This window comes from Rossellomorea arthrocnemi (assembly GCF_904424705.1).
GTDB classification, from domain to species: Bacteria; Bacillota; Bacilli; order Bacillales; family Bacillaceae_B; genus Rossellomorea; species Rossellomorea arthrocnemi.
In genome coordinates, this window is record NZ_CAJGBF010000002.1 from 229,208 (window position 1) to 344,550 (window position 115,343).

Genomic DNA, 115,343 nt, shown 5'->3' on the forward strand with positions numbered 1-115,343 from the left:
AATGTCAGAATCTATTTGATGTATGGATTCAATAATCATTGATAGTTGATCACAATACTCTTCATCTTTTCCACATACTACATAGTATGGGTACCGGGTTTCTTCTACAAAATGAAGGAGATCTTCCTTTGAAAAGCACTCTTTACTCTGATGAGAGTGAATGCCTCCTGTGGCTAAAAAACCATTTACAAAGTCTGCACGGGGCTTGTGAGTCTTCAACTCTCCCAATCCAATCAGACCAGCCACCGGTTTGGTAGATAACTTCTTTGCCCTACTCCGTAAATCTTCGAATGGCAGAGACAATCGCTCCACAGCATTTAAGCGTTCTGCCGGGAGGGTTTCTTCCAGATTCGCATAGATATTTGTCCCGATCATCGAATTCTTACGAGTGGCTAAATCATGTAATCGGGCGTCTCTCACCCTATTAATATGATCTTGAATAGAACCATTTCTCAGGGAGACAAGGATTCCCCCTTGCTCATCTATTTGTTGAAACTCTTTCCATGCAAGCTTGCCAACTTCTTCTGACAGCCATTCAACATAATAAGAACCGCCTCCTGGATCGATGACTTTATCCAAATGTGCTTCTTCTCCGAGAATGAGTTGGGTGTTTCGGGCGATTCTTTCAGAAAATGGATTTACTTCCCCGCTCACTTCATTGAACGGAGCAACAACCAAATAATCGACGCCTGCTATAATGGCAGAAAATGCTTCTCCGCCTCCTCGAAGCATATTGACATACGAATCTAATGCTGATTTATTAAATCGGGACGTTTCTGCACTGATACTGATAGAGCGGGAAATCATGTCCTCTGCCAACCCATAAGAAAACAATACCTCTTGCCACAATTTCTTGAATGCCCTGATCTTCGCAATTTCCAAAAAGAAATGGCTTCCTACTGAAAAGTGAAAGTGCATCTTTTCCGTTGCTTTCTCAAGAGTCCATCCATTTTCTCGAAGTGCCTCAATGTAAGAGACACCCTCACTCAGTGCATAGGCCAGCTCCTGGGTGGCGCTTGCGCCTTTATTATGATACGGTGCAGAATTGATGATTATGGTCTTCACTTCAGCAAGGTACTTGTCTGCTTCTTCCACAACCTTCGTCCATTCTTCTAATCTATTTTCATCCGACCATTCTCCTTCTGAAAGGGGGTCGAATCCTATGATCCCATTTAGCCCCTTCCATTCAGGGAACTTATCCATTCCAAGTATAGATAATGATGTTTTTTTATCAATTGCAAAGATGGGAGTATCGAATCCTATCATTTCTTTCAAGAATTGAGATAAATGTTCTTTATTCTTTAGTTCTCCAATAGAAAATGAAAGACAGTTCTGCCCCCGTGATAATGCATCCTTCACAGCGGTTGTCAGTTCTCCCCATGAATCCCTTTTAATTGGCTGAGCGATAAACCACTTTGAAGCAAGCTCCAGCTTCCCTTCAACATTCGGAATATAGTCCTTTACTCTATCACGCCTGGGAACATCTTCTTCTGTATATAAAGGCTTAAGATCAATATTTTCATAAGTTTTCGTATGTAAAGAATGTAAACTTCTCCCTTTTAATGCCTTTTCAGCTGCTTCCTGCCATTCTGTAAGTGTGTGACGACTGAATGATTGATTTTTCATATCACTAAGCTTCATAATACCCCTCTTCCGGACTGCGTTTTTGTAATCGTTTACATAACCCCTTAAAAAAAGTTTCCTAAAAGTATCGAAAGTACACATTGAAAATTCGAAATGTTTATACTAATACTATTTTAGTATATAAAAAAAATCGTCTTTCTTCAATCTCTCATGAAAATGAGTGCAAAAAAGAAGAAGAGCTGGACATTCCAACTCTTCTTCCACCATGCTTATTTTTTTGAATTGATATACAATTTACCTTCTGCACGCTTAGTCGTGACATTTCCATAATCATCGGAAATTTTCACTTCAATCACGGCTCCCGGTGCCTTAACATTTGAAGTAGCCGTATAGTAACCGACATAATGACCCTCTGACGTTTCCATCATTGGAAGTTCATTGGCGTTGGTCACTTGGGATCGTGCATTTGTCAGAGGCATTTGAATGACAAATGCCGCATCCAGCCCTGGCTCACTATCAAATTCGATTTTAACGGATTCGCCCTTTTTCAGTTCTTTATCTTCTGCAGGAAGAAGGTTTTCAATCTCAATGTCACCAAACTTTGCATCAACCGTGACACTTTGTTTCTTTTTGTTCCCTGCTTTATCTTTCGCTACTACCTGTATTACATTTTCCCCTTCATTCAGAAGAATTCGGTGACTGAACTCCCCATCGCTTACAGAAGCTTTCTCTCCGTTCACCTTCACCCATGCAAGGTTTTCATCTGCAATTGTTCCTTTAACTGTGACGGCTTCATTATTTGTTTTCATGTCATCTTCTGGTGATGTTATGGACAGTTCAGGCTTCACTTGATCAAGAGTAACTGTTACTGCATCTGATGGGCCAGTCATGCCCTGTTCCGTCGCTGCCTTGGCGGTTAATACATTCTCACCTTCATGTAGGGAAACTTCAGCAGAGAATGTTCCATCCTCACCTGTGTCGGCTGTAGCCACTTCCTCTTCCCCATTAAAGAGATGTACGGTCGTGGTCGGGGCAGAAGTCCCTTCAACTGACACTGAATCTTTATTGGTAAAAGTTCCATTTTTCGGTGAGGTGATGACAGGTGACGTCACTTCGTAATTCACAGTTGCGCGTATCATATAGTTCCCCTCATCTTCAGGTGCTTGTGACCAGGCTCCACCGACAAACTGCCAGCTTCTAGCGGAATATTCACCATCTTCATCCGTTCCAAGCCCCGGTGTATTCGGATTTGGAGCAGATTGGATGTACACCATATAGAAATCTCCTTCAACCATGATGCCATGCTGACTGAGATCTACATGCGTCCATTCACCGTTACGCAACGCTGTTCCATCGAATGGTCCTGCAATTTTCTTACCTGGTGCCCCATCCGGTCCAGTCGCATCATATACGGCAACCTGGAATTCAGTTCCACCTGGTACCGGCCATTCTGTATCCCAGAAGCGGAAAAGTCCACCAGTCACAAGTGCCGTTTCATTTCCTTCTTCAAGTGACATTTTTACGGCCCAGCCATTTCCTGCATCATAGAATGCACGAGCGTTTTCTGCTGTTCCATCATCATATCCGATCTCTCCTGGATACCCAATAAATGGCTCTAATGATACATCGGCGGTAGTGACTTCTCCGCCTTCAACGGTGACGCTCATTTCCTTACTATAATAGTAAGGGGCAACCACTTTCAGTGTGTAATCCCCTTCGTATGCCTCTAATTCATATTCCCCATTGTCATTGGTTTCAACTGGCTGTACCACGGCATCTTCAAGTACAAAGACCGTTGCTCCTTCGACCGGTTCGTCCGTCACTTCGTTGGTTACGGTTCCGGTAATGTTCCCCTGAGGGATTTCTTCAAGGGTGAAGTTGGCAGTAGATGTTTGATCGGCTTCAATCGTTACACTTTGTGTTTCGGACCTGTAACCGTATGTGGATGCCTGTAATGTGAATTCACCTGCTGCATGGGTCATTTCGTATGATCCATCGGATGGATTCGTATAAACGGAACGACCTGTTTCCAATACGCTGACTTCTGCCTGTAAGGGAAGAAGCACAGGAGCTGGACCTGATTCATCCGTCTTGTCATCTTTCTTCACTGTCTTTTTCACTGTAATCTTAGCTGGATCTACACTTGGTTTTTTCGAAACAGATGATGATTTCTCATCCTTCGATTTCAATCCAAGCTTCATTTTATTAGCTGGAAGGTTTGATTCCGCGCTGAGTTTCACATCGTCCAGGTACCAGCCTTGTTTCGTCACACTACCATCGGAGGTAACGTTGAAGGAAATGTATACTCGTTGACCTGCATATTGACTCAGATCCACTTCTCCTTCAACCCATCCGTCGGTATTCCCGTTTACACGAAGCGCCTGTGTCCACTCTTCACCATCAGTGGAAACAAACACGTGACCATAATCATAGTTTTGTTCAAGTTCATGCCACTGTTTGAATTGTAAGAAGCTCTCCCCTTCGGGTAAATCGATCGGAGGCATCTGAAGTGACATATTCGCGCTGTTGTCATACGTACCGTCTAGTTTCGTGGCATATACTTTTTCTCCTGATGAAGCATTTCCCGGACCATTACCCGGCACGCCCCACTCCCAGCTGTTCCCTGGACCATACGATGTCCAACCAGTCGGAGTAGCTTCAAAGTCCTGCTCATATCCAACTGTGATGCCCGGTAAAAGGTTTACCGTATAAGTGTCAGACTGGACCTCATTTCCTCCGAAATCCCGTGCCACCCATTTATAGGTGACCTGATCTTCAGTGAGGGCTTCACCAGGGATGACTGCTTCATAAGTTCCGGATGTGTAGTCTCCTGACGTTCGGCCTGCCTCGACCTCTACCCAATCACCGTCCAGATTTTGATAGTGCAGGGCAACATTTGTCACACTTACATTATCACTTGCTTCTGCTTGTAATGGCAGATTCATTTCTTTAAATGCTTCTTGTGGTGCCTCATGACTGATGACAGGTGCTTCGGTGTCATTACCTTCTTTTGAAACCTGACCTTTCACTTTACCGATTCCGCTCATAACGGATGAAACTGCATCAAACGCATTGACCAAGCCGTGGCCATACCCGTTATTAGGCGATTCCGGGAACGTTCCGTCCGTTAATGGGACAGCGGTAGACATAAGGATTTCTTCGATTTCATCCACAGTTAAGCTTGCATCCACTTGCCGCAATAACGCAGCCACTGCCGTTACATGTGGACCAGCCATCGATGTTCCGTTCCAGCCGCCTTCATAATTGCCCCCTGGAACAGAAGAACGTATATTCACTCCCGGTGCGGCAATCTCAGGCTTAACTTCCTCATAAGGAGAAGGTCCCTGTAATGAGAAGCTTCCCAATTGATCATTGATATCCGTTGCACCAGTTGCGAATGACTCAGGGTAGTTTGCCGGATTCGCAATCGACCCAGGGCCACCCGGATTGAATAAAGTTGTATTTCCTGCAGAGAACTCAGGGAATATTTCTGCCGCTCTCCAAGCACTAACCATATCCCGGTACCATTCATCGAGTCCTGCTCCACCGCCCCAAGAGTTATTTACAACATCCGGAGCCATTTCAGGATGAGGATTTCCTTCAGCATCTTTCGGTGCCAGAATCCATTCTCCTGCTTCCAGTAAGTCTACATCCGTTCCACCATCTGCTGTGAACGCTTTGACCGCGATCCACTTGGCACCCGGTGCTACACCAATTTGATTGCTACCATCAGGCTCAGACCCGACCATTGTTCCAACAGTGTGAGTTCCATGCCCTTGATCATCATAAGGTGCGCTCTGTCCTGCTGTTGCATCAAACCAGTTGAATTCATGGTCTGGAGATTCGGGATTTTGAGGATCATACCCTCTATACTTTTCCTTTAATGCCGGGTGATCCCACTGTACTCCGGTATCAATGGAGGCAATGACCGTTCCAGCACCATCGATTCCCATCTCCCAAACTGCTGGTGCTCCAACCCGATCAATATTCCACTCGATCGAAGCAGGATTATTTGAGGCTTTTTTATCCAGTACAGCTGAAGAAGCCTTTGCTTTCGCCGGCTGGATAATTTGTCTCGTTTCATTCGGAAGGATTTTCTCCACTTCAGCAAAGGTTGAAATTTTCTCCATGACTTTCTTTGTACTTGTAACAGCCATTCCGTTTACCACATAGAAGTCTTTGATCTCCTTCACTGTACCTGACTTCTTCTCTTTCGCTAAGTATTCTTTCACTTGTGCCTGAGATTCAAAGGCTTTGGCACGAAGTTCGGAGACGACCATATTCCTTTTTAATAATTTTTTACTATTAGCAGACAATTTCTGCTTTTTTGCTGTTGCAGCCGCTTTTTTGGCTACAGCCTCCGTATCTACCTGATCCTTGAATTTCACTAAGTATGTGACATGTTTCTCATTCTTAAATTGTTTCTGTAATGCTGATGTAATCTTTGATTGTGGACTTACTTTTGCTGAGTCGTTTGCTGAGGTGGATGGCTTTTCTTTCGCTAGAGCCGCTTGTGAGGTATTCGCCGCCCCTGCATTGAATGGAAACATCAAGGGGACAAACATGACTAAGGTGAGTACAATGGATAACCATCTTGCCTTACGTTTTCTTTCGGACATCTAATTCCCTCCCAGTCTTTTTCGTATCGATTTGGTAAACCTGACACCTCCTTGAACACCATGAATGGAAAAAAGTAGGTGTTGAACCAAAGATAACCAATAGAAGGTGTAAAATGTTGTAACTTACTGTCGAAATAAATCTGAAAATTCAGTATTTAATAAGAAAGTCACGAATGTCTAACTATCCCGTAAGTATTTAGTCACGAATACAATATAACTACAAGAATAATATGGGTTTTGTTAGGCATTTGACAGGGTCAAATGGTCGGTTATGCTTAATCTTTCAATTGGAGAATCTTATAAATGAGAGAGAAGTTTCAGAAGGAAAAACCTTGGAGAAAGGAAACAGAAATACGACCTACGGATTAAAAGTCAAACACCTTTAGAATATTCTTCCAGTTATAATTCCATTGTTTTTCCCGAACGCTTCCATAAAAAAGTCATATTTCGTGTATCATTTTATCTATACACATAAAAAAATAAGGACTAACCTCCCGTGGTCAGTCCTTATCCATATTAATAAACAGATGTATTTTCTTTAGATGTGTTCTCTAAGATTTCTTTCACTCGTTGCAGGAATTTTCCACATACCAAACCGTCAAGTACACGGTGATCAAGTGACATACATAGGTTCACCATATCTCGAACGGCAATCATTCCATTGTTCATGACAACTGGACGTTTTACGATCGATTCCACTTGAAGGATCGCTGCCTGTGGGTAATTGATAATCCCCATCGATTGTACTGAGCCAAATGACCCCGTATTATTTACCGTAAATGTACCGCCCTGCATATCTTGAGAAGTCAATTTACCACTGCGGACTTTCCCGGCGAGCTCGGTGATTTCTCTTGCAATTCCTTTGATCGTTTTTTCATCAGCATTCTTAATCACAGGGACATAAAGGGCATCATCAGTGGCTACTGCAATGGAAAGATTGATGTCTTTCTTCTGAACAATCTTGTCTCCCGCCCACATAGAATTAATTTGTGGGTATTCTTTCAGGGCCTGAGCAACAGCTTTCACGAAAAATGCGAAGAATGTTAGATTGAACCCTTCACGCTGTTTGAACTCTGTCTTAAGTGAATTTCTGAAGTCAACAAGGTTGGTAACATCCACTTCCATCATGGTCCAAGCATGTGGTGCTTCATGTTTACTGCGAACCATGTTGGAGGCAATCGCTTTGCGGATCCCTGAAACAGGGATTTCGATGTCACCAGGGACGACAGGAACATTTGCGGCAGATGCTTGTTGTTTTACTGGCTGTTCCGGTGCCTGTTCTTTCACAGGCGCCTGTTGTGGAGCCTGAGCTTCGGCTGCAGGTGCATCGCCAGCTTTCGGGATAGACCCTGATTCAATGATTTTCTTTAAGTCCTTACGGGTGATCCGCCCGCCGTTTCCGGTACCTTCCACTTGATTCAGGTCAATATCATGCTCTTGAGATAGTTTTAACACAGCTGGAGAATACCTGGCTTTATTTCCACTATCTGTACTTGGAGCTTTTGGTTTAGATGGAGCCGATCCTTTTGAATCTCCTTTAGATTCTTCTTTCGGTTCATTTTTCGGAGTTTCTTCAGCAGGAGCAGAACCACCACCCTCAATCTCGATTGAGCAAATGACTTCCCCGACTTCAAGAGTATCTCCTTCGTCAGCAATCAATTCTTTGATGGTACCCGAGAAGGATGATGGCACCTCTGCATTTACTTTATCCGTTTGAACTTCGGCAATCGGATCATATTTATTAACGGTATCACCGGGTGACACCAACCATTTACTAATTGTACCTTCTGTAACACTTTCCCCTAGCTGAGGCATTTTCATATTTTCAATACCCAATGAGGAACCCTCCTTACTGTGTTGAGTTTAATGGATGTTAAACTGTGATTAAAACTCTGCAAGTTCACGCATTGCTTTTTCTACTTTGTCCGGATTTATCATAAAGTATTTTTCCATAGTCGGTGCATAAGGCATAGCAGGTACATCTGGACCTGCAAGACGTTTAACCGGAGCATCAAGCTCAAATAAACAATTTTCAGCAATGATCGCAGATACCTCACCCATGATGCTTCCTTCTTTATTATCTTCTGTCACAAGAAGGACTTTCCCCGTTTTAGAAGCAGCCTCAATAATAGCTTCTTTATCTAATGGATAAATGGTACGCAGATCCAGAATATGAGCTTCGATTCCATCCTGAGCAAGCTTCTCGGCTGCTTGAAGGGCAAAGTGAACACATAAGCCGTAAGTGATGACCGTGATGTCTTCCCCTTCACGCTTCACATCTGCTTTTCCAATTGGAAGCGTATAATCATCATCAGGCACTTCCCCTTTTATTAAACGGTAAGCACGCTTGTGTTCGAAGAATAATACTGGATCTTCGTCGCGGATGGCCGCTTTCAGTAGGCCTTTCACATCATATGGAGTAGAAGGCATAACGATTTTCAATCCTGGTTGGTTGGCAAAAACGGCCTCGACAGATTGCGAGTGATACAGCGCTCCGTGCACTCCGCCACCATATGGAGCACGAATAACCATTGGACAGCTCCAATCATTATTCGAACGGTAACGGATGCGTGCTGCTTCAGATATGATTTGGTTCACAGCAGGCATGATAAAGTCTGCAAACTGCATTTCGGCAATCGGTCTCATGCCATACATGGCAGCTCCGATTCCAACTCCAGCGATCGCAGATTCTGCCAGAGGAGTATCAATGACACGCTCTTCTCCAAATTGATCGTACAATCCGTGGGTCGCTTTAAATACTCCACCTTTTTTACCGACATCTTCTCCAAGAACGAATACTTTCTCATCACGTTCCATTTCTTCTCTAATAGCCATCGTTACGGCATCAATGTATGAAATTACTGGCATGATTGAATTCCCCCTTACTTCTCTTCTGCGTACACATACTTCATTGCTGATTCAGCTTCAGCATATGGAGCATTTTCTGCATAATCCGTTGCTTCGTTCACGAGTTTCATAATTCGATCATTGATTTCTTTCTCAATCTCATCGTTCATGACGCCTGTCTCTTTAAGGTAAGCACCAAACGTGATAATCGGATCATTTGTTTTCGCTTTTGCCACTTCATCCGGTGAACGGTAGCTTCGATCATCATCATCAGAGGAGTGAGGAGTTAGTCGATAAGAAACCGTTTCAACAAGAGTCGGGCCTTCTCCACGACGACCGCGATCCGCCGCTTCCTTGACCGCTTTATATACTTCGATCGGATCGTTTCCATCAACCGTGATGCCAGGCATTCCATATCCAATGGCACGGTCTGATACTTTCTCACAAGCCAATTGTTTTTCAATCGGAACTGAAATCGCATATTTATTGTTTTCACACATGAAAATAACAGGAAGTTTATGTACACCTGCAAAGTTTGCACCTTCGTGGAAATCTCCCTGGTTGGAAGACCCTTCACCAAATGTCACAAATGTAACAACATCCTTCTTCTCCATCTTGCCGGCAAGAGCGATACCAACGGCATGTGGCACCTGAGTGGTTACAGGAGATGAACCCGTTACAATATTATTTTTCTTTTGCCCAAAGTGACCCGGCATTTGACGACCGCCTGAGTTTGGATCTTCAGCTTTTGCAAAACCTGATAACATTAATTCCTGAGCTGTCATGCCGAAAGTCAGGACGACTCCCATATCACGGTAGTAGGGAAGAACGTAATCCTTTTCGCGGTCCAGGGCGAATGCAGCACCAACTTGAGCCGCTTCCTGACCTTGGCAAGAAATAACAAACGGAATTTTACCTGAACGGTTCAGTAACCACATACGCTCATCGATTTTTCTGGCAAGGAGCATAGTTTCATACATTTCTAATACTTTCTCATTGGAAAGTCCTAACGCTTCATGACGATTTTCTGCCATTTTGTTTACCTCCTACACAATCTAATGGTTGGAAAGGCAGAGAACCTCTACCTTCTATTGTAATCAATTGTTTATTTGTCCAGCTGCGCCTCCTTGTCCCTCGAGGTCACAATGGATAAATCCCATAAGGCAAAGGACGCCTTTTGGGATTTTCCCCTTGTGCTTGTCGGGCCAGAACAGTCGGCTTCGCTTTTCTGTCCAGCTGCGCCTCCTTGTCCCTCGAGGTCACAATGGATAAATCCCATAAGGCAAAGAACGCCTTTTGGGATTTCCCCTTTGTGCTTGTCGGGCCAGAACAGTCGGCTTTGCTTTTCTGTCCAGCTGCGCCTCCTTGTCCCTCGAGGTCACAATGGATAAATCCCATAAGGCAAAAGACGCCTTTTGGGATTTTCCCCTTGTGCTTGTCGGGCCAGAACAGTCGGCTTCGCTTTTTTACGAGTGGATCGCTTTTCCATCTACAGCTAGTGCTGCTTCTCCAATTGCTTCGGATAAGGATGGATGCGGATGAATGGTATGGGCAATTTCCCAAGGGGTTGCGTCCAATACTTTTGCAAGTCCCGCTTCTGAGATCATGTCCGTTACGTGGGGACCAATCATATGGACACCAAGAATATCATCCGAGTCCTTGTCTGCAATTATCTTCACGAAACCATCTGATTCTCCGTAAACAAGTGCTTTTCCGATGGCTCTGAAGCTGAATTTACCTACTTTAAGATTATATCCTTTTTCTTTCGCTTCCTGTTCTGTGATTCCGACACTAGCGATTTCAGGATTACTGTAAATACATTTTGAAATAAGTGAATAGTCAAGACTGGCCGGGTTTTCATTCGCCATATGCTCAACAGCTGTGATCCCCTCATGGGAAGCGACATGGGCTAATTGAAGGCCGCCAATCACATCACCGATTGCATAAATATGGGATTCCTTCGTTTGGAAGAACTCATTCACTTCAATAAAGCCTTTTTCCACCTTAATATCTGTGTTCTCAAGTCCGATTCCTTCTACATTCGCTTGACGGCCAACAGATACAAGGATTTTTTCGGCAGTAAATGCCTTTTCTTCTCCTTTATGCTCTGCTTTGATCGTAACGTCTCCGTCTCCTCTTTCCAAGGATTCAGGAAGTACCTTTGCACTTGTCACGATTTTAATGCCTTTTTTCTTCATCAAGCGCTGCATTTCTTTTGAAATTTCTTGATCTTCTGTTGGTACGATCTTATCAGCGTATTCAACAACGGTTACCTCTACATCAAAGTCAGAAAGCATAGACGCCCATTCGATTCCGATGACACCGCCACCCACGATGATAATCGACTTTGGGAGCGCATCAAGTGAAAGCGCTTCATCAGAAGATAGAACATATTCCCCATCAATATCAAGTCCAGGCAATGATCGTGGTCTTGAGCCCGTTGCCACAATGACATTCTTTGGGATTAACATTGCGTTATCTTCGCCATTGTTCATTTCCACGGAAATTGTTCCAGGCATAGGAGAGAAAATCGAGGGTCCAAGGATCCGTCCAAGTCCTTCAAAGACATCGATTTTCCCCTGTTTCATCAGGTGTTGGACCCCTTTGTGAAGTTGCTCGACAATTCCATCTTTTCTAGATTGAACTTTTGTGAAATCGAGCTCCACACCATTGATTTTGACTCCAAAGTCTTCACTATGTTTAGCTGTTGCATATACTTCAGCACTGCGAAGCAGGGCTTTACTCGGGATACATCCTTTATGCAGGCAGGTCCCGCCGAGCTTTCCCTTTTCAACGATAGCTGTTTTTAACCCAAGCTGAGAAGCACGAATGGCTGCTACATAACCACCCGTTCCTCCCCCTAAAATGACTAAATCATATTCTTCTGCCACTCTTAAGTCCTCCTTGCTCTTATACTCTTGCTTCCTTTTTCACATTCCCAGGGTACACTTTATAGTCTTCTTCATTTCGCAAGACTCGGAGAGCCCCTTCAGCAAGAGCCTGCAGTTCATTTTCTCCTGGTTGAATAACGACATCCGCTATCCAGTTGATTCGATCGCTTATCGCTTTTACGAACTCTTTCCCATAAGCAAGTCCACCCGTCAGGATAATGGCGTCTACTTTTCCATTCAGGACTGCACTGGCCGAGCCAATTTCTTTCGCAATTTGATACGCCATCGCATCATACACGGCTTTGGCATTCTCATCGCCATTTTCTATCATCTTCTCTACTTTTACTGCATCATTTGTCCCCAGATATCCGACCAGACCACCCTGACCTACGAGCTTTTTCATGATTTCATCCCGGTAATAGTCCCCGGAGAAGCATAGATCAACCAGATCTCCTGCAGGAACGGTCCCAGCTCTTTCAGGACTGAATGGACCATCTCCGTGCAATCCGTTATTCACATCCACCACTTTTCCATTACGGTGTGCTCCTACAGTGATTCCACCACCCATGTGAGTGATGATCAGGTTCAGATCTTCATATTTCTTCCCGATCTCCTTTGCTACTCTCCGCGCTACCGCTTTCTGATTCAATGCATGGAAAATACTCTTTCTTTCAATGAGTGAGAATCCTGATACGCGGGCAAGCGCTTGAAGCTCGTCCACAACAACGGGATCTACGATATAAGAAGGGATATTTAACCCAGATGCAATTTCAAATGCTAATATACCACCAAGATTTGAGGCATGCTGACCTGAAAACCCTTCTTTCAGGTCCTTCAACATATCATCATTCACCAAGTAAGTACCACCTTCTATCGGTCTTAGAAGTCCCCCGCGACCGCACACAGCACTTAGCTTTGATACATTGATTCCTTCTTCATCCAATGTCTGAAGAATCGTATTTTTTCTGAATTCATATTGATCGATAATAGTTGGGAATTGGTTAATCTTTTCTGAATCATGACGAATCGTCTTTTCAAATATGGAACGATCATCATCGAAGACACCAATTTTGGTTGATGTGGATCCAGGATTAATGACGAGTATTCGATGTTTGTTTTCTTGCACTGTTGTTACCTCCATTTGGGCAGCTGTATTGTATTGTTTGCATGAAAGAATTTTTCCCCTATGATAGATAACCCCTTACTCAGTTCCATGTTCGCATTAACAGGGAAGAAACGCTTCACTCTATTGATAAAGCAAAGCGTTTTTTCTTTTAATTATCCACGTCTGCTAAGAATATGTTGTCCGTTTTGCAGGAATTGACTTCTTGAACGGCGCATTTTTTCGATTCGTTCTTCTGCCATACGGTCAGCAGCGACGTATGTTGGAACGTTGTCACGTTTTGCGATTTCGATTACACGCTCTACGTTGTTGTAGACTTGCTCGACTTTCTTCATCGCTCTTTCACTATTGTAGCCGTATAATTCATCTGCTACGTTAATGACTCCACCTGCATTGATGACATAGTCAGGAGCATATACGATACCCATTTCATGGATCGCATCACCGTGACGAGTTTCTTTCAACTGGTTATTCGCAGCTCCTGCAATGACTTTTGCTTTAAGCTGAGGAATTGTTTCATCGTTAATGATCGCACCTAATGCACATGGAGCGAAGATATCACAATCAACTCCGTAGATATCGTTAATGTCAACAGCTTTTGCTCCGAATTCATCCACCGCACGTTGAACAGCTTCTTTGTTAATATCTGTCACGATCAGGTTTGCTCCTTCTTCATGAAGGTGACGGCACATGTTATATGCAACATTACCGATACCTTGAACGGCAATTGTTTTCCCTTCAAGTGAATCTGTTCCAAATGCTTCTTTCGCTGCTGCTTTTATTCCGCGGTAAACACCATAAGCTGTAACAGGAGATGGGTTACCAGAAGAACCAAATGCAGGTGAAATACCTGTTACATAATCCGTTTCTTCATGGATCAAGTCCATATCCGCAACTGTGGTACCAACATCTTCCGCAGTAATGTAACGGCCGTTTAAGCCTTGAATGTAACGGCCAAATGCACGGAACATTTCTTCGTTCTTATCTTTTCGAGGGTCACCGATGATAACCGTCTTCCCTCCGCCTAAGTTAAGACCGGCAGCAGCATTTTTGTACGTCATACCTTTTGCAAGACGAAGTGCATCTTCAATTGCCGCCTCTTCAGATTCATACGTCCACATACGAGTTCCGCCAAGGGCAGGTCCGAGAGTTGTATCATGAATCGCGATGATTGCTTTTAATCCTGAGGCTTCATCTTGACAGAATACCAATTGTTCATAATCATATTGTTCCATATAGCTGAAAATTTTCATTATTATTTCCCCCTGTAGTCTTATAATTTTAGGTATATTTTATTATTATTTAGAAGCAGAGCATATAGCAAGTGCCAGTGAATATAACTTACTTTCTGCACTGTCCGCTCTGGATGTTAACACGATTGGTGCTTTTGCCCCCGCTATGACAGCTCCTACTTTCGCCTTGGCGAAATAGATCAAGGACTTGTATAAGGCATTCCCTGTTTCGATATTCGGGACGAGCAGGATATCCGCTTGTCCAGCAACCTCACTATCAATCCCTTTATGTCTAGCGGCATGGTGGGAAATTGCATTATCAAGAGCTAATGGGCCATCCACTTTACAATCACGAATTTGCCCTCTTTGGTTCATCATGGTAAGAGAAGCCGCATCAACCGTTGCCGGCATTGCTGGATTTACTACTTCCACAGCGGCAATCGGCGCAACTTTCGGCAGGTCCACGCCAATCGAACGAGCCACTGCTACAGCATTTTCAATGATTTGTGCCTTTTGCTGCAGATCAGGTGCAATATTCATTGCAGCATCTGTAATGAAGGTAAGGCGTTCAAAACCAGCCACCTCAAATGCTGCTACATGTGATAATACATTTCCTGTACGTAGTCCCCATTCCTTATTTAGCACTGCCTTCAAGATGACAGCTGTCGGGACATTCCCCTTCATTAAAGCTCCAGCTTCATTTTCCTTAACTGCCTTTACAGCAAGTTCCGCTGCTTTCTGGGGAGAAAATGCATGCTTGATTTTAATACTGCTATGAGAGATAAGTTGTGGAGCAACCTCTTCTAAAAGGGAGAGAATCGCTTCTTTATCCCCGTACAATAAAAAGTCAGCCATCTTTTTTTCAACCGCCATGGAAACAGCCCCAAGGACCTCTTTATCTTCTGCAGCAGCCACTGCTACAGTGGAATTTTCAATACGGGTTGCTTTTTCCACTAAAGATTGTAGATTCATGTATGTCGTTTCAACCCCTTTTTTCTGTAATTATGTTCCCGTTAAACTACATGCAAGAACTGTGCCAACTTAAAAACAGTGAAAACGCTTTACTTTTTTGTTTTTTATTATGCAATTTTTTTCATACCACGCAAATTATTTCATGCTATTTATTTCAATGTTATATTTATCCAGTTTATAATATAAATTTCTTACAGAAACATTCAGCGTTTTAGCAGTAGCTGTTTTATTACCATTATTCTGCTCTAAAACCTTTTGAATTATATTTTTTTCATACTTTTCAACTTGGGTTGCAAGATCTTCTCCAGCATCTTGGGAAGTGACTTCCGCTACGTTGAACATAGTTTTAGCTGTATTTTCTAGTTGAGGTAAATGCTTTCCATCAATCTTTACTTCGTTGTATTTCATGAAGATAATGGCTCTTCCAAGCACATTCTCAAGTTCTCTCACATTTCCTGGCCAATGGTAATTCATCAGCTTGTTCATGGCGGTATCCGTCACACCCTCAACATTTCTTCCGTAATCCTGATTGATCTTTCCAATCAAAGCTTCAGAAATGAGAGGAATATCAGATTTACGCTGCCTTAAAGGCGGTATTTGAATCGGCATCCGATTAAGACGATAATAGAGGTCTTCCCTGAATGAACCGTCTGCTATTCCTTTTTCTAGGTTTACATTCGTAGCAGCAATGACACGGACATTGATTTGAATCGATTTCGTTCCTCCGACCCTCACAATTTCATTTTCCTGGAGGACCCTCAATAATTTCGCCTGTGTATTCGCGCTCAATTCTCCTATTTCATCGAGGAATATACTGCCGTTATTCGCTTCTTCAAACAAGCCGCGCTTACCACCCCGCTTCGCTCCCGAGAAAGCCCCTTCCTCATAACCGAATAATTCACTTTCTAATAGATTTTCCGATAATGCGGCGCAATTGACCCTGAGAAATTTATTGAATTTGCGATTACTCGCATTATGTATGGCATGAGCAAATAATTCCTTCCCTGTCCCCGATTCCCCACGAAGGAGAACGGTAGCCGGGGTTTTCGCCCCTAATTTAGCTTGCTCAATCGCAATCATCATTTCCTCTGAATCACCAATGATGTCTTCAAACATATATTTCGCCTCAAGAGTGCGGATAATTCTTCTTGCCCTGTCCAATTCCTGGGTAAGAGACTGAATTTCCGACATATCATGAATAACCCCAACACTTCCCTTGAGTTTATTATTTACAATGATTGGTGCTACGTTAACAATAACTTCCTTTCTTTTCGGTCCCACACGCATCCTCGTCCCACGGATCGCCCTCCTGGTTTGAAGTACTTTCAGGTGGATACTCTCCCCTTCAGAAATGTCTGCAGTGGCAGGTTTACCGATCACTTCCTCCCGTGAAAGTCCCGTGATCCTGGTATAAGCAGGATTGATCAGGATTCCCTTTCCTTCCTCGTCTACGACAGAGATGGCATCATCACTGGAATGAATGATAGCTTCAAGCATCGTCTGAATTTCTTTGAGATTGGTTATTTCCTCTGCAAGATTTACTACTTCTGTGATATCTTTGAAAACTGAAAAGGCACCAATGATTTCATCATTGTCAGTAATCATCGGAATTCGATTGGAGATGATCTTCAAACCATTCTCCAAGATGACCTCCTGATTGATTTCCGTCCGCCTTGTCTGGATCGTTCTGGTCAGCCTGCTTTCAGGGATCACATCAGATATATGAACACCCATCACATCATCCTGGTTCTTTCCAATCATTCGTTCGGCACTTTTATTGAAGAGCATCACAATGCCTTGATCATCAATCCCGACCATGCCATCATCAGTAGAGTTAAAAATAAGATCCCTTTTAAAGGACTCACTCGTCAATTGGTGGATAAGGTCTTCCTTTTCTTCGAGTAGCGTTGATATAAGGAAAGCCACACTACCAGGTATGATAACCGTGTTCTTTCCACGCCTATCTCTTATTTGTTCAAATACTTCCTGTTCACCGGTCACTTCGATCACAATGTCGACAGAATCACTGAGGAATGGACGCCAATCCTTCCCAACAGGAATGCCAAGCTGCTTTGAGAGCTTGATCCCTGCCGCATTTTCATTTAGGTCTACTACGGCAATCACTTTCATGACGGAGACTTCGTGAAGGATCTGCAATATTGCTGTCCCACCCTTACCGCCACCGACAATAAGAACCTCTTGCAACTTTCTTCACCCCGGCACCTGCAATTTTTTTCACACTCATCATGTTACACTACTTTTCGAAACTTGACAATTTTCCACTTGGAGTTAGAATTTTAGTATGGAAACGAAAAGGAGTTTTGCATCTCATGGTTCGTCTTATTGCCTTGATTATAATGTTGATTCCCGGTGCATTTGCCGCTCTCGGGATAAAGTTAATGAGAGATATGTTATTCGGGATCTTGCAGCCTCCGATCCCTTTTCTATGGCTGCAATTCATTATCGGGTTAGTATTCTTTATTTGTGGTTTGGGCTTCATTGCAGGTTTCGTCCTGCATCGTGATCGAAAACGTAATAAAGTCCAAACCAGATTCAACAAAAAAGGCTAGTGCATAGGTATGCGCTAGCCTTTTTTGCTTTCTCTCAGTTTCCATGCCTTCTCAGGATAGTCTGTTACAATAGCTGTACATCCTAGATTCAATAACCTCTCCATCTGCTCCACCTTATTTACCGTATAAGGTCTGACACAAATACCATTGTTCATCGACTCTATAATGATTTCATCCTTGACAGCTTTCAGATTGGGGTGTATCGCTTTCGCCCTTAATGATTGGGCATAAATCCAGGGCATAAATAACCCTGACGAGTAGAGAGGTGCAATTTCTACAGCAGGCTCCAATCGGTAACACGCCACAATTGAATAATGATTAAATGAAGAGATGATGATTCGATCCTCGAAACCGAATTCCCTGATTAATCCAATCACCTTTTCCTCAAGACCCTGATAATCCATGATACTGTTTTTTAACTCTATGTTACAAATGATATTATTTCCCTTTAACCAAAGAAAGACCTCTCTTAGTGAAGGGACACGATTTTTCTTGAATAGTTTATTTTTAAATTTATAATTCGCCTGAAGTTTTTGAATTTCCTTTAACGAGTAATCTTTAACGAAGCCCTTACCATTTGTCGTCCGATTGACTGTTTCATCATGTATCACGACAATTTCTCCATCTTTCGTCAGCTGAACATCCAATTCAATTCCATCAGCCTTCACTCTTTCAGCTTCATAAAAAGCTTCCATCGTGTTTTCGGGATGAGTACCGGCAGATCCACGGTGAGCAAAAATCAGCGTCATGAGTTCACTTCCTTCGTAATTTCTACATGTAGTTTCATCGTTTGACTGACTTCATTATATACTTATTTACTCTCACCTCAAAGGATGAACATTTTTAAGCCGACCATCAAAAAAAATCCTGAGAAACTCAGGATTTTTTTCTTAAGAGTGGCACTTTATTAGAACCAACGGCATCTACATCTGCGTCGGTTGTCCATTTCACCGGCAACATCGTTATCCCTGCAACGACGCACAGCTCTACAGAAATCTTCTCCTCTGATATAAGCTCTGACAGGAACTCTGAAGTTGTTATCGGAAGTACCGGCTACATCATTGTTTCTGCAACGGTCTGAAGCTCCACCTACATTATCGTTATTACGATAGCATCCCATGGTATCACCTCCCCCTATGTTGTTTTTGCACTACTCTTTATCATATGTCGCCGGGGACAAGCTGTAAGGGCGAACTACTATATATAGAAAAAAGAGGCGATTGTTACTGGGTTGATGATACAGGGGAACACAGAAAAAAAATTTATTGAAATGGACCCTATATTGGACAACGTGAAGCCTTACAAATGGTGGCCGCCAAAAATAAAACCCCATGAACTATAGGCTCAAAGGGTTGTATACGATCGTACGATTCAGTTTGGAAGGTGAATGGACTATTCCTTACCCTTTCATGAAGCCATATGTTCCAGACGAAGCTTATCAGCAACCATGGCAATGAATTCTGAGTTTGTTGGCTTAGCCTTGGACATGCTGACGGTGTATCCGAATAAAGAAGAAATGGAATCAATATTCCCTCTGCTCCAAGCCACTTCAATCGCATGACGGATCGCCCGCTCCACACGTGAAGCCGTCGTATTGTATTTCTTTGCAATATCCGGGTAAAGGACTTTTGTGATGGAACCAAGCAATTCGATATCATTATAAACCATAGAAATCGCTTCTCTTAAATATAAATAACCTTTAATATGTGCCGGTACACCTATTTCGTGGATAATACTCGTAATGCTCGCATCAAGATTTCTAGGTTTTTGTTCTGTATTCATTCTGGATGAGGAAGGTTTTTTGATGATAGAGTTTGATTTTCCGCTAACTTGTCTAATATGACTCACTAGGTTTTCCATATCGAATGGTTTTAATATAAAATAAGAAGCTCCGAGGTCTACAGCTTTCTTCGTAACATCTTCCTGACCGAATGCCGTAAGCATGATTACGTTCGGAATGCTCTTCTTTTCACGAAGCCGTTCCAATACTGCCAACCCGTCCAGATGGGGCATGATAATATCTAAGACCAGGACATCTGGATCGACTTCTTCTAATAAATCCAAACAATCTTGACCATTATGAGCAATACCTACTACTTCCATATCATTTTGCGAAGCAATGTAGTCTTCCAATAATGACGTCAGTTCACGATTATCATCCACAACACATACTTTAATCGATTTCACTACAGGTTTCCTCCTCAATCCTAATTAATTCTCTTCTGTAATTTTATTCTAAATTACTTTTTCGACAATGCAACCTAAATTCCTTTTATTTTTGAAAAAAACTTGAAAATTATTATATTTTCTTTGATTTTCTAAAGATTTCTTTATATTTCGACCCTATTCGATATTCTGTCTCCTGTTTGTCGAATATTCTTTATTTTAACAAGGAAATGTTCATTTTGGCAAACTGCCTTGCATGAAATGACACGATAATATTTCAAAACCACAAAAAAAGAACCCTTATAAGTACCCGCAATCGGTACTTTAGTAAGGGTTTTCAAGTTCAACTAGCTCGGTTATGATCTTTTTTATAAATATCGATTCCTGCTTCACTCAGCATCCATTCAATGTGTACACCGTACCCGCTGGTCGGGTCATTGACAAATACATGCGTGACCGCACCGATGACCTTTCCGTTTTGGATGATCGGGCTTCCACTCATCCCCTGGACGATTCCACCGGTTTTCTTTAATAGCTCGGGATCAGTCACTTTCAAGACCATTCCCTTCGTTGCAGGGTATTTTTGTGGAATGGTGCTGACAATTTCTATGTCGTACATTTCAACTTCTTTCCCATCCACGACAGTCAAAATCTGCGCCGGTCCTTCTTTTACTTGGTGAGAAAGAGCGATTGGCATTGGTTTATCCAACAAATCATTTTCAATCCTTTGATTTAATTCACCAAAGATCCCAAAAGGACTGTTCCGTGTGATGTTACCAATGACGTTTCGATCAGATGAAAAACGTGCTAATTTTTCTCCGGGTTTTCCATCCGACCCTTTTTGGATTGAGGTGACTTCTGAATTCACGATTTCTCCGTTCTCAACGACAATCGGCTTCTTCGTATCCATGTCGGAAATGACATGACCCAATGCTCCGTATTTTTTGGACTTCGGATCATAAAATGTCATGGTGCCGATGCCCGCTGCAGAATCACGAATATACAGACCTAATTTATAGCTTTTTTCCCCTTTTTCTTTCAACGGAAGCAATTGTGTCTTCACTGTCTTTTGTTCACGCTTAATCACGACGTCAAGAGATTTCGCTTCTTCTCCTGCCTTCTGAACAAAAGGAGCAACATCAGCAAGCTCTTCAATTTTCGTTCCATTTATTTCAGTAATCATATCCCCTACCTGAATTCCGGCCTTTTCGCCCGGGGACATTTTTCCATCATTTGTATCAACCAGATGATGACCAACCACTAACACCCCAACTGTATTTAATTTGACTCCTATTGATTGTCCACCAGGAATCACTTTGAAATCTTTCAGTACTTCAACATCGACCTTTTTAATGGGTAACCCGGCGAGCTCAAATACAACTTCGTCCTTACCTACAGAACTCCCTTGTATGGAGAGTTGCCCTTTACCTTCCTCTACTTGAACATGTTCATTATGCGACGAACCCATCGTCGTGACAGATGCAGCCTTGGGGAGAGCAACATGATCCCCTTCCATCAGTCTTACAGAGTTCGGTGTATCGATAATTTGTTGAACCGGTTTGTAAAAACCAATAAGACAAAGCGAAACAAGGAGAATTCCACCTATACATTTTCTTAACCAATCTAAACTCAATATATTCACTCTCCTCGCTTCTAATCCACACACACTAACTATTGGCTACAGTCTTAATTTTGCCTTTTAAAGCCACATTTATAACTGGTAATCATGAAAAAAAAGCTACCCGAATTGGATAGCTTTTCATGTTTCTTTAATGGAACCTGCCAACTGTAGTAATTCTTTGGCATGTTCAAGCGTGAGATCTGTAATTTCCACCCCTGATATCATGCGGGAGATTTCCCGGATTTTGTCCTTCTCCCGGAGACGTTTAACCATCGTACTCGTTCTGCCGCCTGACAATTTTTTTGAAATGAATAAGTGACAGTCGGCCATCGCAGCCACCTGTGGCAAATGCGAAATGCACATTACCTGGGAATGAACAGCCACCTGATAAATCTTTTCCGCAATGGCCTGTGCGACTCTGCCGCTGACACCAGTATCAACTTCATCGAAAATGATCGAGGTAATCCCCTGATGCTTAGAAAAAATGGTTTTGAGGGCAAGCATGATCCGTGAAAGTTCTCCTCCTGATGCCACCTTGGATAACGGCTTTAAAGGCTCACCGGGGTTAGTGGATATATAAAACTCCACCGTATCCCATCCATCCTTTTTAAATTGTTGAAAGGAGAAGGATTCATTCTCTCCGCTTTTCACGAATCGGACTTCAAATTTCGTCTTATCCATGTATAGCTGCTTAAGCTGTTCATGAATACTTCCGGTCAATTTCTTGGCCCATTGTTTTCTGGTTTGTGTCAGATTTTTCGCCTCAAGGGATAAATCCTTCTCGAGGGATTGTAATTTACTTTGTAGCTGTTCCACATGGGAATCTTTATTCGTGATCGTTTCAATTTCTTCTTCAATCTTTGAACTATACGCAAGAATTTCTTCTACTGAGGATCCATATTTTCTCTTCAGACCGTTGATTTCATTCAACCTTGCCTCTATCATGTCCAAACGATTCGGCTCGAATTCCAGTTCATCCAACGCGCCCCTTACTTGATGGGCGGCATCTTCGAGTATATAATACGCATTCGAAACAGATTCCAGCGTCCTTTCATACTGAGCATCCACTTCTGCAGCGGTCTCTAAATGACTCATGGCGAGTCCTGCCCAGTCCATTCCCTTTCTCTCACCCTGGATGCTGTCATAGGAAGTTTGAAGCGCCTCAAAAAGCCTCTCAAAGTTCATCAGTTTCCGCTTCTCTTCCTGCAACTCTTCATCTTCATTCAGTTGAAGATTCGCATCATGGATCTCTTTTAGCTGAAATTGAATAAGATCCAGTCGGTGTGCCATCTCCTGCTCATTCTCATTCAGTCTGTTTAATTGCTTATAGATGGATAAATACTCTTTATATACTTGTCCATAACTCGATAAGCCAGAGGTGATCTCATTGCCCCCAAATTGATCCAATAAGGAAAGATGCAATCCTTCATTCATGAGCTCCTGATGTTCGTGCTGCCCGTGAATATCGATAAGTGATGCACCGATCTCCCTCATGATGGCGATCGTCACCAGCTTGCCATTGATTCTACACACACTTTTTCCCGTGCTCGAGATATCCCTTCTAAGGATGATCATGCCTTCCTCGATTTCGATCCCGAAGTCAGCGGCTTTCTGAAAGCAAGGATGTGTTTCATTATCAAGAATAAATAACCCTTCAATTTCAGCCTTTTTCTCCCCATGTCGCACGTATTCCGAGGAGCCTCTCCCGCCAACCAATAAATGAATAGCATCAATGATGATTGACTTACCAGCACCGGTTTCACCAGATAACACAGTCAAACCTTCTTCAAAAGAAAGGGAGAGGGAATCGATAATGGCGAAATTTTTGATAGATAGTTCTTGTAGCAAAACCTTCACCTCAAATAAAAAGGAACTTTTCCCTTGAAATTCGTAAAAGAAAAGCTTCCTATTGGATTTTGTATAAAGGGCCTTTAATGAAAGCCCCATGATATTTTTTCGCGTTTACAACATATCTAAAAATCGTTCTGAAACGACTTTGGTTTCCATTTCCGTCCTGCAGATGATCAAACAAGTGTCATCTCCACAAATAGTCCCGAGAATCTCTTCCCAATCTAAATTATCAATCAAGGCCCCGATGGCATTTGCATTTCCAGGTAACGTTTTCATCACAAGCATATGTCCTGCCTGATCGACTTTCACAAACGCATCAGTCAGTGTCCGTTTTAATTTTTGAAGTGGATTAAAACGCTGATCTGCCGGCAAACTATATTTGTACCTGCCATCCATCAATGGAACCTTGACCAGATGGAGCTCCTTGATATCCCTGGATACGGTTGCCTGAGTCACATTAAATCCCGCATTTTTCAGGCTCTCCACAAGCTCATCTTGCGTTTCCACATCTCTATTCGTTATAATTTCCCTGATTTTAATATGTCTTTGCCCTTTGTTCATCATGAACATGCACCTCTTACATTGTATTAAAGCCTGTATAAATATACCTCTACGCTTATGTTAGCCTATTTTGTGTGGAAGTACAATAAAAAAGAAAAGCAGAAGGGGCTTGCTCTGGGGCGACAAGCATAAGGCTAGTAACACGGAAAGGCGCTCTTTGCCTTTTTGGGTTACTAGCCTTATGACCTCGAGCCCCAAGCCCCTGGAGCTGGACAATGAAAAGCAGAAGTGGCCTGTTCTGGGGCGACAAGCATAAGGTGAGTAACACTGAATGGTTTGTTCATAGCAACAGATGTTCAAGAAGTATTGCCCATTTTGGTCAATGCCCCGTATTATTTTCTAAATAATTGGATACATCAAATTTAGTGAAAGGACTGTTTTATTTTCAAATCCATACTTAGGTCGATAGAGACATCAAAAAGCCACCCTCCGAAGAAGAGTGGCTCTGTTTTACTGCTGAGTTCTCGCTTTTAATTGATGATGTGCTTCCTCAATCACTTCATCCGGAGTGTTGCCAGTAAGGGACTTTCCTTCTCCAACATCCCCCGACCATTTCAGATGGATGAGGAATTCAATATTTCCATCTCCACCTGTAATGGGGGAATAAGACAAGCCTGCAATATGATACCCTTCTTTAATGGCTAGAGTCATGATTTTCTCGATGACCATTTTGTGGACGGCAGGATCTCTTACGATGCCTTTTTTGCCAACCTGGTCCTTCCCTGCTTCGAACTGTGGTTTGATTAAAGCGACACAGTCCCCACCTGGTACCAATAATGTTTTCAGGACAGGCAATATCAAAGATAGAGAAATAAACGAGACATCTATGGATGCAAAACTTGGCATTTCCCCTTGTAAATCAGACGGGGTGACGTAACGGAAATTCGTTCTTTCCATCACAACGACACGTTCATCCTGCCTTAACTTCCAGGCTAGCTGGTTGTATCCCACATCAAGGGCATAAGACATCTTTGCTCCGTTTTGCAGTGCACAGTCCGTAAATCCTCCTGTGGATGCGCCGATATCAATCATCACTTTATCCCTTACATCCACATTAAAGACTTCCAGAGCTTTCTCAAGCTTTAAGCCTCCCCGACTCACATAAGGGATCACCTTCCCCTTCATCGTTAGGGGGATATCTTCACTGACTTTTTCCCCGGGCTTGTCTAATCTCATTTCATTGGAATAAACCAGACCCGCCATGACAGCCCGTTTTGCTTTTTCCCTTGTTTCAATTAATCCTCGTTCTACCAGCAGTACATCTACACGTTGTTTTTTTACTTTCATCACTAGGCCCTTTTTTGTTTTTTTGGTGTGATCGTTAAAATGCGATCCACTATATTTTCTTTGGTCATACCAATTTCGTTCAATAACTCTTTTACACTTCCATGCTCGATGAAGTAATCAGGAATACCGATGCGATCAATCACGGCGTCATGGTAGCCTTGTTCCTGTGCAAACTCAAGAACTCCACTCCCGAATCCACCTTGAAGCACTGCTTCTTCGATTGTCAGCACAGGCATTTCTTCTCCAAGGATGCTCTTCAGCATATTTTCGTCCATAGGTTTGATGAACCTTGCATTTACAACCCGAACCGAGAGTCCCTGCTTTTCAAGATCTGCAGCAGCCTCCATCGCCATTGGAATCGTCGTGCCAAAGGTCAGGATCGCTGCATCTGTTCCCTGCTTCAACACTTCCCACGTTCCAATCGGGATCGTACTCAGAGCTGGGTCCATCGGTACTCCATACCCATTTCCACGAGGGTAGCGCAAGGCGATCGGTCCATCATTATATTGAAGCGCCGTATTGACAAGGTGTTGACCCTCATTCTCATCCTTCGGCATCATGATTACCATATTAGGTAAATGTCTTAAAAAGGCGATATCGAAGACACCTTGATGGGTTTCACCATCAGCTCCTACTAAACCGGCCCTGTCGATCCCTATGAAGACATTTAAGTTTTGGCGGCAGATATCGTGAACCACCTGATCATACGCCCGCTGCAGGAAAGTCGAGTAAATCGCCAGAAATGGCTTCATTTCCTGAGTGGCAAGTCCCGCGGCAACTGTGGTAGCGTGCTGCTCGGCAATTCCCACGTCGAACATCCGGTCAGGGAATTCTTCAGCAAATCCGAGTAGTTTTGAGCCTACGGGCATAGCTGGGGTAATCGCGACAATCCGTTCATCCTCACGGGCAACCTTTCGAACTGTCTCACTGACAAGACCGCTCCATGAAGGCGGTGCGTTCACCGGCTTTATGAGATCGCCGGTGTCGATCTTATACGGTCCAGTGCCGTGCCAAGTCCCCTGTTTGTCTGTTTCCGCAGGGTGAAACCCTTTTCCTTTTTTCGTGATTACATGTAAAAGGACGGGGCCTTTCGTTTTTTTCGCATATTGAATATTTTCGGACAGATCATTATAATCATGGCCATCGATCGGTCCGAGGTATGTGAATCCGAGCTCTTCAAAAAACATTCCCGAAACAAATAAATACTTCAAGCTGTCTTTTACCCGCTCCGCAGTACTCGCCAATTTACCGCCAACAGCCGGGATGCGCTTAAGGATATACTCCATCTCATCCTTCACCCAATTGTATTTTCCAGCTGTCCGAAGACGGCCAAGTACGCTATGAAGGGCTCCTACATTTGGAGCAATGGACATTTCATTATCATTTAATACAACGATCATATCTTTCTTTTCATGACCGATGTGATTAAGTGCCTCAAGTGCCATTCCGCCCGTCAAGGCACCATCCCCTATCACCGGGATGATGTAGGAATCTTCTTTTTTCACGTCTCTGGCGATCGCCATTCCCATGGCTGCAGATAACGAAGTGGAGCTGTGCCCCGTTTCCCATACGTCATGTTCACTCTCATTGCGCTTAGGAAAACCGCATAACCCTTTATACTGGCGAAGTGTGTCAAATTGACAAGCCCTTCCGGTTAAAATCTTATGAACATACGATTGGTGACCAACGTCCCAAAGAATCTTATCTTTCGGGCTGTTAAAATGTTTATGGAGGGCAACGGTTAATTCGACCACCCCTAAGTTTGGACCAATATGACCGCCAGTCTTAGATAGATTCTTGATTAAGAATTGGCGAATCTCCTGGCTGAGCACTTCCAATTGTTCATTCGACAAGCTTTTTATAAAAGAAGGCTCCTTTATTGATAATAAATCCATGGGGTCCACTCACTTTCATCACTAAATATTTTGTTTCTCTCTTTTATAACCCTTTTTCTTGTTTTTATCTTTTTTGTCTTTTTTATCTTTGATTATTACGATATGGAATCGATCTTCAAGGAATTGTAGAACTTTACCAACTCTAAATATTATATCCTTAGAATAGGTGATAGCAAACGTTTTTCCAAGTGCTTTGCCTCCGACTGTCAAAGATGCGATGATACTTGTCAGGGTTACGCTCACGATATACTCCCTCAAAGAGCCCCCTTCAAGGCGAAAAGAAATTGCCAGTTGAATGAGGACAATGGCAGAGGCGGTCCCGCTTATGATTCCTGAAATATCACCGATTACATCATTACAGAAGCTTGCGAACCGATCTGCGTTACGTACTATTTTAATTGAATATCTGGCCCCGTACACCTTTTTGGCTGCCATGGCATGAAAAGGGGTTTCATCAGCCGCTGTTGCAGCGATTCCCAGCATATCAAAAAAGATCCCGATAAAGACGATGATCAACACGACTATGAGCCCTGTATACCATGCGACCCCATTTAGTACCATATTGGATGTAACTGAAAAAATAGCCGCTAACACAAATGTGATAACGGCAATGCTGACACTCCACTTTATTGAGTTTTTCATTGTTTCATTCATTATCGTTAAACACATCGTTTCTTGTGTAAATAGTTTGTTTATATGTAATTGGGGGGTCATATAAAGAGTAAAAATTGCAGCTTAGGTCCAGTAGGTTTTCCCAATCAGGTACCGGATGTTGCCATACCGGCGGTTTCCCATTAAACCCGACTTAGCTGCGTCACCACAAGCTAGACTGGATTACCACTTAGTCCGCACTATAATCCCCTTTATATGTCCGAATATGAACAGTCTAGGAGTTTTCCTCAACAGTCCTTAACGCAATCCTTAGCCTCTTTTGCAAAGAGGATTTCATATGGACGAAAAAGCACATATCAATGGCCAACTGATGTGTACCCTGTAACCATAATCCCCTCACTCTTCACTCAAGGCAGGCTACGCTGCTAGTGAATCATCACATCGCAGGTTCATACTTTGTTCTTATTGCATATGCTTGATGCCAGCATAAGAAACAAAGCCTCCGCGGCTCGCGGGTCAACGCCCACATGCCATTGTGGATCGCCCTCAAGCCTTACTCCCAGATATGACCCAAAGCTGGGCGCCTCAAGCCAATTCCAGGAACTTCATCGATGTGCCCTTTAGTGGATTTTTAGGCCCACCTTCAGGATTGGTGGACTGACTAGAATACTGCACCACCCCAAAATTGATTCTAATCGTATTATAACATATGTTAAATCTTTTGCTCAAATATAGAATGGATTTAATGGTTCCTGGAAACGATCAATTGGGCAATTTCTTCAAGGAGACTGGAATAGACCGGCAATCTATCAAGAGCAGCCAACGCTTCTTCCAAATGGAAATGAAGCTTTTCCTTCGCCCCTTTCATAGTCAGGAGACTTGGATACGTACTCTTATGTTTGGATTCGTCACTACCGACAGGTTTACCGATCATTTCTACGGAACCTTCTATGTCGAGTATGTCGTCCTGAATTTGAAAAGCGAGGCCGATATGATAGGCAAACATCTCAAGAAGCTTCAGTTCACCCTCAGTAGCTTCAGAAATAATTCCCCCTGCCATAACACTGAACATAAGTAATTTACCCGTCTTATGAACGTGAATGTTCTCAAGCTCATTGGCTGTCAGTTGCTTCATTTCCCCTTCGATATCGGCAACTTGTCCACCTACCATGCCCTCTGGACCAGCGCACTTAGCCAGAAGGGTCATAAGTCTAACCTTCACATCATTTGTCAGGAATGTATCTTCTGCAATGAATTGAAAACCATATGTCAACAACCCGTCTCCTGCTAAAATGGCTACGGCTTCTCCATACATCTTATGATTCGTCGGCTTTCCCCTGCGTAAATCATCATCATCCATGGAAGGAAGATCATCATGGATCAGCGAATATGTATGAATCATTTCAAGAGCGGCGGCAGTATTTAACCCAAGCAAAGGATCCTTATTAAAGGTCCTGATCGCTGCCAATAGAAGAATGGGACGAATCCTTTTCCCACCTGCCTGCAGGGAATAGACCATGGCCTCCTTTAAAACTTTGGGCATCACGAGACCCTCGACGGTGTCGACCATATGTTTGATGATCATGTCTCCATGCTCTTGTTGAAACCTTTTCAGGTCAATCGGAGGATTCACTCTTATTCCCCCTCATCCAGATCAAAGGATTTTTCCCCGTCATCTGTTATCATTTTCGTTAATTGGTTTTCCGCTTTTTGCAATGTATCATGACAATATTTAGAAAGGTCCATCCCTTTCTGATAAAATTCCAGCGCCTTCTCTAAAGGTACTTCCCCTTCTTCTAATTTTTCTACGATCTCTTCCAACTGTTCCATCGCTGTTTCAAATGATAGTTCTTCTTTAGACTTTGCCATTTTTTTCACCCTCTTCAACAGATTCAACTTCGCAATGTATTTTTCCATCTCTGACATTGATCTCCAAACGGTCACCTGTTTTGACTTGTCGAGATGAGTTAATCAATTTACCTTCATCCTTATAGACCAGACTATATCCCCGGTCCATGATCTTCAAAGGACTGAGGGCATGTAAGGTGGAAAGAGCTGAACTGAAACGATGATTCTTTTCTTTCAGCACTTGTTTAAATTGTTTCTCCAGCCGTGTTTGCATAAACAGTACTCGTTCATTCTGCATTTTGATGAGTTGTGACGGGTGAACTCGCTGTAACCTGGAATGAAGCCCGCTTAATTGGTCCCTGTTCTGCTTCACATGAAGACTGATATTTCTTTGTAAAAGATCCGTCAGTCGGTCGACGGTCTCGATCTTCTGCTGATAAAGATGACGGGGATTTCTTAAGGCGTACGATTTCATAAAACCATTCAATCGGTTTCTTTCACTTTGAAGTTTGGTTTTAAATGATTTAATCAATCGTAATTTACGATTCATGATTCTTTCCAACATATCGTCTATATGGGGGACCGCCAATTCGCCGGCAGCTGTTGGAGTTGGTGCCCGGAGATCCGCTACAAAGTCGGCAATCGTAAAGTCCGTTTCATGTCCAACAGCTGAAATGACGGGAACGTCGGATTCTACAATGGCATTTGCTACAACCTCTTCATTGAATGCCCACAACTCTTCAATGGAACCGCCACCCCGGCCAATGATCAACACGTCTATATCCCCAAATCCGTTTACCTTTCTCATCGCCACGGCAATTGAATTCGCCGCTTGCTCGCCTTGGACCAAAGCGGGAAATACAAGGATTTCACCAATAGGATAACGCCGTTTAATGGTTGTGATGATATCACGGATTGCAGCACCCGTCGGTGAAGTGACAACGGCGATCCGCTTCGGGAATTTTGGAATCATCCGTTTGCGGCTATCATCAAAATAACCCGTTTTTTCGAGCTTTTCTTTCAGTTGTTCATAAGCTAAATAAAGCTCGCCAATTCCGTCGGGCTGCATTTCTTTCACATATATCTGATATTGCCCCCCTGACTCATACACGGAGATATCTCCGCGGATCAATACATTCATTCCATTTTCCGGCCTGAATTTCAAGGATTGATTATGACTCGAAAACATCACAGACAGGATGCGGGCTTTTTCGTCTTTCAAGGTGAAGTACATATGACCGCTTGAATGCCGTTTGAAGTTGGAAATCTCCCCTCGTACAAACAGGTTGGACAGGTGAGGATCCTTATCGAATTTACGTTTTATGTATTTTGTCAGAGCTTGTACCGTTAAATAACGCGATTGATCAAGTTCCATGCTCACTGACTCCTTTGTTCCTTACATGATCTTAGAAATTTCATATGTAGGAAGACGGAAAGGGACCAGCGATTTGCTGTCCCTTTCCTTTTTTGTTATTTATATTGTACTATCTTTTAACCATTTTGGCGATTTTGATAAGCCCATTCTGCAGATTTCACGGTGTTATAGAGGAGCATGGTAATCGTCATCGGGCCGACTCCCCCGGGAACCGGTGTGATTTTACCAGCTTTTGCCTTCACTTCCGTAAAATTCACGTCTCCACAAAGTTTGCCATTTTCATCGCGATTCATTCCTACATCGATGACAACAGCACCCGGTTTAATGTCTTCAGCACCGATCAGGTTTGCTTTACCAACAGCAGAGACGATGATATCAGCCTGTTTTGTGTAAAAGGACATATCTTGCGTTTTTGAATGACAATACGTCACCGTCGCATTCCGATTCAGGAATAAGTGACCTGCCGGCTTTCCGACAATATTACTCCGCCCTAATATAACAACATGTTTTCCTTCTGCAGAAATGTTTTCATAGTCAAGCATTTTCATGATTCCAAGCGGTGTACAGGAATAGAAGGTATCTTGGTTAGTCACCATTTTCCCAATCGATACAGGATGAAAACCGTCCACATCTTTCGATGGAGAAATTGTTTCAATCACAGTAATCGGGTTAATATGATCCGGTAGCGGCAGTTGAACAAGAATTCCATGAATATGGTCTTGTACATTTAACTCTCCAATTTTATCCAGAAGCTCTTCCTGAGTGAGACTGGTTTCATACTGATAAAGTTCTGAATGAATCCCAAGATCACTGCACGCTTTTCTCTTCATTTTCACATAGGAATGAGAAGCATGATTGTCCCCAACCAGGATCACCGCCAAACCAGGGGTGACATGTTGTTCCTTCAGCTGTTCAATCTGACTCTTTAATTGTTGTCGATAATGATTAGCAATGAGTTTGCCATCAATTATAGAAGCAGACATTCCACTCGCCCCTTTACATTGTTAGGATTGACCTACTTTTGAAAGAACGCCATTGATAAATTTACTGGATTGATCATCTCCAAAGGTCTTTGCAATTTCAACCGCTTCATTAATGACGACTTTGTTCGGAACATCGTCTACAAACAGAAGCTCGTACACGCCCAATCGTAAAATGTTCCGATCAACTTTCGCCAGGCGGTCAAAGGACCATTTTTCGAGGTTTTCACGAATATGTCCATCGATCCGTTCCTGATTCTCAATGAACCCCAAAACAAGCTGCTCTAGATAGGCATCCATCTTCTCCTCATCTTCCAACACGTTCGTTAAAGCAATTTCCGGCTCAATATCACTCATATCTATTTGAAATAACGCCTGTAAAGCCTTTTCACGGGCAACTCTTCTCTTCATCTTCTAATTACTCCTTTTACTCCATCAATTTTCATACCTTTGATAATAGCACAAACCAGGGGCAATACGCACGTCTATCTAAAAAAATCAATATTCTGACAAGAAAAGCGGAGGCGGGTTGGTCAGGCCCGACAAGCATTTCTGGAAAATCCCTGAAGGCGTTCTTTGCCTTTGGGGATTTTTCAGAAATGACCTCGAGGGACTACCCGGCGGAGCTGGACAATAGAAAAGCGGAGGGGCTTTGCCGAGAGGCGACAAGCATATGACGAACCATCCGGAAAGGCGTTCTTTGCCTTTTTGGATGGTTTGTCATATGACCTCGAGCCTCTAAGCCCCGGAGCTGGACAAAGAAAAGCGGAGGCGGGTTGGTCAGGTCCGACAAGCATTTCTGGAAAATCCCTGAAGGCGTTCTTTGCCTTTGGGGATTTTTCAGAAATGACCTCGAGGGACAAGGAGGCGGATGCAGCCCCAATGAATGAATACGGCAGCTTCACGCAATAATCCATCTTTCTTACAAAATCCCTAACTCCTTTATATCCCAGACACAAACCCAGAACACAAAAAAAGAACGGTCCACTAAAGGACCGTCCCCGATTACATTTCGTCTTCTATTTCAGCTTCAAACTTTTGATTTTCAAATTGAACGCCTACGATATGAACATTCACTTCGTCTGCTTCCAAGGCAGTCATGTTAAGCAAGGCTTGACGAATATTGTCCTGGATTTTTTGAGCAACTGTCGGGATCGCTACACCGAATTTCATGATGCAGTACACATCCACGATGATTCCTTCTTCAGCAAGCTCCACTTTGACACCTTTACCGTGGTTTTTCTTTCCAAGACGCTCGACGACACCTGTAGCGAAGTTCCCTCGCATTTGAGATACGCCTTCCACTTCTGACGCGGCGATACCCGCGATTACTTCAATCACTTCAGGTGCGATTTCAATCTTCCCAAGACCGTCTTTACCGTGAGACATTTGTAAAAGGTTTTGATTTTCCGCCATTTAAGGCACCTCCCTGAATTCACACTAGGATTTCATTACTTCATATTTCTCTAAGAATTTCGTATTAAACTCTCCACCAACAAAGGTTTCATGATCTAATAGTTTCAAATGGAACGGTATGGTTGTGTGCACACCTTCTACCACAAATTCACTTAGAGCGCGTTTCATTCTTGAAATGGCTTCTTCCCGTGTCGCTCCATAGGTAATCACCTTGGCAATCATGCTATCGTAATAAGGAGGGATCATATATCCAGGATATGCGGCTGAATCGATTCTTACGCCAATTCCGCCTGGTGGGAGATACATTTCAATCCGACCTGCTGAGGGCATGAAATTCTTCTCTGGGTTCTCTGCATTAATACGACATTCAATAGCCCAACCAGTGAACGTTACTTCTTCTTGTGTTAGAGAAAGTTTTTCTCCTGATGCCACGAGAATCTGTTCTTTAATCAGATCGACACCTGTGACCTGCTCGGTTACCGGGTGCTCCACTTGAATACGTGTGTTCATTTCCATAAAGTAGAATGTTTGATTTACGTAATCATATATAAATTCTACCGTGCCGGCACCAGTATAATCAACTGCTTTGGCTGCTTTTACTGCTGCTTCCCCCATTTTAACACGAACTTCTTCTGTTAAAGCAGGTGATGGTGTTTCTTCAATCAGTTTTTGAAGGCGGCGCTGAATTGTACAGTCCCGCTCTCCAAGATGGATCACGTTTCCGAAGTTATCGGCAAGTACCTGAATTTCCACATGTCTGAAATCCTCAATGAATTTCTCGATATATACACCTGGATTTCCGAATGCAGTCATGGCTTCCTGCTGGGTGATCGTCACTCCTTTAACAAGCTCTTCCTGACTTTTCGCGACACGGATTCCTTTACCTCCACCACCTGCAGTGGCTTTGATGATTACAGGATACCCCATGGATTCTGCAAGTTGAACAGCATCTTCAGCATCTTTCACAATTCCTTTTGAACCGGGTACGATGGGAACACCGGCTTCTCTCATGGTTTCACGAGCCACGTCTTTCGTCCCCATCTTCGAGATCGCTTCAGGTGAAGGGCCAATGAAGATGATGTTGCAATCACGGCATAAATCTGCAAAATCAGAGTTCTCGGCTAAAAATCCATATCCCGGGTGAATGGCATCACAATCCGTCAATTTTGCCACACTTATGATGTTTGTAAAGTTCAGGTAGCTGTCCTTCGATGCTGTGGGACCGATACAATATGCTTCGTCTGCTAATTGTACATGAAGAGCTTCTTTGTCGGCTTCAGAATAAACGGCTACACTTTCAATGCCTAAATCTCGGCAGGCACGGATGATACGCACCGCAATTTCTCCTCGATTAGCAATTAATACCTTTTTTATCATGTCTATTTTCGCTCCTTATTCAGGTTTAACCAAGAATAACGGCTGTCCATATTCAACTAATTGACCGTCTTTTACTAAGATTTCTACGATTTCACCTTTTGCTTCGGCTTCAATCTCATTAAATAGTTTCATGGCTTCTACGATACATACAACAGAGCTTTCATCGACTTTATCTCCGACTTTCACATATGGTCCTGATTCAGGAGAAGAAGATTGATAGAACGTACCAACCATCGGAGACGTGATTTTATGTAAGTTTGAATTCTCCACATTTGCTTGTGGAGCTTCCTTTTCTTCTGCATTTACAGAAGGAGCAGCACTTTGCACAGGTGCCTGCTGAACAGCCTGGGCTGCGGGTTTTACCTCTTCGACTGCTTGCACCACTTGCGGTTGAGCAGAAACCGTTACACCATTATTCTTCTTTAGGTTAATTTTTGAACCATCATGCTCGTATGTAAACTCTTCAACACTAGACTGATCTACGAGTTTGATTATTTCGCGAATTTCTTGAATTTTCAACACTGTTGACACCCCTCTTATAGTTTTAAAAATTATGACTAGCTACTAATATCATACGATAATACCACGTATAAATTCAATATGCGATTCCTACTATCCTATAAAGCGCATACACCACTACCTCTATTCTAGACCTTTTTCCGGAAAAAATAAAATAATAGAAAGGGATTTTTAATTTCTCTAATGAAAATGTTCAATAACAGACCCTTTCCACAACCAAAACACAAATAAGCCGCCTAAAGGTGTCCTTTTAGGCGGCACAGTTTCTTGTAATGGTTAGTTTGCCGGCTGAAATTCTACAGCCACTGGTTTCATTTGTCCAACTTCACTCATCACGAGGCGGATGATTTCGTTGGCATCTGCTTTAGAGTGCTCTTTATCCGATTTCACTGTGATCCGGATATTTTCACCATTCGCTCTTACCAAAGCATCCTTATAACCCATGGTCTTAATCATCGTTTCGAGAACTGATTCCGTCATGGCCATTTCACGAAGATTTTCCATTTGCTCATAGGCGGCACTCTTTTCTTCTGCTGATACATCAGCGTTTGCGACCTTTGCTTCGAGTTCTTCACGAAGTTGTTCACGCTGGTCTGTCACTTCTAAACGGAGTGCTTCAAACATTTCATTCCCTGCCGCGTCGGTCACCACTTCCATGTCAGTGCCTGACATCGTTTCTTTATCCCCATCCTTCGCCTGCTCTTTTCCATCCTTTTCCTGATAGGCCATATCTGTCGCCTGCTGCGTTGGTGATGTAATGTAATAAACAGAGAGTACGATCACAAGGCTCAACATTGTTAATAACCAAACTGTTTGCTTTTTAAGTAACATCTATCATTTCCCCCTTATTGTTTGGGCAGGACCGATACCCTGTGGCTTGGAACATTAAGTGAACGGGTGACGGCCTCTATAATCCATTTTTTGATTTGTATGTTATCGGCACCTTTTGCTACTACAAGGACACCGCTGACTTTAGGTTTTTTCGTTTCTTTCACAATGGGAACTTCTTTATCACCGTTGTTTACGATGACGATTTCTTCGTCCTTGGATTTATCTTCTACGGACCTCTTCCCACCATTTTTATCTTCTTCATCAGTGGATTGAGTTTGTGTGGATTCATTCTTCTCGTATATCTTTGACTCCGTCGCTTCCACATTGACCACTACGTACACATCGCTTACCCCGACGATTTGATCAAGGGCTTCTTTTAATTGATTTTCGTATTGATCTTCATAACCTCTCATCGAACCGTCCGATTCCTTTTGATTGGATCCGAAGGTCGCCATTTCGTCATTGATTCCTCCATCCGCCGGTTTTGCCACCTCAAGCCCTTTATCACTGCTCCACAGATCACTGATCAGCATGAAAGCAACTCCTATAAGCAGCACAATGAGAAAGTAATGCAGCCTTTTCCCTTTTTTATCCTTGGGTGGAGAGTTCGCGTCTTCCTTTGACAACCATTCCTTCAAAGCATTTAGCGGACCTTTATTAAAGTTCATTTGCTTCCCCAGTCCCCCCTTCAACTGTAATGATTATTTTGTCTTGTGTAAGATTCCATTGTTTGGCAAGTAAGGAGGCCAGTTGGGCAGTATCTTCGTCGGATGTTTTCTTTTTCGCTTCAGCCCCCGTGTCGATCTCCACGTTTTGGACCGTTTCAATCGTGCTGTGATTTTCATTTTCCTTGTTTTTCAATATCACTGACACTTCTGTAATACTTTCCGGAACCTTTTCTAAGTCATCTGCCTGTATGGTCACCTTCTCAATGACTTTACCGTGTTCATCCATCATCTCCTTTTCTGCTTGTTGTTTCATTTGGACAGCCATCTGTTCTAAAATATATGCACGTTGTGAGGCTTGTATTTCTTTTTTCTTCATTTCTATTACATTTTCTACGGATTTATTCTGGGAAGAACCATTTAAGTCTATAGAATTCATCACCTCATCAAAATCGGTGGACATTAATTTGAAGAGTGGTGTAAGGATGATGGTGATCAATAATAAGCCTGTCACGATCTTGGCATATTTCTGCATATTGGAGCTTGGAAGAAGCATGTCAATGACGGTGGCTAAGAGAACAAAGATAATGATATTTGTAATCCAATCGGTGAGAAATGACATGACGGAACTCCTTCCTTCTTATCTCATCATCATCGTAATATTCCCTGCAGCAATGATGACGGTAAGACTTAAGAAAAACATAAAGGATACAATGGCCAGAGCAGCAAACACATAGATCACACTCTTTGCGATCGTATCGAGACATTCGATGACCGGTCCTCCCCCGAGAGGTTGAAGGAGGGCAGCGGCCAGTTTGTATATGAATGCAATCATCAAAATCTTGATGGCAGGAAAGGCTGCTATGATTAATACGATGGCTACTCCCGCTATTCCCACCGTATTCTTTAATAGAACTGATGCACTGATCACTGTATCCGCTGCATCTGTGAACATCCTTCCGATGACAGGTACAAAGTTGCCAGTCACAAATTTTGCCGTTCTGATTGTTATGCCGTCCGTCACTGCTGCTGTCGCTCCCTGCACGGAAATCACCCCGAGGAAGACCGTCATGAATGCCCCTAACAGACCTATGCTCCACGTTCGCAATAACTGTGCCAGTTGCGTTACTTTATAATGACTTGAAAGGGTGCTCACAATACTCAGGAGAGCTGATAGAAATAAAAGTGGAAGCACGACATTTTGAATGAGCAAGCCGCTTGTATTCATCAGAAAAATAATGACGGGATGAAAGAATGCTGCAGATACTACTCCTCCTGAAGCTGCTATAAGGGCGAGTAGCAAGGGGATGAGGGCAATGATGAAATGGACCATGGTGGAGATGGCATCACGGGTGTAATCAATTGCCACATGAAAACTATTCAGTGCGATGATGATCAACACCATGAAAATGATGCTGTAAGCCACTTTGCTGACGCTTCCCCCTTCGAAAGCATTCTGCAGGGATTGAAGAAACATACTAAAGATCGTAAGCATGATCAGGGTTCCCAATAACTTCCCATTCATCACGAGCTCCTGAAAAGCAAATTTGAAAATTCCGCTGAACCACGCCTTAAATGAGAACTCTTTCTCCCCTTTCATGAAATCAATCAAACTTCCTTTTTGACTTTCAGGCAGATAGCCTCCGTATTGATCCACGATGCTATTCCAGTAACCCGTTAACTCTTCAACCCCCAACCGGTCAAGCTGGGTATCAATCATGTCCTGCTGAATGTTCGCGTCGGGAGGAAGCTGTTCATCTCCTTCTTCTGCTTGTCCGCTTGAGGAGCCAATCAAAAATAGAACGAGTGCCATGACGAGTATTCGATATAGTTGCAACAATTTTTCCACCTCTTAACGTTTCGCTTATCCAGTCGGAATCATATTGATGATCGTTTCGATGATGACTGTCAGAATGGGGACAGCCATTGCCAAAATTAATATCTTTCCGGCAAGCTCCACTTTAGCTGCAAGTGCTCCCTGCCCGGCATCTTTCGTAATGTGAGAAGCGAATTCGGCTATGTAGGCGATGCCAATAATTTTAAGGATGGTTTCCACATATACCATGTTGACGTTTGCATTCGCTGCGAGCTTTTCAATCATATGAATGATGGAATAGATTTGATCTATAAGAAACAAAAATATTGAACAACCCGTAAACACAATGAGCAGGAAAGCAAAATTTGGTTTCTGTTCTTTTACAATCAAAGCGAGAAAAGTCGCAACCAGTGCAATACCTACAATTTGGATGATTTCAATCGTAGACGCCCCCTTATCCTTGATATAAGAAGACAGATTTAATCTTCTGGAACAAATCATCGACAATCGAGGCTACCATAAACAAGATGTAAATGAATCCAAACAACGTGACCCACTGGGCATATTCCTTCTTCCCTACCTGATCTAAAATCGTATGCAAAAAGGCCACCACAATCCCTACCCCTGCAATCTTGAAAATAATATCCACATCAATTCCCATGTTTGTACCCCTCCTGGTTTATGCGCTCATGCCCCATGCGGGAGCAGTAAGTCAAAGCAATAGGATGATCAACAAAAGACCTGATAGAAACCCTAAGCTTTTCGTCATCTTTTCGTATTTCCGTTGTTTTTCTACAGCTTCCGTCTCTTCCCTTTCCAGGTGCTTGAGAGCAAGCTGAATATGCTTCTGTTGAGTGACCATGTCGTGTCGGCCTAGGTTTTCCCCGAATTGCTTCAGGATTTCATACTCACCTGACTTAAAAGCCGTTAATTTCCAGATATCGTTCAGGCTCTCTTCCCATGCCTTCTTCACTGAAATTTCCTGCTCTGTTAATTTCTTTGAGAAGGTTTCAAAAAACCAGGAGACGGGCTTTTGCAGCTGCTTGGAAATTTTCCTGGTTGCTTCATGCAAAGGGGTATGGCTATAAGTGATTTCAGCTTCCAATGATTGAAGGGCCACCTTTAACAGCCGAAGTTGCCGCGGTCTTTCCGTCAAATATTTTGAAGCTTCAAACCCTGCCCAGGATGTTGAAAGAAGAATAAATACAGCACCAATAAGTTTTATCATTTATGTCACACTCACTTTTTTCAGAAGAGATTGACCGAGTTCGTTCCACACTTCATGGACCCTTCCTGGTTCTTCCCCTCTCCTCAGTTCCACGAATCGCTCGATTGTTTGCAGACTCACAATGTCCTTAATCACCGGTCTCTTCCTCACCTCGTTAAAGGAAGATCCATGCGTCGTCATGACAAGTGTGATACCGGCATTCACGGCTTCCTGGATGGCTTGACCATCCTCCATTCGCCCGATTTCATCTACGATCAATACATCAGGACTCATGGAACGAATCAGCATCATCATGCCTTCCGCCTTTGGACAGGCATCCAGCACGTCCACCCTCGGACCGAACATCAACTGAGGGATTCCATTTACGCAACCGGCGATTTCAGAACGTTCATCGACAATCCCCACTTTGTATGGGGGAATGTTTTTTTCAGGCACACCTGTCGAAATCATCCTGGCAAGATCCCGGAGAAGTGTCGTCTTACCGGTTTGAGGGGAGCCGATCATCATCGTATGTTTCCATTCGCCATCATAAACATATGGAAAAATAGAATCTGCTATGCCAAGCTTTTGTCTCGCAATCCGAATGTTAAAAGAAGACAGATTCCGAATTCCTTTCACCAAACCACCTTCTAGAATCACTTTACCTGCAAGGCCTACACGATGTCCGCCTTCAATCGTGATATACCCTCTCTTCAGTTCCTCCTCCAATGTATAGAACGAATGGCGGGATAGTTTGTTAATGAGCTGTTCACTATCTTCCTCTGTAACAGTATAAGAAAGAAAATATGGTTTCCCCCTGGCTGTGACCTCCAACACACGGTTGGTACGAATTCTAATCTCTTCAATTCGGTCAATCAGATCTTGTGGAAGGGTCAGGACTTTTTCAGAAATAGTGCTCGGTAGTAAGGCTAGAACTTCTTGCATATTTAAGTACCTCCTAATCTTGTTCCACTTCAGGTTTATTGGCGAAGAAATGAAATCCTTCGTACATGCTTCCCGATAATACAATGTATTCTAGTGAAATAAGATTATGACAATAGAGTTGGCAGATTCGGGGTGGTAACTGGGAGTTTTAAGTAGAGGGTGGTGACAGTGGCACGTCAACCTAACGAAAAAAAAGCCTGAATGGGACTAGTCCCATTCAGGCTTTTCTAATTAATTATCCACGCGATACGTAAGATCCGTCCGTTGTATTAATGATTAATGTATCCCCTTCATTTACGAAGAATGGTACGTTAACCACTAAGCCTGTTTCTACAGTTGCAGGCTTAGAACCACCGGAAGCCGTGTCACCCTTGATTCCCGGTTCTGTTTCCGTTACTTTCAATTCAACAGAGTTCGGAAGCTCTACTCCAAGCGTTTCGCCTCCGTACATCATGATGGAAACTTCCATGTTTTCTTTCAAATATTTCAATTCATATTCGATAGATGAAGCAGGAAGCTCGATTTGATCGTAGCTTTCGTTATCCATGAATACATGCATGTCACCATTGGCATACAAGTACTGCATTTTACGATTGTCAATCTGTGCTTTTCCTACTTTTTCACCGGCGCGGAAGGTTTTCTCCTGAATGGCACCTGTGCGAAGGTTACGAAGTTTAGAGCGGACGAAAGCTGCTCCTTTACCCGGTTTAACATGTTGGAAATCGATTACCCGCCATATTCCGTTGTCGACTTCAATCGTTAAACCTGTTCGAAAATCATTTACTGAAATCATATTTATTCCTCCTATTTTCTAGTAGGCCTTGTTCAGGACTAAAATGGTAGAATGATTAGATCTTTTGTTGAGTGTGTCAGTGTTTCATTGGAATCTTCTGTTATGAGTGTATCATCTTCGATACGTACGCCGCCAACACCCGGTACATAGACCCCTGGTTCAACCGTTACGATCATTCCAGGAGCGAGTACTACATCAGATCGGGAGGACAATCCTGGTCCTTCGTGTACTTCAAGACCAATCCCATGTCCTAATGAATGTCCGAAATACTCCCCATACCCTTTTTCTGTTATGTAATCACGAGAGATCGCATCCGCTTCTTTCCCTGTCATGCCTGGCTTGATCTTTTCCATGGCAAGAAGCTGTGATTGGAGGACGACATCATAGATCTCCTTCAATTTTTCACTTGGTTCCCCTACAGATAAAGTACGTGTCATATCTGAGCAGTATCCTTTATAGTATGCACCATAATCCAAGGTTACAAAATCACCTTTTTCGATGACTTTATCACTGGCTACCCCGTGAGGTAGGGCAGATCGGTTACCTGAGGCAACGATGATATCAAAAGAGGATGACGTCGCTCCTGCTTTTCTCATGAAGAATTCTAATTCATTGGAAACCTCTAACTCTGTCACACCCGGTTTGATAAAATCTAATATATGCTTAAATGCTGCATCGGCTATATCCGCCGCATCCTTAATTATATTAAGCTCTTCAGGTGTCTTAATCAAGCGTAACTTTTCCACTAATCCGGATACCGGTACCATTTCCGCTTCCAATACATCCCTGTAACTTTCAAAGGCACTGTACGTCATGTCGTTCTTTTCAAAACCAAGTTTGGTTATACCAAGATTCTTCACTTGTTTCGCCACTTCATCATGTATCGGACCCGTATGCTGTATGATTTCATAATCAGCCGCCTGCTCTGTTGCTTGTTCTATGTATCTGAAATCCGTAATGAACAAAGCTTTCTCGTCTGAAATCAACACAACACCTGAAGAACCCGTAAAGTTCGTCATATAGCGGCGGTTATACGTACTCGTCAATAAAATACCGTTAATTTCATTTTCTGAAAAGGTTTTACGTAAGCGTTCAATTTTCATTCATTTCCACTCCCTTTAATGTTCTTTATGATGGCTTGCAGAGCTAACTCATAACCCAACAGGCCAAAACCGACAATCTGACCAATCGTTTCAGCTGCCACGACAGACTGATGCCTGAATTCTTCCCTGGCATGAATGTTTGATATATGCACCTCCACAACCGGTACGGATACAGATGCCACAGCATCTCTTATAGCATAGCTGTAATGAGTGAATGCACCGGGATTCAGTATGATCCCCCCGTACCCTTCGTCCTCCGACTTGTGGATGACATCAATCAATTCCCCTTCATGATTCGATTGGGCGGCAGTCATTTGAAAGCCTTCATCTTCTGCCTGTTTTTTCAGGGCTTCCTCCAATTGAGTCAAGGTGACATGGCCGTAGATATCAGGCTCGCGTTTCCCTAACCTGTTTAAATTCGGGCCATTTAACAATAAGATTTTTGCCATATGTAAACTCCTAAAAAAAATAGAATGTTCATCATGAACATTCTAACATAAACCTTTTACCTATACCTACATAATTGTCTGATAAATAGCATTTCTCAATGAGAAACTTCCCCTGATTTTTCCTTTTCGTCCTGGTGCCTTAATTCATTTTCTTCATATGAAATCGAGTAACCTATAAATACCCCATAAAGAATATACAAACAGAAGGTGGTGATCAATGTGTGGTAATCAATTGCTGTAAAGGATTTAATGCTTGGAAACAGCGGATTAAGGAGCAGGAAAAAAGCGAAGTATAAGGTAAGCCCATACGCTGCACCCACCCACATGGACTTGAATTTCCGTAACAGACCATAATAAATGAGAGCCACTCCGATTGATATGACACCGTATGCCACGATGGATAGAACAACTCCGATCCATTTATCCACCCAGTTTCCTACTGCCCAAGGTTCAAATATGATATTGGGTTCAATTTTCGTAAAGGAAAAGAAATGACAAATGTAAGCAATCGAACTCCATAACATCCCCCCGATGAAGCCCGTCAAGACGACCATTGCCGTAAAGGAAAGCGGTTTTTCACTTTGATTCTGTTCCAACCTGGGATTTTCTTTACTTTCTTCCGTTCCATCCTGGACTTTCTCATGTTGCCCTTTTTGTTCTGCCATCTGTAACACCTCCATTCGTAGTATGTCCCATAGTATGAAACATTTGCATAGATTTGCTCTTTTTTCATTTGAATTGCCGCATCGAAATATAGGATAAGAAACGCTCCCCCTAGTGCTTTTCTTCAATTTTTAGTAAAATAGATAATATCTTTTAAAGTTTCAGATAAAAGAAACGGAAATGTCTCGTTTATCACCTAATAAAAAATCAATTTGTACGGTTAAAGAACACAGAAATGGTCTAGAATAATAGTATAGGTATTATCTTAGATGGATAGTCATGTAAGGAGGTGGCTTTGTTGAACGCTCGTAATATCTTTGTTTTCACACTAATATTGTTGGCTATGATCGGGCTCGGAACTTCCCTGTTCGGAAATCCTTTAGGGCTTGCAAAACAATTGCTAGTATCAGCAGCCGTTATCGGAATCATCTATTTTATTTACCGAAGGTGGTTCAGCGGAAGGCGTACTGGTAATAGCAATGAACAGAGAGCGTTTGTTAAAGCAGCCAAACAATCAAAGAAACGGCATAAGAAGAAATCTACAAGTAAACCACAAGTATCCAATGTTTCTAAAAAACGCTCGATTCGAAAAAAATCCAATGCCAAACTAACTGTAATCGAAGGAAAAAAGAATAAAAAAAACAATCGAGCCTCGTTTTAGAGCTCGATTGTTTTATTAATACGGCCATTTTTGCAAAAAGGCATCCGCCTTTGATTTCCCGTATTGAATGAGTTCCGTTTTCCTTTCTGGAGTAAGTTGGAATTCGGTGGTCAATACTCCTTCAGTTGGAATAAAAATGATGTTTTTTTCAAGTTTTCTGGAAATATACCTGGAATCATGGGCATCTTTCATAGTCGTAAAAAGTGCTTCATACAAATCAATGGCATTTTTGATTTGCTTCTTCGGCTTCCCAATCAGATCGTGACTCAGCTTCACACCGATTACAGGCCTTATCTTCTTCACATTTTCCCTGTCAAAAAGCCACATGGGAAAATTACTCAGCACCCCTCCGTCCACCATATAGCTGATTCCTTCCAATGAACGTAACTTTACCGGTTCGAAGAAATAAGGAAGACTCGCACTCATCCGTATCGCTCTTGCGACCGGGAAGGTTTCTTTCGCTATGCCGTACTTCTCAAGGTCATCGGGTAGGACCAGTAATCTTCCGTTTGATAGATCTGACGCAATGACACGGAGGGAATGAGGGGGTAAATCGGCAAACGTATAGATCCCTCTCGCTTTCAGCTTTTCTTCCAGCCAGCTTTCAAGTGCCGCCCCTTTGTATAATCCCAATCGGTAGTAGACCCGAAACCACTTTATGATAGGAAGGGAAATGATCGCGTTTGAATCCAACAGCTTTTTTAAATCAACATCGTCCATGATCTTGAGTATTTCACGGCTTGAGTATCCTGCTGCAATAAATGCAGCAATCACAGCTCCTGCACTGGTTCCAGCCAGTCTCTTGAATGTGTATCCCTTTTCCTCTATCGCCTGGTATGCTCCAATCAGGGCGAGCCCCTTAATGCCTCCACCAGAAAATACGCCATCGATGTCCACAGGCTCCACTCCTTCTTAGGTGTATTACTACATCTTTAATTCACCATGAAGGATTTTAGACTAAAAAAATAGGAGGGGAACCAATCCCCTCCTTCGCATTTCTATAATTAAAGGCCACACTTCAGCTGTGCGCCGCAGTTTGTACAAGTATTGCAACCGCCCATATCTTTTACCGTCCCCTTACGACAGACAGGGCACGTGTTTCCCACTTCAGAACCGATGGTCACGTCCGTTGAACGCACGTCCTGGATTGTATCCAATAACACAATCGGCTTTTTGGATGTAGGAATTTCACGCTGATCTTGTTCAACCTCATCATCAAAGCTGTTTTCTTCCGCTTTAAGAGTTAGAACTTGAGAATCACGGCTTCCGTCTACGTATACGGTGCCTCCCTTAGCTCCACCTTTATAGAGGCGTTCATACACTTTTTCCACTTGTTCAACCGTATAACCACGAGGGGCGTTTACGGTTTTTGAAATGGAGCTGTCGATCCAATTCTGGATGACACATTGAACGTCCGCATGTGCTTGTGGCTTAAGGCTCATTGACGAAACAAACCATTCCGGAAGATTGTCAGCATCTGCATCGGGATTTCTCTTTAAGTAATCCTCTACAATATCCGCTTTCACTTCAATGAATTTCCCAAGGCGGCCACTGCGATAATAAGTGAAGGAGAAGTAGGGCTCAAGACCAGTCGATACCCCGACCATCGTACCTGTTGAACCTGTTGGGGCCACAGTTAAAAGATGGGAATTGCGGATTCCATACTCTTCAATGTCACGACGGACATCTTCAGGCATTTTCTTCATGAAGCCCGTTTCCACAAATGCTTTTCTCAACGCTTTTGTTTCCTCGTCGGTGCTTCCAGTCAGAAATGGGAAGCTTCCTTTTTCCTTCGATAATTCCACAGAAGCCTGATAAGCGGTTGTGGCGATGACTTCAAATACTTCATCCACAAGCCTGTTCCCTTCCTCTGAACCATATTCTTTTTCACAGTAGATCAATAAGTCGGCAAGACCCATTACGCCAAGACCGACACGACGCTCGCCTAGAGCCTGCTTCTTATTTTCATCAAGGAAATATGGAGTGGCATCGATAACATTGTCCTGCATACGGACACCAACTTCTACCGTGCGCTTCAGTTTTTCAAAATCAACAGTTTTCGTCTCTTTATTCGCAAACCGGGCAAGGTTGACGGCTGCCAGGTTACACACGGAATAAGGAGCAAGGGGCTGCTCACCGCAAGGATTCGTAGCAACTACCTTTTGACCATATGCTTTTGCATTCGTCATGTCATTAGCATTATCAATAAAGAAGATTCCCGGCTCGGCTGAATATGTTGCACATACATTGACCAGGTTCCATAGTTCTTTTGCCTTGATCTTGCGGTAAGTGCGTACCTTATATCCGAGCTTCTCCCATTCACGGACATCACCGACGTTGTGCCACTCTTCATTATAGTAGTTCATTTGCTCTTCATTATAGCTTTCGACATCAGGGAAGCGAAGCTCATACTCCCGATCGTTTTCCACGGCTTCCATAAAGTCGCTTGTCAGGCAAACAGAGATGTTCGCCCCTGTAAGGAACTCTGGATTATGGACGCTGTACGTTCCGCCTGTGCGCAGTTTTTCTTCTGCATTCTTAAGGATTTTGGCATCAAATCCACCGTATCCGGGGATCTGTCTGTAGTTCAGGATCCCTTGATACATCGCTTCCTCTTGTTCTGTCAGCGGTGTGAATTTCAATTTCTCCTGAGCTGCTTTTTTAATGGTTTCATCTTCAGTATTTTCAAGAAGATAGCGCAGGATACGCGGGTTTTGCATTTTAGAAATAATGAATTCGATAATATCGGGGTGCCAATCTGATAACATGATCATTTGTGCCCCGCGTCTTGAACCGCCCTGCTCAACTAAATGAGTCAATTTCGCAATATCATCCAGCCATGAAACCGAACCGGAGGATTTACCGTTCACACCTTTTGCAAGGGTATTGCGTGGACGAAGCGTCGATCCGTTCGTTCCGACTCCCCCGCCACGGCTCATGATTTCCATCACTTGCTTGCGATGTTCTGAAATGCCTTCTCTGGAATCCTGCACAAAAGGCATTACATAACAGTTGAAGTACGTTACGTCCGTGCCCGCACCCGCTCCGTAAAGCACCCGGCCCGCAGGAACAAAATGAAGGTTCACTAATTCATGATAGAATTTTTCAAACCAAACTTGTCTCTTTTCAGGAGTTTCCTCCACTTCTGCCAAGCCTGTTGCGTTACGCTTCGCAATTTGTTCGTAGTAGACTTCGAGTGGTTTTTCGATGACATCCAGTGTCCTTAAGACAATGCCAGTCTCCATTTCCTCCGGTTTGTCGATGGCACTTCTGTATTCTTCTTCAATCCAAACGGATGCTTTTTTCGTTTCCCAATCGATGCTTGAGATGTAACCTAATCCTCTTGCAGGGAATTTAGGATCTTCTTTGATGGTGAGGACGACAAAGTCACCCTCAGAAAGAGTAATCTTTTCCGTGTCCTTGAAAGAATAACGATCAATCATGACAAGACGGGATACACCTTTGTGTGTAGTATTCATATCCGGGGTTATAGGATGTACCTGAGGAAACAATCCGATATCCTTATTTAATCTCTCTGTGTTTAATTTCATTGTGTTTTTCGACGCAACAGTCATAAAGACAACTCCTTCTATCTCAAATGTTTCATTTTCTGTTTTTCGCTGATGTCTATTATCAAATATTAAGATATCACAGCCATTCTGGAAAAGCAATAAATAAACACAACATATAGTGTACGAAAAAATATTCAACACACCATATATTGTGTTTCAGGTCAATAGGTATTTTGTTTGTCAAACGGATAATATTCCAATAAAAATAGAAAACAGGAGAAAATACTAGGAAATCATATAATACTTCGTCCATTTCTATTAATTTAGAACTTGATATAAACCAAAGTCACGGAATCGTTGGTAAAATAGGAAAAAAGCGACAAGCATCGCTTTTTTTCTACAAAAAATTTTTTAACGTTTAAAGGTCCAATCATCTGATTCGTATCGAGACTCCGCAAGCCCGACAACATATTGTGTTTCCTCATCGGATAGCTCATAGGGCTCGAGATGGATGTTCAACCCTTCTTCAAAACCTTTTTTGAATGCTTCCTTCGCCATATCCATGGTGACCGTTTGAGTGCTTATTTCATTCATAGCAACAGCCTTGCTTTTAAATGCACGTTGCATACGCTCTTTCACCCTGTCGGATGGGTAGTTGAACAGGCTGAACAGTTTGTCTTCATCAAGGTCTAATAGAATCGAACCGTGTTGAAGGATGACACCTTTTTGACGGGTCTGTGCACTCCCTGCCACTTTTCGCCCTTCAACGACTAACTCATACCAACTCGGTGCATCAAAACAAACCGCTGAACGCGGGTTTTTTAATCCTTCCCGCTCTTCTGCTGTTCTCGGTACAGCAAAGTAGGCTTCAAGACCCAGACCCTGGAATCCTTTCAGAATCCCCTCGGAAATGACCCTGTATGCTTCTGTAACGGTTTTAGGCATCTCAGGGTGTTCCTCTGAAACGATGACACTGTATGTCAATTCATGTTCATGAAGAACCCCTCTGCCACCTGTCGGACGTCTCACGAATCCAAGTCCGTGTTCTTTGACGGCGTCAAGATTGATTTCTTTTTCCACCTTTTGAAAATAACCGACGGAAAGTGTCGCTGGATCCCATCCGTAAAACCGGATCGTCGGGGGAATCTTTCCTTCACTATGCCAATCAAGCAAAGCCTCATCAAGAGCCATGTTATAAGAAGGGGAACAATTCCCGGAGTCAATGAATCTCCATGTTTCCTTTTTCATGCATCATACCTCATTTACGTCTTCTGTTTTAATATTTTGTTATGTACTCATTCGATTTCAATTAAGTCCGTTACTAGTCTATCAAACCCACTCCAAAATTCAAAGAAAAACAGATTGGAAAGTCTTTGCTGTAAAATAAAAAATATGTTTTGATTATCCGCTGAATGATGAATATAATAGAAGGTAGCGCATTTGTAGAAAGGAGCATGAATGATGGAAGGATTATATATTCTTTTAGTCGTACTTGGTGGAATCATTATCTATTCACTTTTTACGTTCTTCTATCAAAAGAGAATCGTGAATACATTGAATGAGGAAGAATTTCGAGCAGGATATCGTAAAGCTCAGTTGATAGATGTTCGTGAAGCGAATGAATTTGAAAACGGTCACGTCCTGGGTGCACGGAATATTCCATTGTCACAGATCAAAATGAGACAAAAGGAAATCCGTTCGGATCAACCCGTTTACCTTTATTGCCAAAGCGGACTCCGCAGCGGAAGAGCAGCACAAATGCTGCACAAGAAAGGGTACCGCGACCTTCACCAATTACAGGGCGGTTTCAAAAAGTGGACAGGCAAAGTTAAGCATAAAAAATAATGGTAAAGGATCGCCCTGTGGTGATCCTTTTTTGATGGGGTGGTCCTGCTCTACAAATAGGTGAAAATGGAATTCGGTTGAATTTTCGATGGAAACGGTTGAACCCCTTCGCATTCCCAGAGGATTAATGGTCAAATCTGCTCAATTCCTTTCCACACTTCCTCGATCACCTATCATTCCGCCCCTATTTTGTACCAAATCGGCGAAGTGATCGATTCTAACAGCCTGATTATCCCTCTTTCCATATTAAACATCCTGTTAAAGGGTTGAGTCATCTCTATTCACCCGCGAAAAAAGGGGAACACAAGCCCATACAATGAAGGTCCGTCCCTCAATAAAAGCCCTTCAGCAATTTGCTGAGGGGCTCAGGGTATTGATATTAGCTTTCTTTCGTATAGCGCAGAACCGGTTTTCTTGCTGCCAATGTTTCATCCATTCGTTTCACGATGGTTGTGTGAGGCGCTTCCTGGACGATTTCCGGAGTTTCTTCCGCTTCTTTGGCAATCTGGATCATGGCATCAATGAAGGAATCCAGAGTTTCTTTTGACTCTGTTTCTGTTGGTTCAATCATCATGCACTCTTCCACGTTTAGCGGGAAATAGATGGTTGGCGGATGATAACCGAAGTCCAATAGTCTTTTAGCAATATCCAATGTTCGGACACCAAGCTTCTTCTGGCGTTTGCCACTGATGACAAATTCATGCTTACAATGACGATCGAATGGAAGGTCAAAGTGAGGAGCAAGACGACGCATCATGTAATTGGCATTCAATACGGCATTTTCCGTGACCGCTCTCAGACCGTCCGGCCCCATGGTTCTAATATACGTGTAGGCACGAACGTTGATTCCGAAGTTTCCATAGTAAGGTTTTACACGACCGATCGAATCAGGACGATTATAATCAAATTCGAAGGTACCGCCATTTTTCACAAGGACAGGTTTTGGAAGATACTTAATCAAGTCTTCCTTCACTCCGACAGGACCGCTTCCCGGACCACCGCCGCCATGAGGACCGGTAAACGTTTTATGAAGATTTAAATGAACGACGTCAAATCCCATATCCCCCGGTCTCACTTTCGATAGGACCGCATTTAAATTGGCACCGTCATAATACAACTTTCCACCTGCGTCATGAATGATGGCAGCCATTTCAAGGATATTCTCTTCGAATAAGCCAAGAGTGTTCGGGTTCGTCAGCATAAGGGCAGCTGTATCATCTCCGACTACCCGTTTTAAATCGTCTAAATCTACCAGGCCATTTTCATTCGACTTAACCGTTACCGTTTCAAAGCCAGCGACCGTTGCACTCGCGGGATTCGTTCCATGAGCTGAATCAGGTACAATGACCTTCGTACGGTGAGTATCTCCATTCGCCTCATGGTATGCCCGAATCATCATAAGACCGGTCCACTCTCCATGAGCACCTGCAGCAGGTTGCAGCGTCACTTCATCCATACCTGTGATTTCTTTCAAATGCTCCTGCAGGTCATACATCAGTTCAAGTGCACCTTGAACGCTTTCCGCTTCCTGGAGAGGATTGATATGAGCGAAACCATTCAGTCTTGCCACGTTCTCATTCACTTTTGGATTGTACTTCATCGTACAGGATCCTAGTGGATAGAAACCTGAATCCACACCGTGATTGCGCTTAGATAACGCCGTGTAATGGCGCATGATATCAAGCTCTGCAACCTCCGGGAGCTCCGGCGACTCTGTGCGGATATAATCCGATGGAATCAGGTCCGCCAGTTCCACCTGAGGTACATCCATTTCGGGTAAACTATAACCTGTACGGCCTTCTTTAGACAATTCAAAAATAAGAGGCTGATCTTTCTTATTCATGACAATCCCCCAATTCTGCTACAAATGCGTCGATTTCTTCCTTGCTGCGAAGTTCTGTGACAGCAACAAGCATATGTTGTGATAAGCTGTCATCCATCAGTCCTAAATCGTATCCACCTATCATTTTGTTAAGTAGGAGCTTTTGATTGATCTCCTTAACCGGTCTATCCACTTTCACAACAAATTCATTGAAGGATGGCCCTTCAAATGCAATAGTAAATCCGTTACGTTTGAATGCTTCTTTTGCATAATGTGCTTTTTGGATATTTTGCAGAGCCATTTCTTTGACCCCCTGTTTTCCTAAAGCCGTCATGGCAACCGAAGCAGCGAGTGCATTCAATGCCTGATTTGAACAAATATTCGAGGTAGCTTTGTCACGACGGATATGCTGCTCACGTGCTTGAAGCGTCAGTACAAAACCTCTGATGCCGTCTTCATCTACCGTTTGACCAACAAGACGCCCCGGCACTTTCCGCATAAGTTTTTTGTTCACGGCGAAATACCCACAGTGAGGCCCGCCAAAGGCACTTGGGATTCCAAATGGCTGAGCATCCCCGATGACGATGTCGGCTCCTAATTGCCCGGGAGGTGTAAGTACCCCAAGAGCTAGTGGATTGGACGAAACCACGAACATGGCTTTTGCAGAATGAGTAATTTCTTCAATCGCTTTTAGTTCTTCCACCCGGCCGAAGAAGTTAGGATATTGAACGATGACCGCTGCAATCTCTTCACTCATTAAATTTCTTAGTTCTTCCACATCCGTTACACCATTAGTGTGTGGAATTTCTACCACTTCGATATATTGACCTTTTGCATAAGATCTTAAAACATCCCTTGATTCGGGATGAACCGTACTGGAAACAAGGACTTTCTTACGGCGTGTTTGACCTGCACTCAGCATAGCGGCTTCCGCGAGAGCCGTCCCACCATCGTACATGGATGAATTGGCTACATCCATGCCTGTCAATTCACAAATCATCGTTTGGAATTCAAAGATCGCCTGGAGCTCTCCCTGGGAGATTTCCGGCTGATAAGGCGTATAAGCTGTATAAAACTCTGAACGAGATAATACATGGTCCACGATGATCGGCATGTAATGATCGTATACTCCTGCTCCAAGGAAGGATGCATTACTTTTCAAATCCGCATTCTTCCCAGCCATTTTAGTGAGTTCTTTTACCAATTCCGTTTCTGACTTCGCTTCTTTGATTTTATAATCCCCTTTGAAACGAACCTGTTCAGGAATATCTTCAAATAGATCGTTAACGCTGTCTACTCCTATGCTGTTTAACATTTCCCTTTGATCTTGCTCTGTCATCGGTAAATAACGATGCTTCATGACCGTCATTCCTCCCCTATTTCTTTGGTCTTTTATAAAAAGGTGTTGCTACCACTTTCGCTTTTAGCTTCTTCCCTCTGATTTCAACCAGTACTTCTGTCTCCAATGAAGTGAAATCTTTATTAAGCAGGGCCAATCCTATATTCTTCTTCAAAGTTGGGGATTGTGTCCCCGTTGTGACTTCCCCTATTACTTCTTCACCGGAAAATACTTTATATCCATGACGAGGAATTCCGCGATCGATCATTTCAATCCCCACGATCTTTCGCAGTGCACCCTCTTCTTTTTGTTGTTTCAACACTTCCTGACCGATGAACGGCATCTCTTTATTCACTTTTACAGCGAAACCGATTCCCGCCTCAATCGGTGTGATCGATTGAGATAATTCCTGTCCATAAAGGGCAAGGTTCGCTTCAAAACGTAATGTATCACGTGCACCAAGTCCGCATGGAAGGACGCCTTTCCCCTTGCCCTCAGCCAAGATCGCCTTCCAGATTCCAGCCGCATCACCTGCATCACAGTAAATCTCAAAACCGTCTTCCCCTGTGTAACCGGTACGAGAAACAAGTGCATTCTTCCCATCAATGCTCACTTCGGTTTGGAATTTAAAAAATCCGATATCGCTCAGCAAGTGTTCGTTTGTAAGGTTTTGTAAAACTTCTTCAGCAAGAGGACCTTGGAGTGCCAATTGCGCCATATGTTCAGAGATATTGTTGATTTCAACATCTTCTGTCTGATGTTCTTTCAACCACTGAAAATCTTTATCTATATTTGCTGCATTCACAACAAGCAGATAATCATTGTCTTTGATTTTGTAAACAAGTAAGTCATCGACCGTCCCACCGTTTTCGTAGCACATAGCCGTATACTGAGCGCCTCCGTCTTTTACTTTGGAGACATCGTTTGTCATCATTTTCTGTAAGTAGTCAAGAGCCCCTTCACCCTTCACCTCAATTTCTCCCATATGAGAAACATCGAATAGTCCTGCCCGGGATCGTACCGCTTCATGTTCTTCTTTAATGCTTGAAAATTGCACTGGTAAAGCCCAGCCACCGAAGTCGATGGTCTTTCCTCCATACTCTTTGTACACTTCGTATAAAGGTGTTTGTTTTAACTCTGACATGACTTTTCCCCCTTTATTTTCTTACATGCATAATTCTTAACCACGTTTTATCCCATGAAAAAAGGACAGAAAAACCCCTTTTCATAAAGAAGTTTTCTCTGTCCTTGCACCTGAAAGTTTACCGAAGAACGGCTTTCCCCTTTGGTGGTTTCCGGGTAACGGAAACACTCTCCAGAGTTGCGTCCAACAAGAGTCTTTTTGCCTGAGAGATTCACACTAAACGTGCTTGCTCCTTCGGCGCTGTATGCACAGTCTCTCCCCTTGTTATCATTCGCCAATATTCCTTGAAACAATTGGTCATACTAGAAATATACAGAAGAAATGTTGTAAATGTGAATGTTCGGATTCTCGTGTTTTTCTAACAATTGAAAATCTATTTTCATCCTACCATTAAATACGAGTTTTGAGCAATCATTTTTATAAGAATTAAGGAGATGTTTTTCATATGAATGTTGAGGTTATATTTGATGAAGAGTGGGGAGAAGGTCTCGAAAATTTAATCGAAAACGATGGCCCCTGGGGGAACTGGGAGCTTTATAAGCTTGCCAATGAATTCGAACACCATCTCGCAATTCCGAACTTTGAAGGCCTTCAGGCTCCAAAACATTTGGCAAATGTCACTCCACTCCCTCATCAGTTGGAGGCAGCGAAGCAGGTTGTGGAAACGATGAACGGAAAAGCAATCCTAGCAGATGAGGTGGGACTCGGAAAAACGATTGAAGCGGGATTGATATTAAAAGAGTACATGATTAGGGGATTAGTGAAAAAAGTCTTAATACTCGTTCCTGCTTCCCTCGTTTCTCAGTGGGCCTATGAATTGAACAGTAAGTTCTTCATTCCCGCTATTCCCCAGCGAAAGAGCTATGTATGGGATCAGTGTGACATCGTGGTTTCTTCCATGGACACGGCAAAAAGGAGCCCCCACCGGGAAAAAGTGTACGAGCAGGATTATGATTTGGTGATTATTGACGAAGCTCACAAACTGAAAAATCATAAAACAAAAAACTATGAATTTGTCCAAAATCTAAAGAAAAAGTTCTGTCTGCTTTTGACTGCCACACCCATTCAAAATCGGGTAGAAGAAATCTTCCACCTTGTTTCCCTTTTGAAACCAGGTCACCTTGGTAATGAAACGGGATTTACAGACAGATATAAAAAAGGAGATCGCACGCTCCAGGAGGATGAACATTTAAAAAACCTCATTAACAAAGTGATGATCCGAAACAGGCGTGGCGATACCGGCATCGAATGGACGAAGCGGCATGTGAAGACAGTGTTAATCGACTTTAATGAAGCAGAGAGAGATTTGTATAACAGTATCGACCTGCTCAGGGGAAGATATGATGACTGGGCGAATTCAAGCTCCTTCTCCCTTTTAACCTTGCAAAGGGAAGCTTGCAGTTCCCGGGAAGCTGTGTTTTACACACTGAAAAACATGCTTGTAAAGAAGGAAGCTCCAACAGCCGCCTTTGAACAGATGATTGGTACTCTAATGAAAAAAGTAGAAAATGTCACGATGAACTCCAAGGCTCAGAAAGCTTTGGAAATCGTTCAATCCATAAATGATAAGGTGATTATTTTCACCGAATACCGGGCGACACAACTCTATCTTCAATGGTTTTTGAAGCAGCATGGGATCAGCTCAGTCCCATTCCGTGGTGGTTTTAAACGGGGGAAAAAAGACTGGATGCGGGAATTATTCCAAAAGCATGCACAGGTGTTAATTGCCACCGAAGCCGGCGGGGAAGGAATCAATCTTCAATTTTGTCATCATGTGATCAATTTTGACCTGCCTTGGAATCCAATGAAGTTGGAGCAGCGAATCGGCCGTGTCCACCGCCTTGGTCAAACAGAAGATGTGCACATCTATAACTTTGCTACAAAAAATACAGTTGAAGAACATATCCTCAAACTCCTATATGAGAAGATCAATCTTTTTGAACGGGTGATTGGCCAATTGGACGAAATCCTGACCCGTCTGGATTTCAGGGATTTTGAAGAACACGTAACAGATATTCTTTCTTCCTCCCGGACGGAAGGAGAAATGAAGATAAAAATGGAGAATTTAACGAGTATGATACAGTTTGCCGAGCAATTAAAGGAGGAAAAATCAAATGCAGCAGCACGAAATTCATCAATTTCTTGAGAGGTATTTCGTCGCCAATGGATGTGACATGGTTGCGAACGGGAATGGCTACATGACGGTTCAACTTAGCATTGAATTGGACAAGGAGCTGATGAATCGCCCGTTTTACTGGCATTATCTTGAGAAGACGGGAGGTACACCGAACCCGATGACGTTGTCTCTCGTTACGAACCCCGACCTGGCACCGGAAGATATGAAAGGCGAACCGATTCACTTTGGTTCACCTCGGTTACACCAGATATTTCACTCCACACGGAATTTGGCAGGATATATACGCTTGTATGAAAACCGTTACACACCGAGCGGACAGCAGACCCCGCTTCACCCATGGCTTGGGCTGAACATTAAAATATCCTATCAGTCCAACCGTAAAAAAGACAGCATTCGCAGTATCGGATTGAACTTGATCAATGGAGTCATTGAAGAGGATTTTCACTCGTCATTGTTATCCAAAAACCTGACACCGAAGATTCCTGATTTCTCTTTCACATTGACCCCGATCATAAAACCGAAAAGTGGAGTAAACCGGATTCAGACATTTCTTTATGAAGGAATAAAAAGAGAGCCTGTCGACTGGGCAGATCAGGCAAGAAAGACCTGGGAGGATGATGTCGAGTTACTGAATCATTTTTATGGAGATCAGGAAGAAAAACCCGAATCATATTTTCTTGAACAGCAGGCGTTAAAAGAGCAGTACGAACCGAAGATCACCATCGAGGTTATTAATGGCGGGATTTTCTATCTGCAACATTCTAATTAAGGGTGCAGGGGGGAACGGATCCTCTAAACATAGGTTTCCCTCCTCCCTGCGTTCCCAAAAAAAAAGACTACCCATGAGGTAGCCCTTAACCACTATTTATTTTTCTTAAACAGTATCATGAAAGCGTATGGAATGATACCGAACCACCTGAAAAGAAATGGTTCCCTCTCATTCTTTCTCTGCTTTTTTAATGTTTTACGTTCATGAGGTGATTTTTCATAATGTTGTACAAATGTTTGTGTTATGAACTTAACATAATCATTCACTGACATAAAAGCACCACCTTCCGCTTTTATCAGTATCCCCAGTTAGCCCGGAATTATTCAGCGTAACCCTCAAGGTATGGCAATATCGATTGAACCACTTCCTCCACTGATTTATTCTCTGTATGAATGGTCACAGAACTTCCACTTTCATACAGTGGCAACCGGCGCTCGAATAAGTCCAATAAACTGTTCTTTGAACTATTTCGCACAAGAGGACGATTATCATCCCCTTCTAATCTTTCCCACAAAGCATTAAAAGGACAGGTTAAATGAAACACTGGACCATTCTCTCGTAAAAAATCCCGATTCGCCTTTCTCTCCACCACTCCCCCACCAGTAGTGATAATCGCTTCTTCACACTTCAATTCAAGGAGCACCTTACTTTCCAGGTCCCTGAAATATGATTCACCATGGTGATGAAAGATGTCTTTAACTGTTTTTTTTTGTTTATTTTCAATGTAATGATCCATATCAATGACCGGAAGATTCAGTACTTCTCCAAGTCGTTTTCCGATGGTGGTCTTTCCTACGCCCATAAAGCCAATAAAGAAAATCGCTTTCATATTCTACTCCCAACGAATGATTTGTTTTGTTTCCCTATTATACACAACCGTCGCAGGAAGGAACACCTTCTCATTCCGTTTGAATGTCATTTCCAATTGAGCTTCCTGCTGGGTAAGCACCCGATTGGTGGTCATGACTTCACCAAAATTGGTTTTCACTTGATCCAAAGGCGGGAAACCATTTTCCATTTCAAATAAGATGGCGTAGGAGACGCTTACGTTTCTCTCATGAATACTCTTCATATTTAAGAGATACTGATACTTACTTATAAACAGATCCTTCGATGCAAATGCTAATAACAGAACAATCATCAGCAGGAGTAACGTAAACGGCAGGACAAACCCTTTTTCGTTAAGGTGATTCCCTCTCCGGAGCGGAAAAGTAGTAAAAGTCCCCTTCCACTTTTTCACCACCTTCAAATTCCAGATCCAAATGCATTCCTTGATGTATGGAAGTAAACGTAAACTGAACCACTGCCTGAAGTACAATTTCATGACCCCTATTGTTCACTCTCCTTCGAATGGATTGATTGTATTTTTCATATAGGATCTTTTCCCCATCAACTAGAAAAGAAATATACTGTGGCATTATCTCTATAGCATCCGCTTTCCTTAATTCATTTCTCACACTTTCATGAAATAAATTCCATTCATAATAACGGGGAGGGACCATATCATGTTTAATCGTAGAGAAACCCATCATTATAAGAGGAATACTAAGGGAAATCATACAAAAAAGACTAAAGCTCAATAGGGCTTCGATCAATGTGAATCCCCTCTCATCCAGTCTCCCGGATACATATTTCACGGGGTTCATCTGAATCTTTATTGTAGTGGACACACGCTTCACCATTACCACTCCCTCTGATTTTCCAAACGAGCTCATACCTGACCCCCTTATAAATTCTTGAATGATCGACATACTCTTGTGTAACGATTGCCTTCTCCACACCTTCCCGCAGAAATTTCAATGCCTCCACTTCACGTTGGAGATGTTGGAGCCTGGACGCATAGTGAATGAGAAAAGGGATAAACAAACCGCAAATCATGAGGATACAACTAAAAGCGACAAGTGTTTCTGGTAATGAGAAACCTTTAGTATTCTTGAACATAGAATCTCCCTTGACCAATTTGGAACATCAGATACATGGTAACGTCTCCCATTTTAAAATTCACCCTGCCAAATTGGTTTGTATTTCCATCAGGATAAAAAGTGATGTCTTCCAGGCTGTTGGAAGAAGCAACTTGAATGGCAGCTGGAAGCTCCCTCGATACAATCGTTTGTCTAGCTTCCGTTTTCGCAACATATTTATTAGTAACTGGATAAAAAGTAAGGAAGATAGGGGCTTGATGATCGATACTATAACTTTGGATTTGGTAGAGGTCCGATTCAAGTTGAGAAAGAAACAAGTTCTTCTCCATGTGACCTTTCAAGGGTGAAATGGAAAAAACAACCCATGATAAAAGTGTGGTAAAGATCAATAAAACGATGAGCATTTCAATTAGGGTATATCCTGCTTCAGCTTTTCCGCCCTCATTAATTGGATACCACCACCTTCCCTTCAGTATCAATGGCGATAGCACTTCCATCAGGACATGCTTTATATTCATCGTTTAGATACCCATCGGTGACAAGGGCATCAATTGTCACTGGTTCTGTATTTCCATCCATTTTATATGCTTCAACTTGACCTTCCACCATGTGAATGAATGCTTCACACCCCTTTGAATTAATGGAGTTACTCTGGTTTGTCACATTCGGGATCGTAATAAAAAGCAACACGGAGATGACCAGCAAAACGATCATCATTTCGATTAAGGTAAATCCTTTTTCACTATTAATCATCATTGTCCTCCCTGATTGGTATTCTCTACTAGATTCCCTGCATCATTTGAAAGAGCGGCATCATGATGGAAAAATAAATCGCCATGATGAATAGACCGACAAAAGTAAAAATGGCAGGTTGAATAAACTTAAGCGATGCACTCGTTTTTTCCTCTAATTCCTGAAAACAGATATCACTGTAAAGTCGAAGCTCTTCGGCCAATCTCCCATTCGTTTGACCGTGATTGATAACGAATGCCAACTCTTTTTGGAAAAAAGGCAGAGAAGTAAAACATTCATGAAACGGGCTTCCGGCTTTGAGTTTTTTGATGCAATGGCTGGAAATGTACTGTAATGTGGGACGGAATGATTGACTTTCAATGATGAGGAGGGATTCTGTGATGGATACTCCGCTTGAGAGCAGGAAGCTTAACTCCCTAGAAAAAAAGTGGGAATGGCCAAGTTTTATATAAGTGGAAAGAAACGGAAGGCGACATAAGACGTCCGAGAGTTTCACAGGGGAAATTCTCTTTTTGAAAAGGGAAAAGACAAGCGCCAGGAGTAGGAAAAACAGTAAACCTGAACTGAAAATCATTGGGAAGTTTTCGATGAAGTGTAAAAGATAAGTAAGTTTTGCTGAAGGTTCATAGCCCATCGAAGAGTACAAGGACTGAAATCTTGGAAACAACACCTTGCGAAGTAAGACCATCATCACGATGGAAATGAAAATGAGCATGAGCGGGTACTGAAAGACTTTTTGAAGCTGCTGTTGATTATTTCTTCTTTTAATAAGGTATCTTCCTGCTTCAGACAGTGTGTGTCCCATTTGACCATGATGCTCGGCGAAATAAATCTGTGCGCTGACATGAGCAGGAATGTTTAATTGTTTATTCATCACGGAGGAGATGGATTCCCCTTTTTGTAGGGATGAGATTAATCTCTTTTTTAATTTAATGGTTTTCTTTTCATTGGGAAGCAGAAGAAAGTCAATGGCTTCTGTAAAGGTATAGCCTTTTTGAAGCAAATCCCCAACTCTTTTCAAAAACTTCCCCTGATCAACGCTTTTCTTCTTGAACCCATTTCCGATATTCATGTTCTGAAACAAATCCGAGTGCCACCCCCTTACAGATTAATGCTTGCAGAGTTCGATACTGGTGTTGAACCCTCTCACCCTTCGCCTCCTTCAGTACTTCCTTTAAAGAACTTCCTGTAATAATTTCATAGACGGATGCCCTGTTACGGTTTTCTCCTCTAAGGCATTGACCGCCACACTCCTCTTTGCAGATTGGACACAAGAGCTTCAGTAATCTTTGAGCAGATACTGCGAGGAGCGTCTGTTCAATATCATGCCATTCGATACCTAATTCCATTAAGCGATAAATCGCTCCTTTGGCATCTCTCGAATGCAATGTGGAAATTACTAAATGACCAGTAAGTGAAGCACGTATCGCGATTTCTGCCGTCTCCCGATCACGGATTTCCCCCACCATGATAATATCGGGATCATGCCGCAGGATCGCTTTTAATCCTGTGGCATACGTAATCCCAGCCTGCTCATTCACCTGAATCTGCACCATTTCATCATGCTGCTTCTCCACGGGATCCTCAAGGGTGATCACATTTCGGTTGAGGGCGACGGAGCAATGGTGTACGAGGGAATATAAAGTAGTCGTTTTTCCGCTGCCGGTCGGTCCTGTGAACAGGATTAGGCCATGGGAATACATAAGAAGGGCGAGGAGTTTTTTGGCTGAAGATGGGTACAATGACATTTTTTCAATTGGAATCTGATATTTTTGAGGGAGTATTCGAATGACGAGACTTTCTTTCAAACGGGTCGTTGGCAGGGTGGAAATTCTGAGAGATAGAGGCGTGTTTCTAACAGTAAGGCTGAAGGAACCACTTTGCGGTTTTCGTTTTTCTCCGATATCCATGGAAGCCATGAACTTCAGGTGGGCAATCAAGCGGTCTGCCTGATCCTGATCTAGGGTCTGGAACGGAACCAATCCCCCAGGCTTCCTGAATTGAATCAGGTAATCTTTCGTTCTTGGAATTAAATGTACATCTGTTGCTTCGTTGCTGAAAGCTTCTCCAATCATCACTTCCGATAACGATTCTACTGAGTGAAATATGGATGGGCACCACCTTTCCGTTTTCTTAATATTAAATATACGACATTTTTTGGCAAAATCCTTCTTTTATTGAGAATTTTTTAAAATGGCTTTCCGACAGTCTCTTCTTATACTTGTCGTCTCTCGTCAAAGCCCTTTCGCTCTTCTACTTTCCCGCAGGAGTCTTGGTCTTGCACGCCAATCAACGGTTATAACCACCATATACACAAACAAAATAGGCTGATTAAAAAATAATAAAATCCGAACGATGTCGAATGATCGCTCGGATTTTCATTTGACTATAACACTTTTGTCTTTAGCGTCTTGAGATTAGTTACTGACCATACCATACCTTATTATTCTGAATCTGTGTATTATGAGCTGGATGCCAATAATCGACTGAATAAGAATAATCATAGTTCATAACGCATCGAATTCCACTACCTTGTGCATCATGGCCTAATCCGTAGTTATGAGAGAATTCATGTTGAGCTGCTTTAGAAGTGTTTGTTACACCTTGATCTAAATTAACGCTAAATGCTGTTCCAGGATCTGAAGAATAAACGTAAGCAATTCCTCCAGCATCAAAATTAGCATCCTTTGAGAAACCTACTACGAAGTCGTAACTGTAACCTGACCAATCCCTACTTAGATCGGATAAGATTTGAGAGCTGTTACCACCTTGTGAAGTCCAATTCCCTACTGCTTGTACTTGGAAGTCAATACCGTGATCTCTAATGAATGCATCATCTGCGTTTTCTACGATTTGTTGTACTCTGCTTTGCCAGTCGCTATATGTAGCACGATACTCTTCGTCTGCTACTGCAAGAACCGTTACTGTTCGATTGGCTGCAGCTGCTGCTTTTTGAACAGATTGCTTTTCTTTAGACAGTGTACTTTTGATAGTCGATGATTTTTTCACTTTACCTTTTTCGTCTAACTCTACTACGCTAGTAGACTTCTCAATTTTAGCTGGACCTTTATCAGGGGCATATCCCTTGGCTTTTGGTAGTGAATCCATGTATGTAGTTGTTGATGATGCATGATGATCGTGGTGGTTATAATCTGTGGGTTGTACCTTTGCTAATCCAATGGCAGGTGCGACACAAATTGATAATGCTAAAGTAGTTGAAGCAATTTTTTTCAAGTTCATAAAGAACCCTCCCTTTTTTGGTATATATAACTAATTCGGGAGATTCTTTCTAACACCTTTTCATTGGAGGTTGAGAAAATGAGGGGAAAAAGCCCCATAAAAAACCTTATTAATTCTTCAACAAGCGTGAAAATTTTCATGGTTTTTTTTCAATTAAAGGTTTATTTATTCCAAAAAAGATTTGTTGTGAAAAAGTGAACCGAAATGTAACAACTTTAGTAAAAATAATAGGTAAATAAGCATAGTGAATTGTCTCGCAGAATTAATAATTGTGAAAATTCCCCTGGTCATTCACCCATTTATCTCCATCTCATATACATAAAAGGGATAAAATATAATGAAAGCGGTGACTCTTCCCATGACTAAATATATGGATTACACCTCTCCACAAGCCCAGTTCTCATATGACGTCAATAAAAGTCCCTTATTTAAAAAAGATAGTCAAAACCTGATCAATGTTTTAGGAGTCAATCAATTAAATACATTAGATAATACTTCTCTTCTTGATATCTATTTAAGCAAACACAACTTCGTGGAACCTCACTACCATCAGAATGCTGCAGAACTGGTCTATTGCATTTCAGGTGCAGCCACTGTCTCTATTCTGAATCCATTTACGAAGGAAATTTTGAATTTCCGGATAACCCCTGGACAAGTCGCAAATGTCCCGCAAGGATGGTGGCATTATGAGGAGGCAACCAATGATCAAACTCACCTTTTGGCCATATTTAATGCCCCTACACCTGAAGTGGTATTAGGTTCTGATATCTTAAAATTCACCCCCTCAAGTGTCATGGCTTACAATTACTGCATGGACGAGAACGCATGGATCAAAACGACAGAAAAGGTCAAGCCAAGCACTTACATCGGTCCAAGCTGCCTGGAACCACAAAGGTATCCGTCTAAAAGAGAAACACCATTCACTTATTCCCCATATCACTATCAATACCAGCCAAACCCTTATTACCATAGACAATGCATCCCGAAAACCCTGTAGAGAGTGATACGAAATTTTTTATACTTTTGATGAATAGAATCATGTTAACTATCCATACTATATTTTGTAAAGACGATTCAATGGGCTATAGCCAAGCGGTAAGGCATCGCACTTTGACTGCGACATGCGTTGGTTCGAATCCAGCTAGCCCAGTATTAAAAGCGGAGGCGGCTTTGCCCAGAGGCGACAAGCATAAGATGAGGCACCCTGAAAGGCGATCTTTGCCTTTTTGGGTGCCTTAGCTTATGACCTCAAGCCTCTAAGCCCTGGAGCTGGATAAATTAAAAGCGGAGGCGGCTTGTTTAGCCTCGACAAGCACAACGCGGAAATCCCAAAAGGCGCTTTTTGCCTTATGGGATTTTTCGTTGTGACCTCAAGGGGCTAGCCGCTGGAGCTGGATAAACTAAAAGCGGAGGGGCTTTGCCCTGAGGCGACAAGCATAAGATGAGGCACCCGGAAAGGCGATCTTTGCCTTTTTGGGTGCCTTAGCTTATGACCTCGAGCCTCTAAGCCCTGGAGCTGGATAAACTAAAAGCGGAAGGGCTTTGCCCTGAGGCGACACTAAACAATATAAAAAGGAGGCCCCCGAAATAAAATTAAGGGCCTGCCTTTTCCATTCAACCATCTAGCTGCTTTTCTTCAATAATCTGTTTTTATTCGCCAGACCTTGAAGTCCTTCTGGATTGTAGCCCACCACCAGTTTTTTTCCGTCTGTCAAAAGGGGTCTGCGAAGAAGCTTCGGTTCATCAATGATCAATTTGATTACTTCCGATAGGGGCAGATCGTTCACGTCTTTCCCCAAGTCTTTGAAGGTTTGACTTCTAGTGGCAAGTATCTCATCAAGGCCATCTGTAGTGAGGGATAGTAAATCCATAAGCTCTTTATGTGTAGGCGTCTCTCTAAACAGGTGTCTTTCATCGAAATCGACGGAATGTGAAGTTAACCATTTTTTGGCTTTTCGACAAGAGGTGCAGCTTGGATAAGTAAAAAATGTCAGGTTATTCACTTTCGTACCTCCTTCTAATTTAATTTTCAGTTTCATCATCTCTTAAACGTATTGTATATTATTTGTATAACTTATGTACAGTTATTTCACTTGGGAATTTGTGAACGTTTTATTACAGTAACTCGATCAAGCTTATTTTCAACTATAGACATTTAAAAAAACAGGAAGCAACCCGTTTTCCAATGAATGTTTAGATCATCTGCTACTGTGCAAGAAGATAAATGAAAGTTTCAGGGTTAGATAACATGTAATCGTCACAAACTAACTTCAAACGGATATTTACTTTTATAGTAGTATTCATTTATAATATTGAGTGATGGACTTAGGGTGCAAAGGAGGGTTACATATGGATCGTATGTTTAGAGTTCTTGGGTTTTGGACTGGTATTTTTGCGGTTATGTTCTATCTTGGTGATATGACCACAACATCATTAATCTTTTTAGGCCAAACCGGATTCTTCATTATGCTTAGTTATTTAAAACTGTCCGAACGCATGTATATTTATGTTTTCGGTGCTTACTTAACAGTGTTCTTCGCAGGTTTTACTTATTGGACGACCTTTATGATGACTCCGGGTGCAGGAGGACACTAAAAAAAATCCCTTCAGCTAGTAGCTGAAGGGATTTTTTAATTTAGAAGCCGTTTAAAAATGGATTGGAATCCATCTCCACTTCAATCGAGGTTTGGGGACCGTGACCTGGAAGAACCGTGGTATTTTCAGGCAAGGTCAATAACTTTTCATGGATACTTGCTAACAACTCTTTCTGATTTCCTCCTGGTAAATCAGTTCGCCCAATACTCCCCATAAATAGAGTGTCTCCTGCTAATACGAATCCACTTTCTTGTACATAATAAGAAATACTACCAGGTGAATGACCAGGCGTTTCAAATAATTGCAGTTGAAAGTCATCAATATTCAAGGTTTTTTCATTGGTCAGTATGTAGTCAGCAGGCTTCAGTCTGATCAACTCACCCATCATGAAAAGCTGCGATCCATTCAATGAAGGGTCCAATAACCACTGAGCCTCTTTTTCATGAATATAAACAGGGATACTAAAGCGGTCCCTAATTTGATCCACGGCTCCGATATGATCAAAATGAGCATGAGTAAGAAGAATGGCCAATGGTGACATTGATTGATCCTCCAACCATTGAATAAGTTTCTCCCCATCTCCACCGGGATCGATGACCAGGCATTTCTTGTTTGTGTTCCATAAGATATAACAGTTGGTTTGCAAAGGTCCTAAGGGCATTTGTTTCCACTGCATCATTTCCACCTCCGTTAGTGATACTATTATTGTATCAGATCTTCCACCTCCAGATAAATACGGATAATGGGACGACATAGAAGTGTCAAACTTTTGACCTCGACAAACGGGAGAAAAACCTATAAAATGTTAGTGAGTGCATTTATGTACATAATGTTACAATAGGGTCAGTAAAACGCATTTTAATGAAAGGGGTCATATAAATGGGTCTTGTAATTATTACTTCACTGGTTACATTATTAGCTTTATTCGCAGTAGTAAGCACTTTCAAAAACAAGAATGCAATGGGAATCCTATTCTCATTGGCAACATTAGGTGTTTTTGGATGGTTTACAATTATGACTGTCCTTCACTCTGGTTACCCGGGTGGTCATTAATTAAAAATGTTTCACATTAAAAAGCCTTCCATTTCTTTGGAAGGCTTTTTAATGTGATTTTAAGCTCCAATTGAAAAGATTGTGTTTTTTAATGTGATCTCAGCATAAGCTGTCAAACAGCTTGTCCTTGATTGAATGAAAAATCAGCAACTACCTTCTTCCTTTTAAATTAATCTACGGCCTTGTATGGTTACTAAAAAGTACCCTATGGACCTTTTGGATGTGTACGTTATAATAAGAATTGTGAAATTTAACTTTACAGGATTGGGATATTCCTTTTCCTTGTAGCTGATTCTATATATAATTCGATCATAGATAAGGAGGTCAGGAAATGAAAAAATACAATATACCCGTAGAAGCTTCATTAGAAGTAATTGGAGGTAAATGGAAAGTCGTGATCCTCTGTCATTTGATAAAAAGCAAACGGAGAACCAGTGAATTAAAACGGTTGATGCCTGGTATAACCCAGAAAATGCTGACACAGCAATTGAGGGAGCTTGAGGGTGATGGGGTCATTAACAGGATCATTTATAATCAAGTACCCCCAAAGGTAGAGTACGAACTGACAGAGTACGGATGGTCATTGAAAGAACCTTTGGATATGTTGTGTACATGGGGCGAGCAGCATATTGAAAAAACATATCCCGACAAAAGTGAAGTCCTTTTAGAAAGCGAAGAAGCTTGAACGTTAACAGTAAAAGAGTGGGCATATTTTAACTAGATGACCACTCTTTTTTTTATCTTTATTTTTCTAATTTACGCTGAACGGAAGTGAGCTTTCCTTCCATGGTCGATTGCTTATCTCTGCGGTCATCAATTCTAATATTGGTTGCCACACGCTGGATCCCCTGTTGGAATGGGGATTCATGTATGTCTTGTATCACTTGGAACAGAACGGAAAGTTCCCCTTCAATGATTGTATTCATGGGAGTAAGCTGAAAACGGATCTTCCCATCTTCCTCATATGCCTTGAGTATCCTATGCAAATCCGCTACATACGAACTTACACTGGGTGACTCCGTTCCGATTGGTATAACGGTTACATCGACTATTGCCATTATATATCTGCCCCTTCTTCTTTTAATAGTTGAATGATGCTTGATTTCTTCAGACTGATTACTTTTTCAAGCTGATTCCCATATATACAGCTCTCTCCATCGGGAGAACACTGAATGGGTTCTAAAGGAAGATCATTAAACAGGACCTTTTCTTTTCCAGAATCCGTGTCCCATCCCTTTAAAGAAAACGTACCTGAGTACGTATCAAAGGATCCCGGTTCATTGGCAACGAAAGTAATGAACCAGCCAGTCTTTTCTATCATATCATAATAAGGGATTAACCAATCAGAGTAACGGCTCAAAAGTTCCACTGTGAATTCCGACTGAATTTCTCCGTTTGAATGAATAAACTGATACGTAAACGGCCCTTCTTCTTCATGTGAAAAGATCGATAACAGAGATTCATTGAATTGATTGAAATGGACACTATCCTCTACGATCATTTCTTTCTTATGATCGAGGATATTTTTAGATATTAAGGGGGCTGAAACACTCACTTCCTCCTTGTTCCAATCCTGATAAAGGACGGAGGATGCCGACTGCCACTGTACAAACGGCTGTTCCACTTCTATGGTGTCCATAGTTCCCTCCTGTATGTTTATTTCAAAGACCTGAAAGCTCCAATCTTCGCTAAAGGTTGTCATAAGCAATGCATCATCATTGAATTGATTCCAAGAATAGGTTAAATCGTAGGAAGGAACATCCTGTTGAAACTGTATCTTTCCTGATCTGTCTATGATCGTCACCTGGGCAGAATAAGACGTTGGAGACGAATGAATTAGTATCTTTTTCATATCCGGTGAAATACTGGCGTTCACATAGGAAGAAGAATGCACCTCATAAATTTTCTGGTTGCTTCCATCGTGCACATTGTAGATGTAGAAGGAAGGAACCCCCTCCACATTTCTTACAGATAGGATTTCGGAGCTGGATAGCCAGCCGACATTTTGAATAAATCCTTCAGAAGGAATAATATTGGCCATCATTTCTTTCTTTTCAATCTTCACTTTCTCTGAGGGGGAAGTAGTCTGCGTTTCTTTCGATTGACATGCCGCTAACCATAGGCAGCATATCATGAAGATCATGATCATGCTTAATTTATTCTTTATCATTCGTTTCCCCTCTCCTCTTTTATTCCATATTAATTAGTACGTTTCAAACGGAGAAATGTTTCAATATGATTAAAAAAACATTACAAAAATTCAAAAAAAGTGATGACCAGATGTTGATTTACACATCTTTTGGGTCACCACGATCGGTTACTATTCATTAGGATGTTGATTTATTTTACTCCTGATTCTGATTTTCTACAATAGTTATTTATGGAACCGTCAAAAAGATTTTTCGAGTATTTTTTTCCCTGTGCTGCTTTTTGTCGGTGCTGCAATCCACCTTTGCTTTAGGTTGTCCAGCTCCAGCGGCTAGCCCCTCGAAGTCTCAACGGAAAATCCCATAAGGCAAAGATCGCCTTCCGGGTGCCTCATCTTATGCTTGTCGCCTCTGGGCAAAGCCCTTCCGCTTTTAGTTTTATCCAGCTCCAGGGCTTAGAGGCTCGAGGTCATAAGCTAAGGCACCCCAAAAGGCAAAGATCGCCTTTCCGGGTGCCTCATCTTATGCTTGTCGCCTCTGGGCAAAGCCCTTCCGCTTTTAGTTTTATCCAGCTCCAGGGACTTAGAGGCTCGAGGTCATAAGCTAAGGCATCCCAAAAGGCAAAGAACGTTTTTCCGGGTGCCTCATTTTTGTGCTTGTCGGGGCTTTAAGAAGCTGCCTCCGCTTTAGTTAGTACCACCGATAAATCGAGACAAGGAGAATTCCTATCACATCCTGATAGATCTCATTAAATTGAGATAGGGGTAATGGGTTAATCCCCTTCCCTAATTCAATTGTGAATCCTGGTTTTTTAAATTCTTTAATGAACCAGTCCTTGTATCCAGCGTAACTATCAATGTAACGAACGGATTCATAACCGCTCACCCTGTTGAAATCCGCTGCAAGCTTGGCTGCTTCCGGTGGTTCCAACCCTTCGTACCCCCAATAAAACTCTTTTCCCTGGGTGTGAAGGGCTAGAAGACGATCGAAATTCTCTTGTCTGGCAAGCTTAGCCATTGCGATGCTTTCAGGCTCTGAAAGGGGCTTATATCCTGGGAAATCTCTTGGAGCAGGTTCTTTTTCCTCTTTTCTTTCCTTCTCCAATTCCCACTTAGCAGGAAACTGATTATTCAGGTCCACTCCTCTTATATTGGCTTTCCAACCGGTAAAGTCGGTACTTCCCCGATTAATTGCTATTAATTCTTTTCTTTTGTCACTCGGAGGTCCATTCAAAACAAGATCCACTCCATCCGGATTCACCATTGGTACAAATGAAACCGTGACCTCTCCATATAGGGGCAGAGTTTGTATGCCTCTTATAGGCTGACTGTTAGTCAAGGATAATAAGTAATCATTTAAAAACGTCATCAGGATCGAGGTGGTGATCCATTCATTCGCATGGAAAGAGGCATCAATGTGGACCTTTTTTCTCCCTGTTCCTATCCGGATTTCCAGGAGATCTTTTCCGAGTACACTTTCACCTACTGATCTTAATTTTATGAACGGATAGATCTTCTTTAATTTCTGCACATCCTCGTCAAATCTTTGTGAACTGTAAGACTGTTTACCATTCAGGATGGGAGAAACCACCCTGGATGGAAGGGTTATAGTTGACCCTATTTGCAGTCCACCTGGATTGACATCATCATTCATTAGAAGTAAGGCGTCGACACCGATGTTTCGATTTTGGGCAATTGACCATAAGGAATCACCCTGTTTAATGGAATAATCTTCTCTTCTAAACCCAGGAATTTCAATATCTGTACCGATTTTCAATCTATTCGGATCAACGGAAGGATTTGAATCGATGATTAGTTGGATTGGGATATAAAACAGTTGGCTATAGTACCAAAAGGAATCGCCACTGCGCACTTTCACTTTCATGATGGAACCTCCCCATTCAAATGTCCTTACTTACATGTATGAATAGTTCAAAATTTCATGACAAAAAAAGCTTGCGAGTGATCGCAAGCTTTTTCCTTAGGATTCATCATTATCCCGATATTCGGTTTCACCATAAAAACGAAGGAGATCTCCGTAAATGATCTTATCAGAGTATTCCAGCTCATTATTCACAGGCTCTATATATGGCTCACAATACTTCATATCCGTTTTTTCTTCCGTTTTTTTATTCCAGCATTTTTCTCCCGCATATACATAGTCTTTCGTGATGAATCTTCCATCCCTGAGTATCGCCAGGTCTTCATGCTTATCTGAGAAGATATCAGAACCAAACTGAATATCTTTTTTAGTGTCAATTCCGAGAAGGTGCATGATGGTCGGTTTTAAGTCGATTTGCCCGGAAACCTTCGAAATGGTTTTCCCTTCCTGACCCGGGACGTGGATGATCATCGGCACCTGCTGAAGCTGCGTGCTTACGAAAGGTGTAATGTCTTTACCAAGATATTGGCTCATCGCTTTATTGTGGTTTTCTGATATCCCATAATGGTCACCGTACATCACGATGACAGAATTCTCATATAGACCTGATTCCTTTAAGTCGGTGATGAAGTTCTTCACGGCTTCATCCATGTAACGGACGGTTTGGAAATAACGATTCACCGTACCGTCATTGGAGGTATAAGGATCGATCAACTTATCTTCTTCATCTAAAGTGAAAGGATAATGGTTCGTTAAAGTAATCATCTTTGTACTGAACGGTTGAGGCATTTCTTTCATATGCTCTACAGACTGTTCAAAGAACGGGATATCTTTCATGCCCCAGTTCACTGAGTTTTCTTCTGTTACATCATAATCAGGTAATGAATAAAATCGTTCATATCCCAAGGAATCATACATGATGTCACGGTTCCAGAAGCTTTTATTGTTGGCATGCATAGCCGTTGTATAATACCCGTTTTCTCCAAGCTTTTCCGTCATGGACTCAAATTCATTTCCTGAATGGGTAAAGAAAACCGCTCCACGGTTCAGCGGATAAAGAGAGTTGTCCATGATGAACTCTGAATCCGACGTCTTCCCTTGCTGAGTTTGATGATAAAATTGATCAAAATAGTAGCTTTCACCAATAAAGTCATTCAGGAAAGGAGTAATCTCCTGTCCGTTCACTTCACTATTGATTACAAAATTCTGCATGGACTCAAGGGACACTATAATCAGGTTCTTGTCTTTAGCCACACCAAACATGTTTTTATCAGGTTCGATGTAACTCGCTCTTATATAGTTGTCGATGTCTGCTAATTCACTTCCATCTGCCATCGCTCTCTGTGCAGAAGACTTGGATTGAAGGAAGATGTCGTATACATGATAATTGTAGGTTCCAATATTCTTGACTAACATTTCACGATCGAATGTTCTTGTCAGTAATTGAGGTCTTTCCGATTCTGCTAAGCCCAGGTTAAAGAACACCAGTGCTGTCGCAACCAGGAAATAAGCGCGTCGATTGGCTCTAGAGTAATTCTGTAAAGAAAACCAGGTTGGTTTCAACTTAATGATAAGAATTAACACCATTACATCGGTGAAATAAAATAGATCCTTCCAGCTCATGATTGCACTGGCACTGGTTCCTAAATCAGAGAAATTACTCGTTTGAAAGAGTACAGGCAATGTCAAAAAGTCATCGAAGAATCGATAGAATACTACATTCCCGTATAGGATAAACGAAAGTATGAAGCTTGCTGTGATAATATATCGGGTGCGTGACTTATCCTTCTTGAGAAGTAATCCGATTCCGAAGACGAATAGTAAGAAACTGAGTGGGTTAATGAATAGAATCAGTTCCTGTAGTGTGTTTTCTATCTTTATATCAAAACTAGTTTTATAGACAATATACGTTTTGATCCAAAGGAGCAGTGCCGCGAAAATGATAAGCGGTACCTTTCGTGCCTTTATTGTAGTCATGTATTCAGCCTCCTTGCTACAAACGGTTCCTGCGTATGTAACACTTTCATTATTTATATAGTGAATTCAGATCATTTATCTGAGCAGCCTTGAGTTATCTTAATACCGTTTTTACAAAACGTCAAAAGGGGATACATATTCGGTGTGTATAATTATTTAAGTCTTATTCTCTTACCCATACTATTAGACGAATGAAACCATTAAAAGTTTCAAAAAAACACTATTATTTTTAAATGGGTCAATTGTCCTTAGGTTTTTCAGACTGCTTTTCTATAAAAAAAAGAACTCTCCACTTAGGGAAAAGTTCTCTATTTGTTATATTCAAAGCCTTTAGATCAAATTTTGTTCTTGACTAACCAGGCTGCCCCGATCACACCGGCATCATTCCCCAACGTGGCGATACTCAAATGGGTAGACGTACGAACAGTCGGAAATGAAAACTGTTCAAAAAATTTCACGACCGGCTTCAATAAGATGTCCCCTGCTTTCGAGACTCCCCCTCCGATCACAATTTTTTCCGGATTTAGCCCATTTCCAAGATTCGCTAGGGATAACCCAAGATAGAAAGCCAATTGATCAATAACTTCAATGGCAAGTTCATCGCTGTCCCTTGCTGCATCAAAGATATCCTTCGCACTGATTGAGCCATGGGAATCCCTGACTGCTCTCAGAGTAGACTCTTCCGCTGTGGCATCCAGTTTCTTATTTGCGAGGCGAACGACGCCAGTAGCTGATGCAACGGTTTCCAAACATCCCGTTTTCCCGCAATTACACTTAAATCCACCTTCCGGAACGACGGTGATATGACCGATCTCCCCACCTGCTCCTTTTACACCGTGTACGATATCACCATTGGTGATCACGCCGCCACCGACGCCGGTTCCTAATGTGACACATACGATATCTTTCGCACCGTCTCCTGCACCCTTCCACATTTCACCCAAGGCGGCACAGTTTGCATCATTGTCGATGACTGCGTTCAATCCTGTTTCTACTTCAAGAAGATCCTTTAAAGGTGTATTATTCTCCCACCCCAAATTGACCGCTTCGTAAATGATCCCTTTATTCGTATCGACGGGTCCCGGTGCCCCCATGCCGATTCCAACCAGTTTATCCTTGCTCTGGTCTATTTCCTCAAGCTTTTTATCAATCGCTTTGGCAATATTCACAATGATATTTTTACCGTTTTCAGATTTATCAGTGGGGATTTCCCATTTATGTAGAAGCTCGCCGTATTTACTCAAGAACGCAATCTTTGTTGTCGTTCCCCCTAAATCCACTCCAACTAACCATTTTTCTGTCACTTTTATCACCTGTCCTGTTTTTCTTTTTCAATTTCTATTTCATGACGCAACAAAAATAAAGCTGTTTGAAAGTCCCGGGTATCGATCAGCTGGGATTGATAGAGTTCCTTTAATTCGCCTTCCATAAGTTGCAGGTCAGAAAGACGATGCCCAACATATATAATCGTTCCATAACTTTTAAGTAACTGTTGGATATCATAAATCGTTTTCATGTCCATACACCTGCCTTCTTTTCTTCACTATAAAGTATAAGTTAAAAACGCTTTCTTCTCAATCATAATCAAACCAGTTCTGACGTAAAGCAAAAAGAGATTTTCTTAAAGGACGATCCAGTAAGAAAATCTCAATTCTATCGATTCTATCGATCAGGGTCTTTCGGATGCAGAAACCGTGGCCGCCTGTTCTTAAGCGGCATTGGAGAGCGCAGGAATACATCCCTGAATGCCCTGAAGTTGAAGGGAATGAATGGCCACATATATGGAATGTCGAAGGAGCTCATTCTAGAAAGCATAATGATCCATAAGAACACACCAATGACAAACCCATACACTCCAAATAGAGCAGTGCATATCAATAAGAAGATTCTAACAAGACGATTGGCAAGACTCATCTCATAACTCGGTGTAGAGAACGTACCGATGGCAGCAATCGCCAGGTATAGAATGACTTCATTAATGAAGAGTCCGACTTCCACCGCCACCTGCCCGATCATCAAAGCAGCAACAAGCCCGAGTGCGGTTGCCAGAGAAGACGGCGTGTGAATGGCGGCCATCCTTAGTATATCTATTCCGACTTCTATGATTAAAAATTGAAGGAATAAGGGAACTTCCCCTACATCATTCGGACCTATGTAGGCAAAATACTCCGGAAGCAACTCAGGGTGAATGGCGAATAAATAATAAAGCGGAAGTAAAAAGATCGACGACCACACCGCAATAAACCTTACAAAACGCAGATAAGCTCCTACAGATGGTTTATTCCTGTATTCCTCTGCATGCTGAAGATGATGCCAAAAAGTTGTCGGGGTAATGAGTACACTCGGAGAGCCGTCTACCATGATCAGGACATGTCCCTCGTAAAGATGGGCAGCTGCTGTATCCGGTCTTTCCGTATACCTGACTAAAGGATAGGGATTCCAATGACGACCCGCTATAAACTCCTCCAATGTTTTCTCCCCCATAGGAAGACCGTCTGTATCAATTTTTGAGAGAGCATCCTTGATTTTATGGACCAATTTCGGATCGGCTATGTCTTCAATATAACTGACGACTATATCCGTTTTGGACCTTCTCCCGATTTGCATATACTCCATGCGAAGAGAGGGATCACGCACTCTCCTTCTCGTCAATGCAGTATTAAACACAATTGTCTCGACATACCCGTCTCTTGATCCTCTTACAACCCGCTCAAGATCGGGCTCCTGTGGTCCCCTGACAGGGTACGTTCTTGCATCGATCATAATGACCTTATCGATCCCATCCACCACGAGGGCTGTCGGACCTGCTAAAACTAAATCAATCACCTGATTCAAGTCATCTACTTGCTCAATCTCTATATAAGGAATGTAGGTCTTCAATAGCTTTTCTAAAGTATCTTCTTCTAATTGTTCAGGACTGAGTCCCGATAAGAGCTTCATTAGATAATGCATAATATCATCTTTAACGAAGCCATCCACTAGAAACATGGCCATCTTTCTCTCAGCATACTCCAGATCCAATTGAATGACATCAAAGCTTTTGTCCACTGCTAAGGAGTTCCTTAGATAACTGGTGTTTTCTTCAATCTGAGTAGAGACAGGCTTTTTCTTTTCATTCGACATTAGCCTTCACTCCCAATAACTTTACATGAATTTCCATATTTACCATCCTAGACAAAGAAGCCGGAAATCATACATCCAATCATATTCATTTACACTCCTTCATACTATGTACAAAATGGACAAACCACTGGAGTGAAGGAAATGAAGTATAGGCTGAAAGAAGCAATGCCCTTTCTGGTGATTATGTGTATAGTCTCTCTGGGGATTCAATTTATTTACAAACCACAAACGAGGGAAAGCATTATTTTTTTCCCAATTAATGAAAATGTATCTTACGAATCGGCTACCACGATCCTAATGCTTGAACCGGAGAAGAAAAATGATCATTATGAGGTAAACTGGAAGGTGTCTTCAAAGCTTGATACACCTGCTTATTTACGTCAGGATGTCGGCTTTTTATATATGAACGGGAGACTGAAGGGGGTTATGAATGAATGGGAACAAGATACCGATCAAATTGTAGAGGAATCAATCATAAAGGGAAAAGAAAGCAGTCTTCTTCAAGCTGTATCTTTCCATTATTCAGAAATACATGAATCGGACACAGAGTTCACCAGTGCTCAGAAAATGTCCGAAGATACATTGTACGTAATCGATTCAAATTTCAGCCCGTTGAATGCCTTTAGGAAACCGGGGACAGATGCAGAAAAAGAGTGGAAGGACATTTTGGACAAAGTGACGTCCCAACAGCTCGACTACTTATGGGAAAAGGCCATTTCAACCATGGATATTCCCGTCGAAGAATATACCTCCATACCGCTGACAGGGCTTCAGATGTTAAATAGCAGCCCTTTGGAAGGGTTTACCCGGCAGGAATGGGACCGTCTGATCGGAAACCTATGGGAAGGACTATATAAGAACTATTATTTAGGAATTAAAAAAGAGGACGGCTCTGTTGTGGATTCCATCGACAGTGCCATCCCTCTTATATTAGTGAAAAAAGACAAAAAAGAAGTCCTTGTGCTGCTCATTGATCAGAATGGGGAACCGTCCTTACTTAGACAGCTGATCTCTCATTAAGGGCTCCTCTGCAGTTCTTTATAAAGCTTCTCATAATTTTTATCCTTCTTATTTAATTCATAGGCTTTTTTTGCATGAAGGAAAGCCTCCTCCCTACTTCCTGAATCGATCAGAATCAATGCAAGATTGTAATGGGCTTCATGAAACCCTTCATCTTCTTCTATTGCAGCCATCAAATGCTCTTTTGCAGGTGCCAGTTGGTTCTGCTTAATTTCAGCATACGAAAGGTAGAAAAAGGTTTGTGCATTTGGGTCCCCCTCTTCCACAACAGGGGTAAGAATGTTCACGGCTTCCTCCCACTCTTGATTCGCAATTCTTTCCTGAGCCACCCCATTAACTGTATCGACGTCCCAGGAAGTTGAATCTGTTCCGATGCCTTTCCATATCAATACACTGGTGAGCAGGATACTTCCCATAAGGAATAAGAGCTGACGTAAAGGTCGGAAAACGTGTGGCAGACTGACTATCCCAGCTGCCAGGAAACCCCCCGCAAGTCCTCCGATATGTCCAGCATTATCAATACCCGGAATGGTGAATCCGAGAACCAGATTCAATAATATGACCGCAATGATATTGCTCCCCATGGTACGGAAGAAAACGTTTGGGTATAGCACGCCAAAGTATAGGAGAGCACCGAAACACCCAAATATTGCCCCACTTGCCCCTGCAGAAAGATTGGATGTAAACAGGAAGCTTGCAAGGGTGCCAGCTATTCCAGACAGCATATAAATGATAACGAACCGGCTCCGGCCGAACATCTTTTCGACTGCGGTTCCCAGGTAATAAAGGGCAAGTGTGTTCATAAGCAGGTGCAATAAACCTATATGAAGGAAGATAGGGGTCACCAGACGCCACCACTCTCCTTCAATCATGAGAGGATTATATTTCGCACCGAATTGAATGAGCGTCTGTGAATCCTTACTTCCTCCATTCAGTTCCAGGATCAGGAACATGATGACTTGAACGGCAATGAAGAAATAAGTAAAAAACGGCTTTCCTCTTTCAAATAGCTGTTTTTCCTTTTTAATCTGCTTGGAGGACGCCGTCATCGTCATGTTTTTGATCCATTCGACATTCGCTTCAACGACTTCAGACGGGAGTTCCCATTCTCCTTTACTGAAAAAAGGATGGGTTTTAAGCTCTTTCACTCCATCTTCTCCATGAAAGAGAATAGGCTGAATGGTCGTCTTATGATAGCTCATGGGATCCAGGAATAGACGTGAATCACCATCGACAGGGGGAAAGGTTGATATGTATAGATTCTTAATGTGAAGCTTCCTTTTCCCCAGGGATTTCCGTATTTTCTCTCCATTCACCGAGGTCAATTCCAGATCCTTCTTGACCCAGTTGCCCCAGTCCAGATCTTTTCTAACAATTCGGATGATGTTCCCCTCTTTCATCCTCGGGTTTTCCAACCATAATTCATCCTGGTCTGGAGAAAGATTCAGGATCCGATAGTGTTTATATTCCACTAAAAAGTGGGCCACTTTCCAAAACAAATAATGATAACGTAAATCCACATCATCCACTACTTTCTTTTACTCTTTTAACACACGAAACGGAGTTGTTTCATAGAGCCTACTTTTTTTAAGGTAGTTTTTATAGACTTTATTGCTTTTAAGAGGAAACACTAGCTGCAAGCGGAGCAGTCCCCCTCGCCTTCCAGCACGTACTGGTTGACAGAGCTTTAACAGATTCTGTTTTCAAACAACGATCTTTGCGAAAAGAGACTTAGAGAATACACGTGTCCCCCCTACTATACCGAACCTGTTTTTAGTGTGTAAACAAAAAAGGCTGCAGGAAAGGAATAGGATCCTCCTGCAGTCTTTTTAAGGTCAAGAACGGAATGCTCCTTGAATGAATCTCGAGCGGATACCGGGTATACCCATTGCGGCTCTCACGGCAAATTTACGAATGAGAAAATTTCCTAATAATACGTTTAACAACCGATATCGATTTGGAACCAGAAATAGAACCAATCCGCCAAACACTAACCATTTTGTCCATCCGTTCATCATGATCCCTCCTAATGATAGTTTGGATCATAACCGATTAGCTTATCCCACTAATTTATCTAAACCTGCATTTTTTTCCTACTTCAATAGAGGAGAATGATGATCACTCCCGCCATAAGGCTTGAAAGAGCATTTACAAGCTCATTATTCATCCAGTAGCCCTTCGTCCTTTCGGTCCGACGCCCACAGTGAATAGTGGATTCGGTTTGCACCCCGCAAACTCTGCAGCAGTAATCCAATTGGACATATGCCCCCAGTAGTGTATCCAGAAGGTTTCCGAGAAAGCCGGATAGAGTGATCAGGGTAAAGAGAGTGGAATCCATTCCGTCCAACATCAACAGTGCTGCAAGTGAAATTAAGGCTGCACCAGCCACAGCCGCTACTGTACCAATGAGAGAAACGGCACCCGATGTACCTTTGGCCACTCTCCTGAACGACCTTACGGAGAACGGCCGTTTATGACTGAGGGGACCAATTTCAGAGGCCCATGTATCCGAATTTGCGGCTGCAATCGACGCGACAAAGGCAAATGTCCATACATCTACCCCCGTCAAACTGAACATCAGAGCGAAAAGGGCAGCCGGACCACCGTTTGCCATTACCTGCTGCCAATCTCTAATGGACGTCTTTGCGAGCCGGTCCTCTATCCCGTGCTTAGCTTTCTTAAAAAGATGGGACCATATGCTTGACGAGAGGAAGAAGACCCCCAATACAAACAACCCCGGGAAGCCATAAGCGTTACCAATGATTAGACCGACCACCACCGCCATCAAGGCCCCTGATATGCTTAAGTTATGTGTCCTCCATCCTCCCATTGCGGTGGCAAGAATAAAGAGAAGAAGAAAGAAAGACTCAGCCGTCACAATGGATCCGTCTCTTTTCCGTCAGTATGGTTGAAACCTTCATATCGAAGGATTCAATCGGCAGTGAATCGACCATTTGTTCTTCAAATGCAAGAGACATTGTAATTCCTGAGTAGGTCGAAAGCAAACGATCATAATACCCTCCCCCAAACCCAAGACGGTAACCCGAGATGGTGTATGCTAACCCTGGGACCATCATCAATTCAATCGAGTCATTATGTATAACAATGGATTTATCGGGATTCGGTTCAAATAGATTAAAAAAAGATTGTTCCAGCTGATTAAAATCATGAAGTTCATAAAAAATCAATTGCCGGTTCTGCGGAAAACATTTTGGTACAACGACTGTTTTCCCTGCTTCCCAACATCTTTTAATGATATTCCATGTGTTGATTTCCGGAGGCTTTGAAATGGTGATCGCGACCGTTCGACTGTTCTGCCACTCTGTAGAACGGAAGAGTCGCTGTTCTATTTCAAAGCATTTTTGTTGAAATGCTATTTGATCGATTGATTTCAAAGCTTGGAGCTGAGATTTCCGTCGGTCTTTTTTAGACATAAGATCCCTCCATACTTCCTATACTGATACTCTATTTTAATGGATTTTCTATGTAATTGCGATATTTTTTGAACCATCATTGCCTTGATCACCATGTTTGAATTGACCGCCATCCCCCAGAAAAGCATAAAAAAAAGCAGCGGATAAAATCCGGCTGCTTATTTCGTTTCGCGGTGAAGAGTCACACGCTTTAATTTCGGGCAATATTTTTTTAGCTCAAGACGATCTGGGTTGTTACGCTTGTTCTTAGTAGTAATATAGTTACGCTCACCAGTTTCAGTGCAAGCTAAAGTAATGTTTACACGCATTATTATTTCCCTCCAAACATATACATCTTCTACTATTCATACGACTTTTCTATAATATCACTTTTCTTATGGAAATGCTAGTCCGTTTTTTATTCTATCACTTAAATTTGAAACCTCCTCTTCCATCGCACCTTCAATGGCATACACTTTCCCCTGTTTCACTTCAAAGGGCTTGAAAGTGAAGTCCAGCATATACACCATCATATTAAGCCCATTGGTTATGGGATAGTAGTATAAGCTCCCCTTGGTTAGAGATTTCTTCCAAAGCTTGAGCCCCTTCAGATTGAGTGGATAGATGGTTTTCTTAACAGATCCCGCACAGGAAACAATGTTGGTGATGGCAACGCGTTTTCCACTGTAATTCCAGAAGGTATCCTTCGATAGGGACAGGACCCCTACTCCATCCTCCTTGCAAGCAAGCCATTCAATAAGAAAGAATACTTTTAGACGCCGAGTTTCTTTTGACATATTTTCCATTTCAAATACGCAGGATTCCCCCCACCCCTCAACCTCTTCCTTTACCCTTACTTTTATATCCGTAAGCGAGGACAATTGCTCAGAGTGAATAGGCATATATTCATTGGTTTTGCTCCAGGCTATTCCTTGGATATGGAACGTACGATTCGGATTCTCCCTCATTAGCCTCTACACCTTTTGCCAGATTTTTATTTTTTTTCCATAATACCTTGCGAGCTCCCTTGCCAAATTTCGTCTGTCCGCTTTGGAATAAATGATGAAGCCTCTTTTCGGATCACTGATGATTTTCGTCCGCCCTCCATCTCTATGGTCAAATACGATTTCTTTCTGACTTGAGGAAGAAGGAACTGTCTCGAGGAGTTTTGCCAGGACCATCGGTTTCTTTCCATTCGGACACGCCACCTGCAGCCTGGTGATAAAAGGCTCCAAAAGATCTTTTGAATGGTGAAAGCTCTTTTTTAAAGAAGGAGGAGAGAATTGTCCCCTCATGAGATCGTCCCTGGCACACTTATACTCTTCCGGGTTGCCGATGTCTCTCCAATAGGCATTGGTCTTAAACACGTATACCTCTTCATTATTTAACAGGAGCCGGGGAATGAAATCCTGCCCGAAATCCCTCGCTCCTATGTGTGCATAGCGATCAAGGAGCCGGGGATCCAGCATATATACACCTGTATTGACTTCATTTCCTGCCCACTCTTCCGGCTTTTCAATAAATTCGACTAATTTCCGATTAGCGTCTGCATGACAAATTCCGTATTCTTTCGGATTCGCTACCTCCTTAGAGACCACGGTCATGACCGCTCTTTTCTCATAATGGAATTCAATGACCTTATCGATTGGAATATTGGTAAAGGCGTCTCCACTTAGAACCAGGAAAGGTTCACTCAGCCTGTGACGGGCAAGGAAAATACCTCCCGCTGTACCAAGTGGGGATCTTTCCTCAAGATAGGTGATATTCACATCGAACCGTTTCCCATTTCCAAAGTAATCTTTAATGGTTTCACTTTTATAACATGTTGTAATCAAGATATCTTTTATACCATAAGACCTTAGGAGGTTGATACTATATTCAAGAATTGGCTTATTCAGAATCGGGACCATGGGCTTCGCAATGGACATCGTGTAGGGTCTTAATCGCTTGCCCTCTCCACCTGCCAATATAACCGCCTTCATCTTTTTATGCCTTCCACTTTTGATTGAAGTAGTACATCTTCATAAACATGAATGGTTTGATCTGCGATCCGGTCCCAACTAAACATAGATTGCGCCATTTTAAATCCCAGTTTCCCCAACTGTTCCGACTTTAGGGGATCTTCAATTAATGAAACCAATTGGGTGTAAAGACTTTGTTCTTTATTGGGTTCAAATAACAAGCCGGTTTGTTCATGTTTCACTATTGACTTCAATCCCCCAGTATTGGAAGCGACTACTCCTTTACGGAAGGCCATTGCTTCCAGGGCTACAATCCCAAACGGTTCGTACAAGCTTGGAAACACGACAGCTAAACAATTCTTCAAATAATCGTTTCGTTCTCTATCGGAAATATAGCCGACAAATGAGACAATATCAGACAGTTGATCATGAATAACCATTTGACGATAATGTTCAAGCATCGGACCCTTGCCTGCTATGACAAATGAGATGTTATAGCCTTCTTTCTTTAAGCGCGATGCTACCCGGATGATGGTGTCGAACCCCTTCTCATGAACCATTCTTCCGATTGAAAAAAAGTAAGGGGTGGATGGTTGTTGAAAGGTATGCAGGGTGGACTGATCCAGCCTATCCAGTTCTACACCGTTTGGAATGACAGAGATCGGTGCTTCTATTGTAAATAAGCTCTTGATTTCCTCTTTCATATGCTCACTGCACACAATGAGATGATCAGATGCACCAATGAGCAGCTGCTCTTCCCCGTGGATCTTATGTTGTAAATCCGTATAAATCCCTTGATTTCTGCCATGTTCAGTGGCGTGGATCGTTGTGATAAGTGGAAGAGAGTAATATTCTTTCAGCTTCATCGCTGATGTCGATACAATCCAATCATGGGCATGAATATGTGTGATTCTTGCATCTCTTATCAACTCGTGTGCGTAATGAATGAAGGACTGATTCAAATCAAATACCCATTTAAAGAAGTCTTCTTCATATGGATGCAAAGGATGCACCCGATGAATCGTGACGCCTTCCATTTCTTCAAGGGGAAGAGCATCATTTGCTTTGGTTGTAAGAACATGCACATGCTTTCCTTTTTTCACCAAGTTGTTGGCTAAATCAAACACATGCCTTGATAATCCCCCTACGATATTCGGAGGATATTCCCAAGAGAGAATCAAAACCGAATCATGCTTCTCTTTTGTGTCACCCGCCATTCCCATAGGGAGCTTTTCAAGTATTTCGTCAGATGGAAAAGGGACCAGCCCTTTGCGATGAAGGAGGAGGTGTCCATCTTTTTGACCGTCCATGACTTGTTCAAGCAAACGGTCGAAATGAGCAGTGGATAATCCGCTCTCTCCCTTAAACCTTTCAAGGCTCGACACCCATTCTCTCATGAGCTGAAATGTCCACTCTGTCTCATCTGTCAATGTCAGCACATTCTCCAACTTCTCCTCCATCCGATGAACCTGCCGAATATTTCTAATCGCTGAATCTGGTAATATCGGTGTTTGTTTCTCCATTCCAAGATACCCAAACCCCACTCTTGAAAGTGCAGTTGATTTTTCAAACATGCCTTCTAATGCATGCAGGGATTCTCCACTATTAAGCTTCTTTAATTCATCATAGTCTGAATGGTCTTTTATAAACACCATTGATAGTTGGTGATCTGTTTCTTCCCGGGAGTGTATCATAAACTCTGAAACAGGGAGCAGCTTCAATCCCCTTGGAGTCCTGATTACACCACTGCAATCCTCCTTTTCACTATGTTCATAGGAAAAGGAAGAAATGAAGGTGTATTGAATTCCTTGCTGAGTAAGATAAAGGTCAATTCCCGGTAAGTAGGCGGCTTGTGGTAACCAGAACAACTTAGGTATCTCTTGAAAATATTGCTTGAATAATAACGTACTCATTCGCACCTGAGTTTCAATGGCCCTTGGAGTCCGGTAATGGGTTAATGGAAAAGGAGTTACCGCCGTAGGGATAACCATGATTTTCCCTTCTACCACAAGATGTTTGTAGGCTTGTACGAAATTCATGTCGTAGGTCGACCACTGTGAATAGATGAGCTGCCACTTATGTTTATCATGGGAGTCTGCTTGCAGGAGGTTGGTTTGAATGATGTCTTGGGCACTCACTTTAAACTCCTCACTCATAAATAGTGAAAAAAGAAGGGGGTTCAACACGACTGGTATGGATCCACCATCATTCCGTTCCAGGAAATCGATCAATTCACTATTCTCTATAAGTAATGCAGCAAGCACATCCTCCCGTTCATTACATTGAGAGAATGTAAGTTCATTAAACTTCGGATACACGATGATTTCAGAAAGAACCTTCATGCCTTTCCCCCCCCATTCATGACATAATACGAATACGTACTCACATGCTCCACCCACTTCGGTTCCTTAAGTAAACCCTGCTCATATTCCAACAACTCTTTCATACTGTGAGATTCCTGGTGATGAGACGTGCGGGGTGTATGGAGGACATTGGATCGAGTGAATGCAATAAAGTCACCTGATGGTAATCGCAAGCCGATTTCCATGCAGTAGCTTCGGTTTTCCTTTAACCCATTAACAAACCAATCGTTTTCAGTAAATGGAACAAATGAGTCCGAATAGTGATGTTGATTATGTCCGTTAAAAGAAATCGAGGTAATATCATATAAACGAAGAACAAATGGCTGGGGTTCTGAGTCCAGCTTAAAATGATCTTTCACATACCGGACCCACTCATTTGAAATGTTCCAATAACAATAGATTCTGGAAGAAGTTGAAAACGTAATCGATAACTCGGTGGCGCGAGGGTTCTTCCCCCTGCGTTTTGGTATCCTTCTGCCAAAAGAAGCTCTTCCCACACGTTTTTTTGAGGAGATCGGTTCCATCACTTCGACTGCTGGTGATACTTTGCTCTCCTCGAGGGCTTTCTGGTATTTCACCCATTGATACTGAACCTTCCCAACGGTTGTATTCAGTTCTTTGGCAATTTTCCTGAATGACACTCCTTGTTCTTTTAACTTGATAATTTCAGTGATCAAAACAATTCCTCCTAAAGAGTAAACATATATTATATAAATTCAATCTAAATATTATGACAATTATTCATAAATTTATCGTAACACCGTATTGAAAAACCTACAATAAACGCATTTTGTCGTATCTTGTTACACCCAGTGATGATAGCCTTCAACCTGCATTTTTTTTGTGATTTATTATGCTGAAATGATAATAAAGCGATTACACTTGATTAACGACATTTTTCTTTCGTCATCGCGTTGGGATATTCGACAAAATATTGGAGTGTTTCTTAAATTTATCCTGCTGTCATATAGTGTTAAAACACCATCTATGCTATAAATAAAGAAGAAGAATACATCATGGGGTGATACAGTGACATTACTATTCATTGGATTAGTAAGCTTCTCTATCCTATTACTAGTCATTTCATTCTTCCAACGGGATCGGTATCGTGATATTGAAAAAGACATGGAAGAGTTGTCGATGAATGTTCTGGAGGAGCATTATAAATTGAAGAAGCGAATACGCATTTTGGAAGAAGAGTTGTTGATGGATGGTAATGCACCACTTAAAAAATCAAGTTCTCCGGGAAAAGTGATACATGAGGTTGTAAAAAACCAAGTGATTGCCTTACATCATCAAGGAGTTCCGGTGGATCAAATCGCTAAACAATCCGCTCTTTCCAAATTGGAAGTCAAACAGCTTATATCCAAGATGTGAATAAAGAAAAAGCTGTCCTATTGAATTGGACAGCTTTTTCTTTATTCATTCATTTAAATCATAGCGACGGCCTTTCACCAAATAAAAAACACCTTCAGCAATGTTTGTTGTATGGTCTGCAGCCCTTTCAAGATAACGACAGATAAATGATAGCTGGGTAATTTGAGCTGTAAATTCAGGCTTTTCTTTATTAAGTGTAAGCAGCTCTACTATCGTTTCACCATATAGGTCATCCACTTTATCATCCATATCTGCAATTCTCTTAGCTTTCGCGGCATCTTCCTCCACGAAAGATTCCAATATAAGCACAATCATTTCTGAGGTTATGGCATGCATTTCTTTTATATGGTGAATCGGTTTAATCAGAGGTTCATTTCCGATCCGAATCGTTGATTTGGCAACATTCACTGCAAAATCAGCAATTCTTTCTAAATCTGAAGCAATTTTAATAGCCACAATGATCCTTCTCAAATCTGTGGCCACCGGCTGCTGCTTTGCGATTGTCAGAATAGCTAAATCATTGATTTCCTCTTCTAACTCATCTGCTTTTTGATCACCTTCAATAATAGCCAGAGCAGTATCTACATCTTTTTCTTCCAATGTAACAATACTTTTTTCAAGTTGAACCTTGGCTATAATACCTAAGTCCATGAGTTTGGTTTGCAACTCTTTTAAATTTGCATCAAATTGTCCTCTTACTGACATAATCGTACCCCTTCCCTATACTAGTTCCCTTATCCATGTTTATCATTATGAATTAAAAATATGGTACAATCTATTCTTCTTTACATTAACCGAAACGACCAGATATATAATCTTCTGTGCGCTTATCTGTTGGAGTGGAGAAAATCTTATCTGTTTTATCAAATTCTACAACTTCACCATTCAGGAAGAATGCTGTACGATCGGAAATACGGGCCGCCTGTTGCATGTTATGTGTAACAATGATAATGCTATATTCTTTTTTCAATTCCTGAACAAGCTCCTCTACTTTTAGAGTAGAAATCGGATCAAGAGCAGATGTAGGCTCATCCATTAAGATGACATCCGGCTCAATAGCCAGGCATCTTGCTATACAGATACGCTGCTGTTGTCCACCTGATAATCCGTATGCATTTTGATTCAAACGATCTTTGACCTCTTCCCAGATTGCCGCACCCCGCAAGCTTTTTTCGACAATTTCATCAAGTATCTTCTTATTTTTGATTCCATGAATACGAGGACCATATGCAATATTGTCGTAAATAGATTTCGGGAAAGGGTTTGGCTTCTGGAATACCATCCCCACTTTTGTCCGTAGTTCCTCTACGCGGTATTTCCTATCGAGAATGTTGCGATCACGATAGATGATATCTCCTGAAGTCTTCACACTTGGAATCAATTCGATCATACGGTTCAATGTCTTGATGTAGGTCGACTTTCCACATCCTGATGGTCCGATAATGGCTGTTACTTCATTTTCCATAATATCCAGGTCGATATTTTTCAATGCATGATTCGTCCCATACCATAAGTTCAATTGTTTCGTTTTATATACCGCTTCTTTTATCCCCTTTTGCTCAACCATGTCATGTTTCTTCGTCAATGTCGTTTGCATAATTGAAAGCCTCCTTCATCCATTTCAAACCCACAGTATTCTAGTATCTGTTTTGAAACTTGTTGCGAATAAATACAGCGACTGAATTCATAAATAAAAGCAATATCATTAACACGATTATCCCTGATGCTGCTACATGGTGGAATTCTTCTTGTGGCCTCTTAGTCCAATCATAAATTTGCATTGGAAGAGCCGTAAACGTATCCAGGAAAGACCCAGGAGTAAATAGTAGAATTGTCGGAACTCCGATAACAACTAATGGAGCAGTTTCCCCAATCGCACGGGAAAACGCTAATATACTACCAGTTAATATACCTGGAATGGCTGCAGGTAAGACGACGCGCACAATTGTTTGCCATTTTGTCGCACCCATACCATAAGAGGCATCGCGAAGTTCTCTCGGCACAGAGCGGATCGCTTCCTGAGCAGCTACAATAATGACCGGCAAAATGAGCAGACTCATTGTTAATCCTGCAGCGAGGACGCTATGTCCCAATGCGAACGCCCGGGCAAATATGGTCAACCCAAGTAAACCGAATACAACGGAAGGAACACCTGCCAAATTGGAAATGTTGATTTTAATGAATTTATTTACTCGATTCTGTTTCGCGTACTCTTCAAGATAAATGGCTGTTCCCACAGCAAGAATCAAAGATATGGGAATGATGACGAACATTAGCCAAAGAGATCCAATTAAGGCAGCATAAATCCCTGCCTTTTCCGGGAATCTTGATCCCATATTCTGCAGGAAGTCAAGATTCAAATAACCAATTCCTTGAGTGAATACCCGATATAAAAGTACAGCCAATACGATCAGGCCAAATGATGTTGCGGCTAAAAATACCCATTTAAATGCCCCGTTGACAGTCAGTCTTGAAGACATCTTTTTATTGACGTTATCCTGATTGATATGTTTCATCTTAATACTCCTCTCTGAAACGCTTAGAGATGTATTGAGCAAGAAGGTTCATGGCTAATGTAAAGACAAATAGTGTGAACCCAACTGCATAGATACTATAATAAATTGTCGTTCCATATCCCGCGTCCCCTGTACTTACTTGTACGATGTAGGCAGTCATCGTTTGGATGGAACCTGTTACATCCAACGTAAGATTAGGGGTTGCACCTGCAGCCACTGTTACGATCATCGTTTCTCCGATAGCACGTGAAATCGCAAGTACAACAGATGCGACGATTCCGGAAACAGCGGCTGGCAACACAACTTTTATGGCAACTTCAAACTTTGTTGCACCAATTGCCAGGGCTCCTTCGCGAATCGAGTTTGGCACGGAAGACATCGCATCTTCGGACAAAGAAGCAATCATCGGAATAATCATCACACCAACAACAATACCTGGACTTAGCGCATTGAATATCTTTAATTCCGGGATAAAACTCTGCAATACCGGTGTAACAAATGTGAGGGCAAAGAACCCATAAACAATGGTGGGAATCCCTGCAAGAATTTCTAATATCGGTTTAATGATTCTGCGAGATCGATCTGTTGCGTACTCACTCAAGTAAATGGCTGATGCCAGTCCTATTGGTACTGCAACCAATACGGCAATTCCTGTAATCTTTAGCGTACCTGAGATTAGAGGAAGAATTCCATAGCTGGGACTATTGCTTGAGAAAGGATACCACTCAGTCCCTGCAAGAAAATCAAAAAATGAAACCCGTGAAAAGAAGGTAATTGTTTCAAATATAAGTGTTAATACGATTCCGATTGTCGTCAAAACGGAAACCCCAGCAATAGCAAACAATATCCAAGGTATAGCTTTTTCAGTTGCATGATTCAGGCTCTTTTTACTTTTCTGCTCAATCATGTCAGATACTGAATATGTTTTCCTCGTACTTAAACCCATAAAGTGCAAACCCCTTTCATCCACATAACAAGATGAGAAGCAAGTATTCGCTTCTCATCTGTTATGAATACCTTTACCTGATCTACTTACTTTAGTTCTTCTAATTTTGATAAATCTTCCTCATAAACACTATCTTCTAATTTCACATATCCAACAGCCTCTGCCATTTCACCAGCATTTTCAAGAGTGTATTTCATATAATCGTAAGCTGCTTCGTTGTCTTTCATTGAATCATTTTTTGCATAAACGAATAGTGGACGAGATAGTGGAGTGTACTCCCCGCTTTCAATTGTTTCATTATTCGGATCCACTCCGCCAACTTTCACTGCCTTAAGTTGATCTTTATTTTCAAGATAGTACGCATATCCGAAGAAACCGATTGCGTTTTTATCACCTGTTACCCCTTGAACAAGTACATTATCATCTTCAGAAAGCTGAATGTTCTTCTTAACCATGTCTTGTTCTTCAAGGATTACTTCGTCAAAATAATCAAATGTACCAGAATCAGTCCCAGGAGCGTAAAATTTCACTTCTTCGTCCGGCCATTCAGGATTGATATCAGACCATTTCTTAGTTGTTCCATCTTCGATAAATAATTTCTTAAGGTCTTCAACTGTCATATCTTCTGCCCAGTCGTTTTCTTTATTTAAAACTACAGTCAAACCATCATTTGCAATTTTAAATTCAGTGTAATCAATTCCAGCTTCCTCTAGCTTTTGTTTTTCTTCGTCCTTAATTGGGCGAGAGGCGTTAGAAAGATCCGTTTCACCTGCGATGAATTTTTCGAATCCTCCTCCTGTACCGGATACCCCGATGGAAACTTTAACATCTGCTTGTGTGGCAGCATACTCTTCGTTAACAGCTTCTGCGATAGGAGCTACTGTAGAAGATCCGTCAATTTTAACGTTGCCAGATAGTTGTTCTGTTTTTTCTCCGTCTGAACCTGATCCACTTTCAGCTCCAGTTGATCCACATGCTCCTAATAGAAGAGCTGATCCGATCATTGCTGACATTGCTAGATACTTAAAGTTTTTCATTCCTAAATTCCCCCTAAGAAACTTGGTTGTTTTGTCCTACGAGTACTAGATTAATAGATGAGTGTTAATGGTGTTTTAATCGTTTGTAAAGGTTTTGTAAATTCGACATTTTTCTTCATGAGCCCCTCGGTTATAAAAGCCTAAGATCCCCATTAACACTAGTTTTGTTTAAGGAATAATGGATTAAGTTCCACCTTTCATTTCTCCTTGCATTTCAAAAAGGCGTTCAAATCCCTACCGTTGTATACAAAAAAACTGGTTTACGGACCAAATTATCCATAAACCAGCTTTTCTCATTTAGTTATTCTGTTCCCTTTCCTTTTGCATTTGCTCTTCTGCTTCTTCAGCATTTTCCACTTTCTTATTTACTGACGTGGGATCTTTCACTTCTTCCGCGCGTTTCTTCTTTAATTCAAAGTACTTATCCATCACTCGTTTTGAGATGTATTTATTCACGTAAGGATCCGCTACACCGCTTGCCTGGATATGAGATGCAGGTACCAGCGTAGCATATGCCACCTCAGGGTTGTCAAAAGGTGCGTATCCAATCAACGTGGTGTTATAGCTCAATTCCCCGTCAACATAAGTCTCGGCTGTACCGGATTTACCCGCCGCATTATATGGTGCGTCATGAAATAAGTAACCCGTTCCTTCAGGGTTATGGTAAACGCGATAGAAACCTTTTTGGACATGTTCGATCTGTGCCTGCGAGGCATCGATGCGATTCAGTACATTCGTCTCTTTCTCGAACAGGATGGGACCAAGACTATCCTGTTCGTTGGTTGGTTCTCTTATTTCCTTCATAATATGAGGCTGAACACGATAACCATCATTGGCGATAGTAGAAACATATTGTGCCAACTGCATGGTTGTGTACGTATCGAATTGCCCAATCGCCAAATCGAGTAAGAAACCAGGGTCTGTCTTGGTTCCTGTAAGCCCGGCAGATTCACCAGGTAAGTCGATACCTGTCGGGACACCTAAACCAAATTGAGCGTAGTGATTTCTAAAGATATCAAATGCTTCAGGGTTATTCACAATCGGCTCATTCGGTACATACCGGCCGCCGGCAATTTTCAGGGCTACCTTCCACATGTATGCGTTGGAGGACTTCTCTAGTGCATACAAATCGGTCATGGGAATTTGCTGATATTTATTGAACCATGATGTTTTCGGTTTGGTCCCTTTGATTCTTAACGGTTCATCAATCAAAACTTCTCCCGGCGTTAGTTTCCCTGTCATATACCCCGTTAATACGGTTGCACCTTTTACCACAGAACCTACTTCATAAGAAGAAGTAAAGGTTCCAAGTGCAGCATCACGCATCTCATATTTGCCGGTTTCAGGATTCTTTACGTATTGTTTTCCCGCCATTGCCAGAATTTCTCCTGTATTCGGGTCAATCATCACAACAAACGCACGATCAAGATTCGGTGATTCATTCCGATTGACAATCTGCTTACTTAATTCTTCTTCAATGATTTTTTCAATTTCACGTTGGAGTTCCATGTCAATCGTAAGGACGATATCTTTGCCTCGCTGACCTTGTTGAACAAGGACGGATTCCAGCACACTTCCGCCTTTAGTCACGTTTTTGATTTGTTCTTTCTGCCCTTGGAGCACATCTTCATATTCTAGTTCAACATAGCTTTTACCTACACGATCATTCCGGTTGTAGTCCTGAGCTAAATAGGAGTCTACCAGATTCTTTGGTAATCCTTCCCTTGATGAAGACACGTTTCCTAATATAGTTCGTAACGTATCATCAAATACGTATGAACGCTTCCAGTCTGTTGTGGTGTTGACACCGGGAAGCTCACTTAGATGCTCGCTGACCGTTGCGAACTCCTGGGGTGTGACCCCTTCATTCTTTACAATCTGTGGATTCAATGCATAGCCACTGGAAAATTCCCGGTAGATGGCGATGATCTCCAAGTCTTTTTCAGTGAGCGCCGAAAGTTCTTTCTCGGTAATACGGTCCAATCTCATTTGATATACCTTTTTATTCACGTCATCTTCAGACAATTCTTCATTATTTTGAAGTTTTTTGATTTCCTCGACCGAAACTTTTGCTTCTGCTTCTTCTTTATGATTGATTAGCCAATAATCTTTCTTATCCCTCTCTGTCACATCTTCTGTGTCCTTTTCGATGTACTCAGAAAGCTTGGACGCGACCTCGATCATTTCCTCAATCTGCGTATTGTTTGCCCGTGTATACGTAATCGCATTCAGAGGAACATTATCAACGATCACATTTCCATAACGGTCATACATCTTCCCTCGGGGCACTCCTGTATTGACCACCACATCCTCTGTTCTCTCCACTTCTTTCTTATAGCTCTCCCCATTCACAATCTGAACAAGTCCAAGTCTAAGAACAAGAAGAGAAAATAATAAGAACACGGCAAAAAACAGCAAATTCATCCTAACGGGAACATGCGTCTTTCTTTTTCTCTTATTTTTTTTCAAGTCTTCCAGCCCTTCCTCTATGTAAAAATTTCTATCTCTTTATGCTCTGTTACCTTCTTACTTGATTGGACAGCATTGTAAGTAGTCAACAGAATCATTTTTTCTTCTATCCTTATTTTATAGAAATCTTCAGGGATTATCTAGCCAAAAGCAAAGAGAGGAAATCTTTCCCTCTCTTTGCTTTAAGTTCCTTATAGGGGTAGAACGACTTTCCGTACAAATAAATAAATCAAGGTGTGTCCTGCCCCCAGCATCAAAAGAAGGATGGGGATGCTTTCTTCTTGATTAAAAAAGGTCACGGCTACAATGAACGCAAGAACCGAGACGATCCTTCCCATGTTCAAGAATATTTCCCTTACGACAATGTACTCGATCCTCATTTCAGCAGCGTTCCAGCCCGTTCCTATCACATCGTAGGTCATAGAGATATAAGGGACTAACAAGATGGGATAGGCAATGGCAATAACGCCTGCATAAAGCAATAATTTTGTATACGTTACATCAAATACAATCAGGAATATGGCCAAGTAGAGAAGGACCCCACCTAAAAGAATCGCACGCTTTCTCAAGTTTTTCTTTATGACTCTCGAAGCAACATAGTAGCCGACAAAGGCGATACCTGAGTTAATCAAGCCGAACGTCCCGATGGCAAATTCACTTCCTGTACTGATGAACACAAACACAGAAATGATAAAGATGAATGTGCCTTCCCTCAGCCCCTGAAAGAAGTGAGCATTTGTGATGAGCCGCCAATTGTGATTGTGTTTTCTTTCCTCCAGGATCCTAAGAAAAAGATAGCGTCCGGATGCAGGTCTCCTCTTGAGGAAGAAGCTCATGATAACCGCAATGGAAAACAGGAAAAGGGAAATTCCGAATACAATGGTATAGCCCTGAAAGGAAGCAAACCGTGAAATGATGAAGCCGGCGAGGATTGGTCCAATCATTCCTCCGGCTGAAGTCAGCGTACCAAGGAAGCCATTGAAGAAATCTCTCGTTTCGGGTTCGGTAATTTCAAAGGTCAACACATTGAAGGCCAGCCAATAGAAACCATACCCAATCCCAAGTAGAGCTCCCAGTACGACAAGATAATCTTCTGCCGATTCTCCGAATCCCAATACGGATATGTAAAAGAGAGCCAAAAAAATAACACCGAAGCGTAATACAATCACCCGGTCCACTTTCTTTGCCAACCTTCCAGCTAAAATAAATGTCAGGGGCTGAAAGATGACAACAGTTAAATTATAGACACCCAAATCAATGAATTCACCTGACTGTTTCCATAAGTATATGTTCACAAATGTGTTTGAGAGGGCAATACTCAAGGAGTATAACCCCCCGATCAACAGGAGCAAAGTCAGATCTTTCGTTAAATCAATGTCACCTAATATCTTTTTAAAGCTGCTCATGTGAAAAACTCCCCTTTAACGTACCCCTATCTTGTGAAAAAGGGAAGAAACTTATACAAAAAAAAGAGAGGTTCCAGAAAGAACCTCTCTTCTCATATTAATAAAATTACTTAGAAGCAGAATAACGCTTCGCTACTTCATCCCAGTTTACAACGTTCCAGAATGAACTGATGTAATCAGGACGACGGTTTTGATAGTTCAGGTAGTAAGCATGTTCCCAAACATCAAGACCTAGTACAGGTGTTTTCCCTTCCATTAATGGACTGTCCTGGTTTGGTGTACTTGTTACTTCTAATTCACCGTTGTTTACTACAAGCCAAGCCCAGCCTGAGCCAAAGCGTGTTGCAGCAGCGTTTGCAAATTCTTCTTTAAATGAATCGAAGCTTCCGAATTTGGAAGAGATGGCATCTGCCAATTCTCCAGATGGAGCGCCTCCACCATTCGGTGATAATACCGTCCAGAATAGAGAGTGATTAGCGTGACCGCCACCATTATTGCGAACTGCAGTACGAGCACCTTCAGGAACAGCGTCTAAGTTAGAAACAAGATCTTCAATGGATTTGCTTAATAAATCGTCGTGTCCTTGAAGTGCATCATTTACTTTCGTCACGTATGCGTTATGGTGTTTTGTGTGATGAATGTTCATTGTTTCCTTGTCGATATGAGGTTCTAATGCATCATATGCGTAAGGTAATTGCGGTAATTCGTAAGCCATTATAAATTCCTCCCTATGTAAAGTTTCCTGAATACTTATATTCAGGGCGTTTCAGTATAAGATTACCAAAACTACTATGGCTGTTCAAATATTTTGCCTTCAATCTCTTACTTTTTTCTTACAAGAATAAAATACCCAATAATCTTATATATAATCACCGGAATTTAATGATTTTCAGGCAATGGGGCACATAATAAGTCAAACGACCCAAAAGAAATAAACAGCCATGATGATTTGGATGAATCCTTTTGTCAGGACACTGGAGATAAATCCAACTACAGATCCTATCCCCACCTTCACTGCTGTTCTCAGGTTGGATCGATGTACAACCCATTCTCCTATGATAGCTCCAAGGAATGGACCGATCAAAATTCCTATGACAGGGATGAGGAATGGGCCAACGAGCAGTCCGATGGTGCTCCCCCATATTCCAGCTTTCGTCCCGCCGAATTTTTTGACACCAATCAGATTTGCCATATAATCTGCACCAAATAAGAGAGCCACAAAGAGGATCTGCACAGTCCAGAACAACCAGCTAAAAGGCTCAAAGCTAAAAAACACACCGTACAACAGAAAGCTCCCCACTAAAAACACGACACTTGGCAAAATCGGATAAACCAGACCAACAAATGATAAAATCATGAGTACGATGATGATACTCCAATATACGATTTCCAAGTTCCAACACCCCCCTTTGTGTATTAAAAAAACTGACCCCTTTGACAAATTTCAATGGGGTCAGGGAGAAAACCTTATTCTACTCCCAATACTGCTTCTGCAATATTGACGGCATGGTCTCCAATACGCTCTAAATTACTGATGATATCTACGTATACGATACCTGCTTGTCCCGAACATTTCCCTTCGTTCATACGCAGGATATGTTGTTTACGCAGCTTCCGTTCCATTTTATCGATCTGATCTTCTTTCTCAGCCACTTCTCTTGCAATGTCAGTGTCGTTCAAGTCTAATGACTTGATCGCTTTTTCCACTGTTTCAATTGTCAGATTGAACATGGTTTCAAGATCGGACATGGCATCATCAGTGATTTTCACTTTGTTGGCTTGTTGGTATTCGATTAATTCAACAATGTTTTCAAAATGATCCCCGACGCGCTCAATATCCCGAACTGTATCCATCAGAATCGAATGACGCTCAGATTCAGATTCTGAAAGGGAAGCAGATGATAAATCAACGAGATAGTTCGTGATCTTCTTATCAAGATTGTTGATGGCACCCTCTATTTGATAAGCTGCTTCTGAGTTTTTTGAGCTCTTGGTCTTTAAGAATTCGTTTGTTTCCTCTAAGCCTTTAACGGCAAATGTCCCCATGCGTAGAACTTCTTCTTTTGCCTGACCTAAAGCAATGGATGGAGACTGTTCGATGAACATTGGATCCAAATGCTTAGAATTATAATCAACAAGAGAGTCCTGTCCTGGAATTAATTTGGTTACAATTACCGCTAATATGGCAATGAACGGAAATTGAATGATGGTATTCGTTATATTAAAAGTTCCATGAGCGAATGCAATGGTCATTGGCTCATTCAGATTGAATGTAGATTGTAGGAATACTACAAATTTCGAGAAAAACGGCAATATAATTAAGAATACTGTTGTTCCGATTAAGTTAAAAAGTACATGTACCGCCGCAGCACGTCTTGCCGCTACGGATGCACCAAGTGCTGCCAGCACAGCAGTAATGGTTGTACCGATGTTATCTCCGAATAATATAGGTAATCCGGCTTGTAAATCAACCAGGTTGGAACTGTACAGCTCCTGGAGGATACCGATCGTGGCAGAAGAACTTTGTACAATGACGGTAAATAAAGTCCCGACCACCACTCCAAGAAGTGGATTATCACTCATGCTAACGGTCAAATCATGGAATGCTTCCAATGAGCGTAAAGGTTTCATTCCTCCACCCATTAGTTCCAATCCATAGAATAAGGCACCAAATCCAAAGATCATTTGCCCGAGGTTATGGATTTTTTTATTCTTGAAGAAGAATAACATAACAGTACCAACGGCAATAATCGGCAGTGCATATTCTCCAATATCAACCCCAATGATAAATGCTGTTACCGTAGTACCGATATTAGCACCCATGATGACACCGATTGCCTGTCTAAGGGTCATGAAACCGGCACTTACCAGCCCGACAACGATAACTGTCGTACCACTACTTGACTGAATCAGGACCGTTACAAAGATACCCGCCAATACTCCCATAAATGGATTGGTCGTGAACTTGTCAAGGATTTCCTTCAGGCGTTCACCGGCAGACTTTTGAAGGCCGTCCCCCATATACTTTATCCCAAAGAGGAAAATACCCAGTCCTCCAAAGAACTGAAACAACATTTCTTGCCAATTTAATTCCATCTTTTCAACCCCTACATATATTTTCGACATTAAATAACAAAAACCCCATATCATTTTTAATATATAACGGAGCTTACGTAAATACTTTTTGCTCTAAATTTACAATAGGTTAATAAAAGTATACTTATGTTACATTTTCATTACAAAATAGATTGATTATAAATTAATTCCGGATCTTTACTTGATGATGCAGGTAGACAAGCATAAAATAGATAGGGCATGTGTGAAAGGAGAAAAAACTAAATGAATGTATTTCAGCAGTTGTATAAAAGTATCTATTCCCCAAAAGATATTGCAAAATTCCGTTTCCAGGGAATTGGTAAAACGATTCGTTTCATTTTTCTGCTCGCCCTTATTTCGATCCTCCCTGTAGTATGGCAATTCTTATCGTTCACTACCGGGGCACTTGATACATTAAGGGAATCTGTGGAAAAAGAACTTCCATCCTTTACAATTGAAGACGGTATGCTATCTTCCGATAAGGCAACACCCGTTACCCTTGAAAAAGAAGGTATGAACATCATCCTTGATGGTACTGGACAAATGAAAGAAAGAAATTTAGATAAGAATGAAAATACGATTGCTTTCCTTAAAAAGGATTTCGTCGTTATTAGCCAAGGCCACGTACAATCTTCATCTTATTCGTTGTTTGGTGGTACCGCTGTTACAAAAAATGAATTACTCAGCATCCTGGATTCTCTTAAGGATCTAAAATGGATACTGATTCCCGTGGCATTATCCATTCTTTACCTGTTCACCTCGGGGATGACATTCTTGAAAATAACCATTTTTGCCATTATTGGTATTACGTTCGCGAATGTCCTTAAGCGAAATCTACAATACCGTCAGAGCTTTCGAATCACTGCATATTCAGCTACTGTCTCTACACTGTTTTTTACCCTGATGGAACTATTGCAAACCAGGATACCTGCTGCTCCAATTTTAGACTGGTTTGTCATAACTGTGATTCTTTATTTAGTCGTAAAAGAAATCCCTCAAAGGAAAATACGCCATTAGTAAAAGGCTGGAACAAAAGTGTTTTAGTCAAATAAAAATCCGAACGATTACTCGAAATTCTTTTAGGAAAATCGAAATCGTTCGGATTTTTATTAATAAAGAATTAGAAGATATTCAATGGTACACCCTGAACACTAAAGTATAAATTTTCTGCTCAATTGGCTTAATCGGGTAGAAACGGTTAAAAGTTGTTCTCCTGCAACATAAAGGGAGTGTAATGATTTATCGAATTTTAGGATGAAAGACCCATTTTTTTCGTTGAGTAAGCAACATGAAAAGAAAGATATTAATCATTGATAAAACAAATGAAATGATAAACATATGTGTGGGAGCTTCTCTCCACACGCCAAATGCAATCGGACCCAAAGCCACTCCGCCGAATCTCACAGCTCCATAAAGGCTGACAACGATCCCTCTTTCATGTTCAGGTACGCTACTGGTGATAAATGTATTAATGACAGGAAGCATCAAACCTAACCCCGCAAAACTTACCGTAATTAAAAACATCAAAAATCCTAAGGATGATAAAAAGATTAATACGCCCAACGGGAAAGCCATTGTAATGATTCCATATTTCATATATGTCCACCCTAATTCCTCATCCGTCTTCAGCCTTTTCCCACACCAGTAAGAACAAATCGTCATCGACCCGAGGGGGAAAATAAACGAGAACCCTTTAAAAAACCCATCAATTTGAAAAGTATTTTCAATGTGGTAGGAAAGATAGAAGAGAATGCCGAATAATAAAAATAAGCCTGTCCCCCCAATGGCATAAAGAGGAATCAACAGACGTCCCTTTGACATAAAGATGGAGGTGAACGCTTTTTTGTCCATTTTATGAACAGCCTTTTTAGAATCAACCATACTTCTTAAACCAAGTAAGATCACTGTGGATAAAACCGGGAACACCCAAAAGGACTGATTCCAGAGAACAAGTTGGGCAAGAGTGGCACCAGTAAGTGGAGCAACCACCTTGCCGATACCATTGAACACCTCCAAGGAACCAAGCATCCTTGAACGCTCCTGCCCTTGATAAAGATCACCGATCAACGCCATGGCAAGAGGAGTCGTCCCGGCTGCTCCAACACCTTGTAATCCTCTACCAAGCATAAATAGACTAACGATCCCTCCGCTGACGATACAAAGGACACTTCCAAGAATCATAATCCATAATGAAATACTGATGATACGTTTTCGCCCATAACGGTCGGACAACCCACCCGCAAACGGAATGACAAGCGCTGCGGGAATCGTAAATGAACTTAAAATGAATCCTGACCATCCGCCACTCAAATGCAAATCTGCTTCAATACTTGGAAGGATGGGAATAAGCATGGAATTCCCCAGTACCATCAGTATGGGCAGTAAACCGATTACAAATGGGAGAAGCTTATCTTTCATGTTTTACAACTCCTTCATTTGACCATTCAGACATCAAACTAAGCGGGAGGAAATATAGATGAAAAGAATGGCTGTTTTCTTTGGTATTATCATTCTTCTCTACAGTGTTTATTATGATTTAAATAAAGGAACGTTAAGGCTTCTTTATAAAGAAGCCACCGTCGCAACCGCACAACCCCAGGAGAAGGTGGATCAAAGGCAATCGCCTGAAGACTCAGCTGAAAAAGAAAAGACTCCTTCCTCTCTTTCTTATGTGGAGATGGAAGTAAAACCGGGTGATACAGTTCTGAGTCTTGTGGAGGACCTCCTTGATGGATCCATACCAGTCTCGATTGATCGGGTGATTTCAGACTTTGAAGAATTGAATGAGGTTCCCCCGGCCAAAATCCAAATTGGGAAAACCTACAAGATACCGAATTATCAATGATATAGCCATGCAATAAACACCTATTTCTTGTCATTTCACACAAAACACTGTTACAATAGCTTCGTATTAACTATAATGAAACTTTGAGAACCTTTCTAAAGGAGCGAATTACACTTGAGTGAAATTATACATCGTTCAAAAACACGTCCGGTCAAAGTCGGCGATTTAACTATCGGCGGTAATAACGAACTTGTCATCCAAAGTATGACTACAACAAAAACACATGATGTTGAAGCAACGGTTAAAGAAATTCTACGTCTCGAAGAAGCAGGATGCCAGGTCGTCAGAGTTGCTTGCCCAGATGAACGTGCAGCAGATGCCATTGCTGATATTAAGAAACAAATCAATATACCTCTTGTTGTCGATATACATTTTGACTATAAATTAGCCTTGAAAGCCATTGAAGGCGGCGCTGATAAAATCCGGATCAATCCTGGAAATATCGGTCGCCGTGAAAAGGTCGAGGCTGTTGTCAAAGCAGCGAAAGAAAAAGGTATCCCGATTCGAATCGGGGTAAACGCAGGAAGCCTGGAACGAAAAATCCTGGAGAAATACGGTTACCCTACGGCTGATGGTATGGTGGAAAGCGCACTTCATCACATTAAAATTCTTGAGGACCTTGATTTCCATGACATCATCGTATCCATGAAAGCTTCTGATGTGAACCTGGCAATCGAGGCATACACAAAAGCGGCCAAAGCATTTGACTACCCTCTTCATCTGGGGATCACTGAATCAGGTACACTTTTTGCAGGAACAGTAAAGAGTGCTGCAGGCCTTGGTGCAATTCTAAGTCTCGGGATCGGTAATACCCTTCGCATTTCCTTGAGCGCGGACCCTGTCGAAGAAGTCAAAGTGGCGAGAGAATTATTAAAATCATTTGGATTATCATCAAATGCCGCTACGCTGATCTCGTGCCCGACGTGCGGCCGTATTGAAATTGACTTGATATCAATTGCCAACGAGGTGGAAGAATACATTTCAACTATTAAAGCACCGATCAAAGTGGCTGTCCTTGGATGCGCAGTGAACGGTCCTGGTGAAGCCAGAGAGGCTGATATCGGAATTGCCGGTGCCCGGGGGGAAGGACTCCTATTCCGGAAAGGAAAAACGGTCCGTAAAGTACCTGAAGAGACAATGGTGGAAGAACTGAAGAAAGAAATTGACAAGATTGCTGAAGAATACTTCGCAAAGCAGGAAGCTGAAAAGAAAGAACAGGAGCAAGTCTAATCGAATGATGAAAAAGAGGGCCGATCAAAGATCAGCCCTCTTTTCATGGTTTCCTGAAACGCTCCCAATTTCAAGAATAACGATTTATTTTAAAAGAACGGCAGTACAAATAATCCTACGATTATCGATACGGCCCCAATTCCAATTGCCCAGGCACCAAGCATTTCTGCTCCCCGGCGTCTTGCCACAAACCCAAGGACAATCCCAGCTGCCCCCATAATGACCGGGAGGATAAATAAGGAAAGAATGGATAGGGCAAGTGCAGAGTATCCTAACACACGACCCGATGTTGTCGTATCTTCGGCAGCATCATGTTCAAAGTCGCGGCTGACATTCATTGGAGCAGCAATTTCTGCTGCTGTTTCTTCACGATAATCATTTCTATCCACATCTGTTTCCGGATTGTCGTAATACACGTCGATATCTTGAAGATTTCGATCAACGCTGTTTAATTCGCGTCGTTCATCATTCATACAGCAATCCCTCACTTTCTGTGTTTGGGAGCCTTCTTATTGTGTGTCAGTTTGCCTTTTTTACTATGCTAATCTTTGTCATTTTTGTTATCTCCAAATTTCCATGACGGGCCATCTGCTTGAATATTTTCTGATGCAAGTTAGAATCTTTTTTATTTAATTCTTTTGGTAATGTTTGTTGCTCCTTCAAGAAGTGTGTAGTAGTTGAGTTCCGAATCCACAAGCCCGCTTTTTGCTCCAATCAACTTTCGAAGCATGTATGCTTGAAGAGATAAATAGCGACAAATTTTTGATAACCGACCTCATATTTTGGATAAAGATAATATCATTTATAGAAAAAGATGTTCTCTTTTGGATTGTTCCTTGACACCTTTTAGCTCTGCCCCGAAAGCGAAGCTGAGGAGGCTCGGCCGTTCGTCCGCGGAAAGCGAAGCGGTTCCACACACCATCTTAGCACACATTATTTGGCAGAGCGTTGAAATGGTAAGCCTCAATAGAAAACATCATTTATTTAAAGGACAGAAATGTGATAAACTTGAAGGAGTTTTTATAAAGAGGAGCATGATAAAGAATGAAACGTTTTGGAATCGATATCGATGGGACAGTTACGTCACCCGAATCTTTACTGCCTCACATAAATGAACATTTTCAATTGAAATTAACCTTACAAGACATCACCCAATACGAATTGACAGAGGTTTTGGACATTTCTCCTCAAACCTTTGGTAAATGGTTTACAGAAGCAGAACCGGTTATCTACAAAGAATCTCCCCTTGCTCCCGGAGCGAAAATGATCTTGGATCAATGGAAAGAAAAACATGAGCTTTATTTCATCAGTGCAAGAAGAACGGACCTTATCCAAATAACGAAAGAATGGTTCAATGCACAAGACCTTATGTATCACCATATTGAATTAATCGGGTCCCACGATAAAATATCCACTGCTAAAAAACACGACGTCGACATCTTTTTTGAAGATAAACACGATAATGCAGTGGCTATTTCAGAAGAACTGTCCATTCCGGTGCTATTATTCAACACGCCCTATAATCAGAAGCCGATTCCGGAAGGAGTCATCCGTGTGAATAATTGGATGGAAGCGGATGAGTGGGTCCTGCACTGGCTTAAACAACAAAGTCAATCATAGAAAGAAGACCTGGCAAAAGTGTTTAGTTGAATAAACCCGAACTAACAATGAATTCAAGAGTTCATTGTTAGTTCGGGTTTTTATTAGTATTGTTCCAAAATGCCCGTTGAGTTATTAGTGTGTTCCAGCGTTTGATTGGAGTGCAAGACGAAGACTACTGGGGGAAGAGTAGCTGATGTGAGACCCCGGAGGCAAAGCCAGGGAGGCTCACGGGCTCCCCGCGGAAAGCGGAGTCTTGCACGGAAGTCATTAGCGCTATTAAAAGTTTTCTGAAATGTTCGTCTTTTGGTTGCGGTCTTTTGGTTTTATCCCAAGCTCTTCCTCTATCCCTTGTGAAACAAGGATTTAAATTGTTCCACGCGCTTCCTGTTCACTTTGAAATCATAATACCCTAAGCGTGAGCCCGATTTAAAATGCAAAAGGTTTGTATTCTCATCAATATAAAGTTCCAGGTCATCCTTGAACTTCAACCACTTGGATGTGAAGACCCCATGCACATAATGCGTCTGCTCTTCCTTGATTTCTACACGTTCAAATTGATTCAAGGTCATGTGTATTCTTGCTTTCGTTTCTTCCAATCCCCCGCTTATGGGAAGAGGGGCGATTCGGTGGTAAGATGAAAGATCTATGGTACTCACGCAGTTTTTTTTATTCGTTGGGCAATGTGTAAAAGGGACCGAATCCATGGCTACATCTCCTCTATATTCCTTCTATATACCCGCTTTTTCCCTCCATTATACAAGATTAAACACTGGAAGATAGAAGAAAAAAGAGACCCCATAAGGGATCCCTATTGACATTGCGGGCATTTACCATATATTTCGAATTTATGTCCTGAAATATCATACCCGGTTTCTGCTAAATTTTCTTTCAACACTTCCATTGGACATGTATGGATTTCTTTCGTTTTCCCACAGTCCATACAAATAAAGTGATGATGATGGTGGGTACTTTCACACATGATCCGGAAATGTCTTTCACTGGATAATTCCGTTTCTTCCAGTATCCCAAGTTCAACGAACAGACTTAAATTTCGATAGATGGTATCGAAACTTAAACCAGGGTAATCTTCTTTCATGAAATCCAATACGTCCCTGGCCGTTAAATATTTATTTGAGCTTGAAAACAGTTCTAGTAACTGCTCCCGTTTTCCTGTATGCTTATATCCTTTTGCTTTTAACAGATCCATTGCTTCCGTTACATTCAATCTCTACACCTCACCTATAGAAGAATGACTCGATCTTAATTTCTTTATCACTATTGTTATGAGAAGAATCAAAATGGCCGTAAGAACAATCGTTCCACCCGGGGCAAGATTCAAATAGAAAGCACTGACAAGTCCGATGATCACGGAAATCTCCCCGAATAATAGGGAATATCCGATCGTCTGCTTGAAGCCATTCGCAATCCTGATACTTGCAGCAACCGGCAACGTCATTAATGACGATACCAGGAGAATGCCCACAATGCGCATGGAAGCGGCAATGACAAGGGCCACCATAATCATAAAGATAAAGTGGATTGCCTTCGCAGGTATCCCTGATGCCTTTGCATGATCCTCATCGAATGATAAGAGGAACAATTCTTTATACAATAAGACAATCACGCCGATGACAAGGAGACTGATTCCACCAATCAGATACAAGTCCCCCCTGCTGACTGCACTGACGCTCCCAAATAAATAACTGAATAAATCCGTGTTGAAACCGTCTGCCAGTGAAATGAATATGACCCCTATCCCGATTCCACCGGATAGGATGATCGGAATCGCAAGCTCCTGGTAATGCTTATATACCATCCGTAATCGTTCAATGAATAAAGAGCCCATTACAGAGAATGCCATTCCAAAGTAGAGTGGATTCAATCCTGAAAATGCAGGTACCATTTTACTCAAATACAGACTAGCCGCAATACCGGATAGGGTGACATGACTCAGGGCATCTGCAATGAGAGAAAGTCTCCTTACCACGATGAATGCCCCCAGTAACGGGGCGATGATCCCGATGAGTATTCCTGTCAGAAATGCATTTTGTAAAAATTCATATTGAAAAATAGCTTGAAGCATTTTCTTCCCTCCGATCGATCATGAATGATGATGTTCATGCTCATGATTCAAAAAATGTACATCATGACCATAAAAAGAGGAAAGCTGACTTTCTTTGAGCTTTTCAAACTCTTCTGTTTTGCCATGGAAATGTAAATGTTTATTTAAGCAGGCAACATGTGTCACCTTGTTTGAAATTGATCCGATGTCATGGGTGACCAAAACGAGTGTAATCCCCAAATCTTTATTCAACGTTTCTAACATTTCATAAAAATTTTGGACGTTCCGGCTGTCTACCCCCACTGTAGGTTCATCCAGGATCAATACATCAGGATGACTGACCAGGGCTCTTGCGATGAATACTCTCTGCTGCTGACCTCCTGATAATTCCCCAATATTCCGTTTGGCAAACTCGCTCATGCCGACAGACTCGATTGCTTCATACACATCTTGCTTGTATTTCGATGAAACGCGCTTGAACAATCCAGCCTTTTTGGCCAGCCCACTGGCCACTACTTCATACACCGTTGCCGGAAATCCTGTGTTAAAGCTGTTTGCCTTCTGAGAAACAAATCCTATACGATGCCATTGTTTGAATTTATGCTGCTGAATACCGAACAACTCGATCTTCCCATGCTTCACCCGCAGTAAGCCGAGAATAAGCTTTAATAGAGTAGATTTTCCAGAACCGTTCGGACCCACGATCCCAAGAAAAGCACCCCTTGGTATGCTTAGGTTAATATCCTCGAGCACTCTTTCACGCTCATATCGGAAATTTACATCTTTTATTTTAATCACTGCATTTGTCGTATCCATTTCAATTCATCTCACTTTATAAGAATCATTACGATTTAAAAGTACAAATGGTAGTATACAGGATGTATGAGCAATTGTAAATGATTCGGTTCATCATTCAAAAAAGACCGCCCCAAAGGCAGTCCAGTATGGTTTAGATTTAATATTCGTGCTTCAATGAATGGCAGATTTGAAACGTGCACCCTTTGTTTCCTGGGTACTCATGATCGTAATGAATGCATTCGAATCCACATCCGACACAATCGATTTTAATTTTGTTACCTCTAGCCTGGTGACCACGACGTATATAACTTCTTTGTCGTTGTCCGTATAGCCGCCACGTCCTTTTAACATGGTCGTTCCCCTGCCAAGTCTTTGCAAGATCGCATCCGAGACATCAAGATAATGATCCGAAACGATGATAACGGCTTTTGTTTCATCCATCCCCTGAATGACTGTATCAATGGTTTTGAAGGCAATATAATAAGTCATGACCGAATACATGGCTTCCTCGATACCAAAGACAAATGCAGCCCAGCCGAAAATGAAAATATTCATGAACATGACAAACTCCCCGACGGAGAATGGCAATTTCTTTGTCAAAAGGATTCCAAGAATCTCGGTTCCATCCAACGACCCTCCATGACGGATTACAAGCCCAACACCAACTCCAAGAATCAATCCTCCGAAGACAGTTGCCAGAATCTCTTCGGTTACGAATGGGTCCATATGATGAAGAAGACTTTCAATGATCGCCAACGCGACGATGGCAAACAGGGAAGATACAACAAACGTCTTCCCGATCTGTTTGTAGCCGGAATACATAAACGGAAGATTTAATAGTACAAGCAGCGTTGAAAAATTCAGAAAAGGGATTGAATCGGAAACCAAATAATCCAGGATCAGTGAAATACCGATGATCCCCCCATCAATGATATTATTGGGTACGAGAAACAGCTCAATCGACACAGCGGCGAGTCCCGCTCCAATCGTAATAAAAAACAGACGGTATATAAAATGGAGGGAGCTTTCTTTCTTATGTACTCTTTGAGTCATAATCCATTCCTTTCCTTTCACTTATTTTAAAATAAAAGTGTCACTTTCTTGATGTGAGATACATATGTATCAGTTGAGGAGTGATAAACATGAAGCTTTTACAAAATGTGATTAATCATAAAATCAATCATATTACGAATGATGAGTTATTAAAGTATGCCAAACAATATAATATTTCACTGACGTCCCAGCAGGCAACAAGCATCGTTTCAAGCGTGAAAGGAAAAAACATCAATATCTTTGATGATGCTAAGAGAAGCAGGTTAGTGAAAAATCTTGCCAAGGTCATAGGTCCTGCCAAGGCAAAGGAAATCAATCAGCTCTTTTTGCAGCTCATCCGATAGTAAAGAAAGAGGAGGCGTCCTCAATTCTTGAGAAATGACCTCCTCCACGCTTTACTGATTCAATATTTTCGACAATACCTCTTCATCAAAAGTTTGATTTCGGAGCATTTCGATTTCGAACTTGTAAGGAGGTTTTTTATTTTTCTTATCTTCTCCTACATACGGAGTTTCCAGAATTTTAGGAACCTCTTTGAGCTGTGGATGATGCACAATATAATTCAGTGCTTTGAATCCAATATGACCGAACCCCAGGTTTTCATGTCGATCCTTGCTTGCTCCCCGTTCATTCTTACTATCATTAATGTGAAGCACTTTTAAGCGATCGACGCCTACGATTTTATCAAATTCTTCCAATACACCATCAAAATCTTCTACAATATTATACCCTGCATCATGTGTATGACATGTATCAAAGCAGACGGAAAGGCGGTCATTCAGTTCTACTCCGTTGATGATTTGAGCTAATTCCTCAAATGATCTGCCACATTCGGAACCTTTTCCAGCCATTGTTTCCAGCGCAATTTGAACTTTATGGTCTTTGGTCAAAACCTCATTCAGACCTTCAATGATTCTCTCAATACCCTTGTCTGCTCCCGCACCGACGTGTGCACCCGGGTGGAGGACAATTTGCCCTGCCCCCAGAGCTTCCGTGCGCTCGATTTCAGAGCGTAGGAAATTAACTCCCAATTCGAATGTAGCCGGGTTGGTCGTATTGCCGATGTTAATGATATAAGGGGCATGCACGACGATGTCCTCTATTCCATTTTCTTTCATGTGAGCAAGACCCGCTTCAATATTCAGGTCTTCGATCTTTTTTCTTCTTGTGTTCTGTGGCGCACCTGTATATATCATGAAGGTATTCGCACCATACGAAACAGCCTCTTCACTTGAAGAGAGTAACATGTTTTTTCCACTCATGGAAACATGGGATCCAATCTTAACCATTCTTCTCAACTCCTAAGAAATTCTCTCTTTATTGTATCGAATGTGGACATATGAATCACGTTCAACCACTTATTTGTTTCTGTTTTTTATTCTTCTTTCACGCTTCTTGATTTGATCCATTTTGTATTTCATTTTCTTTTTATATCCCGGTTTAACCGTTTTCGGTTTACGGACTAAGGATTTCGCCTTTTCATCAATATCATCAACGTTCGATTTTTGACGGTTTTTACGCTTATTCAAGGGTGGCAACTCAGACCATTCTCCCTTTTTTATATCCCGATGAGAAAAGCTGATTCCAAGCTTCTCCAAACGATTCAATGCATCTTCATCTGAAGGCGTATAAATGGTGTATGCAATACCGCTATTACCGGCACGTGCTGTACGGCCGGAACGATGAACATAGAAATCCAGATCTTGAGGCAATTCAAAGTTAATGATATGACTTATCCCTTCGATATCGATCCCTCTGGCCGCTAAATCTGTTGCCACGATGTATTGAAAATCAAGGTTTCTTGTTTGCTTCATCATTTTCTTTCGCTCACGTGGAGAAAGATCACCATGAATACGTCCTACCTTCAAACCCTTCGCAATAAGAGCATCGGCAACTTCATCCGCCTTTTGCTTGGTATTGGTGAAAACAATTCCTAAATATGGGTTAATTTCCACTAAAATATTGTACAGCAGATTCGTTTTATCCCGACTCTTCAAAGGTACGATCACGTGTTGAATATTCTTCGCAGAAAGCTGTTCCGGCTCTACATGTGCATATTGCGGATTTTCCATATACTTTTTCAGGAAAGGCTTCAGCTTTTCCGGAATTGTTGCAGAAAACACTAACATTTGGAGTTTCTCAGGCATCTTTGCCGCAATCTGATCTACATCTTCAATGAATCCCATATCGAGCATGAGATCTGCTTCATCGATCACAAGCACTGGGGCTGTATAGACAAACAATGCCTTATCTTTCACCAGGTCATTAATCCGTCCCGGAGTACCCACCACAATATGAGGCTGATGCTTTAATTTCTCGATGGTTCTTTGCTTGTCCGTCCCACCAATAAAGCAGCGGGATACAATCTCACTGTCCTTCGTGATCTTAAGTACTTCCTGATAGATTTGTTGTGCCAACTCACGCGTTGGTGCAGTTATGACCGCTTGTACCTGTTGATTGGCTGCAGTTACCTTTTCAATGATCGGCAACAGGTATGAGTGGGTTTTTCCCGTTCCCGTTTGGGATTGACCGATCGCACTTTGACCTTTTAGGATCAGAGGGATCATTTTCTTCTGGATTTCAGTTGGTTCGTAGAAACCCAGTTCTTCTACAGCTTCATTAATGAATGACTGAAATCCGAATTGCAGAAATAAATTCTTCTTCATTGAGCACATCTCCTTTTATCGTCATATCCTTTTATTTACGCTGTCATCGGGATGGATGTCATAAGTCGTTCCCATCATCACCACAGATTTATATAAAATGTACAGATCACTTAATAAGTTGTCAGTGATTTTATTTTAACGTTAGCAAGCGTCATATTTAAAGAACATCTAATCATTATAATCAATTTTCAACAAAACATCTAGGTCAACCTGATATTATTTCAGATGATATTGTCACATTACCCTTTTTTATCCTATTGCATACTCTATTAAGACAACGAATTTATTCGAAGGAAGGAGGCTGTCAATATGCCACCTAGAAGAATGAGGAATCAAGGTCAGGATATGCGAAATCCTTTCGGAATGAGACAGCGTAGTGGCAACAGTTTCGGGTTGCAGCAACCTGACAGAAATAACTTGGGGATGAGACAGACACAACCCCCACCGTTTCAATTTGGAAGGCAAAATTCAAATCAAGGCTTTAATATGGGAATGAATCAAAGAGGAAGAAGCAGTGGCCAAGGCAAGGGCTTGCTGTCTAAGTTTCTGAAAAAAGGAGAAAACCGCAATGCAGGCGGAGGCGGTGGACTTCTCCAACAATTTACAAGAGGTGACTCCTCTGCCGATACAACGGGATTTGAACGTTCACCACAGGCATCAGGCGGGATCATTCAAACCCTTTTGAACCCGGGCAATGTCAATTCTTTTTTGTCTAATACTCAACAAATGTTGCAGACTGCCCAGCAATTAGGTCCGATGTTTCAACAATACGGCCCCATGGTCAAAAATATTCCCTCTCTGTGGAAGCTGTATCGTGGGTTAAAAGATATGTCTGCAGATGATGCGTCTGATGAAAAGACGGAGGACGTAAAAAGTGAAGAAGAGAACGATATCCCCGAAGCAGAAATACCGGTTAAGAAAAAAAAGAAAAAGAAACCCTCTACGGAAATCACTGACGAAGAAGAATGGGAAGAGGAGGCTCCGGTTAAATCAAGTTCAAAACCAAAACTCTATATCTAAAAGCCTTATCCCTAAAGGTAATGAATCACCTGACAGGGATTATTTTTTTGGCCAATAGTACGAATCCTCTTTTAATATGGACCGTTTAGCTCTGGCACCCAATGCTCCTTTAGAGGGTGAGGGGAACTGCGTAGACTCCTACGGAAAACCGGCGTGCCGAGACCCCCTTGCGGAGGCTCGGCCGAACGTGAGTGGAAACCGGAGCAGTTCCCCTCACCCTGCAGCACACACTCCTGTTAAGAGCCTTTTGATAAAAGCGAAGACCCTGGTCCCCCCCTCTATCCAGCCATTTATACTCCATTTAATATCGAACAAAAATATTCTTCCACCCCCTTCTCTTTGTCAGACTGACCTTTCTCCTTTATAATGAAGACAAAACCTTTTCTTATGTAGGAGGATATTCATAGATGGAAATTATTAAGATTACTCCGAGAGGCTATTGTTATGGTGTAGTAGATGCAATGGTCATTGCAAGAAACGCTGCATTGGACAAATCGCTACCTCGTCCAATTTATATCCTGGGTATGATCGTTCATAATAAGCATGTAACCGATGCATTTGAAGAAGACGGGATCATTACCCTCGATGGAAGTAATAGAAAAGAAATCATTGAGCAGGTAAATGAAGGAACGGTGATCTTCACCGCTCACGGCGTATCTCCTGAGGTGAAAGAAATTGCCAAGCAAAAAGGTCTTGTCACACTTGATGCAACATGTCCTGATGTCACAAAGACACATGACCTGATCCGCTCCAAAGAAGCTGAGGGCTATGATGTGATCTATATCGGGAAAAAGGGACATCCAGAGCCTGAGGGGGCAGTCGGGGTAGCACCTGAAATCGTTCACCTCGTTGAAACAGCCGAGGACGTTGAAAAGCTATCCATCGACAACGAAAAGATCATCGTGACGAACCAAACGACCATGAGTCAATGGGATGTACTCGATACTATGGATAAAGTAAAAGAAATGTACCCTCACGTTGAGTTGCACAAAGAAATCTGTCTGGCAACACAAGTACGACAGGAAGCAGTGGCGGAGCAGGCAGGAGATGCAGATGTCCTCATCGTCGTTGGCGACCCGAAAAGTAATAACTCAAATCGCCTCGCGCAAGTGTCGAAGGATATCGCAGGTACACCAGCCCACCGCATTTCAGACATTAGTGAACTGGACATTGAATGGATTAAAGATGCAAGCGTCGCAGCGGTCACAGCCGGTGCATCTACTCCAACGCCCATTGTCAAAGAAGTCATTAAATTTCTGGAAGCCTTTGATCCAAACGATGAATCCACCTGGACAAGGGAGCGCAATGTTCCATTAAATAAAATACTCCCGAAAGTACGGAAAGCGAAAATGGGAACGAAATAAATACAATAAAAGGCCCCTTACGATTACGCAAGGGGCCTTTCCATTTTTTACATATACGTGAAAGGATTTGTTTCCGCTTTGGATGCGAAGATATTAACAATATATCCTTTTTCCGAGCATCTTTTGGCAAGATGAGCAGCTACTCCCTCTTTCATCACTTTCTCGATATGATGACCTGCATCCACTACATTAAGTCCCATCATCATGGCGTCATGAGCGGTATGATAATAGATATCACCGGAAACAAACACATCCGCGCCCTGTCTTTTGGCTTTTCCGATGAACTTATTTCCATCCCCGCCGAGTACAGCTACTTTCTTCACCTTTGCTTCCCCGTCCCCGATCAATCTGATTCCGTCCATGCCAAATGTTTTCTTCACGATCAAAGCAAAGTCCTTGAGGCTCATTTCCTCTGCTAAATATCCTATTCTTCCCAGGCCAAGGGCAGGTAATTCATTTTCAAGTGAATAGATATCATAGGCGACCTCTTCATATGGATGATGGGTAAACATCGCTTTCAGTACTTTTTTCTCCAGGGAAACAGGATAAACCGTCTCCACCTTTTCTTCTGAGACCTCTTCAAGAGCGCCTTGCTTCCCTATGTGGGGGTTTGCACCTTCTTGAGGCAGGAATCTGCCCCGTCCTTCGGTTGAGAAGCTGCAATGGGAATAATCCCCTATATGTCCTGCTCCAGCTTTACCTAAAGCCGTACGTAGTTCCTCTGCATTCTCTTTCGGCACATATACCGCCAATTTACGGAGATCCTCTTGATAGGTAGGAACAAGTACTGAGGGATCCTGTAACTGAAGCATATCAGCAAGCAGGTCATTCACACCCCCTACCGCCACATCCAGATTGGTATGTGCAGCATACACTGCAATATCATGCTTGATGAGCTTTTCAATCATCCGTCCTTGATACGAGTCCGTTTGCAATGATTTTAATGGCCGAAATAATGGCGGGTGATGGGCAATAATGAGTTTGACATTATTCTTGATGGCTTCATCTACAACATTTTCAAGAACATCTAAGGTAATCATTACATTTTCAACTTTTTCATTCAGCCTGCCGATTTGAAGTCCGATCGGATCTCCCTCTTCGGCCAGGTATTTCGGTGAGAATTCCTCAAATAGCTGAATAATTTCATGACCGTTCACTGTTTTCATAGGATAAGGACCTCCTCTACCATGTTTATTTTATGAATGAGCTCAGATTTCCTAGCTTCTAACGCTTCTGTCTTCTCTGCTTTTTCCATGTTATTCACGATATTCTTCCATTGACGAAGCTCCTGATTCCATTTTTTAATGAATGCATCGTTTTGATTTTTCATCAAGAATGGTCCGAGGAGCAGTTCTTTTTCAAGTTCCTTGGAATAGTGAATCTTCGGATTGCCTTTTTCCGCAATTAAAATTTCGTAAAGTTTTTCATCTTCTTCGAGAATTTCTTCTCCGATCAAGTCCCACTCATTGTCCATCAGCCACGTGCGTATTGATATTGCACTCACATTAGGCTGAAGGATCAACCTTGTTTTGTCAGTAAGTTTGTCCTTACCTGCTTCCAAAATCGAGGCAATCAGTGTACCTCCCATTCCGGCAATCGTAATGCAATCTACTTCTCCCGGAGCTGCTATGACTTCTAAGCCATTTCCAAACCTTACTTCTATCTCCCGGGTTAACCCGGCATCTTCTACTTGTTTTTTTGCAGAAAGGTAAGGACCTTTCACCACTTCTCCGGCGATGGCTGAGGATGCAATGCCTTTATTGACCGCATAGCATGGAAGGTAGGCATGATCTGAGCCGATATCTGCAATCTTTGATTGTTCCGGTATGTATGACACAACTGTTTCAAGTCGTTTTGATAAATGTTGAATATTCATTCGTTCACCTTTACTCATTTTTATTGGAATTCTAATATGATACCCATTCTAACCAACTTTTCAATATAAAAAAAGCCCTTTGTCAAAAGACAAAGAACCTTTTTTAATCAATCATTATTTTAGTGATTTGATCCAGTCTGCCATTGCATCTAGATTTTCATCCTCTACAAGACCAGCCGGCATGATGCCTCCACCATTTTTGATTCTATCCTTGATCTCGTCTTTAGACAGCTTCGTTCCTTTAAGAGCAGGACCCGCGCCACCTTCATAATTACCACCATGACAAGATACACAAGATTCCTTGTACTTAGCTTCCGGATCGAACTCCCCGCTTGAAGCCTCTTCACCTTCTTTACCAGCAGTCTCACCATGCTTTTCTTCCTTCGCTTTTTCATCAGCATTGTTAAGGCCTTCAATCGATAAGAAGAAAACAAGACCAATTCCAAGAGCCATAATAAGTACGAACGGAATGATTGGATTACGATTCATGATTTTAACCTCCTTTATGTACAACATCCAAAAAATAGTGCTCTTTTTTCAACACTTTATATTTTACTGTAAAAAGCGACAAAGTAAAAGTACTATCAATTAACTTTTCCATCTTTCTCACAAATTAGACACATTTTCTTCTATTTTCCTTACTTCCATACTCTCTTCTATCAATTAGGTCCTGAAGTAGAAAAAAGAGAGGAGCTCTATCAGCCTTCAGAGGGGCCAATAGAGCTCACTAATCACCATATAGGCCTCTTCACCCTATTGGCACCCGATCAACCTTGAAATGACCATTCTCTGAACCTCTGATGTCCCTTCTCCGATTTCAAGAAGCTTTGCATCCCGTAAGTAGCGCTCAACATGGTACTCTTTCATGTAACCGTATCCGCCATGGATCTGAATTGCTTCGTCTGCCACTTCCATACTGATTTCAGATGCGTAAAGCTTACACATAGAAGCTTCTTTAGAGAATGGTCTTCCCTGGTCTTTCAACCAGGCTGCTTTATGAACCATATTCCTTGCAAGTTCAATCTTCATCGCCATGTCTGCAAGCTTAAATTGGGTGACTTGAAATTGCGATAACGTTTTACCGAATTGTTTTCTTTCTTTCGAATATTGAAGCGCCTTGTCAAAAGCAGCCTGAGCCACTCCGACAGCCATGGCCCCGATTCCGATTCTTCCCCCGTCCAGGGTTACAAGGAACTGTTTGAAACCTTCTCCCTCTTTCCCTAACAGGTTTTCTTTCGGCACTTCCACATCTTCAAGTACCAATTCTGTTGTATTGGAGGAATGAAGACCCATCTTTTCATAATTATCAATGACCTTGAAGCCATTTGCTTTAGTCGGGACGATGATCGCACTTATCTCTTTATTCCCGTTACTTCTGCCTGTAATCGCGGTTAATGCCAGATGATTGGCATAACTTGCATTGGTTATATAACACTTGTTCCCATTGATGACCCATTTATCCCCTTTATCTTCAGCAGTGGTCTG

Annotated in this window: 115 protein-coding genes, 1 tRNA gene and 2 riboswitches (2 of these 118 running past the window's edge); of the genes, 19 read left to right on the forward strand and 97 right to left on the reverse strand. The window is 42.0% G+C overall.

What is annotated here, in order from left to right; all coding sequences use genetic code 11:
• From BAA9072_RS04140 to BAA9072_RS04190, 11 genes are all read right to left on the reverse strand, one after another.
• On the reverse strand, positions 1 to 1,641 hold the 5' portion of the coding sequence (locus BAA9072_RS04140; protein WP_201713432.1) for a methylmalonyl-CoA mutase family protein. 156 nt of this gene lie to the left of the window's left edge; 1,641 of the gene's 1,797 nt are visible here — the first part of the coding sequence; the start codon lies at positions 1,639 to 1,641; the stop codon falls past the left edge of the window.
• Between the two features lie 212 nt (positions 1,642 to 1,853).
• Positions 1,854 to 6,203, reverse strand: coding sequence for a S8 family serine peptidase (locus BAA9072_RS04145; RefSeq protein WP_201713433.1), 4,350 nt, complete (start codon positions 6,201 to 6,203; stop codon positions 1,854 to 1,856).
• A gap of 516 nt (positions 6,204 to 6,719) precedes the next feature.
• The gene (locus BAA9072_RS04150; protein WP_201713434.1) at positions 6,720 to 8,039 is read right to left on the reverse strand and encodes a dihydrolipoamide acetyltransferase family protein; all 1,320 of its coding nucleotides are present in this window, start codon (positions 8,037 to 8,039) and stop codon (positions 6,720 to 6,722) included.
• Positions 8,040 to 8,087: 48 nt separating this feature from the next.
• Positions 8,088 to 9,071, reverse strand: coding sequence for an alpha-ketoacid dehydrogenase subunit beta (locus BAA9072_RS04155; protein ID WP_201713435.1), 984 nt, complete (start codon positions 9,069 to 9,071; stop codon positions 8,088 to 8,090).
• A gap of 14 nt (positions 9,072 to 9,085) precedes the next feature.
• Positions 9,086 to 10,084: a thiamine pyrophosphate-dependent dehydrogenase E1 component subunit alpha gene (locus tag BAA9072_RS04160; protein WP_201713436.1), complete on the reverse strand. Its 999-nt coding sequence runs from the start codon at positions 10,082 to 10,084 to the stop codon at positions 9,086 to 9,088.
• Between the two features lie 106 nt (positions 10,085 to 10,190).
• Positions 10,191 to 10,448, reverse strand: a complete 258-nt coding sequence (locus BAA9072_RS04165; protein ID WP_201713437.1) for a hypothetical protein — start codon at positions 10,446 to 10,448, stop codon at positions 10,191 to 10,193.
• Between the two features lie 68 nt (positions 10,449 to 10,516).
• Entirely contained in the window at positions 10,517 to 11,941 is a 1,425-nt protein-coding gene (gene lpdA / locus BAA9072_RS04170; protein WP_201713438.1) for a dihydrolipoyl dehydrogenase, read from the reverse strand.
• A gap of 19 nt (positions 11,942 to 11,960) precedes the next feature.
• Positions 11,961 to 13,067 carry a butyrate kinase gene (buk, locus tag BAA9072_RS04175; RefSeq protein ID WP_201713439.1) on the reverse strand — a complete coding sequence of 369 codons (1,107 nt, stop codon included), beginning with the start codon at positions 13,065 to 13,067 and terminating at the stop codon, positions 11,961 to 11,963.
• 152 nt (positions 13,068 to 13,219) lie between these two features.
• Positions 13,220 to 14,317 (reverse strand): branched-chain amino acid dehydrogenase, encoded by a 1,098-nt coding sequence (gene bcd / locus BAA9072_RS04180; RefSeq protein WP_098353641.1) that lies wholly within the window; start codon positions 14,315 to 14,317, stop codon positions 13,220 to 13,222.
• Positions 14,318 to 14,362: 45 nt separating this feature from the next.
• Positions 14,363 to 15,268: a phosphate butyryltransferase gene (yqiS, locus tag BAA9072_RS04185; RefSeq protein ID WP_201713440.1), complete on the reverse strand. Its 906-nt coding sequence runs from the start codon at positions 15,266 to 15,268 to the stop codon at positions 14,363 to 14,365.
• A 135-nt stretch (positions 15,269 to 15,403) separates the two neighbouring features.
• Positions 15,404 to 17,473 carry a sigma-54 interaction domain-containing protein gene (locus BAA9072_RS04190; protein ID WP_201713441.1) on the reverse strand — a complete coding sequence of 690 codons (2,070 nt, stop codon included), beginning with the start codon at positions 17,471 to 17,473 and terminating at the stop codon, positions 15,404 to 15,406.
• Between the two features lie 125 nt (positions 17,474 to 17,598).
• On the opposite strand from BAA9072_RS04190, the gene BAA9072_RS04195 reads away from it, so the two are divergent.
• Positions 17,599 to 17,838: a DUF2627 domain-containing protein gene (locus BAA9072_RS04195; protein ID WP_201713442.1), complete on the forward strand. Its 240-nt coding sequence runs from the start codon at positions 17,599 to 17,601 to the stop codon at positions 17,836 to 17,838.
• A gap of 14 nt (positions 17,839 to 17,852) precedes the next feature.
• Here BAA9072_RS04195 and BAA9072_RS04200 read toward each other — a convergent pair whose 3' ends face one another.
• The 29 genes from BAA9072_RS04200 to BAA9072_RS04340 form a co-directional block, all read right to left on the reverse strand.
• Positions 17,853 to 18,587, reverse strand: coding sequence for a glycerophosphodiester phosphodiesterase (locus tag BAA9072_RS04200; protein ID WP_201713443.1), 735 nt, complete (start codon positions 18,585 to 18,587; stop codon positions 17,853 to 17,855).
• A 158-nt stretch (positions 18,588 to 18,745) separates the two neighbouring features.
• Positions 18,746 to 18,958 carry a hypothetical protein gene (locus tag BAA9072_RS04205; RefSeq protein ID WP_201713444.1) on the reverse strand — a complete coding sequence of 71 codons (213 nt, stop codon included), beginning with the start codon at positions 18,956 to 18,958 and terminating at the stop codon, positions 18,746 to 18,748.
• A 287-nt stretch (positions 18,959 to 19,245) separates the two neighbouring features.
• A complete protein-coding gene (gene spo0A, locus BAA9072_RS04210) occupies positions 19,246 to 20,025 on the reverse strand; it encodes a sporulation transcription factor Spo0A (RefSeq protein WP_201713445.1) in 780 nt (259 codons plus the stop codon).
• 322 nt (positions 20,026 to 20,347) lie between these two features.
• Positions 20,348 to 21,637, reverse strand: coding sequence for a SpoIVB peptidase (gene spoIVB / locus BAA9072_RS04215; RefSeq protein WP_201713446.1), 1,290 nt, complete (start codon positions 21,635 to 21,637; stop codon positions 20,348 to 20,350).
• Positions 21,638 to 21,763: 126 nt separating this feature from the next.
• Positions 21,764 to 23,473 carry a DNA repair protein RecN gene (gene recN, locus BAA9072_RS04220; protein ID WP_201713447.1) on the reverse strand — a complete coding sequence of 570 codons (1,710 nt, stop codon included), beginning with the start codon at positions 23,471 to 23,473 and terminating at the stop codon, positions 21,764 to 21,766.
• Positions 23,474 to 23,587: 114 nt separating this feature from the next.
• Positions 23,588 to 24,037 carry a transcriptional regulator AhrC/ArgR gene (gene ahrC / locus BAA9072_RS04225; protein ID WP_201713691.1) on the reverse strand — a complete coding sequence of 150 codons (450 nt, stop codon included), beginning with the start codon at positions 24,035 to 24,037 and terminating at the stop codon, positions 23,588 to 23,590.
• Between the two features lie 450 nt (positions 24,038 to 24,487).
• Positions 24,488 to 25,324 (reverse strand): TlyA family RNA methyltransferase, encoded by an 837-nt coding sequence (locus BAA9072_RS04230; protein WP_201713448.1) that lies wholly within the window; start codon positions 25,322 to 25,324, stop codon positions 24,488 to 24,490.
• A 2-nt stretch (positions 25,325 to 25,326) separates the two neighbouring features.
• On the reverse strand, positions 25,327 to 27,219 hold the full coding sequence (gene dxs / locus BAA9072_RS04235) for a 1-deoxy-D-xylulose-5-phosphate synthase (RefSeq protein ID WP_201713449.1): 1,893 nt from the start codon (positions 27,217 to 27,219) through the stop codon (positions 25,327 to 25,329).
• A 21-nt stretch (positions 27,220 to 27,240) separates the two neighbouring features.
• On the reverse strand, positions 27,241 to 27,873 hold the full coding sequence (locus BAA9072_RS04240; protein WP_201713450.1) for a CNNM metal transporter family protein: 633 nt from the start codon (positions 27,871 to 27,873) through the stop codon (positions 27,241 to 27,243).
• Between the two features lie 700 nt (positions 27,874 to 28,573).
• Positions 28,574 to 29,446 (reverse strand): polyprenyl synthetase family protein, encoded by an 873-nt coding sequence (locus BAA9072_RS04245; protein ID WP_408015205.1) that lies wholly within the window; start codon positions 29,444 to 29,446, stop codon positions 28,574 to 28,576.
• A gap of 20 nt (positions 29,447 to 29,466) precedes the next feature.
• Positions 29,467 to 29,700: an exodeoxyribonuclease VII small subunit gene (xseB, locus tag BAA9072_RS04250; protein WP_201713451.1), complete on the reverse strand. Its 234-nt coding sequence runs from the start codon at positions 29,698 to 29,700 to the stop codon at positions 29,467 to 29,469.
• Positions 29,687 to 31,054 (reverse strand): exodeoxyribonuclease VII large subunit, encoded by a 1,368-nt coding sequence (gene xseA, locus BAA9072_RS04255; protein WP_201713452.1) that lies wholly within the window; start codon positions 31,052 to 31,054, stop codon positions 29,687 to 29,689. Before xseA ends, xseB begins: the two co-directional genes overlap by 14 nt.
• 116 nt (positions 31,055 to 31,170) lie before the next feature.
• Positions 31,171 to 32,037, reverse strand: coding sequence for a bifunctional methylenetetrahydrofolate dehydrogenase/methenyltetrahydrofolate cyclohydrolase FolD (folD, locus tag BAA9072_RS04260; protein ID WP_201713453.1), 867 nt, complete (start codon positions 32,035 to 32,037; stop codon positions 31,171 to 31,173).
• Between the two features lie 21 nt (positions 32,038 to 32,058).
• On the reverse strand, positions 32,059 to 32,445 hold the full coding sequence (nusB, locus tag BAA9072_RS04265) for a transcription antitermination factor NusB (RefSeq protein WP_201713454.1): 387 nt from the start codon (positions 32,443 to 32,445) through the stop codon (positions 32,059 to 32,061).
• A gap of 594 nt (positions 32,446 to 33,039) precedes the next feature.
• Positions 33,040 to 33,450 (reverse strand): Asp23/Gls24 family envelope stress response protein, encoded by a 411-nt coding sequence (locus BAA9072_RS04270; RefSeq protein ID WP_034758025.1) that lies wholly within the window; start codon positions 33,448 to 33,450, stop codon positions 33,040 to 33,042.
• A gap of 24 nt (positions 33,451 to 33,474) precedes the next feature.
• The gene (gene accC / locus BAA9072_RS04275) at positions 33,475 to 34,827 is read right to left on the reverse strand and encodes an acetyl-CoA carboxylase biotin carboxylase subunit (protein ID WP_201713455.1); all 1,353 of its coding nucleotides are present in this window, start codon (positions 34,825 to 34,827) and stop codon (positions 33,475 to 33,477) included.
• Between the two features lie 15 nt (positions 34,828 to 34,842).
• Entirely contained in the window at positions 34,843 to 35,349 is a 507-nt protein-coding gene (gene accB / locus BAA9072_RS04280; protein ID WP_201713456.1) for an acetyl-CoA carboxylase biotin carboxyl carrier protein, read from the reverse strand.
• A gap of 273 nt (positions 35,350 to 35,622) precedes the next feature.
• Positions 35,623 to 36,177 (reverse strand): SpoIIIAH-like family protein, encoded by a 555-nt coding sequence (locus BAA9072_RS04285; RefSeq protein ID WP_201713457.1) that lies wholly within the window; start codon positions 36,175 to 36,177, stop codon positions 35,623 to 35,625.
• Between the two features lie 14 nt (positions 36,178 to 36,191).
• Positions 36,192 to 36,845 (reverse strand): stage III sporulation protein AG, encoded by a 654-nt coding sequence (gene spoIIIAG, locus BAA9072_RS04290; protein ID WP_201713458.1) that lies wholly within the window; start codon positions 36,843 to 36,845, stop codon positions 36,192 to 36,194.
• Positions 36,835 to 37,464, reverse strand: a complete 630-nt coding sequence (gene spoIIIAF, locus BAA9072_RS04295; protein WP_201713459.1) for a stage III sporulation protein AF — start codon at positions 37,462 to 37,464, stop codon at positions 36,835 to 36,837. The genes spoIIIAG and spoIIIAF overlap by 11 nt, the downstream gene beginning before the upstream one ends.
• Positions 37,465 to 37,482: 18 nt before the next feature.
• Complete coding sequence (spoIIIAE, locus tag BAA9072_RS04300) at positions 37,483 to 38,679, reverse strand: stage III sporulation protein AE (protein ID WP_408015202.1); 1,197 nt, start codon at positions 38,677 to 38,679, stop codon at positions 37,483 to 37,485.
• Positions 38,680 to 38,706: 27 nt separating this feature from the next.
• The gene (gene spoIIIAD, locus BAA9072_RS04305; RefSeq protein WP_201713694.1) at positions 38,707 to 39,159 is read right to left on the reverse strand and encodes a stage III sporulation protein AD; all 453 of its coding nucleotides are present in this window, start codon (positions 39,157 to 39,159) and stop codon (positions 38,707 to 38,709) included.
• Positions 39,113 to 39,319: a stage III sporulation protein AC gene (gene spoIIIAC, locus BAA9072_RS04310; protein WP_034758004.1), complete on the reverse strand. Its 207-nt coding sequence runs from the start codon at positions 39,317 to 39,319 to the stop codon at positions 39,113 to 39,115. Before spoIIIAC ends, spoIIIAD begins: the two co-directional genes overlap by 47 nt.
• A gap of 51 nt (positions 39,320 to 39,370) precedes the next feature.
• Positions 39,371 to 39,886, reverse strand: a complete 516-nt coding sequence (spoIIIAB, locus tag BAA9072_RS04315) for a stage III sporulation protein SpoIIIAB (protein WP_201713460.1) — start codon at positions 39,884 to 39,886, stop codon at positions 39,371 to 39,373.
• On the reverse strand, positions 39,887 to 40,810 hold the full coding sequence (gene spoIIIAA / locus BAA9072_RS04320; RefSeq protein ID WP_201713461.1) for a stage III sporulation protein AA: 924 nt from the start codon (positions 40,808 to 40,810) through the stop codon (positions 39,887 to 39,889). It lies immediately after the preceding gene.
• 235 nt (positions 40,811 to 41,045) lie between these two features.
• On the reverse strand, positions 41,046 to 41,603 hold the full coding sequence (efp, locus tag BAA9072_RS04325; protein WP_034757996.1) for an elongation factor P: 558 nt from the start codon (positions 41,601 to 41,603) through the stop codon (positions 41,046 to 41,048).
• 38 nt (positions 41,604 to 41,641) lie between these two features.
• Positions 41,642 to 42,706, reverse strand: a complete 1,065-nt coding sequence (locus tag BAA9072_RS04330) for a M24 family metallopeptidase (protein ID WP_201713462.1) — start codon at positions 42,704 to 42,706, stop codon at positions 41,642 to 41,644.
• A complete protein-coding gene (aroQ, locus tag BAA9072_RS04335) occupies positions 42,703 to 43,155 on the reverse strand; it encodes a type II 3-dehydroquinate dehydratase (RefSeq protein WP_201713463.1) in 453 nt (150 codons plus the stop codon). The genes BAA9072_RS04330 and aroQ overlap by 4 nt, the downstream gene beginning before the upstream one ends.
• 95 nt (positions 43,156 to 43,250) lie before the next feature.
• On the reverse strand, positions 43,251 to 43,820 hold the full coding sequence (locus BAA9072_RS04340; RefSeq protein WP_201713464.1) for a YqhR family membrane protein: 570 nt from the start codon (positions 43,818 to 43,820) through the stop codon (positions 43,251 to 43,253).
• A 296-nt stretch (positions 43,821 to 44,116) separates the two neighbouring features.
• Here BAA9072_RS04340 and BAA9072_RS04345 point away from each other — a divergent pair, with 296 nt between their 5' ends.
• On the forward strand, positions 44,117 to 44,479 hold the full coding sequence (locus BAA9072_RS04345) for an SA1362 family protein (RefSeq protein ID WP_201713465.1): 363 nt from the start codon (positions 44,117 to 44,119) through the stop codon (positions 44,477 to 44,479).
• A gap of 15 nt (positions 44,480 to 44,494) precedes the next feature.
• Here the strand turns inward: BAA9072_RS04345 and BAA9072_RS04350 are convergent, their stop codons facing one another.
• From BAA9072_RS04350 to BAA9072_RS04360, 3 genes are all read right to left on the reverse strand, one after another.
• Positions 44,495 to 45,376, reverse strand: coding sequence for a patatin-like phospholipase family protein (locus tag BAA9072_RS04350; RefSeq protein ID WP_201713466.1), 882 nt, complete (start codon positions 45,374 to 45,376; stop codon positions 44,495 to 44,497).
• A 107-nt stretch (positions 45,377 to 45,483) separates the two neighbouring features.
• On the reverse strand, positions 45,484 to 48,054 hold the full coding sequence (locus tag BAA9072_RS04355) for a vitamin B12-dependent ribonucleotide reductase (RefSeq protein ID WP_201713467.1): 2,571 nt from the start codon (positions 48,052 to 48,054) through the stop codon (positions 45,484 to 45,486).
• A gap of 348 nt (positions 48,055 to 48,402) precedes the next feature.
• The gene (locus tag BAA9072_RS04360; RefSeq protein ID WP_201713468.1) at positions 48,403 to 49,239 is read right to left on the reverse strand and encodes a lipoate--protein ligase family protein; all 837 of its coding nucleotides are present in this window, start codon (positions 49,237 to 49,239) and stop codon (positions 48,403 to 48,405) included.
• Between the two features lie 213 nt (positions 49,240 to 49,452).
• Between BAA9072_RS04360 and BAA9072_RS04365 the strand changes: the two genes are divergently transcribed.
• Complete coding sequence (locus tag BAA9072_RS04365) at positions 49,453 to 49,836, forward strand: rhodanese-like domain-containing protein (RefSeq protein WP_201713695.1); 384 nt, start codon at positions 49,453 to 49,455, stop codon at positions 49,834 to 49,836.
• A 379-nt stretch (positions 49,837 to 50,215) separates the two neighbouring features.
• On the opposite strand, the gene gcvPB is transcribed toward BAA9072_RS04365, so the two are convergent.
• The 3 genes from gcvPB to gcvT are packed head-to-tail and all read right to left on the reverse strand — an operon-like array spanning position 50,216 to position 54,141.
• Positions 50,216 to 51,679: an aminomethyl-transferring glycine dehydrogenase subunit GcvPB gene (gene gcvPB / locus BAA9072_RS04370; protein ID WP_201713469.1), complete on the reverse strand. Its 1,464-nt coding sequence runs from the start codon at positions 51,677 to 51,679 to the stop codon at positions 50,216 to 50,218.
• Positions 51,672 to 53,018, reverse strand: coding sequence for an aminomethyl-transferring glycine dehydrogenase subunit GcvPA (gene gcvPA, locus BAA9072_RS04375; RefSeq protein WP_201713470.1), 1,347 nt, complete (start codon positions 53,016 to 53,018; stop codon positions 51,672 to 51,674). Before gcvPA ends, gcvPB begins: the two co-directional genes overlap by 8 nt.
• A gap of 16 nt (positions 53,019 to 53,034) precedes the next feature.
• The gene (gcvT, locus tag BAA9072_RS04380) at positions 53,035 to 54,141 is read right to left on the reverse strand and encodes a glycine cleavage system aminomethyltransferase GcvT (protein WP_201713471.1); all 1,107 of its coding nucleotides are present in this window, start codon (positions 54,139 to 54,141) and stop codon (positions 53,035 to 53,037) included.
• Positions 54,142 to 54,237: 96 nt separating this feature from the next.
• Positions 54,238 to 54,318, reverse strand: a riboswitch (glycine riboswitch).
• 3 nt (positions 54,319 to 54,321) lie between these two features.
• Positions 54,322 to 54,412: riboswitch (glycine riboswitch) on the reverse strand.
• 174 nt (positions 54,413 to 54,586) lie between these two features.
• On the opposite strand from gcvT, the gene BAA9072_RS04385 reads away from it, so the two are divergent.
• Positions 54,587 to 56,287 carry a DEAD/DEAH box helicase gene (locus BAA9072_RS04385; RefSeq protein WP_201713472.1) on the forward strand — a complete coding sequence of 567 codons (1,701 nt, stop codon included), beginning with the start codon at positions 54,587 to 54,589 and terminating at the stop codon, positions 56,285 to 56,287.
• Entirely contained in the window at positions 56,256 to 57,047 is a 792-nt protein-coding gene (locus BAA9072_RS04390; RefSeq protein WP_201713473.1) for a YqhG family protein, read from the forward strand. Before BAA9072_RS04385 ends, BAA9072_RS04390 begins: the two co-directional genes overlap by 32 nt.
• Positions 57,048 to 57,139: 92 nt before the next feature.
• Here BAA9072_RS04390 and BAA9072_RS04395 read toward each other — a convergent pair whose 3' ends face one another.
• From BAA9072_RS04395 to BAA9072_RS04440, 10 genes are all read right to left on the reverse strand, one after another.
• Positions 57,140 to 57,319, reverse strand: a complete 180-nt coding sequence (locus BAA9072_RS04395; RefSeq protein WP_060672191.1) for a YqzE family protein — start codon at positions 57,317 to 57,319, stop codon at positions 57,140 to 57,142.
• Positions 57,320 to 57,366: 47 nt separating this feature from the next.
• Positions 57,367 to 57,876 carry a shikimate kinase gene (locus tag BAA9072_RS04400; RefSeq protein ID WP_201713474.1) on the reverse strand — a complete coding sequence of 170 codons (510 nt, stop codon included), beginning with the start codon at positions 57,874 to 57,876 and terminating at the stop codon, positions 57,367 to 57,369.
• Between the two features lie 3 nt (positions 57,877 to 57,879).
• Positions 57,880 to 58,287 (reverse strand): hypothetical protein, encoded by a 408-nt coding sequence (locus tag BAA9072_RS04405; RefSeq protein WP_201713475.1) that lies wholly within the window; start codon positions 58,285 to 58,287, stop codon positions 57,880 to 57,882.
• Entirely contained in the window at positions 58,229 to 58,762 is a 534-nt protein-coding gene (gene comGF / locus BAA9072_RS24655) for a competence type IV pilus minor pilin ComGF (protein WP_201713476.1), read from the reverse strand. The genes BAA9072_RS04405 and comGF overlap by 59 nt, the downstream gene beginning before the upstream one ends.
• Positions 58,656 to 58,988: a type II secretion system protein gene (locus BAA9072_RS04415; protein ID WP_201713723.1), complete on the reverse strand. Its 333-nt coding sequence runs from the start codon at positions 58,986 to 58,988 to the stop codon at positions 58,656 to 58,658. The genes comGF and BAA9072_RS04415 overlap by 107 nt, the downstream gene beginning before the upstream one ends.
• Positions 58,972 to 59,487: a competence type IV pilus minor pilin ComGD gene (comGD, locus tag BAA9072_RS24135; protein ID WP_201713477.1), complete on the reverse strand. Its 516-nt coding sequence runs from the start codon at positions 59,485 to 59,487 to the stop codon at positions 58,972 to 58,974. The genes BAA9072_RS04415 and comGD overlap by 17 nt, the downstream gene beginning before the upstream one ends.
• The gene (gene comGC / locus BAA9072_RS04425; RefSeq protein WP_201713696.1) at positions 59,414 to 59,722 is read right to left on the reverse strand and encodes a competence type IV pilus major pilin ComGC; all 309 of its coding nucleotides are present in this window, start codon (positions 59,720 to 59,722) and stop codon (positions 59,414 to 59,416) included. Before comGC ends, comGD begins: the two co-directional genes overlap by 74 nt.
• 28 nt (positions 59,723 to 59,750) lie before the next feature.
• Complete coding sequence (gene comGB / locus BAA9072_RS04430; protein WP_201713478.1) at positions 59,751 to 60,806, reverse strand: competence type IV pilus assembly protein ComGB; 1,056 nt, start codon at positions 60,804 to 60,806, stop codon at positions 59,751 to 59,753.
• Positions 60,757 to 61,797, reverse strand: coding sequence for a competence type IV pilus ATPase ComGA (gene comGA / locus BAA9072_RS04435; protein WP_201713479.1), 1,041 nt, complete (start codon positions 61,795 to 61,797; stop codon positions 60,757 to 60,759). The genes comGB and comGA overlap by 50 nt, the downstream gene beginning before the upstream one ends.
• Before the next feature lie 346 nt (positions 61,798 to 62,143).
• Positions 62,144 to 62,962: a zinc-dependent metalloprotease gene (locus tag BAA9072_RS04440; RefSeq protein WP_201713480.1), complete on the reverse strand. Its 819-nt coding sequence runs from the start codon at positions 62,960 to 62,962 to the stop codon at positions 62,144 to 62,146.
• A 358-nt stretch (positions 62,963 to 63,320) separates the two neighbouring features.
• Between BAA9072_RS04440 and BAA9072_RS04445 the strand changes: the two genes are divergently transcribed.
• Together BAA9072_RS04445 and BAA9072_RS04450 are read left to right on the forward strand one after the other, a co-directional pair.
• Positions 63,321 to 63,959 (forward strand): cupin domain-containing protein, encoded by a 639-nt coding sequence (locus BAA9072_RS04445; protein WP_201713481.1) that lies wholly within the window; start codon positions 63,321 to 63,323, stop codon positions 63,957 to 63,959.
• Between the two features lie 81 nt (positions 63,960 to 64,040).
• A tRNA-Gln gene (locus tag BAA9072_RS04450) sits at positions 64,041 to 64,112 on the forward strand.
• 472 nt (positions 64,113 to 64,584) lie between these two features.
• On the opposite strand, the gene BAA9072_RS04455 is transcribed toward BAA9072_RS04450, so the two are convergent.
• Positions 64,585 to 64,965: a Spx/MgsR family RNA polymerase-binding regulatory protein gene (locus tag BAA9072_RS04455; protein ID WP_230980752.1), complete on the reverse strand. Its 381-nt coding sequence runs from the start codon at positions 64,963 to 64,965 to the stop codon at positions 64,585 to 64,587.
• Between the two features lie 346 nt (positions 64,966 to 65,311).
• On the opposite strand from BAA9072_RS04455, the gene BAA9072_RS04460 reads away from it, so the two are divergent.
• Positions 65,312 to 65,557: a DUF2626 domain-containing protein gene (locus BAA9072_RS04460; protein WP_034757675.1), complete on the forward strand. Its 246-nt coding sequence runs from the start codon at positions 65,312 to 65,314 to the stop codon at positions 65,555 to 65,557.
• 40 nt (positions 65,558 to 65,597) lie between these two features.
• Here BAA9072_RS04460 and BAA9072_RS04465 read toward each other — a convergent pair whose 3' ends face one another.
• Positions 65,598 to 66,233, reverse strand: a complete 636-nt coding sequence (locus BAA9072_RS04465; RefSeq protein ID WP_201713698.1) for an MBL fold metallo-hydrolase — start codon at positions 66,231 to 66,233, stop codon at positions 65,598 to 65,600.
• A 203-nt stretch (positions 66,234 to 66,436) separates the two neighbouring features.
• Between BAA9072_RS04465 and BAA9072_RS04470 the strand changes: the two genes are divergently transcribed.
• Positions 66,437 to 66,610 carry a DUF2759 domain-containing protein gene (locus BAA9072_RS04470; protein WP_034757672.1) on the forward strand — a complete coding sequence of 58 codons (174 nt, stop codon included), beginning with the start codon at positions 66,437 to 66,439 and terminating at the stop codon, positions 66,608 to 66,610.
• Positions 66,611 to 66,941: 331 nt separating this feature from the next.
• A complete protein-coding gene (locus tag BAA9072_RS04475; protein WP_201713482.1) occupies positions 66,942 to 67,295 on the forward strand; it encodes a winged helix-turn-helix transcriptional regulator in 354 nt (117 codons plus the stop codon).
• Positions 67,296 to 67,353: 58 nt separating this feature from the next.
• On the opposite strand, the gene BAA9072_RS04480 is transcribed toward BAA9072_RS04475, so the two are convergent.
• From BAA9072_RS04480 to BAA9072_RS04510, 7 genes are all read right to left on the reverse strand, one after another.
• Positions 67,354 to 67,668 (reverse strand): MTH1187 family thiamine-binding protein, encoded by a 315-nt coding sequence (locus tag BAA9072_RS04480; protein ID WP_201713483.1) that lies wholly within the window; start codon positions 67,666 to 67,668, stop codon positions 67,354 to 67,356.
• Entirely contained in the window at positions 67,668 to 68,780 is a 1,113-nt protein-coding gene (locus tag BAA9072_RS04485; RefSeq protein WP_201713484.1) for a YqgU-like beta propeller domain-containing protein, read from the reverse strand. Before BAA9072_RS04485 ends, BAA9072_RS04480 begins: the two co-directional genes overlap by 1 nt.
• 667 nt (positions 68,781 to 69,447) lie before the next feature.
• Positions 69,448 to 70,641: a M14 family metallopeptidase gene (locus BAA9072_RS04490; protein ID WP_201713485.1), complete on the reverse strand. Its 1,194-nt coding sequence runs from the start codon at positions 70,639 to 70,641 to the stop codon at positions 69,448 to 69,450.
• A gap of 96 nt (positions 70,642 to 70,737) precedes the next feature.
• Entirely contained in the window at positions 70,738 to 72,615 is a 1,878-nt protein-coding gene (locus BAA9072_RS04495) for an LTA synthase family protein (RefSeq protein WP_201713486.1), read from the reverse strand.
• A gap of 335 nt (positions 72,616 to 72,950) precedes the next feature.
• Positions 72,951 to 73,919 (reverse strand): ROK family glucokinase, encoded by a 969-nt coding sequence (locus BAA9072_RS04500; RefSeq protein ID WP_201713487.1) that lies wholly within the window; start codon positions 73,917 to 73,919, stop codon positions 72,951 to 72,953.
• Positions 73,920 to 73,924: 5 nt separating this feature from the next.
• The gene (locus BAA9072_RS04505; RefSeq protein WP_060673432.1) at positions 73,925 to 74,131 is read right to left on the reverse strand and encodes a YqgQ family protein; all 207 of its coding nucleotides are present in this window, start codon (positions 74,129 to 74,131) and stop codon (positions 73,925 to 73,927) included.
• A gap of 146 nt (positions 74,132 to 74,277) precedes the next feature.
• A complete protein-coding gene (locus tag BAA9072_RS04510; RefSeq protein ID WP_201713488.1) occupies positions 74,278 to 75,738 on the reverse strand; it encodes a spore germination protein in 1,461 nt (486 codons plus the stop codon).
• A 141-nt stretch (positions 75,739 to 75,879) separates the two neighbouring features.
• Between BAA9072_RS04510 and BAA9072_RS04515 the strand changes: the two genes are divergently transcribed.
• Positions 75,880 to 76,758 carry a hypothetical protein gene (locus tag BAA9072_RS04515; protein ID WP_201713489.1) on the forward strand — a complete coding sequence of 293 codons (879 nt, stop codon included), beginning with the start codon at positions 75,880 to 75,882 and terminating at the stop codon, positions 76,756 to 76,758.
• Here BAA9072_RS04515 and BAA9072_RS04520 read toward each other — a convergent pair.
• The 9 genes from BAA9072_RS04520 to BAA9072_RS04560 all read right to left on the reverse strand — a co-directional run bounded on the left by BAA9072_RS04520 (position 76,755) and on the right by BAA9072_RS04560 (position 85,172).
• Positions 76,755 to 78,278, reverse strand: a complete 1,524-nt coding sequence (locus BAA9072_RS04520) for a rhomboid family intramembrane serine protease (RefSeq protein ID WP_201713490.1) — start codon at positions 78,276 to 78,278, stop codon at positions 76,755 to 76,757. The genes BAA9072_RS04515 and BAA9072_RS04520 overlap by 4 nt on opposite strands.
• Positions 78,279 to 78,593: 315 nt before the next feature.
• Positions 78,594 to 78,776 (reverse strand): hypothetical protein, encoded by a 183-nt coding sequence (locus BAA9072_RS04525; protein ID WP_330999263.1) that lies wholly within the window; start codon positions 78,774 to 78,776, stop codon positions 78,594 to 78,596.
• 80 nt (positions 78,777 to 78,856) lie between these two features.
• Positions 78,857 to 79,636 (reverse strand): DUF92 domain-containing protein, encoded by a 780-nt coding sequence (locus BAA9072_RS04530; RefSeq protein WP_230980753.1) that lies wholly within the window; start codon positions 79,634 to 79,636, stop codon positions 78,857 to 78,859.
• Positions 79,626 to 80,192, reverse strand: a complete 567-nt coding sequence (locus BAA9072_RS04535) for a 5-formyltetrahydrofolate cyclo-ligase (RefSeq protein ID WP_201713491.1) — start codon at positions 80,190 to 80,192, stop codon at positions 79,626 to 79,628. The genes BAA9072_RS04530 and BAA9072_RS04535 overlap by 11 nt, the downstream gene beginning before the upstream one ends.
• A gap of 158 nt (positions 80,193 to 80,350) precedes the next feature.
• Positions 80,351 to 80,500: a 50S ribosomal protein L33 gene (rpmG, locus tag BAA9072_RS04540; protein WP_064091498.1), complete on the reverse strand. Its 150-nt coding sequence runs from the start codon at positions 80,498 to 80,500 to the stop codon at positions 80,351 to 80,353.
• Positions 80,501 to 80,566: 66 nt separating this feature from the next.
• A complete protein-coding gene (locus tag BAA9072_RS04545) occupies positions 80,567 to 81,139 on the reverse strand; it encodes a hypothetical protein (RefSeq protein ID WP_201713492.1) in 573 nt (190 codons plus the stop codon).
• A 6-nt stretch (positions 81,140 to 81,145) separates the two neighbouring features.
• Positions 81,146 to 82,153: a nucleotidyltransferase family protein gene (locus tag BAA9072_RS04550; protein WP_201713493.1), complete on the reverse strand. Its 1,008-nt coding sequence runs from the start codon at positions 82,151 to 82,153 to the stop codon at positions 81,146 to 81,148.
• Positions 82,150 to 84,474 (reverse strand): glycosyltransferase, encoded by a 2,325-nt coding sequence (locus BAA9072_RS04555; RefSeq protein ID WP_201713494.1) that lies wholly within the window; start codon positions 84,472 to 84,474, stop codon positions 82,150 to 82,152. The genes BAA9072_RS04550 and BAA9072_RS04555 overlap by 4 nt, the downstream gene beginning before the upstream one ends.
• Positions 84,471 to 85,172, reverse strand: coding sequence for a DUF4912 domain-containing protein (locus BAA9072_RS04560; protein ID WP_201713495.1), 702 nt, complete (start codon positions 85,170 to 85,172; stop codon positions 84,471 to 84,473). The genes BAA9072_RS04555 and BAA9072_RS04560 overlap by 4 nt, the downstream gene beginning before the upstream one ends.
• A gap of 352 nt (positions 85,173 to 85,524) precedes the next feature.
• Here BAA9072_RS04560 and BAA9072_RS04565 point away from each other — a divergent pair, with 352 nt between their 5' ends.
• A complete protein-coding gene (locus BAA9072_RS04565) occupies positions 85,525 to 85,872 on the forward strand; it encodes a hypothetical protein (RefSeq protein WP_201713496.1) in 348 nt (115 codons plus the stop codon).
• A gap of 45 nt (positions 85,873 to 85,917) precedes the next feature.
• On the opposite strand, the gene phoU is transcribed toward BAA9072_RS04565, so the two are convergent.
• The 10 genes from phoU to BAA9072_RS04615 all read right to left on the reverse strand — a co-directional run bounded on the left by phoU (position 85,918) and on the right by BAA9072_RS04615 (position 97,342).
• Positions 85,918 to 86,577: a phosphate signaling complex protein PhoU gene (gene phoU, locus BAA9072_RS04570; RefSeq protein WP_201713497.1), complete on the reverse strand. Its 660-nt coding sequence runs from the start codon at positions 86,575 to 86,577 to the stop codon at positions 85,918 to 85,920.
• An 85-nt stretch (positions 86,578 to 86,662) separates the two neighbouring features.
• Positions 86,663 to 87,469, reverse strand: coding sequence for a phosphate ABC transporter ATP-binding protein PstB (gene pstB / locus BAA9072_RS04575; RefSeq protein ID WP_201713498.1), 807 nt, complete (start codon positions 87,467 to 87,469; stop codon positions 86,663 to 86,665).
• 40 nt (positions 87,470 to 87,509) lie between these two features.
• The gene (pstA, locus tag BAA9072_RS04580) at positions 87,510 to 88,388 is read right to left on the reverse strand and encodes a phosphate ABC transporter permease PstA (RefSeq protein WP_201713499.1); all 879 of its coding nucleotides are present in this window, start codon (positions 88,386 to 88,388) and stop codon (positions 87,510 to 87,512) included.
• 1 nt (position 88,389) lies between these two features.
• A complete protein-coding gene (pstC, locus tag BAA9072_RS04585; RefSeq protein ID WP_201713500.1) occupies positions 88,390 to 89,334 on the reverse strand; it encodes a phosphate ABC transporter permease subunit PstC in 945 nt (314 codons plus the stop codon).
• A gap of 86 nt (positions 89,335 to 89,420) precedes the next feature.
• Positions 89,421 to 90,371, reverse strand: a complete 951-nt coding sequence (locus BAA9072_RS04590) for a PstS family phosphate ABC transporter substrate-binding protein (RefSeq protein ID WP_201713501.1) — start codon at positions 90,369 to 90,371, stop codon at positions 89,421 to 89,423.
• Positions 90,372 to 90,668: 297 nt separating this feature from the next.
• Positions 90,669 to 92,861 carry a penicillin-binding transpeptidase domain-containing protein gene (locus tag BAA9072_RS04595; protein ID WP_408015206.1) on the reverse strand — a complete coding sequence of 731 codons (2,193 nt, stop codon included), beginning with the start codon at positions 92,859 to 92,861 and terminating at the stop codon, positions 90,669 to 90,671.
• Positions 92,862 to 93,031: 170 nt separating this feature from the next.
• Positions 93,032 to 94,246, reverse strand: coding sequence for an MFS transporter (locus BAA9072_RS04600; protein ID WP_201713502.1), 1,215 nt, complete (start codon positions 94,244 to 94,246; stop codon positions 93,032 to 93,034).
• Positions 94,247 to 94,352: 106 nt separating this feature from the next.
• On the reverse strand, positions 94,353 to 94,961 hold the full coding sequence (locus tag BAA9072_RS04605; RefSeq protein WP_201713503.1) for a superoxide dismutase: 609 nt from the start codon (positions 94,959 to 94,961) through the stop codon (positions 94,353 to 94,355).
• Positions 94,962 to 95,159: 198 nt separating this feature from the next.
• Positions 95,160 to 95,639, reverse strand: a complete 480-nt coding sequence (locus BAA9072_RS04610) for a DUF456 domain-containing protein (RefSeq protein WP_201713504.1) — start codon at positions 95,637 to 95,639, stop codon at positions 95,160 to 95,162.
• A gap of 74 nt (positions 95,640 to 95,713) precedes the next feature.
• Positions 95,714 to 97,342 (reverse strand): Na/Pi cotransporter family protein, encoded by a 1,629-nt coding sequence (locus BAA9072_RS04615; protein WP_201713505.1) that lies wholly within the window; start codon positions 97,340 to 97,342, stop codon positions 95,714 to 95,716.
• 243 nt (positions 97,343 to 97,585) lie between these two features.
• Here BAA9072_RS04615 and BAA9072_RS04620 point away from each other — a divergent pair, with 243 nt between their 5' ends.
• Entirely contained in the window at positions 97,586 to 98,359 is a 774-nt protein-coding gene (locus BAA9072_RS04620) for a DUF1189 domain-containing protein (RefSeq protein ID WP_201713506.1), read from the forward strand.
• A 222-nt stretch (positions 98,360 to 98,581) separates the two neighbouring features.
• Here BAA9072_RS04620 and BAA9072_RS04625 read toward each other — a convergent pair whose 3' ends face one another.
• Positions 98,582 to 99,760: an MFS transporter gene (locus BAA9072_RS04625; RefSeq protein WP_201713507.1), complete on the reverse strand. Its 1,179-nt coding sequence runs from the start codon at positions 99,758 to 99,760 to the stop codon at positions 98,582 to 98,584.
• 58 nt (positions 99,761 to 99,818) lie between these two features.
• Here BAA9072_RS04625 and BAA9072_RS04630 point away from each other — a divergent pair, with 58 nt between their 5' ends.
• Entirely contained in the window at positions 99,819 to 100,187 is a 369-nt protein-coding gene (locus BAA9072_RS04630) for a hypothetical protein (RefSeq protein WP_201713508.1), read from the forward strand.
• 123 nt (positions 100,188 to 100,310) lie between these two features.
• Positions 100,311 to 101,417, forward strand: coding sequence for a flavodoxin-dependent (E)-4-hydroxy-3-methylbut-2-enyl-diphosphate synthase (ispG, locus tag BAA9072_RS04635; RefSeq protein ID WP_201713702.1), 1,107 nt, complete (start codon positions 100,311 to 100,313; stop codon positions 101,415 to 101,417).
• A gap of 89 nt (positions 101,418 to 101,506) precedes the next feature.
• Here the strand turns inward: ispG and BAA9072_RS04640 are convergent, their stop codons facing one another.
• On the reverse strand, positions 101,507 to 101,890 hold the full coding sequence (locus BAA9072_RS04640) for a DUF4190 domain-containing protein (RefSeq protein WP_201713509.1): 384 nt from the start codon (positions 101,888 to 101,890) through the stop codon (positions 101,507 to 101,509).
• Between the two features lie 571 nt (positions 101,891 to 102,461).
• Here BAA9072_RS04640 and BAA9072_RS04645 point away from each other — a divergent pair.
• Entirely contained in the window at positions 102,462 to 103,037 is a 576-nt protein-coding gene (locus tag BAA9072_RS04645) for a hypothetical protein (RefSeq protein WP_201713510.1), read from the forward strand.
• 323 nt (positions 103,038 to 103,360) lie between these two features.
• Here the strand turns inward: BAA9072_RS04645 and BAA9072_RS04650 are convergent, their stop codons facing one another.
• The 5 genes from BAA9072_RS04650 to BAA9072_RS04670 all read right to left on the reverse strand — a co-directional run bounded on the left by BAA9072_RS04650 (position 103,361) and on the right by BAA9072_RS04670 (position 106,932).
• A complete protein-coding gene (locus BAA9072_RS04650) occupies positions 103,361 to 103,723 on the reverse strand; it encodes a DUF1499 domain-containing protein (protein WP_201713511.1) in 363 nt (120 codons plus the stop codon).
• Positions 103,724 to 103,827: 104 nt separating this feature from the next.
• Entirely contained in the window at positions 103,828 to 104,244 is a 417-nt protein-coding gene (locus tag BAA9072_RS04655; protein WP_201713512.1) for a Fur family transcriptional regulator, read from the reverse strand.
• A gap of 3 nt (positions 104,245 to 104,247) precedes the next feature.
• A complete protein-coding gene (locus tag BAA9072_RS04660) occupies positions 104,248 to 105,102 on the reverse strand; it encodes a metal ABC transporter permease (protein WP_201713513.1) in 855 nt (284 codons plus the stop codon).
• Positions 105,103 to 105,120: 18 nt separating this feature from the next.
• Positions 105,121 to 105,897, reverse strand: coding sequence for a metal ABC transporter ATP-binding protein (locus tag BAA9072_RS04665; RefSeq protein ID WP_201713514.1), 777 nt, complete (start codon positions 105,895 to 105,897; stop codon positions 105,121 to 105,123).
• Between the two features lie 153 nt (positions 105,898 to 106,050).
• On the reverse strand, positions 106,051 to 106,932 hold the full coding sequence (locus BAA9072_RS04670; protein ID WP_201713515.1) for a YitT family protein: 882 nt from the start codon (positions 106,930 to 106,932) through the stop codon (positions 106,051 to 106,053).
• Positions 106,933 to 107,021: 89 nt separating this feature from the next.
• On the opposite strand from BAA9072_RS04670, the gene BAA9072_RS04675 reads away from it, so the two are divergent.
• A complete protein-coding gene (locus BAA9072_RS04675; RefSeq protein WP_201713516.1) occupies positions 107,022 to 107,276 on the forward strand; it encodes a DUF2624 domain-containing protein in 255 nt (84 codons plus the stop codon).
• Positions 107,277 to 107,327: 51 nt separating this feature from the next.
• On the opposite strand, the gene BAA9072_RS04680 is transcribed toward BAA9072_RS04675, so the two are convergent.
• On the reverse strand, positions 107,328 to 108,221 hold the full coding sequence (locus BAA9072_RS04680) for a deoxyribonuclease IV (RefSeq protein WP_201713517.1): 894 nt from the start codon (positions 108,219 to 108,221) through the stop codon (positions 107,328 to 107,330).
• A gap of 69 nt (positions 108,222 to 108,290) precedes the next feature.
• Positions 108,291 to 109,598 carry a DEAD/DEAH box helicase gene (locus BAA9072_RS04685; protein WP_201713518.1) on the reverse strand — a complete coding sequence of 436 codons (1,308 nt, stop codon included), beginning with the start codon at positions 109,596 to 109,598 and terminating at the stop codon, positions 108,291 to 108,293.
• A gap of 309 nt (positions 109,599 to 109,907) precedes the next feature.
• On the opposite strand from BAA9072_RS04685, the gene vrrA reads away from it, so the two are divergent.
• Both vrrA and BAA9072_RS04695 read left to right on the forward strand, forming a co-directional pair.
• Positions 109,908 to 110,618 (forward strand): VrrA/YqfQ family protein, encoded by a 711-nt coding sequence (gene vrrA, locus BAA9072_RS04690; protein WP_201713519.1) that lies wholly within the window; start codon positions 109,908 to 109,910, stop codon positions 110,616 to 110,618.
• A 407-nt stretch (positions 110,619 to 111,025) separates the two neighbouring features.
• Positions 111,026 to 111,982: a 4-hydroxy-3-methylbut-2-enyl diphosphate reductase gene (locus BAA9072_RS04695; protein ID WP_201713520.1), complete on the forward strand. Its 957-nt coding sequence runs from the start codon at positions 111,026 to 111,028 to the stop codon at positions 111,980 to 111,982.
• A gap of 47 nt (positions 111,983 to 112,029) precedes the next feature.
• Here BAA9072_RS04695 and BAA9072_RS04700 read toward each other — a convergent pair whose 3' ends face one another.
• From BAA9072_RS04700 to BAA9072_RS04715, 4 genes are all read right to left on the reverse strand, one after another.
• A complete protein-coding gene (locus BAA9072_RS04700; RefSeq protein WP_201713521.1) occupies positions 112,030 to 113,148 on the reverse strand; it encodes a Nif3-like dinuclear metal center hexameric protein in 1,119 nt (372 codons plus the stop codon).
• A complete protein-coding gene (locus tag BAA9072_RS04705) occupies positions 113,145 to 113,858 on the reverse strand; it encodes a tRNA (adenine(22)-N(1))-methyltransferase (RefSeq protein ID WP_201713522.1) in 714 nt (237 codons plus the stop codon). Before BAA9072_RS04705 ends, BAA9072_RS04700 begins: the two co-directional genes overlap by 4 nt.
• A 114-nt stretch (positions 113,859 to 113,972) precedes the next feature.
• Positions 113,973 to 114,347, reverse strand: a complete 375-nt coding sequence (cccA, locus tag BAA9072_RS04710; RefSeq protein WP_201713523.1) for a cytochrome c550 — start codon at positions 114,345 to 114,347, stop codon at positions 113,973 to 113,975.
• Positions 114,348 to 114,611: 264 nt separating this feature from the next.
• Positions 114,612 to 115,343 carry the 3' portion of an acyl-CoA dehydrogenase gene (locus tag BAA9072_RS04715; RefSeq protein ID WP_201713524.1) on the reverse strand. The gene runs 411 nt beyond the window's last position, so only the last 732 of its 1,143 coding nucleotides appear in the window; the start codon falls outside the window, past its right edge; its stop codon occupies positions 114,612 to 114,614.

Bases quoted from the DNA above. Each gene is read 5' to 3' on its own strand.
- BAA9072_RS04145 (WP_201713433.1), bottom strand. From the start codon at position 6,203: ATGTCCGAAAGAAAACGTAAGGCAAGATGGTTATCCATTGTACTCACC.
- BAA9072_RS04155 (WP_201713435.1), bottom strand. From the start codon at position 9,071: ATGCCAGTAATTTCATACATTGATGCCGTAACGATGGCTATTAGAGAA.
- BAA9072_RS04160 (WP_201713436.1), bottom strand. From the start codon at position 10,084: ATGGCAGAAAATCGTCATGAAGCGTTAGGACTTTCCAATGAGAAAGTA.
- BAA9072_RS04165 (WP_201713437.1), bottom strand. From the start codon at position 10,448: ATGGGATTTATCCATTGTGACCTCGAGGGACAAGGAGGCGCAGCTGGA.
- bcd (WP_098353641.1), bottom strand. From the start codon at position 14,317: ATGAAAATTTTCAGCTATATGGAACAATATGATTATGAACAATTGGTA.
- yqiS (WP_201713440.1), bottom strand. From the start codon at position 15,268: ATGAATCTACAATCTTTAGTGGAAAAAGCAACCCGTATTGAAAATTCC.
- BAA9072_RS04195 (WP_201713442.1), top strand. From the start codon at position 17,599: ATGGTTCGTCTTATTGCCTTGATTATAATGTTGATTCCCGGTGCATTT.
- BAA9072_RS04200 (WP_201713443.1), bottom strand. From the start codon at position 18,587: ATGACGCTGATTTTTGCTCACCGTGGATCTGCCGGTACTCATCCCGAA.
- BAA9072_RS04205 (WP_201713444.1), bottom strand. From the start codon at position 18,958: ATGGGATGCTATCGTAATAACGATAATGTAGGTGGAGCTTCAGACCGT.
- ahrC (WP_201713691.1), bottom strand. From the start codon at position 24,037: ATGAACAAAGGGCAAAGACATATTAAAATCAGGGAAATTATAACGAAT.
- BAA9072_RS04230 (WP_201713448.1), bottom strand. From the start codon at position 25,324: ATGAAAGTAAAAAAACAACGTGTAGATGTACTGCTGGTAGAACGAGGA.
- dxs (WP_201713449.1), bottom strand. From the start codon at position 27,219: ATGGATTTATTATCAATAAAGGAGCCTTCTTTTATAAAAAGCTTGTCG.
- BAA9072_RS04240 (WP_201713450.1), bottom strand. From the start codon at position 27,873: ATGAATGAAACAATGAAAAACTCAATAAAGTGGAGTGTCAGCATTGCC.
- xseB (WP_201713451.1), bottom strand. From the start codon at position 29,700: ATGGCAAAGTCTAAAGAAGAACTATCATTTGAAACAGCGATGGAACAG.
- xseA (WP_201713452.1), bottom strand. From the start codon at position 31,054: ATGGAACTTGATCAATCGCGTTATTTAACGGTACAAGCTCTGACAAAA.
- folD (WP_201713453.1), bottom strand. From the start codon at position 32,037: ATGTCTGCTTCTATAATTGATGGCAAACTCATTGCTAATCATTATCGA.
- nusB (WP_201713454.1), bottom strand. From the start codon at position 32,445: ATGAAGAGAAGAGTTGCCCGTGAAAAGGCTTTACAGGCGTTATTTCAA.
- BAA9072_RS04270 (WP_034758025.1), bottom strand. From the start codon at position 33,450: ATGGCGGAAAATCAAAACCTTTTACAAATGTCTCACGGTAAAGACGGT.
- accC (WP_201713455.1), bottom strand. From the start codon at position 34,827: ATGATAAAAAAGGTATTAATTGCTAATCGAGGAGAAATTGCGGTGCGT.
- BAA9072_RS04285 (WP_201713457.1), bottom strand. From the start codon at position 36,177: ATGTTACTTAAAAAGCAAACAGTTTGGTTATTAACAATGTTGAGCCTT.
- spoIIIAG (WP_201713458.1), bottom strand. From the start codon at position 36,845: ATGAACTTTAATAAAGGTCCGCTAAATGCTTTGAAGGAATGGTTGTCA.
- spoIIIAF (WP_201713459.1), bottom strand. From the start codon at position 37,464: ATGTCATTTCTCACCGATTGGATTACAAATATCATTATCTTTGTTCTC.
- spoIIIAD (WP_201713694.1), bottom strand. From the start codon at position 39,159: ATGATTTGTTCCAGAAGATTAAATCTGTCTTCTTATATCAAGGATAAG.
- spoIIIAC (WP_034758004.1), bottom strand. From the start codon at position 39,319: ATGGGAATTGATGTGGATATTATTTTCAAGATTGCAGGGGTAGGGATT.
- spoIIIAB (WP_201713460.1), bottom strand. From the start codon at position 39,886: ATGATAAAACTTATTGGTGCTGTATTTATTCTTCTTTCAACATCCTGG.
- spoIIIAA (WP_201713461.1), bottom strand. From the start codon at position 40,810: ATGCAAGAAGTTCTAGCCTTACTACCGAGCACTATTTCTGAAAAAGTC.
- efp (WP_034757996.1), bottom strand. From the start codon at position 41,603: ATGATTTCAGTAAATGATTTTCGAACAGGTTTAACGATTGAAGTCGAC.
- BAA9072_RS04330 (WP_201713462.1), bottom strand. From the start codon at position 42,706: ATGAAAATTGAACGCTTACGTAAAACCTTTTCAGAAAATGAAATTAAC.
- aroQ (WP_201713463.1), bottom strand. From the start codon at position 43,155: ATGGCAAAAATCTTATTGTTAAATGGCCCGAATTTAAACAGGTTAGGG.
- BAA9072_RS04340 (WP_201713464.1), bottom strand. From the start codon at position 43,820: ATGGCAGAACAAAAAGGGCAACATGAGAAAGTCCAGGATGGAACGGAA.
- BAA9072_RS04355 (WP_201713467.1), bottom strand. From the start codon at position 48,054: ATGACTGTTGCGTCGAAAAACACAATGAAATTAAACACAGAGAGATTA.
- BAA9072_RS04360 (WP_201713468.1), bottom strand. From the start codon at position 49,239: ATGAAAAAGGAAACATGGAGATTCATTGACTCCGGGAATTGTTCCCCT.
- BAA9072_RS04365 (WP_201713695.1), top strand. From the start codon at position 49,453: ATGGAAGGATTATATATTCTTTTAGTCGTACTTGGTGGAATCATTATC.
- gcvPB (WP_201713469.1), bottom strand. From the start codon at position 51,679: ATGAATAAGAAAGATCAGCCTCTTATTTTTGAATTGTCTAAAGAAGGC.
- gcvPA (WP_201713470.1), bottom strand. From the start codon at position 53,018: ATGAAGCATCGTTATTTACCGATGACAGAGCAAGATCAAAGGGAAATG.
- gcvT (WP_201713471.1), bottom strand. From the start codon at position 54,141: ATGTCAGAGTTAAAACAAACACCTTTATACGAAGTGTACAAAGAGTAT.
- BAA9072_RS04385 (WP_201713472.1), top strand. From the start codon at position 54,587: ATGAATGTTGAGGTTATATTTGATGAAGAGTGGGGAGAAGGTCTCGAA.
- BAA9072_RS04390 (WP_201713473.1), top strand. From the start codon at position 56,256: ATGCAGCAGCACGAAATTCATCAATTTCTTGAGAGGTATTTCGTCGCC.
- BAA9072_RS04395 (WP_060672191.1), bottom strand. From the start codon at position 57,319: ATGTCAGTGAATGATTATGTTAAGTTCATAACACAAACATTTGTACAA.
- BAA9072_RS04400 (WP_201713474.1), bottom strand. From the start codon at position 57,876: ATGAAAGCGATTTTCTTTATTGGCTTTATGGGCGTAGGAAAGACCACC.
- comGF (WP_201713476.1), bottom strand. From the start codon at position 58,762: ATGAGCTCGTTTGGAAAATCAGAGGGAGTGGTAATGGTGAAGCGTGTG.
- BAA9072_RS04415 (WP_201713723.1), bottom strand. From the start codon at position 58,988: ATGTTCAAGAATACTAAAGGTTTCTCATTACCAGAAACACTTGTCGCT.
- comGD (WP_201713477.1), bottom strand. From the start codon at position 59,487: ATGAATATAAAGCATGTCCTGATGGAAGTGCTATCGCCATTGATACTG.
- comGC (WP_201713696.1), bottom strand. From the start codon at position 59,722: ATGATTAATAGTGAAAAAGGATTTACCTTAATCGAAATGATGATCGTT.
- comGA (WP_201713479.1), bottom strand. From the start codon at position 61,797: ATGATTGGAGAAGCTTTCAGCAACGAAGCAACAGATGTACATTTAATT.
- BAA9072_RS04440 (WP_201713480.1), bottom strand. From the start codon at position 62,962: ATGAACTTGAAAAAAATTGCTTCAACTACTTTAGCATTATCAATTTGT.
- BAA9072_RS04445 (WP_201713481.1), top strand. From the start codon at position 63,321: ATGACTAAATATATGGATTACACCTCTCCACAAGCCCAGTTCTCATAT.
- BAA9072_RS04460 (WP_034757675.1), top strand. From the start codon at position 65,312: ATGGATCGTATGTTTAGAGTTCTTGGGTTTTGGACTGGTATTTTTGCG.
- BAA9072_RS04465 (WP_201713698.1), bottom strand. From the start codon at position 66,233: ATGCAGTGGAAACAAATGCCCTTAGGACCTTTGCAAACCAACTGTTAT.
- BAA9072_RS04470 (WP_034757672.1), top strand. From the start codon at position 66,437: ATGGGTCTTGTAATTATTACTTCACTGGTTACATTATTAGCTTTATTC.
- BAA9072_RS04475 (WP_201713482.1), top strand. From the start codon at position 66,942: ATGAAAAAATACAATATACCCGTAGAAGCTTCATTAGAAGTAATTGGA.
- BAA9072_RS04480 (WP_201713483.1), bottom strand. From the start codon at position 67,668: ATGGCAATAGTCGATGTAACCGTTATACCAATCGGAACGGAGTCACCC.
- BAA9072_RS04485 (WP_201713484.1), bottom strand. From the start codon at position 68,780: ATGATAAAGAATAAATTAAGCATGATCATGATCTTCATGATATGCTGC.
- BAA9072_RS04490 (WP_201713485.1), bottom strand. From the start codon at position 70,641: ATGAAAGTGAAAGTGCGCAGTGGCGATTCCTTTTGGTACTATAGCCAA.
- BAA9072_RS04495 (WP_201713486.1), bottom strand. From the start codon at position 72,615: ATGACTACAATAAAGGCACGAAAGGTACCGCTTATCATTTTCGCGGCA.
- BAA9072_RS04505 (WP_060673432.1), bottom strand. From the start codon at position 74,131: ATGAAAACGATTTATGATATCCAACAGTTACTTAAAAGTTATGGAACG.
- BAA9072_RS04510 (WP_201713488.1), bottom strand. From the start codon at position 75,738: ATGTCGAATGAAAAGAAAAAGCCTGTCTCTACTCAGATTGAAGAAAAC.
- BAA9072_RS04515 (WP_201713489.1), top strand. From the start codon at position 75,880: ATGAAGTATAGGCTGAAAGAAGCAATGCCCTTTCTGGTGATTATGTGT.
- BAA9072_RS04525 (WP_330999263.1), bottom strand. From the start codon at position 78,776: ATGATGAACGGATGGACAAAATGGTTAGTGTTTGGCGGATTGGTTCTA.
- BAA9072_RS04535 (WP_201713491.1), bottom strand. From the start codon at position 80,192: ATGTCTAAAAAAGACCGACGGAAATCTCAGCTCCAAGCTTTGAAATCA.
- rpmG (WP_064091498.1), bottom strand. From the start codon at position 80,500: ATGCGTGTAAACATTACTTTAGCTTGCACTGAAACTGGTGAGCGTAAC.
- BAA9072_RS04545 (WP_201713492.1), bottom strand. From the start codon at position 81,139: ATGAGGGAGAATCCGAATCGTACGTTCCATATCCAAGGAATAGCCTGG.
- BAA9072_RS04550 (WP_201713493.1), bottom strand. From the start codon at position 82,153: ATGAAGGCGGTTATATTGGCAGGTGGAGAGGGCAAGCGATTAAGACCC.
- BAA9072_RS04555 (WP_201713494.1), bottom strand. From the start codon at position 84,474: ATGAAGGTTCTTTCTGAAATCATCGTGTATCCGAAGTTTAATGAACTT.
- phoU (WP_201713497.1), bottom strand. From the start codon at position 86,577: ATGTCAGTAAGAGGACAATTTGATGCAAATTTAAAAGAGTTGCAAACC.
- pstB (WP_201713498.1), bottom strand. From the start codon at position 87,469: ATGCAAACGACATTGACGAAGAAACATGACATGGTTGAGCAAAAGGGG.
- pstA (WP_201713499.1), bottom strand. From the start codon at position 88,388: ATGAAACATATCAATCAGGATAACGTCAATAAAAAGATGTCTTCAAGA.
- pstC (WP_201713500.1), bottom strand. From the start codon at position 89,334: ATGGGTTTAAGTACGAGGAAAACATATTCAGTATCTGACATGATTGAG.
- BAA9072_RS04590 (WP_201713501.1), bottom strand. From the start codon at position 90,371: ATGAAAAACTTTAAGTATCTAGCAATGTCAGCAATGATCGGATCAGCT.
- BAA9072_RS04600 (WP_201713502.1), bottom strand. From the start codon at position 94,246: ATGAGCAGCTTTAAAAAGATATTAGGTGACATTGATTTAACGAAAGAT.
- BAA9072_RS04605 (WP_201713503.1), bottom strand. From the start codon at position 94,961: ATGGCTTACGAATTACCGCAATTACCTTACGCATATGATGCATTAGAA.
- BAA9072_RS04615 (WP_201713505.1), bottom strand. From the start codon at position 97,342: ATGGAATTAAATTGGCAAGAAATGTTGTTTCAGTTCTTTGGAGGACTG.
- BAA9072_RS04620 (WP_201713506.1), top strand. From the start codon at position 97,586: ATGAATGTATTTCAGCAGTTGTATAAAAGTATCTATTCCCCAAAAGAT.
- BAA9072_RS04625 (WP_201713507.1), bottom strand. From the start codon at position 99,760: ATGAAAGATAAGCTTCTCCCATTTGTAATCGGTTTACTGCCCATACTG.
- BAA9072_RS04630 (WP_201713508.1), top strand. From the start codon at position 99,819: ATGAAAAGAATGGCTGTTTTCTTTGGTATTATCATTCTTCTCTACAGT.
- BAA9072_RS04640 (WP_201713509.1), bottom strand. From the start codon at position 101,890: ATGAATGATGAACGACGCGAATTAAACAGCGTTGATCGAAATCTTCAA.
- BAA9072_RS04645 (WP_201713510.1), top strand. From the start codon at position 102,462: ATGAAACGTTTTGGAATCGATATCGATGGGACAGTTACGTCACCCGAA.
- BAA9072_RS04650 (WP_201713511.1), bottom strand. From the start codon at position 103,723: ATGGATTCGGTCCCTTTTACACATTGCCCAACGAATAAAAAAAACTGC.
- BAA9072_RS04660 (WP_201713513.1), bottom strand. From the start codon at position 105,102: ATGCTTCAAGCTATTTTTCAATATGAATTTTTACAAAATGCATTTCTG.
- BAA9072_RS04665 (WP_201713514.1), bottom strand. From the start codon at position 105,897: ATGGATACGACAAATGCAGTGATTAAAATAAAAGATGTAAATTTCCGA.
- BAA9072_RS04670 (WP_201713515.1), bottom strand. From the start codon at position 106,932: ATGACTCAAAGAGTACATAAGAAAGAAAGCTCCCTCCATTTTATATAC.
- BAA9072_RS04675 (WP_201713516.1), top strand. From the start codon at position 107,022: ATGAAGCTTTTACAAAATGTGATTAATCATAAAATCAATCATATTACG.
- BAA9072_RS04680 (WP_201713517.1), bottom strand. From the start codon at position 108,221: ATGGTTAAGATTGGATCCCATGTTTCCATGAGTGGAAAAAACATGTTA.
- BAA9072_RS04685 (WP_201713518.1), bottom strand. From the start codon at position 109,598: ATGAAGAAGAATTTATTTCTGCAATTCGGATTTCAGTCATTCATTAAT.
- vrrA (WP_201713519.1), top strand. From the start codon at position 109,908: ATGCCACCTAGAAGAATGAGGAATCAAGGTCAGGATATGCGAAATCCT.
- BAA9072_RS04695 (WP_201713520.1), top strand. From the start codon at position 111,026: ATGGAAATTATTAAGATTACTCCGAGAGGCTATTGTTATGGTGTAGTA.
- BAA9072_RS04700 (WP_201713521.1), bottom strand. From the start codon at position 113,148: ATGAAAACAGTGAACGGTCATGAAATTATTCAGCTATTTGAGGAATTC.
- BAA9072_RS04705 (WP_201713522.1), bottom strand. From the start codon at position 113,858: ATGAATATTCAACATTTATCAAAACGACTTGAAACAGTTGTGTCATAC.
- cccA (WP_201713523.1), bottom strand. From the start codon at position 114,347: ATGAATCGTAATCCAATCATTCCGTTCGTACTTATTATGGCTCTTGGA.